This is a genomic window from Acidovorax sp. SUPP1855 (assembly GCF_030158955.1).
In the GTDB taxonomy this organism is placed as follows: Bacteria; Pseudomonadota; Gammaproteobacteria; order Burkholderiales; family Burkholderiaceae_C; genus Paracidovorax.
Genome location: NZ_BQXI01000019.1, coordinates 1 through 103,601, shown reverse-complemented (window position 1 = coordinate 103,601; position 103,601 = coordinate 1). Strand labels below are relative to the sequence as shown.

Below are 103,601 nucleotides of genomic sequence, written 5' to 3'. Positions count from 1 at the left end.
CGGGCCTGCAAGGCCCCTCATGCACCCAGGCGCAGACCGCTGCTGGGCCTCATCACGCTCAAACGGCTGCTGGCGCCCACTCATTCCTGTTCGGATTCGTCAAACATGGGGTTGTGAGAGGCTCCCATCGGTCATGGGAGACTGCTGGCGCAGCCAGGCGTCCCGCGTGAAGCTGGCGCCGCTGGTCGTTTCCAGGTTGTACAACTTGCCGTCGCTGTCTCGCCATTGCACGAACAGATGGTTGGGGGCGGCCGCCAGGCTGACGTCCAGCCCCAGCCGCTGGCCCAGGAAGATGAACAGCAACGGCATCGAGACACAGTTACCCTTTTTTGTTCTCAGGTAGTTGGGCAACAGTTTGTTTTTGATATTGCGTCCGTACGGATCTTCCAGGTCGTACTGAAATGGCCGCCGCTCGTTCCACCCATTGGGCTGATAGATGTGAAAACGCAAGGCATCCAAGATCAAGCGTTTGGACGCCCCTGTGGGCAGCGTCTTTCGAATCCCCCGCGCCATCTCATCCAATCGTTCCAATGTCGCATCGACATCGACACTGGGGTCCATCATTCGGTCGATGACCAATTTGGCTCTGGAAAGGTCGATGTCGGCCTCTGGGGCTTCCAACATCTTCTGGATGATTTGTCGGTTTTCATCCGGCGGTTGGCTCAGCCGCTGGGCATGGGCCATCGAAACCAATGCCAGGAAGAAGATGGCAGATGCCCATCGCGTCAAACGCATCGCCAAGGCCAGCCATTGAGGCGTGGGAGAGGGGCTCGATGCATGTTCCGCCTTGCCCCCTATCCGCCTCGGTCGGGGGCGCGTTGCAAGATTTCGCGGGCCCTGTAATGCACTGCTGCGTTGGGTCTTGCGGCGATGATTGGTGTGCATCCCTGGGCACGCCCTCCTGGACTTGTCCATGGCCAAGGCCAAGACCTGTGCATCGCCGGCGTGCACGCACGTGGCCGCGCGTTCTGCGCTCATTGAAACCTCCCCGTTTCATCTTTTTTGTTGGGGCGGATGTTAAAGGCAGAGCGGCCGGAGCGGGCCAAAAATGCATGCCAAATATTAACTATTTGTTAACCACCGATCCGTGTGTTGCCCACGATGGTTTTTAGTGGCTTTTGTCGCGAAAATGCTCATGGGCGTCCTCCATCGGCCGGAGGAGCCCTCAGCAGAACAGGGTGGCAGGTTGCGTCAAAAGCAACCCCACTCGCCCCTCACACCTCCAGCCACTCCTTGCGCACGTAGCTGTTCTCTCGGAGGCCCTGCGGTGTACCCTCAAAAACGATGCTGCCATGGCCCATGACCAACGCGCGGTCGGAGATGGTCATGGCGATGGTGAGCTTTTGCTCTATGAGCAGCACCGAGATGCCGCGCGCCTTGATCGCCATGAGGTACTGCCCCACCAGCTCCACGATCTTGGGCGCGAGGCCTTCGGTGGGCTCGTCGATGATGATGAGGTCGGGGTCGCCCATGAGGGTGCGACACAGGGTGAGCATCTGTTGCTCGCCACCCGACATGACGCCGGCTTCGGTGTGCTGGCGCTCCTTCAGGCGCGGGAACATGCCGTACATGTCGTCGAAGCTCCAGCGGCTGCCCTTTCCTTTGCCCTTCTGGCCCAGCAGCAGGTTCTGGTGCACGGTCAGGTTGGGAAAGATGTCGCGGCTTTCGGGCACGTAGCCCAGGCCCAGGTGCGCGATCTCGTAGGCCTTCTTGCCATCGAGGCGCTGGCCCTTCCATTCGAGCGTGCCCTCCCAGTCCACCAGGCCCATGATGGCCTTGGCGGTGGTGGAGCGGCCCGAGCCGTTGCGCCCCAGCAGCGCGACGATCTCGCCCGGCTGCACGCCGAACGAGACGCCGTGCAGCACGTGGCTCTTGCCGTAGTAGGCGTGCAGGTTGTCGACCTTGAGCATGGTTCAGTGTCCTTCCGCCTGCTGCGCTGCCGCCACGGCCGAGCCCAGGTAGGCCTCCTGCACGCGCGGGTTGGCGCGCACGGCCTCGGGGGTGTCGAAGGCGATCACCTCGCCGTAGACCACCACGGCGATCTTGTCGGCCAGGCCGAACACCACGCCCATGTCGTGCTCCACGGTGAGCAGCGTGCGGCCCACCGTCACTTCCTTGATGAGGCGGATGAAACGCGCGGTCTCGCTCTTGCTCATGCCGGCGGTGGGCTCGTCCAGCAGGATGACGTTGGCGCCCCCGGCGATGGTGATGCCGATCTCCAGCGCGCGCTGCTCGGCATAGGTGAGGTTCATGGCCAGCGTGTCGCGCTTCTTGTCCAGGCGGATCTGTTCCATGAGCTGCGTGGCGCGCTCGTTGGCATCGTGCAGGCGCGAGAGAAAGCGCAGGAAGGTGTAGCGATAGCCCAGGCTCCACAGCACGCCGCAGCGCAGGTTCTCGAACACGCTGAGCTTGGGAAAGATGTTGGTGATCTGGAAGCTGCGCGACAGCCCCATGCGGTTGATCTCGTACGGCGCCTTGCCGTCGATGCGCTGGCCGTTCAGCAGCACCTGGCCGCTGGTGGCGCCGAAGCGTCCGCTGATGAGGTTGAACAGCGTCGACTTGCCGGCGCCGTTGGGGCCGATGATGGCCACGCGCTCGCCCGGGGCCACGCACAGGTTGGCGCCGCGGATGATCTCGGTCTTGCCGAAGCGCTTGTGCAGGTCGCGCAACTCCAGCGCATAGGGGGTGTTGACGGGGGTCACGCTCATGCGGCCTCCCCCCGCTTGATGTCCTGCTCGATGGCTTCCTGGATGGCGCCCCATTGCAGCAGGAACTGGCGCCGCACGGTCTCGAACAGGCCGAGGCCCACCAGCAGCACGAAGCCCGCCCCGAACCAGCTGGACAAGGCCCGCGCGTTCAGCGTGGCGCCGAGAAAGTTCATCTGTGGCCCGAGCGCCGAATTGAGTTGCAGGTGGTAGGTCATCTCCACCATGCAGGCCGCGCCCAACACCGCCACCAGGGCCGTGCCGCCCAGGGCCAGGTACGACACCCACAGCGTGCGCAGCCGGCCGTATTTGGCCACGCGCAGGTTCATCATGATCAGGCTGGCGATGCCGCCGGGCGCATACATCACCATGAACAGGAACACGAGGCCCAGGTACAGCAGCCAGGCCTTGGACAGCTCGGACAGCAGCACCGAGGCGAACACCAGCAGCACCGCGCCGATGATGGGTCCGAAGAAGAAGGTGGCCCCGCCCAGGAAGGTGAACAGCAGGTAGCCGCCCGAGCGCAGCACGCTCACGCTGTCGGCGCCGGTGACGATCTCGAAGTTGATCGCCGCCAGCCCACCGCCCACGCCGGCGAAGAAGCCCGCGATGATGAAGGCGAAGTAGCGCACGCGCTGCGTGTTGTAGCCGATGAACTCCACCCGCTCGGGGTTGTCGCGCACCGCGTTCAGGATGCGGCCCAGCGGCGTGCCGGTGAAGGCGAACATGAGCGCGGTGCACACGAAGCAGTAGGCCGCGATCAGGTAATACACCTGGATGGCCGGGCCGAAGGTGATGCCCATGAACCCCTTGCCGTACACGCGGTCGGTGGTGATGCCGCCCTCCCCGCCGAAGAACTCGGGGAACATCAGCGCCATGGACGCCACCAGCTCGCCGATGCCCAGGGTGATCATGGCGAAGGTGGTGCCCGACTTCTTGGTGGTGACGAAGCCCAGCAGCACGGCGAAGAACAGCCCCGCCAGCCCGCCCACGAGCGGGATGAACACCAGCGGAATGGGCACCGCGCCCTTGCCGGCCAGGTTCATCGCGTGGATGGCGATGAACGAGCCCAGGCCGGTGTACACGGCATGGCCGAAGCTCAGCATGCCGCCCTGCCCCAGCAGCATGTTGTACGAGAGGCAGATGACGATGAGGTAGCCGATCTGCGACAGCATGGTGAGCGCCAGGCTGCTGGTGAACAGCATGGGCGCCACGATGAGCGCGGCCGCGAACAGGCCCCAGATGACGATGCGCCCGATGTTGAGCGGTTTGAACCGGTAGGCCGGCGGCGAGGAGGTGTGGGAGCGCATGGGTTCAGTCCTCCCGCGTGCCGAGCAGGCCCTTGGGCCGGAAGATGAGGATCAGCACCAGCAGCAGGTACGGCAGGATGGGCGCCACCTGCGACACGGTGAGCTTGAGCAGCGGCCAGCCGAAGGTCTGCTCGGTCACCGCCATGCCGACCGCGCGCAGCGCATGCGCCAGCGAATAGTCCAGCGCCACCGCGAAGGTCTGCAGCACGCCGATCAGCAGCGAGGCAAGGAAGGCCCCGGCCAGCGACCCCATGCCGCCCACGACGACGACAACGAAGATGATCGAGCCCACCGAAGCGGCCATGGCCGGCTCGGTGACGTAGGTGTTGCCGCCGATCACGCCCGCCAGCCCGGCGAGCGCACAGCCGCCGCCGAACACCAGCATGAACACGCGCGGCACGTTGTGGCCCAGCGCCTCGACCATGTCGGGGTGCTTGAGCGCGGCCTGGATCACCAGGCCGATGCGCGTGCGGGTGAGCAGCAGCCACACGGACAGCAGCATCAGCAGCGCCACCAGCATCACGAACGACCGCGACTTCGGGAACTGCGTGCCGTACAGCGTGAAGAGCGGCCCCTGCAACTGCGCGGGCAGGCCGTAGGGCACGGTGGAGCGGCCCCACACCAGCTGCACCACTTCCAGCACCAGGTACGACAGGCCGAAGGTCACCAGCAGCTCGGGCACGTGGCCGTACTGGTGCACGCGGCGCAGCGCGTAGCGCTCGAACGCCGCACCGAGCGCGCCCACCAGCAGCGGCGCCACGAACAGCGCCAGCCAGAAGCCGACCAGGCCGGACAGGGTGTAGGCGATGTAAGCCCCCAGCATGTAGAAGCTGGTGTGGGCGAAGTTGAGCACGCCCATCATGCTGAAGATGAGGGTGAGCCCCGAGCTGAGCATGAACAGCAGCAGCCCGTAGCTGATGCCGTTGAGCAGCGAGATCACGAAAAACTCAAGATTCATCGAAGAACAGCGCCCGCACGGTTAAAAAAAGAGCCCGAGGAACCCCGGGCCCAAGGTCTCACAGCAATGAAATCGGATGCCCGGATCAGGAGGGCCGCTTCATCTGGCACGAGGTGGGCGTGCTGGCCACGTAGGGCTCGTAGTACTTCACCGGCACGAAGGTGTAGCCGGTATTTTCCGCGTCGTTGGGGTACTTGCCGCCGGCCTTCTCCCACTTGGAGACGAACAGGCCCTGCTGCAGCTGGTGGTCGCTCTTGCGCATCTCGACCTCGCCGTTGAAGCTGTTGAACTTCATGCCCTCCAGCACCGGCGCCACCTTCACCGGGTCGGTGGACTTGGCCTTCACGAAGGCGGCATCCAGCATGGCGAAGGCGTGGTACACGGCACCGGTGTACATGTCGTCGTTGAACTTCTTCTTGTATTCGGTGACCACGCGGCCGATGTCGCCGGGCAGGTTCAGGTGGTTGTACGACACCATGTACACGCGCCCCGCCGCCGCCGCGCCCATGGCCGTGGGGCTGCCCGTCACGCCGCCGTAGTAGGTGTAAAAATTGACGTTGGCCAGCCCCGCATCGTTGGCGGCCTTGATGAGCAGGGCCAGGTCCGAGCCCCAGTTGCCGGTGATCACGCTGTCGGCGCCGGACTGCTTGATCTTGGCGATGTAGGGCGCGAAATCGCGCACCTGGGCCAGCGGGTGCAGGTCGTCGCCCACGATCTGCACGTCGGGCCGCTTGCGCGCCAGGTTCTCCTTGGCGAACTTGGAGACCTGCTGGCCGTGGGAGTAGTTCTGGTTGATGAGATAGACCTTCTTGACCTCGGGCAGGTCCTTCATGAAGGTGGTCATGGCCTCCATCTTCATCGAGGTGTCGGCATCCAGGCGGAAGTGCCAGTAGCTGCACTTGCTGTTGGTGAGGTCGGGGTCCACGGCGGCGTAGTTGAGGTACATGACCTCCTTGCCGGGGTTGCGCGCGTTGTGCTTTTCCAGCGCGTCGATGATGGCCAGCGCCGGGCCCGAGCCGTTGCCCTGCACCACGTAGCGCGCGCCCTGGTCCATGGCCGAGCGCAGGGCGCTGGTGGTTTCCTGCGGGCTGAGCTTGTTGTCGATGCCGATGATCTCGAACTTCACACCCGCCGCGTTCTTCTTGTTGAACTCCTCCGAGAGGAACTGGAAGCTCTTGAGCTGGTTGGTGCCCACCGCCGCCATGAGGCCAGACAGCGGGTCGAGCCAGGCGATCTTCACCGTATCGCCCTTTTGAGCGAACGCGCCGCCAGCGCTCACCAGGATTGCGGATGCAGCTACAGCCTTGATAGCAAATCTCATCGCTTGTCTCCTCTTGGGTTCTTGAATGGAACAGGGCGCAGCGTAAGGCACGCCACAGAGGAGATGCTCAGGGATTCACCCTATCCGCTATCCCGCATGCGACTGGGCGGCGGCCTCGCGCGGCCGCCCCCTTCGCCGCATCAGCGAGCGTCACAGGCCCGGCAGGCGGTAGTCCTTGAGCTGTTCGCGCAGCTTGGCCTTGAGCATCTTGCCGGTGGCGCCGATGGGAATGGCGTCCACGAACAGTACGTCGTCCGGGATCTGCCACTTGGCGGTCTTGCCCGCGTAGAACTGCAGCAGCTCCTCGCGCGTGACCTCCGCGCCGGGGCGCTTGACCACCGCCACGATGGGCCGCTCGTCCCACTTGGGGTGCGGCATGCCCACGCACGCGGCCATGGCGACGCCGGGGTGGGCCATGGCGATGTTCTCGATGTCGATGGAGCTGATCCACTCGCCGCCGGACTTGATCACGTCCTTGCTGCGGTCGGTGATCTGCATGTAGCCGTCGGCATCGATGGTGGCGACGTCGCCCGTGGGGAACCAGCCGCGGCCCTGCGCATCGGGCACCAGCGGATCGCCCTCGCCGCGGTAGTAGTTCTCGACGATCCATGGGCCCTTGACCAGCAGGTCACCATAGGTCTTGCCGTCCCAGGGCAGTTCGTGGCCGTCGCCGTCCACGATCTTCATGTCCACGCCGTAGATCGCGCGGCCCTGCTTCATGAGGATCTGCATCTGCTCGCCGCGCGGCAGCGCCAGGTGCTTGTTCTTGAGCGAGCACAGCGTGCCCAGCGGGCTCATCTCGGTCATGCCCCACGCGTGCAGCACGCGCACGCCGTAGTCGTCCTGGAACGACTGGATCATGGCCGGCGGGCAGGCCGAGCCGCCGATCACGGTGCGCTTCAGTTGGCTGAAGCGCAGGCCGCCCGCCTTCACGTGGTTGAGCAGCATCTGCCACACGGTGGGCACGCCAGCGGCGAAAGTCACGCCCTCGGCCTCCATGAGTTCATAGACCGATTTGCCGTCCAGCGCCGGGCCGGGAAAGACCACCTTGGCGCCCACCAGCGGCGCCGAGTACGGTAGCCCCCAGGCATTGACGTGGAACATCGGCACCACGGGCAGCACCGCATCGCTGGCCGACAGGCCCATCACGTCCGGCAGCGCGGCGGCATACGCGTGCAACAGGGTCGAGCGGTGGCTGTAGAGCACCGCCTTGGGGTGCCCGGTGGTGCCGCTCGTGTAGCACATGCTGGAGGCGGTGTTCTCGTCGAACGTGGGCCACACGTAGGTGTCGGGGGCTTCGCCAATCCAGGCTTCGTAGCTCAGCAGGCCGGGGATGCCGCTGTCGGCGGGCAGCTGGTCGGCATCGCACAGCGCCACCCACTGGCGCACCGTGGGGCACTTGGCGTGCACGGCCTGCACGATGGGCAGAAAGGTCATGTCGAAGCACAGCACCCGGTCTTCGGCGTGGTTGACGATCCACGCGATCTGCTCGGGGTGCAGGCGGGGGTTGATGGTGTGCATCACCCGTTCGGAGCCGCTCACGCCGTAGTACATCTCCATGTGGCGGTAGCCGTTCCAGGCCAGGCTGGCCACGCGGTCTCCGGCTGCCAGGCCCATGCCGTCCAGCACATTGGCCAGCCGCCGCGCCCGCACCGCCATGTCGCGGTAGGTGTAGCGGTGGATGTCGCCCTCGACGCGGCGCGACACGATCTGCACGTCGCCGTGGTGGCGCTCGGCGAATTCGATCAGCGTGGAAATCAGCAAGGGTTGACTCTGCATCAGGCCCAGCATGTTGGATCCTTGGGTTGTCGTTGTGAATGGTTCCGCGGCATCCTACCGTGCGCCCTGTGCGCTGCCGCGCTGGGGGCGCCATGTGCCAGGGGCGCATCTGTCGCCTGCTTGACAGCCGCCGTCGCGGCCCCGGGCGCTCAAGCCCCCTCGCCGCGCGTGGCAAAGCGGGTCGGAGACAATTCGGCGGATGAACGCCCCCCTTCCCACCGCCGCAACGGCGCCCGCGTCCGGCCTCGAATGGCGCAACGGCTTTGCAGCACTGGGCCCGGATTTCTTCACCGAACTGGTCCCCACGCCCCTGCCCGCCCCGCACTGGGTGGCCACGAGCCTGGATGCCGCGCAGCAACTGGGCGTGCCCGCGGCCTGGCTGGCCTCCGATGCGGCGCTGCAGGTGTGTTCGGGCAACGCGCTGCTGTCGGGCATGCAGCCATTGGCCACGGTGTACAGCGGCCACCAGTTCGGGGTGTGGGCGGGGCAACTGGGCGATGGCCGCGCCATCCTGCTGGGCGAGACCGCCGGCGGGCTGGAGGTGCAACTCAAGGGCGCCGGGCGCACGCCGTATTCGCGCATGGGCGACGGCCGCGCCGTGCTGCGCTCGAGCATCCGCGAATTTTTGTGCAGTGAAGCCATGCATGCGCTGGGCGTGCCCACCACGCGGGCGCTGGCCCTGACCGGCTCGCCCGCCCCGGTGCAGCGCGAGGTGGTGGAGACCGCCGCCGTCGTGACCCGCACCGCGCCGAGCTTCATCCGCTTCGGGCACTTCGAGCACTTCGCGGCGCGCGACCTGCTGCCGCAGCTGCGCACGCTGGCCGACTACGTCATCGACCGCTACTACCCTGAGTGCCGCGGCCCGGATGCGCCGGGCGGCAACCCCTACGCAGCCCTGCTCCAGGCGGTGAGCGAGCGCACGGCGGAACTGCTCGTCCACTGGCAGGCGCAGGGCTTTTGCCACGGGGTGATGAACACCGACAACATGAGCATCCTGGGCCTCACGATCGACTACGGGCCCTTCCAGTTCCTCGACGCGTTCGTGCCGGGCCACGTGTGCAACCACAGCGACACGCAGGGCCGCTACGCCTTCAACCGCCAGCCCAACGTGGCCTACTGGAACCTGTTCCGGCTGGGCCAGGCGCTGCTGCCGCTGATCGAGGACGTGGCACTGGCGCAGGCGGCGCTCGCGTCCTACCAGACCGTGTTCCCGGCCGCGTTCCTGCAGCGCATGCGCGGCAAGCTCGGGCTGCAGGCCGCCCACGACGGCGACGCCGCGCTGGTGGACGGCCTGCTCAACCTGCTGGCCCAAGGCGGGGTGGACTACCCCATCTTCTGGCGGCGCCTGTCGCATGCCGTGGCCAGCGGGGACTTCGAACCCGTGCGCGACCTGTTCATCGACCGGGCGGGCTGGGAGTCGTGGTTGCTATCATTTTCAGAGCATCCAGGACAATCAAATCCCCGGCATATGGCCGATTCGATGCTGAAATGCAATCCGAAATTCGTGCTGCGCAACCACCTGGGAGAGCAGGCCATCCGCGCGGCCACGCAAGGCGACTTCGCGCCGCTGCACACCCTGCAGGCCCTGCTGGCCGAACCGTTCGACGAACACCCGGGCCACGAGGCCTGGGCCGACTTCCCGCCCGACTGGGCTTCCTCCATCGAAATCAGCTGCTCATCATGACCTTTCCCATCAAAAAGACCGATGCCGAATGGCAGGCCCTGCTGCAGAGCAAAGGCGCCGAGCCCGTGGCCTGGCAAGTCACTCGCCACGCCGCCACCGAGCGCCCGTTCACCGGCAAGTACGAAGCGCACTGGGCCGACGGCAGCTACCACTGCGTGTGCTGCGGCGCCAAGCTTTTCGACTCCGGCACCAAATTCGACGCCGGCTGCGGCTGGCCCAGCTTTTCCGAGGCGGTGCCGGGCTCGATCAAGGAGATTGTGGACCGCAGCCATGGCATGGTCCGGACGGAGACGGTTTGTGCACAATGCGGGGCCCACCTCGGCCATGTGTTCGAGGACGGCCCCGCCTCCACCGGCCTGCGCTACTGCATGAACTCCGCATCGCTCGATTTCGAGCCCGGCTCCTCCTGAACGACGGCAACGCCCGCCCACGCTCCAGCCCTCCCCCATGAAACTGCTGATCGACTTCTTTCCCATCATCCTGTTCTTCGCGGCCTTCAAGCTGTGGGGCATCTACACGGCCACGGCCGTGGCCATCGCCGCCACCGTGCTGCAGATCGGCTACCTGCGCTACAAGAACGGCAAGGTCGAGCCCATGCAGTGGGTGAGCCTGGGCGTCATCGTGGTGTTCGGCGGCGCCACGCTGCTCTCGCACAGCGAAACCTTCATCAAGTGGAAGCCCACGGTGCTGTACTGGCTGATGGGCTCGGCGCTGCTGATCGGCCAGCTGTTCTTCCGCAAGAACCTCATCCGCTCCCTGATGGGCGCGCAGATGGAGTTGCCAGATGCCGCCTGGCGCACCGTGAACTGGAGCTGGACCGGGTTCTTCGCGGTCATGGGCCTGGTCAACCTGTGGGTGGCCTACCGCTTCGACACCGACACCTGGGTCAACTTCAAGCTGTTCGGCGGTATCGGGCTGATGGCGGTGTTCGTTATCGGCCAAGCCCTGTACCTGAGCCGCTACATGAAGGAAGACGACACCAAGGCCGTGCCCAAGGCCACGCCCGAGGCGGCCCACAAGGACGTGCAGCCATGACGGTGCTGGCCATCACCGCCGAGGCCATGGCGGCCCGGCTGCAGGAGCGGCTGAACCCTTCCGCGCTGCAGGTGCTGGACGAAAGCGCCGCCCATGCAGGCCATGTGGGGGCCAACGGAACGGGTTTCGGCACCCATTTCCGGGTGCGGATTTCGTCACCTTTGTTTACAGGAAGACCCCGCGTCGCACAACATCGCCTTGTGTATGATGCGCTGCAAGAATTTATTGACCAGGGCGCTCACGCCATAGCCATTGAAGTTCTTTGATCCGGCCCTATTTGTCGGACTTGCGGTCAAAACGGCCGCAACTCATTTCCTTTTTGTGGACTCCCCAATGAAGAAAAAGCTTTTGTCCGGCCTCGTGGCCGCTGCCGTGCTGGGCGCGACGGCCTTTCCCGTCTACGCTCAAAACCTCGCCGTTGTGAATGGCAAGGCCGTTCCCAAGGAACGCGCCGAAGCCCTGAAGCAGCAAGTGGAACGCTCCGGCCGCCCCGTGACCCCTGAGGTCGAAGGCCAGATCAAGGAAGAAGTGATCGCTCGCGAAATCTTCTTGCAGGAAGCCCAGAAGCGCGGCCTCGAAGCCTCGCCCGACTACAAGGTCCAGATGGAACTGTCCCGCCAGACCATCCTGATCCGCGAACTGTTCGCCGACTACCAAAAGGCCAACCCCGTCACCGACGCCGAAATCCAGGCCGAGTACGACAAGTTCGTTGCCGCCAACACCGGCAAGGAATACAAGGCCAGCCACATCCTGGTGGAAAAGGAAGACCAGGCCAAGGCCATCATCGCGTCCATCAAGAAGGGCGCCAAGTTTGAAGACATCGCCAAGAAGCAGTCCAAGGATCCCGGATCCGGCGCCCGCGGCGGCGACTTGGACTGGTCGGCTCCGAGCAGCTACGTGGCCGAATTCACCGAAGCGCTGGTCAAGCTGAACAAGGGCCAGATGACCCAGACGCCGGTCAAGACCCAATTCGGCTGGCACATCATCCGCCTGGACGACGTGCGCGAAGCCAAGCTGCCCAAGCTGGAAGAAGTGAAGCCCCAGGTGGCGCAGCAACTGCAGCAGCAGAAGCTGGCGAAGTTCCAGGAAGAACTGCGCACGAAGGCCAAGATCGAGTAATCGCTCACGGTCGGTGGACCGGCAGGCACCCTGCCGATCCACCAAGCTTCGAGTCTCAACGCGGCCCCACGGGCCGCGTTTTGCTTTTGGGACGGGCCTTGTGCCTTTTCCTAAACACGGCCCAGCATCCAGGATGCCGCCATCAGCAGACCGATCATGACCGGCTGGTGCAGCATGTAATAGCTCAGGCTCCAGCGGCCCAACACCGCCAGCGGTGACAGCGCCCGGGGCAGCGCCACCTTCATCCATTGCGGGCGCCGTCGCAGCACCCATTGCCCGCTCGCCAGGCCCCACCACATCACGCCCAGCCAGGGCAGCACCGGCACATAGTCTTCGGTGAAAGGCTTGCGCGACACCAGTCCCAGCCAGTTGAGCGCATAGCCGTTGAACGTGGGCGCCCAGGCCGCGAGCGGCCCCTCCGTCAGCGCCCACCCCGCGATGGAGGGAAGCGCCACGGCCATTGCGCCGGCAGGCCAGAGCCAGGCGCCCCACCCCGCCGTGCATCGCGCGACGAGGAGCATGGCAGCCATCCCGTGCAGAACGCCGAAATGGATGAAGCTCTGCGGAAACATCAGGGACGACCCTGCGGTGACCAGCAAGGCGCATCCCACGATCTGCAGCCAGCGCTTGAAGAAGCGGGCCCATCCGAGGCCCTGCTGCCAGGCCAGTGCCTGCCCCAGCCCCGCGCAGAAGAGAAAGAGCGCCACGATGGCTGTCCGCTGGGTCGTCCAAAAAGGATCGGCACGGAAATTCTGCGGCCAGTACCCGAAGTGGCTGAGGTCAAAACAGAAATGAAAGACCGTCATCCACACCATGGCCACGCCCCGCAAGGCGTCCACGCCCTCCATGCGCGCCCCGCCGGTGCGCGGAGAAGAGCCAAAGGGGGAAAACGGACGAAACGTTGCCATGTGCTTTGGAAGAATGGGAAATGGTGGAGCGATCGGCCCAGGCGCTGCCATGGCTGAGCCTGAGCATGGGCCTACCGCGGTGCTGGATGCAATTTCAGCTTGTTGGCCGTATGGCCCCGTTCTAGCATGGGACCGAGGAGGCATTATGGACAATCATCCACAAGCAGAAATAGAACTGCTGCGCGAGGAAATCAGAACGCTCAAAAGCGCACTCGCCAACGTCACGACCCAGGTGCAACCGCTGAATATGCTGGCCCAGGCCTTGGTGATATTGCACCAGGAGCCTGCCGCATTGCGCATGGTTTTCGAGCATGCGATTCCCGAAGCCAACGTGCCGGATTTACCCTTCCTCATGGAAGAGGAAGACGTGGAACGCCTGGCGCACCAACGCGAATGGATCTTGAGGCTGCTGCGAAGCCGGGGTTGATTCTCCTGCGCCTGCCATGGACGCAGAAAACTGCAGCGAAGGGAATACCGGAGAGGAGGGCAAATCCAAAAAGACAAAAGGGGTCAGGTCAAATGACCTAACCCCTTGAATCAATGGTCGGAGCGGCGGGATTCGAACTCGCGACCCTCTGCTCCCAAAGCAGATGCGCTACCAGGCTGCGCTACGCTCCGACAACTAGTATTCTAACCTTGCATCACAGCCATATTTGGAAGATTCAAGGAAATTTGCCAGTTTTTTTCAAACTCACCGCGACGAGGGGCCCGGGCCACGGCCTGGGAGGTGGCGGAAGGTGATGCGGCCCTTGGACAGGTCGTAGGGGGACATTTCCAGCGAGACCTTGTCGCCGGCAAGAATGCGGATGTGGTGCTTGCGCATCTTGCCGCCGGTGTAGGCGATCAGTTGATGGCCATTGTCCAGCGTGACGCGAAAGCGGGAATCGGGCAGGACTTCCGTCACGGAGCCCTGCATTTCAATCAGTTCTTCTTTGGCCATGATTTCAAGTCAATCTTCAAACAGTAATAGGAGGTATCGGGGCCTGCGCGAAACTGCAACCGGAATGTCGGCCCACCTCGCAAGAGATCCAGGCGCGGTGCACAGCAAGCGGGGGTGGTCACTGCGCCCCATGGCGCATCGGTCGGAAAAGGCCGGCGGGGCGGCTTCCACACACAGCAGCGGCAGCGAGGCGCTGCGCAAAACCGCACCATTGTAACGTAGTAAGGAATCGTGTGGAATAGTGCCGATACACCACTGCGCCGCGCGCGGCCCATGCACCGCGCCGGTTGCGCCCTGTGGTGAATGGCATCGATTTGACGCAGCGGCCCCGACTGACTTCGTTCCGGCATCTGGCGCCAGATGGCCTGCGCATGCAGCGTCAAGGCGCACGGCCGGGCCCCGCAGGCGCGCTCGGTAGAATGCCTCGCACCCCAACCGCTCAGGAAGTCCACCTTGTCAGACCGCCTTGCCGTACTGCCTCAATATCTACTTCCCAAACAAGCGCTGACGGCGCTGGCGGGGCGGCTTGCACGGGCGCAGGGAGGCCCCCGCACCACTGCCGCGATCGAGCGTTTCATCGCCCGCTATCGGGTGGACATGAGCGAGGCGGTCGAGCCCCGCCCGGCCGCATACGCCACGTTCAACGACTTCTTCACCCGCGCCCTGCGCCCCGGTGTGCGCCCGCTCGCCGCGGCGGCCGCGGTCTGCCCGGTGGATGGGGCGGTCAGCCAGTTCGGGCCCATCGACCAGGACCAGATCTTCCAGGCCAAGGGCCACCGCTACTCGACCACGGCCCTGGTGGGCGGCGATGCGGCGCTGGCCGCGCAGTTCGACAACGGCAGCTTTGCGACGATCTACCTGAGCCCCCGCGACTACCACCGCATCCACATGCCCTGCGACGGCACCTTGCTGCGCATGGTGCATGTGCCGGGCGACCTTTTTTCGGTGAACCCGGTCACGGCGCGGGGCGTGCCCGGCCTGTTCGCGCGCAACGAGCGCGTGGTGTGCGTGTTCGACACGCCTTTGGGAAAGATGGTGCTCGTGCTGGTGGGTGCGACCATCGTGGGCAGCATGGCCACGGTGTGGCACGGTCAGGTCAACCCGCCGCGCAGCGGCGAGCTGCGCCACTGGGACTATGCCGACCGGCAGATCGTGCTGCGCCAGGGCGAGGAAATGGGCCGCTTCCTGCTGGGCTCCACCGTGGTGCTTCTGTTTCAGCGCGGTGCGGTGCGGTTTTCGGAGCAGTGGGCCCCTGCCCGGCCCGTGCGGCTGGGCGAGGCCATGGCCGAGCGGCCGGCCGGCTGAGCGATTGGATGACCCAGGCCTGAGTCGGCCTCCGGCCGACGCGCCCTGCCCGGCTCCTGCATGAAGCGGGATGCCGGGGGACTTCAGCGCTTGCGCACGGTGGTGAACGCGCTGGGTGCCAGGAAGAGCCGGCTGGGGGAGACGGACGCCTCGTGGCCCACGAGGTAGATGGCCAGTTCCTGGCGGCGCAGGGCCACATGGCTCACGGTTTCCCACTGGTCGCCCATGCGCACCGAGGTGCCGGGCCGAAACAGCGGCATGTGAAAGAACTCTCCCCATCCAGGCAGGGCTGCGGGCTTTTCCGCGACCGCAGGCGCGAGGGTGGGGGCGATGTCCATGGCGCATGCTACCCCGCCGCGGGCTCCAGCGGGGAAATGATTGGCGTGCGGCGTCACGGCGCTGTCACAGCGCGACCCTAGAGTGCAGCCGCAGCAGGCCGCAAGCGGCCTGCGCGCACCCGTTTCGCTCCCGCCTTTCCAACCTGCCTGCTCCCCATGACGCTGCCTCTGCCCCGACGCACCCTGATCCTGGCTCTCGCCGCCGCATTCGCGCTCTCCGCCTGTGGCGGCGGGGGTTCCGATGCCGCACCACCCGATGCGCCGCGCGGCCTGGGATTTGCCGATTCCGCACCGGTGCCCAACGAATCGACCACGCCGCCGTTCGTGGACTTCGCCTTCACCAACCAGCGCGGCGATGCCCGCTACGCCACGCTGGCCACCAACGCCGGCGTGCGGGTGCTGTCGGGCTTTCTCGACATCTGGAAGCCCAGCACGCTGCTGGTGGATGCCGGCGTGACGGCCGATGCCAACGGCGCCTTCCCTGCGATCAAGCCGGCGGCCTGGACCGGCATTCCCGGTGACGCGACTGACGGCACGGTGCTGAACGCGCAGGTGCACACCCGCAACATCCAGTACGTGGTGGACGCCACGGCGCGCCGCACCGCGGCCCAGGAACTCCTGGCCTACGAAGACGACCGGCGCGGCAAGGCCTACAGCGTGACCGATGGACTGGGCCCGTTGACCAATGCATGGCGCACCGCGGCGCAGCAAAAGACCAGCATTTCGGGCATTCCCGCGGATGCGACCACGGTGCTCTACAACGACACCGGCAACAACGCCGGTGTGGGCGGCAGCGCCAACGCGGGCTTCGGCACGGTGGTGGACTTCATCGGCGGCATCGGCGACAACGGCTCGACCGAGCCGGCCAAGCGCTTCTACAAATACGCCCGCCCGTGGCGCTGGAGCGCCAATGTGCAGATCGTGCCGGCCCTGGTGCCTGCCAGGAGCACCACCCCGGCCACCGATGGCGGCTTCACCAGCGGCCACACCGCCGAGGGCGTGCGCGATGCCATCGCCATGGCCTACCTGGTGCCCGAGCGGTTCCAGGAAATGCTGGCGCGCGGGCTGGAGTTGGGCGAAAGCCGCATCCTGGCCGGCATGCACTCGCCCCTGGATGTGATCAGCGGCCGTGTGCACGGCCAGGCCGTGGCCGCCGCCAGCATCGCCACCGGCGTGAACGCGCCGCGCAAGGCTGCTGCCGTGGCTCAGGCCCGCAGCACGCTGATGGCGGCCGTCGGGGCGCGCACGCCGGAGGAATTCCTGCAGATCGCCCATTCGCAGGCCACCACCGCCGACCGTTTCGCCGACCGCGCCACCAACCAGGCCGAGTACCTGCGCCGGATGACGTTCGGCTTCGCTCCCATCGGCGACACCACGCGTCCGGCCGTCGTGCCCAAGAGCGCCGAGGTGCTGCTGGAAACGCGCTTCCCCTACCTGGATGCGGGCCAGCGCCGCGTGGTGCTCAAGACCACCGCGATCGCCTCGGGCTACCCGGTGCTGGACGACGCCGAAGGCTGGGGTCGCCTGAACCTGTTCGCGGCCGGCGACGGCTACGGCGCCTTCAACGGCGACGTGGCAGTGACCATGGACGCGGCGCAGGGCGGCTTCAACGCGCTGGACGCCTGGCGCAACCCCATCGCGGGCGCCGGCAAGCTCACCAAGCGCGGCAGCGGCACGCTCGTGCTGGCAGGCGCGAACCGCTACACCGGGGGCACGGAAGTGTCCGCAGGTGCCGTGCGGGCCGACAGCAGCAATGCGCTGGGACAAGGCGACGTGTACCTGAGCGGCGGCACGCTGATCGGCAACACGGCGGCGGAGCTGGCCATCGGCGGTGCCTTCACCCTGGGCAGCAGCAGCACGCTGGAACTGCGCGTGGGCGCCAACGGCGCCGGCCAGTTGCAGGCCGCCGGCCCGGTCACGCTGGCGGGCACCCTGCGCATCGCCTTCCGCTCGGGCTTCACGCCGACGGTCGGATCGACCCTCACGCTGGTGCGCGGCGCCCCTGTGCGCGGGACGTTCGGCAGCATCACGGTCAACGGCTTCAAGGTCACGCCCATCTATCTGGACGACTCCGTGCAGCTTCGGATCGACGCGGCGGCCTGACGCCGCGGGCGCCGGGCCGGCCGCTCCTGGCGGGCCTTATGCCCGCACCCGGGTGCGGGCAAATTCCAGCACCGCTTCCAGCATGCGGTGCAGCACGGGCTGCACGCCAGCCGCCACCTCGGGCAGGTAGTCGAACGGCAAGGCTTCCTGCATGTAGCTGCACTGCGTCATCTCCAGCTGCACCGCGTGCACGTTGCGCGCGGGATCGCCGTAGTGCCGCGTGATGTGGCCGCCCTTGAACCGGCCGTTGAGCACCGCGGTGTACGCCGGGTCGGACTGCCCGATGCGCAGCAGCGCCTGCGCCAGCGCCGGATCGCAACTGGCCCCTTCGGCCGTGCCCAGGTTCAGGTCCGGCAGCTTGCCCGCGAAAAAACGCGGCAGCACGGAGCGGATGGAATGCGCATCCCACAGCATGGCCACGCCATGGGCGGCGCGCAGGCGCTCCAGCTCGGCGGCCAGCTGCGCGTGGTACGGCGCCCAAATGGCATCGCGGCGCGCGGCGATCTCGGCGTCGTCCGGCGCATCGCCCGCCTCCGCGTAGATCGGCGTGTCGTCGAAGGTGTCCACCGGGCAAAGGCCGGTGACGCTCTGGCCGGGATACAGGCTGGCGCCGTCCGGCGGCCGGTTCAGGTCGATCACATAGCGAGAATGCGTGGCCACCAGGATCGAGGCGCCGAGGTCTCGGGCAAAGCCGTAGAGCCGCTCCAGGTGCCAGTCCGTGTCCGGCACCTGGCGGGCCTCGTCGGTGAAGCGCGCGGCGATGCCCTGGGGCACATGCGTGCCCACGTGGGGCATGGACACGAGCAGCGGCGCGGTGCCCTGGTGGAAGGTGAAGGGTAGCGGGGAATGGGTGGCGGTCATGCGATCGGGTCTGCGTTGGGGGCTTCGAAAGCCGAGGGCCGGCCGGTCGGTCAATGCCCGGCGCGGGTGATGGTGGCCATGCGGGCCGCCACGAAGGCGTCGGCGGCACGGTCGTGCAGCGCGTGGCGCCCCGAGACGACGCGTGGCGTGCCGGCGGTCCAGAGGCTGTGCAGCGCCGAGGTGCGATGGCTGCCGAACACGTGCGCGCCCAACATGCTGTCGGGCGGCAGGCCCTGCAGTGCGATGTGCTGCGCATCGAGCGCCACCAGATCGGCGCTCTCGCCCACCGCGATGCCGGCCGGCGCGCACGGCGTGCACCGGCCGCTGGCCTGCGCCCCGCCCTGCACCGCCTGCAGCGCCATGGCGGTGGCGACCTCGGGGTGGGCGCGGCTGGCCAGCACGTTGCGCTGGCGCAGGGACAGGCGCTGGCCGTATTCGAGCAGCATCAGCTCTTCCGCCGCGTTCACGCAGGCATGGCTGTCGGAGCCCACGCCCCAGCGGCCGCCGTCCGCCAGCCAGCGCGGCAGGTCGAACAGGCCATCGCCCAGGTTGGCCTCGGTGGTCGGGCACAGGCCGACCACCGCGCCGGTGCGGGCAGCGCGCGCGTATTCGTCGGGCGTCATGTGGGTGGCATGCACCAGGCACCAGCGCGCATCGACCGGCGCATGCTCCAGCAGCCATTGCACCGGGCGCTGGCCGCTCCAGGCGATGCAGTCGTCCACCTCCTGCGTCTGTTCGGCGATGTGGATGTGCACCGGCGCCGTTGCGTTCAGGGCCGTGAGGCCTTCGACCGCAATGCGCAGGCTGTCGGGCGGCACGGCGCGCAACGAGTGCGGGGCCAGGCCCAGGATGCCGCCCTGCGCGGCCACCACGGGCGCCAGGCGCTCCAGCAGCGCGAGCATGCTGTCGGTGCTGCGGATGAAGCGGCGCTGGTCCTCGCGCGGCGCGCGGCCGCCGAAGCCGCTGGCCTGGTAGAGCACCGGCAGCAAGGTGATGCCGATGCCCGCGGCCTGGGCGGCGCGCAGCAGCGCGAGCGACATGGCGGCATCGTCGGCATAGGGCTGGCCTGCCGGGTCGTGGTGCACGTAGTGGAACTCGCACACCGCGGTGTAGCCCGCCTCCAGCATCTCCACATAGAGCCAGGTGGCGATCGCCTCCAGGTGCTCGGGCGTGGTGCGCGCGGCAAAGCGGTACATGAGGTTGCGCCAGCTCCAGAAGCTGTCCTGCCCGCCGTCGGGCTGGGGCGCGCGGTATTCGGTCAGCCCGGCGAAGGCACGCTGGAAGGCGTGCGAGTGCAGGTTGGGCATGCCGGGAAGGACCGGGCCCGGCGCACGCGGAGCGGTGCCGGCGGCGCTGCCCGGCGCCACCACGGTGAGCCGGCCCGCGGCATCCCACTGCAGCAGCACGTCGCGCGCCCAGCCGCCGGGCAGCAAGGCGTCCTGCGCGAACAGGGCGCCAGCGGGAGGCGTCGGCCGCGCAGAGGACTCGGCAGGCGGGGGTGGAACGGTGGTGCGCATCAGTCAATGGCCTCGGGGCAGATGGGAAAAGAGAAAAAGGATTGGGTCCACCGGTGCATCAAGCCGCCGCCCGGGCGATGCGCCCCTGCCGCACGATGGTGTGCGCCGGCTTGTGCCCGAACCAGTAGGCCAGCTCCGCCGCCTCTTTGAAGGGCCACAGCACGAAGTTCGCCGGCCGCCCCGCGGCAATCAGTCCGTGCGAATCCTGCAGCCCCAGCGCGCGCGCGGCATGGGTGGTGATGCCGGCCAGCGCCTCGGGCACGGTCAGGCGAAACAGCGTGCACGCCATGTTGGCCATGAGCAGCAGGCTCAAAGCGGGCGAGGTGCCGGGGTTGTGGTCGGTGGAGACGGCCATGGGCACGCCGGCCTCGCGCAGCAGCGCGATGGGTGGCAGGTGCGTGTCGCGCAGGGTGTAGTAGGCGCCGGGCAGCAGCACGGCCACCGTGCCGGCGGCCCGCATGGCGGCGATGCCCTCGGCGGACAGGTGCTCGATGTGGTCGCACGACAGGGCTTTGTATCGCGCGGCGAGCGCCGCCCCACCCATGTCAGAGAGCTGCTCGGCATGCAGCTTGACCGGCAGGCCCAGCCGCTGCGCCGCCTGAAAGACCTGCTCGGTCTCGGCCAGCGAGAAGGCGATGCGCTCGCAGAACACATCCACCGCATCGACCAGCCCTTCCGCCGCGAGCGCGGGCAGCATCTCCTGGCACACGTGGTCGATGTAGTCCTGGCTGCGGCCGGCGTATTCGGGCGGCAGCGCGTGCGCGCCCAGGAACGTGGTGCGCACCGTGGTGCCGGTGGCCTCGCCCAGGCGCCGGGCCGCGCGCAGCTGCTTGCGCTCGTGCGCGGTCGCCAGGCCGTAGCCGGACTTGATTTCGATGGCGCACACGCCTTCGTCGAGCAGCGCCGACAGGCGCGGCAGGGCGAGGTCGAACAATTCGTCTTCGCTGGCCTCGCGCGTGGCCCGCACCGAGGCGACGATGCCGCCGCCGGCCCGGGCGACTTCTTCGTACGAGGCGCCGGCCAGCCGCATGGCGAACTCGTTGGCGCGCTGCCCGCCGTAGACGAGGTGGGTGTGGCAGTCCACCAGCCCGGGCGTGGCCAGAGCGCCGCGCGCGGCGTGGCGCGGCAAGGCGGCATGGGCCGCGGGCACGGCGGCCTCCGGGCCCACCCAGCGCACCACGCCCTGCTCCACCACCAGCGCCGCCGGCACACCATCGGGCACCGGCACGTCGGCCACCGCCAGCCCGGGCGCCAGGTGCAGGGTGTGCCAGACCCCGTCGGCGCTGGGGGCGTGGGCGAAGTCCTGGTGCGGCACGGTCATGCGATTCTCCCTTTTGCTATTAAATGCATAGCAGTATGCCCTAGTGATTATTGCGCCAGTGCCCGATTTGGCTGAAACCCCGGCACCAGCGCCACCCAGGCGATGGCCGGCGCGTCAGCCCCGCCGGCCTGCGGCTGGAGCGCGGCGCAGGCGCCAGCGGGCGCGGCGGCGGCCCACCACAGGCCCTGCCCTGGCCCGAAGACCTCGCCGCCCCGATGCCACCGGCCCGACAGCACCATGCACAGGCCCGCGGGCGTGCTGCCCGGCACGCACGCGTTCTGCAGCACCTGCACCGCGCCCTGCCAGCGGCCATGCCGCAGCATCAGGTTGAAGTCGGTCGAGGCGCCGCCCAGCGGGATGCAGTCGATGGCCTGGTCGCCCGCGAACGCCACGGGCTGCCAGCGCTCGTCCAGCGCATGGTCGATGCCCTCGTCCTCGGCGCGCAGGCGCACGCCGGCCCCGTCCAGCAGCATGATCTGGCGCTGCACGCCCTGGAAGGCCGAGAACGGCCCGGGCGCCGCGATGGTGGCCACGCTCACGCGCCACTCGAAGGCGTCCATGCCGGCGCCCGGCGGCCAGCAGGCCAGCTCGCGCGTGTCGCCGCCGCCGTTCTTCCACGGGGTGGGCGCGATGGCCGACAGGTCGAACCGCTGCAGCGCCGCCGTCATCCCGCCTCCCCCACCAGCAGCGGAAAGAGCGGGTGCGCCATGGGTGCGCCGGCCGGCAAGGTGTCGGCCAGGCCCGGGAAATCGGGCGAGGTCTTCCAGGCGCGCGGCGCATGGCGCGTGTCGTCGCCCAGAAAGCGCACCGAGAACACGCGGCGCCGCTGCGGCCCGGGCACACCGCCCGAGGCATGCAGGGCCAGCATGTGAAAGCACACCACGTCGCCGGGCGCGATCTCCCAGCCCAGGATGGGAAACGCCGCGCGGTCGGCCTCGATGTCGGGCAGCTCGGCCAGCGAGCCTTCGGGAAACCACCGCGCCTGCTGGTCCATGAAGGTGCGCGGCATGCGCCACGGGCCCCGGTGCGAGCCGGCCACGAACTCCAGCGTGGCCTCGCGCGCCACCGGGTCCACGGGAATCCACAGGCTCACGTTCTGCGTGCCGTCAATGTTGTAGTAGGGCTGGTCCTGGTGCCAGGGCGTGCGCTGGCGCGTGCCCGGCTCCTTGACCAGCACATGGTCGTGGTACAGCCGCACGCTGGCCGACTGCATGAGCCGCTGGGCGGCCCAGGCCACGGGCGTCTCGGCGATGAAGCGGCCGAAGGCGGGAATGTCCTGCCAGTTGCAGAAGTCCTCGAAGAACCGGCCCGGATCGTCCGGGCGGCTCGCCACCTTGGCGCGTGGGCTGGGCGCGGCCAGGTTGGCGTCGATGCCGCTGCGCAGCAGCGCCACCTCCGGGTCCAGGGCCGAGGTGGGTTCGTCGAACAGCATCACGCGCGGCTGCATGGCCAGGGCACGGGCGATCGCCACGCGCTGCTTCTGGCCGCCCGACAGGCTGGCCGGCATGGCCGCGGCCTTGTGGCCCAGGCCCACCTTGTCCAGCAAGGCGCGCGCCTGGCTTTCGGCCTCGGCGCGGGAAGCGCCGCGCAGCTTGCGCGGGCCCAGGGTGACGTTGTCGAGCACCGACAGGTGCGGGAACAGGTTGAACGACTGGAAGACCATGCCCACCTCTTCACGCAGGGCATTGAGCTCGCGCTCGGGCAGCATGCGGCCCTCGTCCACCAGGGTGCGCCCGCAGATGTCGATGCGCCCCCCCTGGGGCTGCTCCAGCCCGTTGCAGCAGCGCAGGAAGGTGCTCTTGCCCGAGCCGCTGGGCCCGATCACGACCACCACCTGCGACGGCTGCACGTCGAAGTCGATGCCGTTCAGCACCACGTGCTCGCCGAAGGCCTTGCGCAGGCCGCGGATGCGCACGATGGGTGCCGCATCCGCAGCGGATGCCTGGGTCGATGGGGACTGCGTCATTGCACCATCCCCCCGGCGCGCAGGCGCAACTCGATGTGGCGCAGCACCAGCGTGGTCGCGCCGGTGAGCAGGAAGTACACGACCGCGATGGCCAGGTACACCTCCAGCGAGCGGTATGACACGCTGATGATCTTCTGCCCCTCGTGCATCAGGTCGTGGATGGTCAGCAGCGACACCAGCGCCGAGTTCTTGATGAGCGCAATGAACTCGTTGCCCAGCGGCGGAATCATGCGCACCACGGCCTGGGGCAGCACCACCCAGCGCATCGCCACGCCCGAGGACATGCCGATGGAGCGCGCGGCCTCCATCTGGCCCCGGTCGATGGACTGGATCGCGCCGCGCACGATCTCGGACACGTACGCGCCCGAGTAGATGCCCAGCCCGATCACGCCGCACAGGAACGCCGGCAGCAGGATGCCGAACTGCGGCAGGCCGAAGAACAGGATGAACAGCTGCACCAGCAGCGGCGTGCCGCGGATGGCCGCCACATAGGCGGTGCACAGGCCATACACGATGCGGCGCCGGGGGTCGAGGCGGCCGATGCCCACCAGCAACCCCATCACGCAGCCCAGAAGCAGCGAGGCGGCCGTGATCTCCACGGTCACCAGCGCGCCCTCCAGCAGTTGGGGCCAGCCGGCCCACACGGGGGAAAAATCGAGTTCCATCGCTCGGGTTCAGTGCTTGTCGATTCGGTCGGCGGTGGTGGTCCGCCGGCTCACTTGGCAGCCGGCGTGGCCGCGGTGGTGGCGGCGCTGCCGCTGAACCACTTCTTCACGATGGCCGCGTAGGTGCCGTCGGCCTTGAGCTTGGCCAGCGCGGCGTTCACCGCGCGGGTGAGCTCCGGCGTGTCCTTGCGCAGCGCCATGCCGTATTCCTCGGTGGTGAGCTGCTCCTCGATCACGCGCAGGCCGGGCCGGGTGCGCACATATTGGTAGGCCGCGGGCTTGCCGGTGACGGCGGCGTCGGCGCGGCCGATGTCCACCAGGTTGAACATTTCCTGGTTCTTCTCGACCTCCACGCGTTGCGCCTTGGGGTAGTTCTGCGTGAGGAAGGCGACCGACTTGGTGCCCACCTGCACCGAGATCTTCTTGCCGTCCAGGTCGGCCGGCTTGCGGATGGTGGTATTGCCTTCCTTGACCATGGCGACCAGGCCGCCGGCGTAGTAGGGCTCGGTGAAATCGACGACCTTCTTGCGCTCGTCGGTGATGTAGATGCCCGAGACGGCCATGTCGAAGCGCCGCGAGATCAGGCCGGGGATCAGGCCCTTGAAGTCGATGTCCACCCACTCGACCTGCTTGCCCATGCTCCTGGCGACGGCCTCCACCAGCTCCACGTCGAAGCCGGTGCGCTTGCCGTTCTCGACGAACTCCATCGGCGGGAAGGTGGCATCGGTGGCCACTCGCAGCACGTTGTCTTGCGCGCGGGCGGCGCCGGCGCCCAGGGCGAACACGGCGGCCAGGCTGGCCAGGAGGAGATTGCGTCGGATGTTCATGGGAGTTTCCGGTGGGGGTGGGAGGAAGGGAAAGGCACTCGAGGAAAAAATAAAAACGATGCGGCCGGGTTCAGTGCAGAACGAGTTGGCGCGAGATGCGGGCGGCCGCCACGACCACCATGCGGATCAGCGCGGCCTCCTGGCCCTGGGCCCGCATCACCGGCGCCATCAGCGTGATGGCGCCCGCGGCCTGGCGGGACGCGCCGAACAGCGGCACGCTGCAGCCCCAGACGCCGGGGTCCACCTCGCTCTCGCTGGTGGCGAAGCCGGCCTTGCGGATCGCCTCCAGCGCCTGCTGGGCGGCCTCGCGCTCGGGCGTGCCCGTGCCCCACTGGCTGTCGAGCACCGCATCGCGCGCGGCGGGCGGCAGATGGGCCAGCACGCACTTGGCCGAAGCGCCCGTGCGCAGCGGCACGCTGCGACCCTTTTCGAACGAGCAGCGCAGCGAATGGTGGCTTTCCACCATGTCCAGGCAGATGGCCTGGTCGTTCACCGCGACGATCAGGCCGACGCTTTCCTGCGACTGCTGCGACAGCTCCACCATGCCGGGGCGCGCCTGCCTCACCAGGTGCGAAGCCAGGTCGAAGCCGAGGGCCAGCTGAAGGCTCAAAGGGCCCGGCGCATAGCCGCCATCGCTTTCCAGCACGAAGCCCCAGCGCTTCAAGCGCGCGAGCTGGCGGTACAGCGTGCTGCGCGCCATGCCGGTGTGCTCCATGAGCTCGGTCGCGGCCATCGCCCTGCCCTGCTGGGCCAGCACGGCCAGCACCTGGAGCACTCGGTCGGACGTCGCAACGGCGCTGGGCAATGCACTTCGGGTCATGCGTTCAGTATCGAAGGAAGCGGCCCGGGATCACACGCCCCCATTCCCGGCCATTGGGAATGGGGTTCCCCTTTTTTCTCGCGGAATGGCGAAATTCCGTTTTCCGGTGGCCCTGCGGAGGCCTCAGCGCACCATGGGAAGGTTCAGGCCCTGCCTGCGTGCGGTGGCCACCGCGATGTCGTAGCCCGCGTCGGCATGCCGCATCACGCCCGAGGCCGGGTCGTTCCACAGCACGCGGCCCAGGCGCGCGGCCGCCTCATCGGTGCCGTCGGCCACGATGACCACGCCGGCATGCTGCGAGTAGCCCATGCCCACGCCGCCGCCGTGGTGCAGGCTCACCCACGTGGCGCCGCCCGCCGTGTTGAGCAGCGCGTTCAGCAACGGCCAGTCGCTCACCGCGTCGGTGCCGTCCTTCATGGCCTCGGTCTCGCGGTTGGGGCTGGCCACCGAACCGGTGTCCAGGTGGTCGCGGCCGATGACGATGGGCGCCTTGAGTTCGCCGCTCCTGACCATTTCGTTGAAGGCCAGCGCCGCCTTGTGGCGCTCGCCCAGGCCCAGCCAGCAGATGCGCGCGGGCAGGCCCTGGAAGGCGATGCGCTCGCGCGCCATGTCCAGCCAGCGGTGCGTTTGGTGGTTGTCGGGGAACAGCTCCTTGATCTTGGCATCGGTCTTGTAGATGTCCTCCGGGTCGCCTGACAGCGCCACCCAGCGGAACGGGCCCTTGCCCTCGCAGAACAGCGGGCGGATGTAGGCGGGCACGAAGCCGGGGAAGTCGAAGGCGTTCTTCACCCCCTCGTCGAACGCCACCTGGCGGATGTTGTTGCCGTAGTCCACCGTGGGAATGCCCATGGCCTGGAAGTCCAGCATGGCCTGCACGTGCACCGCGCACGACTGGGCGGCGGCCTTCGTCAGGGCGGCATGCTGCGCCGGGTCCTTCATCGCGGCCTGCCATTGCGGCACTGTCCAGCCGGCGGGCAGGTAGCCGTGGATCAGGTCGTGGGCGGAGGTCTGGTCGGTCACCAGGTCGGGCTTCAATCCGCCCGCCTTCGCGCGGCGCACCAGTTCGGGCAGCACCTCGGCCGCGTTGCCCAGCAGTGCGATGGAGACGGCTTCCTTCGCGTCGCAATGCTGCCGGATCAACTCCAGCGCATGGTCGATGTCGCGCGCCTGCTTGTCCACGTAGCGCGTGCGCAGGCGAAAGTCGATGCTGCTTTGCTGGCACTCGATATTGAGCGACACGGCGCCGGCCAGCATGGCGGCCAGGGGCTGCGCGCCGCCCATGCCCCCCAGTCCCGCCGTGAGGATCCACTTGCCGGAGAGGTCGTTGTCGTAGTGCTGGCGGCCGGCCTCGACGAAGGTCTCGAACGTGCCCTGCACGATGCCCTGGCTGCCGATGTAGATCCAGCTGCCGGCCGTCATCTGGCCGTACATGAACAGGCCCTTGCGGTCCAGTTCGTTGAAGTGCTCCCAGGTGCCCCACTTCGGCACCAGGTTGGAGTTGGCCAGCAGCACGCGCGGCGCGTTCTCGTGCGTCTTGAACACGCCCACCGGCTTGCCGGACTGGATCAGCAGGGTTTCGTCGGCCTCCAGCACCTTGAGCGACGACAGGATCTGGTCGTAGCAAGCCCAGTCGCGCGCAGCGCGGCCGATGCCGCCGTAGACCACCAGGTCCTGCGGGCGCTCGGCCACCTCGGCATCCAGGTTGTTCTGGATCATGCGGTAGGCGGCCTCGGCCAGCCAGTTTTTGCAGTTCAGCTGGCTGCCGCGCGGGGCGCGGATCACGCGCGTGGGGTCGTGTCGCGGGTCGGCGAGCGGGGCTGCGGCGGTGGAGAGGATGGCGTCGTTGGCGTTCATGGCAAAGGCTCCTTCACGAAATCTGGAAAACGAAGCTGGGCAGGTGGGCGGTCACGGGCGCGGGCCAGGCGGATTCCTGGGCCCAGCCGCGCATGGCCTCGATGTCGGTGGCGAGAAAGCGGTCCTGCTCCAGGAAGGCGACCCGCGCGCGGATGGCGGCGATCTGCGCTTCGATGAGCGGTGAGCTTTTCAGCCACGGAGTGGCGGGGGCGCCCGGTGCGGGCACGCGGTCGAAGTCGATGCCCTGGGTGGCGGCCATGGCCTCGATGCCAACGACCACCGCCGTGTTGCGCACCATGTCGGTCAGGCGCCGCGCGGCGTAGGTGGCCATGGACACATGGTCCTCCTGGTTGGCCGAGGTGGGCAGGCTGTCCACGCTGCCCGGGTGGGCCAGGCATTTGTTCTCGGACGCCAGCGCCGCGGCCGTGACCTGCGCGATCATGAAGCCCGAGTTCACGCCGCTGTCGCGGATGAGGAAGGCCGGCAGGCCCGACAGGCCGGTGTCCAGCAGCAGCGCCAAACGCCGCTCGGAGATGGCGCCGATCTCGGCCACCGCCAGCGCGATGATGTCGGCGGCGAAGGCCACCGGCTCGGCGTGGAAGTTGCCGCCCGAGATCACGTCGCCCGTTTCGGAGAACACCAGCGGGTTGTCCGAGGCGGCATTGGCCTCGATCTGCAGCACGCGCGCGGCATGCTGCAGGTTATCGAGGCACGCGCCCATCACCTGCGGCACGCAGCGGATCGAATACGGGTCCTGCACGCGCCCGCAGTGCGGGTGCGACGGATCGATCTCGCTGCCCTCCAGCAGTGCGCGCACGGCGGCCGCCACGGCGATCTGCCCCGGCTGGCCACGCGCTTCGTGGATGCGCGCATCGAACGGCTTGACCGAGCCCTTGATGGCTTCGAGCGACAGCGCGCCCGACACCAGCCCGGCCGCGAACACGCTCTCGGCGCCGAACAGCCCGGCCAGCGCGAGGGCCGTGGACACCTGCGTGCCGTTCAGCAGCGCCAGCCCTTCCTTGGGGCCGAGCACGAACGGCTCGCAGCCGATGGCCGCCATGGCCTCTCGGCCCGGCACCGTGCGGCCCTGCACCTTGGCCTCGCCCTCTCCGATCAGCACGCAGGCCAGGTGGGCCAGCGGTGCCAGGTCGCCCGAGGCGCCGACCGAGCCCTTGGCCGGGATCACGGGCAGCACGTCGGCATTGGCCAGGGCCAGCAGCGCATCGACGATCTCGGGCCGCACGCCGGAGTGGCCGCGCGCCAGACTCACCGCCTTGGTGGCCAGCACCATGCGCACCACCGCGTCGGGCAGCGGATCGCCGGTGCCCACGCTGTGCGACAGCACCAGGTTGCGCTGCAGTTCGGCCAGCCGGCCGTGGGCGATCTTCGTGCTGGCGAGCTTGCCGAAGCCGGTGTTGATGCCATAGACCACCTGGTCTTCTTCGACGATGCGCTGCACCGTGGCCAGCGAGGCCTGCATGCCAGCCTGCGCGGCCGGGTCCAGCGACAGGCGCACGCCGCCCGCGCTCAAGCGCCGCAGTTCGCCCAGCGTGACGCGGCCGGGGTGCAGCACCAGGGTTTCAGGGGAGGAATCGGTCATCAAGTTCATCCTGTATATACAAGTAGGTTCGAGCGAAAAGGAAGCCAATGAAAGCAGCGGCCCGCTATCCGAACACGGGATTGCCGTCGGCGCGGAAGCGGCTGCCCAGACGGTAGCGCGAGGCGGGGTGCAGGCAGCGCACCAGGGTCACCGGCACGCCGCGGCTCCAGGTGCGGCGGGTGAGCAGCAGGCACGGCTGGGCGGGCTCCATGCCCAGCAGCTGCGCCTGCTCCGGCGTGGGCAGCACGGCATCGACCACGTGCTCCACCTGGTCGAACGGCACGTTGCGCACCAGGAATTCCGAGGGCTGCAGCTGCGTGAAGTCCTGCTGCGCGAAGGTGGGCACCACGCGCGGGTTCACATAACGGTCTTCCAGCTGCACGGCCACGCCGTCCTCGCGGTGCACGCACACGGCATGGAACACCGACTCGCCCGTGCGCAGGTCCAGCGCCGCGGCCACCTCCATCGAGGCCGACACGCGCTCCACCGTGAGCACGTCGCAGCGGTAGTCGTGCCCGCGCTGGCGGATCTCGCTGGCCAGGTTGGCGATCTGCAGCAGCGTGGACTGCGGCTTGTCCTCCGCCACGAAGCTGCCCACGCCGGCCACGCGCACGATGCGGCCCTGCTCGGACAGCTCGCGCAGCGCACGGTTGACGGTCATGCGCGACATGCCGAACTGCAGCACCAGCTCGCTCTCGGACGGCAGCCGGTCGCCCGCGCGCCAGGAGCCGTCCTGGATCTTGCGGGCGATGAACTCCTTGACCTGCTGGTACAGCGCCAGCGCGGGCTCCACCGGCGCCGCGGCAGCGGACTCGGCTTCGGCGTTGGCACGGAGGGCGGCGGCGTTCATGTCGGCGGGTTTCTTGGAGCGGCTCAATGCAGGTCCGCCGCCATGGACTCGGCGCGGATCTCCTCGGTCAGCCGCGCCTTCAGGTCCATGAACTCGGGCGAGGTCTTCACGCGGTAGTGCCGCGGGTGCGGCAGGTCCACCGCCAACTCGGTCTTGATGCGGCCCGGCCGGGCGCTGAACACCGCCACGCGGTTGGCCATGAAGATCGCCTCGTCGATGTCGTGGGTGACGAACATCACCGTCTTGCGCTCGGCCTCCCAGATGCCCAGCAGCAGCTCCTGCATGAGCACGCGGGTCTGGTTGTCGAGCGCGCCGAAGGGTTCGTCCATCAGCAGGATCTTGGGGTCGTTGGCGAGGGCCCGGGCAATGGCCGTGCGTTGCTGCATGCCGCCCGACAGCTGTTTGGGGTAGTGCTGCTCGAAGCCGCGCAGGCCGACCTTGGCGATGAAGTACGCCGCCCGCTCCTTCTGCTGCGCCTCGGGCATGCCGCGCTCGCGCAGGCCGAAGCGGATGTTCTGCTCGATGGTCAGCCACGGAAACAGCGTGTAGCTCTGGAACACCATGCCGCGGTCGGCGCCGGGGCCGTCGATGCGCTGGCCGTCCAGCAGCACCTCGCCCGCGGTGGGAAAGTCCAGCCCCGCCACGATGCGCAGCAGCGTGGACTTGCCGCAGCCGGACGGTCCGAGGATGGTGACGAAGTCGTTCTCGCGCACCTCGAAATCCACCGGCAACAGCGCCTGGGTGGCCTGGCCGCGCGCGCCGGCGAAGGTGCGTGACACGCCGCGAACGGAAAGCATCGGTGCGGTCATAGCGTGCTCCAGGCGAAGAGGCGGCGGTTGGCCGCCTTGAAGGCGAAGTCGGACACCAGCCCGATGACGCCGATCACGATGATGCCGAAGATGATCTGCCCCGTGTTCAGCAGCGCCTGGCTGTCGGTGATCATGTGGCCGATGCCCGACGACGAGCCGATCAGCTCGGCGACGATCACGTAGGTCCAGGCCCAGCCCAGCACCAGGCGCAGCGTTTCGGCAATGCCGGGCGCGGCCCCGGGGATGAGCACGCGCCGCACGATGCCCGTGTTGCCCGCGCCCAGCGTGTAGGCCGCCTCGACCAGGTCGCGCCGCGCGCCGCCCACGGTCACGGCCACCATCAGCGTGATCTGGAACACCGAGCCGATGAAGATGACGAGCAGCTTCTGCGCCTCGCCGATGCCCGCCCACAGGATGAGCAGCGGAATGAAGGCCGAGGCCGGCAGGTAGCGGCAGAACGACACGAAGGGCTCGAAGAACGCCTCCACCGGCTTCCAGGCGCCCATGGCGATGCCCAGCGGCACCGCGACCACGGCCGCCAGCACGAAGCCGCCGAGCACGCGCCACACCGTCATGCCAATGTCTTTGTGAAAGCCGTACTCGGTGAACAGCAGGCCGCCTTCCTTGAGCATGGTGGCCGGGCTGGCGAGGAAGGTGGGCGACACGAAGCCGCCCAGCGTGAAGAACGACCACACGGCGATGAACACCACGAAGAACGCCAAGCCCAGCACCCAGCGGGCGCGCGGGCTGACGGGCTCGAGCGGCGCCATGGCGCGGCGGCGAACGGGATCAGGGGCAGGCCCCGCCCGCAGCGCGGCGGGGGCGCTGGCGGACGGCCCCGCGGCAGGGTGGCGGGCGGCAGTCGTGGCGGGCATGGTGGCAGGCTCCCGTGCCATCACTGGATGAAGCTGGCGTCGAAGGTGGCCTCAAGTTTTTCAGGCGCCTTGCGGATCACGCCGGCCTCCAGCAGGATGGGCACCGCCTCCTTCATGAACTGCATCAGCTCGCCGGCGAAGAACTTCTGGTTGGCCGCCTTGTCCTGCCAGCGCAGGTAGGCTGACGACTTGGCGAACTGCTCGCCGCTTTGCTTGACGGCCGAGCCCATGATCTCGTTGGCCTTGGCCGGGTCCGCCTTGATCATCTCCAGCGCCTCGAAATACGAGTTGGCCAGGGCCTGCGCCGCCTTGGCGTTGGCCTTGAGCCAGGTGGGCGCGCAGCCCACGGTGTCCATCACCATGGCGTAGTCGATGGTGGTGGCCAGGATCTTGCCGGCCTGCGGGTTGGCGCGCACGGTGGACAGGTAGGGCTCGTAGGTCATGGCGGCATCGTTCTGGCCGGACACGAAGGCCTGCGCAGCGGGCTGGGGTTCGAGCGAGACGGTCTTCACGTCCTTGAGCGTCATGCCGTTCTTGTTCAGCATTCAGGCCAGGCCGAAGTACGGCGCGGTGCCCGGCGCGCTCACGCCGATGGTCTTGCCCTTGAGGTCGGCGAAGCCCTTCACATCGTTGCGCACGGCCAGGCCGTCGGCGCCGTAGGACTTGTCCATCTGGAAGATCTGCACGATGGGCACGCCGTTGGCGTTCCAGGCCACGTGCGTTTCCACCGTGGTGGCCGCGCACTGGATCGCCTCGGAGGCCAGGGCCAGGTGGCGGTCTTTCTGCGGAATCATCTTGAGTTCCACATCCAGGCCGTTCTTCTTGAAAATGCCCGCCTTGTCGGCCAGCGTGAGCGGCGCGAAGCCCGTCCAGCCCGACATGCCCAGCGCAATCTTCACGTTCTGCGCCTGGGCCTGCAGGGACAGCCCCGCCACACAAACGCCCGCCACCGCCAGCGACACCATTTTCAAAACCGATCGGCCCATCATCTGCTCCTCACAAGAAAAGATCGAGTCGCGCACCTGGAAGGCACGCGCCGCATTGCTCCGACGCCCGGAATGATGGCGGTGCGACAGGCCTGTCTATACAGGGTTACTACGCACAAGCCCTGATTTGGGCACGCACATTCCCACCGGGCGGGAGCCCCGGAGGCGGGCGATTTCTCGCGCCGGTCCGGGTGACGGTTGGGCTTGCAAGATCGGGGCCCGGCCGGCGCCCAGGCGAGCCGATCCGACGGCATTCCGGCAAACGCTATTATTTTCATAGCAAAGAAGGCATGAAATATCCCGGCAACGGCCCTGTTTCGATCCCAAAGGCCCCATCGCCGGCGGCAGGCGGCCACTGGCGCCACCGCTGCGGCGACCGGCGCAGGCCCGCACCGAAGGGCCCGGCCTGGTGCACCCCGCGCATCGCCATCCCACCGACTGCCCCAGCGCTGTGCGTCCCGGGCGCGCTTGCCGCGAAAAGTAGGTACAAGCCCGGTGCCCGCGCAGGGCAAGCCGGCGTGGCAAGGGGGCCCCGCCCGTTAGAATTTGTTTTTATCTAGAAAAGCGCCCTGCCATGAAGCAGCAACACCCGGCCCTTCTTTCCCTTCTGGAAACCCACGAAGCCGCCATCCTGGACGAGTGGTTGGCCGAGGCAGGCGCCCAAGATCCCACCCACCAACGCGCCACGGCGGCGCAAGCGCGAGAACTGCTGCAGCTGCTGCGCAGCGCGCTGCAGGCCGGCGGCGACGCGCAAGGCCCCAATGGCCCGGCCTGGCAAGGCATGAACGAGGCGCTCGAAGCGCTCTCGCGCTCGCGGGCCTCGCGCGGCCAGACGGCTGGCGAGACCAGCGTGTTCGTCCAGGCCATGAAAAAACCCCTCTTCACGCTGCTGCAGCAAACGGTGCCCGCCACCGCCGACCTGGTTCCGGCCCTGTGGTCCGCCACGGCGCTGGTCGACCAGTTGGCCCAGCGCACGGCCAACACCTTCCAGCAGGCGCGCGAGGACATCATCCGCCGCCAGCAGGAAGAGTTGCTGGAGCTGTCCACCCCCGTGGTGAAGCTCTGGGACGGCGTGCTGGCCGTTCCCATGATCGGCGTGCTGGACAGCAACCGCACGCAGGTGGTGATGGAAACGCTGCTGCAGCGCATCCTGGAGACCGAGTCGGAACTAGCCATCATCGACATCACCGGGGTGCCCACCGTGGACACACTGGTGGCGCAGCATCTGCTCAAGACCGTGGCGGCCATCCGGCTCATGGGCGCGGACTGCATCATCAGCGGCATCCGCCCGCAGATCGCGCAGACCATCGTGCACCTGGGCATCGACCTGCAGGGCATCTACACGCGCGCCAACCTGGCGGACGCGCTGTCGCTGGCGCTGCAGAAGACCGGCTGGCGCATCACGCGCGCCGCCTGATCCGGAGCACCCCATGGACCGCATTCCCATTCTTCGCATGGGCGAAACCCTGCTGGTCACCATCCAGGTGGACATGCAGGACCGCACCGCCATGCAGCTGCAGGACGACCTGGCCGACCGCATCGCCAAGACGGGCGCCACGGGCGTCATGATCGACATCTCGGGCCTGGAGATCGTGGACTCGTTCGTCGGGCGCATGCTGAGCAGCATCTCCGGCATCGCGCGCATTCTCTCGGCCCACACGGTGGTGGTGGGCATGCAGCCCGCCGTGGCCATCACCCTGGTGGAACTGGGCCTATCGCTGGAAGGCGTGCGCACCGCACTCAACGTGGAGCGCGGAATGCAATTGCTGGAGCGCATCCGCCAGGAGCCACCCCTTGTCCGCTGATCCCGCCGGCACGTTGCCGATCGCGTCGGAGCAGCACATCGTCGCCTGCCGGCAGACGGTCCGCGTCCTGTGCACGCAGCTGAAGTTCTCGCTGGTGGACCAGACGAAGCTCATCACGGCGGCCAGCGAGCTGTCGCGCAACACCCTGGTGCACGGTGGCGGTGGCCGCATGCGCTGGGAAACCCTGGAGCGGCAGGGCCGCCATGGCCTGCAGCTGCATTTCGAAGACGAGGGGCCGGGCATCTCCGACCTGAAGCTTGCCCTCACCGATGGCTGGACCTCGGGCGGCGGCATGGGCCTGGGGCTACCGGGCAGCCGGCGCCTGGTCAATGAGTTCGACATTCACACGGCCCCTGGCGAAGGCACCCGCGTGAGCATCACCAAATGGAAGTAGCCGCCCCCACGGGCAACGCCCCCCAGTTGCTGATGGGATGGACGCACACGGCCTTCGCAATGGGTGACACCAGCTGCGTGGGCGAAGCACGGCGCTTCGCCGCCCACGCGAGTGCCGAGATGGAATGGGGCGACACCGACAGCGGGCGCCTGTCCATCGTGGTGACCGAGCTGGCCAACAACCTGCACCTGCACGCCCACGAGGGCCGCTTGCTGATCGCGGCCGTGCCGGCGCTCGACCTGGTGGAGGTGATCGCCATCGACCACGGGCCCGGCATAGAGGATCTGCCGCTGTCCATGCGCGACGGCTACTCCACCGGTGGCACGCAGGGCGCCGGGCTGGGTGCGGTCCGGCGGCTGGCGGACGATTTCGATATCCACTCGTCCGTGCCGCAGGGCACGGTGTGCGTGGCCCGCGTGCGCCAGCACCGGGAGGCGGGCGATGCGCCAGCCGCCCTGCCCCAGACCCTGAGGGTGGGGGCCATCCGGTTGCCGCTGGCGGGCGAGACCATGTGCGGCGATGCCTGGGCCGCGGCCCTGGACGGCCCCCGGGCCGCGCTGCTCGTGGCCGATGGTCTGGGCCATGGCAGCGAGGCCGCCAAGGCGTCCGACGCGGCGGTGGACCTGTTCCTGCAAGCCCCGTTCGGCGACCTGCGCGAGCAGATCGAAAGCATGCATGCCGAGCTGCAGTCCACGCGGGGCGCCGCCGTGTGCAGCTTGCGGCTGGATGCCACGGCGGCCACCGTGCGCAGCTCGGGCGTGGGCAACGTGGTGGCCCGCGTGGTTACGGGCCTGTCGGACCGCTCGGTCGTCACGCAGCATGGCACGGTGGGCCTGACCATGCGCCGGCCGCAGGAGACCACCACCGAGCTGCCGCCGTATGCGCTGCTGGTGGTGCACAGCGACGGCATCGAAACCCGCTGGCATCCCGCCAGCATCCAGCGCCTGCTGGGCAGCGATCCCACCCTGGTGGCCGCCGTGCTGCTGCGCGATCACCACCGGGCGCGCGACGACGCGACCGTGGTGGTGGTGCAGTGCATCGAGTGACCCGAAGTACGAAAGACACCATGGACGGCACCTCCGACCTCATTTCCGACCGCACCTACGAGGCACCCGCCACGCCGGCACCGACGCAGGCCCCCACCGCTGCGCCCCAGGAATCCATCGAGGCGCTGCGCGCCGCCCTGGCCGAAAGCCAGCGGGAAGTTCAGGAGCTGAGCGCCGAACTGGAGGAAACCAACCGCGGCGTGGTCGCGCTGTACTCCGAACTGGACGCGCAGGCCGAGCAGCTGCAAAAGGCCACGGAGATGAAGAGCCGTTTCCTGGCCTACATGAGCCACGAGTTCCGCACGCCCATCAACTCCATCCGCAGCATCGCCCGGCTGCTGGCCGACCACGTGGACGGGCCGCTCAACACCGAGCAGGCCCGCCAGGTGGGGTTCATCCAGAGCACCGCGAGCGAGTTCGCCGACATGGTGGACGACCTGCTCGACCTGGCCAAGATCGAGGCCGGCCGGGTCGAAATCTCGCCGGCCTGGTTCGACATGCTGGACCTGTTCCAGGCCCTGCGCGGGATGTTCCGGCCGGTGCTGACCAACCCGGACGTCAACCTGTTCTTCGACGAGCCCCAGGGCATCGCGCCGCTGTACACGGACGACCGCAAGCTGTCGCAGATCCTGCGCAACTTCATCTCCAATGCGCTCAAGTTCACGCCCCGGGGCGAAGTGCGGGTATCGGCCCACGCCGTGGAAGGCGACCGCGTGCGCTTTTCGGTGACGGACACGGGCATCGGCATCGCGCCCGAATTCCATTCGAGCGTGTTCGACGACTACACGCAGATCGGCTCGTCGCTGCAAAAACGCCTGCGCGGCACTGGCCTCGGGCTGGCCGTGAGCCGCCAGTTGGCCGAGTTGCTGGGCGGCACGGTCACGCTGGAGAGCGCGCTGGGCAGCGGCTCGGTGTTCTCGCTGACGCTGCCGCTGCGGCTGCCGGGCAACGAAGCCGCGGCCACGGGGGCTCCCGCAACCACCGAGGGCGGTCCCCATGGGTAACGGCATGCAGGACGTCAGCGCCATCCACACGACCATCGACCGCGCCGCGCACACGGTGCTGGTGGTGGACGACAACCCGGTCACGCGCTACTCCACCGTCCGGGTCATCCGCGCCGCCGGCTTTCAGACCGTGGAGGCCGACAACGGCACCGAGGCCATCCGCCTGGCGGCCACCGGCGTGTCGGCGGTGGTGCTGGACGTGCACCTGCCCGACATCGACGGCTTCGAGGTCTGCCGGATCATCCGCCAGCAGGAAGCCACGGTACTGCTGCCGGTCACGCACCTGTCCGCCGCCCACGTGCACAGCGAAGACCGGGTGACCGGCTTGAACGCGGGGGCCGATGCCTATCTCACGCATCCGGTGGAGCCGGCGCTGCTGGTGGGCACGCTGCAGGCGCTGATCCGTGCGCGCATGGCCGAAGACGGCCTGCGCCGCAGCGACCGCCGCTTTCGCGCCATCTACAGCCAGGCGCTGGCGGGCATCGGCCTGATCCAGCCCGACGGCCGTTTCACCGACGTCAACCCCGCCATGATGCGGCTGCTGGACCGCTCGCGCGACGAACTGCTGGGCCACCCCATCAGCGACTTCGCGCCGCCCGGCTGGCTGGACTTCATCACCGAAAAAACCGTGGGGGGAGAGCGGGGCCAGCCCTGGCAGGGCGAGTTTCCGCTGCAGCGCCCCGACGGCGCCTGGGTGTACCTGGAGTGGAGCATCTCGGCGCACGTGGAGCCCGGCCTGCGCATGGCGATCGCGGCCGACATCTCCGAGCGCATGGAGCTCGACTCCCGCCGCCAGGACGTGCTGGAGCGCGAGCAGGCGGCCCGCGCCACCGCCGAGCGGCTGAGCCGCACCAAGGACGATTTCATCGCGGTGCTGTCGCACGAACTGCGCACACCGCTGAATGCGATCGCCGGATGGGTGCACATCCTCAAGCGCCGCGGTGGCACGCCCGAACTGCTCAAGGGCCTGGACTCCATCCATCGCAACGTGAAGGCGCAGGCGCGCATCATCTCGGACATCCTCGACGTGTCGCGCATCAACAGTGGCAAGCTGCACCTGGAGCGGGAATGGATCGACCCCGTCGAATCGGTGCGCTCCTCCATCGACGCGCTGCAGGCCTCGATCGCCGAAAAGCGCCTGGACGTGGTGCTGGCCGTGCAGGACGCGAATGCCCCCGCCTGGCTGGACCCGACGCGCTTTCAGCAGATCTTCTGGAACCTGCTGACCAATGCCATCAAGTTCTCCAACGACGGCGCGCGCATCGACGTGGCGCTGCGGCGCGAGAAGGGCCAGCTCACCCTGTCCGTGCGGGACTACGGGCGCGGCATCGCCAGCGAATTCATCGACCACCTGTTCGACCGGTTCACGCAGAGCGACTCGCCCGACAACCGCCGCCACGGCGGCCTGGGCCTGGGGCTGTCCATCGTCAAGCAGCTGGCCGAACTGCACGGCGGCCGCGCCACTGCCGTGAGCGCCGGGCTCGACCAGGGCACCACCATGCAGGTGATGCTGCCGGTGGACCACAAAGGGGGTGACACGGCACGCGCCGCGCCCCGGGGCGACGATGCCCCGGCCGATCCGCCGATGAACGACCGGCCCCTGGCGGGCCTGGACATCCTCATCGTGGAAGACCACCCCGATGCGCGCGAAATGCTCACCGTGGTGCTCACCGATGGCGGCGCGCGCCTGCGCGAAGCCGGCGACTACGACGCGGCCATGCAGGCCCTGGCCGAACGCTGGCCCGACGTGCTGGTCTGCGACATCGGCCTGCCCGGGCGCGACGGCTACGACCTGGTCCGCAGCCTGCGCTCGCTGCCCCTGCCCGAAGGCAAGGTCCAGCCGATCGCCATCGCGCTGACCGCCTTCTCCCGCGCGCAGGACGCGCAGCGGGCCCTGGAAGCGGGATTCGACGCGCACCTGGGCAAGCCCTTGCAGCCCCATGCCCTGATGGCCACCATCAACCGACTGGCCGATTCACGCTGACTTTTGCATGACCCCCTCCCCTGCCACCGCCACCACCGCAGACAGCGACCGCTTCGCGCACATCTTCGTCGGGGACAGCGAGATGGCGCAGCTCATGCGCGCCCACGACTGGGAGGCCACCCCGCTCGGATCGCCGGCGTTCTGGCCCGAGCCGCTGAAAGTGGCGTTGCGCATCCTGCTCACTTCGCGCTTCGAGATGTGGCTGGGCTGGGGGCCGGACATCGCTTTCTTCTACAACGACGCCTATCGCCCCACGCTAGGGGCCAAGCACCCGCGAGCGCTCGCGCGCCCGACCGCCGAGGTCTGGGCGGAGATCTGGGACCAAGTGAAGGGCCGCATGCACGCCGTGTACGAGCGGGCCGAGTCCACCTGGGACGACTCGCTCATGCTGCTGCTGGACCGCGCGGGCTACCTGGAGGAGACATACCACACGTTTTCGTACAGCCCCTTGCACGGCGACGACGGCCAGGTCTTCGGCCTGTTCTGCGCGGTATCGGAAGACACGGGCCGCGTGCTCAACGAGCGGCGCCTGCGCCTGCTGCGCGAACTGGGCGCGGCGCTGTCGGCGGTCAACAGCCGCCGGGCCGTGCTCGACACCGCCTGCGAACGGATGGGCCAGGCCCAGCGGGACCTGCCGTTTTCACTCGTCTACCTGTACGAACCCTCGGGCGTGGCCCGTCTGAGCTGCAACGCAGGCATCGAACAGGGCCATCGGCTGGCGCCCACCGTGCTGGATATGAACTCCCGGGAGCCCTGGCAGGTCCACCGCCTGCAAGCTGGCGACGTGGCCTTCGCCGTGCCGCTGGATGCGGTGGACGACGTGCCCACCGGCGACTGGGATACGCCGGCGCGGGCGGCGTTCGTCGTGGCGCTGCCGGCCCAGGGCGGCGCGCGGTCGGCGGGATTCATGGTCTGCGGGGCGAACCCCCATCGGCCCATGCACGACGGTGAGGCCATGGCGTTCGTACAACTGCTGGCCGGTCAGATCGCCTCGCGCCTGGCCAGCGCCGGGGTGCTGGAGGAAAGCACGGCGGAACGCGATCGCCTGCGCAGCCTGTTCCAGAAGGCGCCCGGCTTCATGTGCGTGCTGCGCGGCCCGGAGCATGTGTTCGAGTTCGTCAACGACTCCTATGTGCAGTTGATCGGGCACCGCAGCGTGGAAGGCAAGACGGTGCGCGAAGGCCTGCCCGAGCTGGAAGGCCAGGGGCTGTACGAACTGCTGGACGAGGTCTACCGCACCGGTCAGCCGTACCTGGCGCAGGGCCTCAAGGTCCTCATCCAGCAAAAGCCCGGCATGCCGCTGGCCGAGCGCTACCTGGATTTCATCTACCAACCCACCACCGACGGCCAGGGCGAGGTCACCGGCGTTTTCGCCGAGGGCTACGACGTGACGGAAAAGGTGGTGGCCGAACAGGAGCTTCGCGCGCTGAACAGCCACCTGGAAGCGCGCGTGGTCGAGCGCACCCAGGAGGTCGAGAACGCGCTCGCGCGACTCACCACCGAATCGCGCGAGCGCGAAGCCGCGCAGGAGGCGCTGCGCCAGTCGCAGAAGATGGAGGCCGTGGGGCAGCTCACGGGCGGGCTCGCGCACGATTTCAACAACCTGCTGGCCACGATCACGGGCAGCCTCGAACTGCTTCACCGCCGCGTGGGCCAGGGCCGCTACGACGACCTGGAGCGCTATGTGAGCGTCGGCCAGGGCGCCGCCAAGCGGGCCGCCTCGCTCACCCACCGCATGCTGGCCTTCTCGCGCCGGCAGACACTGGACCCCAAGCCAACCGACGTGAACCGGCTCGTGAAGGGCATGGAAGAGCTGATCCGGCGCACCATCGGGCCTGAAAACGAGCTGGAGGTGGTGGGCGCCGTCGGCCTGTGGACCACGCACGTGGACCCCCACCAGCTGGAAAGCGCCCTGCTCAACCTGTGCATCAACTCGCGCGACGCCATGCCGGGCGGCGGCCGCCTCACCATCGAGACCGCCAACAAGTGGATGGACGAGCGTGCCTCCCTGGACCGCGACCTGCCCCCGGGCCAGTACGTGTCGCTCTGCGTGACCGACACCGGCACCGGCATGGCGCCCGAGATCATCCACCGCGTGTTCGAGCCCTTCTTCACCACCAAGCCGATTGGCATGGGCACGGGCCTGGGGCTGTCGATGGTCTATGGATTCGCGCGGCAGTCCGGCGGCCAGGTGCGCGCCTACTCCGAGCCCGGCATGGGCACGACCATGTGCATCTACCTGCCGCGGCACGAGGCGCCAGCCCAGGACATCGACCTGCCCTCGGTGCCGTCGATCGCGGGAGGCCAGGGCTCGGGCACCGTGCTGGTGGTGGACGACGAGCCGAGCGTGCGGTCGCTGGTGGTGGAGGTGCTGCAGGAGATGGGCTACGACACCATCGAAGCTCAGGACGGGGCATCGGGGCTGCTGGTGCTGCAATCGAGCACCCACCTCGACCTGCTGATCACCGACGTGGGCCTGCCCGGTGGAATGAACGGGCGGCAGATGGCCGACAGCGGCCGGGTCTACCGGCCGGACCTGAAGATCCTGTTCATCACCGGCTATGCCGAGAACGCGGCCGTGGGCAACGGCCACCTGGAGCGGGGCATGCAGGTGCTCACCAAACCCTTCACGCTGGATGCGCTCGCGCGCCGGGTGCAAGGGCTCATCGCCCCGCCCTGAGGTCCTGCCCGTTGAGCCATCCCACTGCAGCCGAGAGGCACGGGGTTCGCCATCGCTGCCGCCGCAGCAGCGGCCTCGGGCCGTACCGGCCCCGCCCTCTGCAAGCACAGGTGTTGCAGGCACAAAACAGACGGTTAACCTGCCCGCTGCCATGGGCAGATCCAGCCCCTAGAATCTTGCTGCAGTCTTTTCTGCCCATCCCGATCCCCTGCCCTTCTTCCGTGTCACAGCGATCCCCTCTCCCTTCCGGCACCCCGGTGCCGGAGACCGACTGCCTTTCGGCGCTGCGACGAACCACGAAGGAATCGCACGCGCAGCTGGATGCCAGCCTGCCACTCGGCAGGGCCGATGCCAGCCTGGAAGACTACCGCCACCACACCCTGGCGCTGAGCGCCTGGCTCACGGCGCTGCAGCCGCACTTGGCGGCCCTGGAGTCGCTGGTGCCCGGTTTCGACTTTGCGCGCCCCGCCCGCCTGCACGCCTTGCACGCGGATTGGCTGGCAACGCACGCCGCGCCGGCGCACGCCAAAGACGGCTTCGGTGATACCAGCGGCTGCACGCAGGAGGTGGCGTCGCAGGCGTTTTCCGCCTTCGGGGCGCCAGGCCATGCCGCCGTCTGCTGGGGCCTGGCCTATGTGGTGGAAGGCTCGCAATTGGGCGGCCAGTTCCTGTACCAGCGCCTGGCGCCCCGGCTGGCGCCGCATCCGCTGCGCTATTTGCAGGGCCTGGGTGCCGGCACGGGTTCGCGCTGGAAACATTTCACCAGGCTGCTCGACACCCACGTGCAGAGCCGTTTCGATATCCAGGCGGCCTGCGCCGGCGCACGCGCCGGCTTCGATGGCCTGCGGCAACAGTTGCAGGGCCAGGGGGTGCTCGCATGATCCAGTCATTCACACCCGGCACCGCCACCACGCTGGACAACTGCGATCGCGAGCCCATCCACGTGCCGGGCAGCATCCAGAGCCATGGCACCCTGATCGCGGTGGACCGCGAAGGCGTGGTCCGCTATGTCGGCGCCAACGTGCAGGCCCTTCTGCACTGCGGCGTGACCGTGGGCGAGCCCCTGCCCGAAAACCCGGGCACCGTTTGCCCGCTGATTGCCGCGCTCCTGCAGGACGGCCTGCAGGCGCTGCGGGGCGAGCGGGATGTGCCCATGCCCAGCGAGCTGCAGGTGCAAGACCGCCAGTTCGACGTGGTGCTGCATGTCGGCAGCGCGATGCTGGTGGCCGAATTCGAACTGCGCCACCAGACCCACAGCGAGCTGGCAGGCTTTGCCGTGCAGGCCCACCGCGCGATGGAAAAGCTGCGCCGGCCCCGGGCCATCGACGAGTTGCTACAACTGGCGACCGAAGAATTGCGGGCCCTGACCGGCTTCGACCGGGTGATGGCCTATCGCTTTCGCCACGACAGCAGCGGCGAAGTGGCCGCCGAATCGTGCGTCGACACGCTCGACCCCTACCTGGGCCGGCGCTATCCGGCCAGCGACATTCCAGCGCAGGCACGCCGGCTCTACGTGGCCAACACCCTGCGGCTGATCGCCGACGTGCGCTCGGCCGCGGTGCCCCTGCTGCAGGAGGCCGGCGCGCCCCCGCTGGACCTGAGCGGAAGCATCCTGCGCAGCGTGTCGCCGATCCACATCGAATACCTGTCCAACATGGGCGTGGGTGCCTCGATGAGCGTGTCCATCGTGATCAACGAACAGCTCTGGGGCCTGATCGCCTGCCACCACATGGGTCCACGCCAGGTGCCTTACAGCGTGCGCATGGCCTGCGACGTGATCGCCCAGGTGCTCTCGGCCAACATTCAGAGCACGCTCTCGCGCTCCCAGGCGGACCGCTTGCAGCAACTGGCCGGTGCGCGCACCCACCTCATCGAAGAGTTGCTGCACGCGGACGACGAATTCACCGCCCTGACCCAGCACACGGCCGAGATGGCCGCCATCTTGCAGGCCGATGCGGCGCTGGTGGCCCATGGCGCGAAGCTGACCGTTTTCGGCGAGGTGTCGGAAGCAGCGGGCAGCGCCATCGTGCAATGGCTGGCCGCCGAGCCGGTCCAGGACCGGCAACGCCTGTTCCAAACCCAGTCGCTGCCGCAGCTTGCACCCGACCTGGCCGCCGTGACGTCGCCCTGGTGCGGCGTGCTGGGCATTCCTTTTGACCGGGACCGCAACGGCTGGTTGATCTTTCTTCGCAAGGAGCAGATCGAGACCATCCACTGGGGCGGCAAGCCGGACAAGGACATCCGCCACGGCCCCCTGGGCCCGCGACTCACCCCGCGCGGTTCGTTCGATCTGTGGAAGGAAACCGTCCGGTCCACCGCGGAGCATTGGAGCACGCTGGAACTGGACGCCGCCCGGCAGTTGATGGACGAACTCGTGCGCGTGCAGAACGCGCGCACCGCCGAGATCAACCGCACGCGCAACCAACTGATGGCCGTGCTGGGCCACGATCTGCGTGACCCGCTGCACTCCATCAGCATGGCCGCGCGCGTGCTCGAACAGGGCGGCACCGACGGCGGGCGGGCCGGCAGGATCGGCCAGCGCATCCAATCCTCCAGCAGCCGCATGCAGCGGCTGGTGAGCCAGGTGATGGACATGTCGCGCCTGCAGAGCGGCCTGGGACTGGATCTGCAGCGCACGGACGTGGATCTGGTCGCCCTGCTGAACGACCTCATCGACGAGGCCCGCACGGCGCACCCCGGCACCGAGATCGTGGGCACCATCCCCGCTGCCCTGAAAGCCCAGGTCGATGCCGATCGCATTGCCCAGGTGGTCGTCAACCTGATCGGCAACGCACGGCACCATGGGCAGAGCGGACATCCCATCGAGGTGCATGCCAGCGCCACTGGTGAATGGCACGAGATCGCCGTGCGCAATGTCGCCGCCCCCATTCCGGAAGACATCGCCCGCAATCTGTTCAGCCCGTTCAAGGCCTCTTCGGTCGGCAACGCGCGCAATCGGTCGGGGATGGGACTGGGGCTTTACATCGCCCACCAGATCGTCCAGGGGCACGGGGGCAGCATCGGGTACGAATACCGCGCCCCCCATGTTGTCTTTTCGGTCCGGTTGCCGGTGCAGAGGCCGGGCACAATAGAGGCTTAAGAAGAAGACTATTGGACTTGATCGTTCGATGGTCTTTAAAAAAACACTGTACCGTCAGCGAAGCCCCGCATGCCTGCAGACATTCTCATCATTGACGACAATCGCGATGCCTCCGAACTGCTGAGCGACCTGCTCGATCTGCAGGGCTACACGGTGCGCGTCGCCCACAGCGGCAGCGAAGCGCTGCAGCACATGGCGCAGCGCCCCGCCTCGCTGTTCCTCGTGGACCAGCAACTGCCCGACATGCTCGGCACCCAGCTCGTTCCGCAACTGCGCGCTGCAGCGGCCGGCCGGCCCTGCATCGCGATCGCCATCACGGGATTGGGCGTTTCGGACCGGGCGCAGTTGATCGGTTTCGATCACGTGCTGGCCAAACCGCTGGCCTTCGATGCATTCGACGCCCTGATCGCTGCCTGCGCAGCCCAGCTGGACCAGCAAGGCAACGCAGAGCGCTGACGGATAGCTGACGACCCCGCTCCCCCCGGGCACACGCGGCCATGCTGCGACAAGCCAACCACCCGTCGGCCGGCATGCGCGTGGCGATAATGCGTCGCTCCATGGCGAGTGCACGTGAATGTCGGGGAATGTACGGGCTTCAGGGGCTCCAGCCGCCGCCAAGCACTTCGCCTTTACCCATAAAACAGCGGCTTTGGCCCACGAGGCCAGGGCTGCCCCGAGTGTCAGAGCAATCCGTTCAGGTGTCTTGTGCTGGACTGGCAGGGATTGCGAGGACTCTTACACTCGACCGCCCGGAAACCCTCCATGCATGAATCTCCCGTCGATCCATCCACCGTCCAACACCTGCTCGGCTACGCCCTGGCACAGGCACGGGTAGCGGCCAACCGCGCCTTTTTCCAGGCGATCGGCGAGCCCATGCAACTGCGCACCGTCGAGTTTTCCCTGTTGATGCTGCTTATGCCCGGCGAAGGATTGTCCCAACGGCAGCTGGCGCAGGCGCTCAACCTGAGTGCGCCCAACCTCACCCTGGTGGTGAGCCGACTGCAGAGCCGGGGCCTGCTGGTGCGCGAGCGCAATCCCACCGATCGCCGGGCACAAGCCATCCGCCTCACGGCCGAGGGCCTGTCCATTGCCCGGCAGGCGCATGCCATTTCGCTGGAGATGGAAGCAGGCATGCGCCAGCTGTACTCGCCGGCCGAATGGGCGCTGCTGCTGGAGTTGCTGCAGCGCGTCAGCCCCGGCGCGCAGTCGGCCAGCGAGGAGCAGGCGCGGGCAGCCCAGCGGCAGGCGACCCGTGCACCCATCGGCCACCAGCGCAACAATATCAACGGCATATAGCTATCAATTAAATAGCAAATATCCTGAAGGCCACGGCCAGCACGCCATTCGCCGTACGCGAGATCCGGCTGTACGCTGGCGTCCCCGGCGCGTAGCCGCTTAAGCGGCATGTGACACCAGCGCGGGTGTCCGCTGCGATGGTGGCCGTGACAATTCGCAGCCGTGCCGGCGCCCGGACCAAGCACCGTGGCGAGACCGCAGAACCATGTAGGCAAGTGCCTACATAGGCAGGTAGGAACTTCCTGCAACCTCTTGTTGCATCGCAACAGAAGATGCGTCCAGGACCACCTGCATGCACCCCAACTCCCTCCATGACCCGGCCTCCGGAGCCCCCTGCCTTCCAGGCAAGGCTCCGAGCCGGGCTCCGTCGCGCGTGAAAAGGGATGCAAGAGGAGGATGGCCCGGATCGATCCGCATGGCGCATGTGCTGGCAGCCACCGGGCTGCCCAGTATCCCCGCGTTCCGATGTCGATCTCCGCAGCCCACCCTGATTGTCTCCACCTCACCTTTCCACGTCTGATCCATCTGGGAGTTCCCACCATGTCACGCACCAAAAATGTCCTCGCCATCGTCATGGCCGGCGGTGAAGGCTCCCGCCTTCATCCGCTAACCGCGGAGCGCTGCAAGCCGGCCGTGCCGTTCAACGGCAAGCACCGCATCGTGGACTTCGTCCTGTCCAACCTGGTGAACTCGGAAATCTTTTCCATCTACCTGCTGGTGCAGTACAAGTCGCAGTCGCTCATCGAGCACATCCGCCAATCGTGGACCATGGCCCGCTTCATTCCCGAGCATTTCGTGACGGTGGTGCCGCCCCAGATGCGCAACGGCCCCGAATGGTTCCAAGGCACGGCCGATTCGGTCTACCAGAACATCCACCTGATCGAAAGCTTCCGGCCCGACATCGTCGCGGTGTTCGGAGCGGATCACATCTATCGCATGGACGTGCGCCAGATGATCGACTTCCACGTGGCCAACAACGCCGATGTCAGCGTGGCCACGCTGCCGGTGAAGCTGTCGCAGTGCGACCAATTCGGCATCGTCGAAACGGACGATAGCCACCGCATCACGCAGTTCGTCGAAAAGCCGAAATCCACGCACCCCATGCCCGGCAGTTCCACCCATGCGCTGGCCTCCATGGGCAACTACCTCTTCAATGCGGACGTGCTGCTCGACGCACTCAAGAAAGCGCACGAGACCGGTCACAGCGATTTCGGCAAGCACATCCTGCCGACCATGCTGGAGTCGCACCGCCTGATGGCCTATGACTTCGACACCAACACCATCCCCGGGACCGAGCCCTACGAAGAGCACGGCTACTGGCGCGATGTGGGCACCATCGATTCGTACTTCGACGCCCACTTCGACACGCTGGGCGCAACGCCGCGCTTTCGCATGACCAACCGCCAGTGGCCGATCTACGCCAGCCCCGACCAGGCGGAATCCGCCCAGATCGAAAATGGCGTGATCCACCGCTCGGTGGTGGGTTCGGGCAGCATCGTGGACGGGGCCTCGCTCGACCATGCCATGTTGCGCCGTTCGGTCGTTGTCGAGCGCGATGCCCGTCTGGAGCATTGCATCGTGATGGAGCGTACCCGCATCGGCCGCGGCGCCCAGATCCGACGCGCCATCATCGACCAGGACAACGACGTGCCCGCCCAGGAACGCATCGGCTTCAATCTGGAGGAAGACCGCAAGCGCTTCCATGTCACCGAAAGCGGCATCGTGGTTGTCCCACGCAAGTTCTTCACGACCCAACAGGATTCCGGCACCAACACCCCCAGCATCGGCCGTGCCCGGCCACCGGCCCCCATGGCCCCCGAAAGCGACCGCAAAGTAGCTGCATGAAACCCGACCTGATGAATACGCCTTCCGCTCCCGTTGCATCCCGCCACAAGAAAGTCCGTTATACCGTGGAGCCGGGCCGCCATTGGCCGCATGGGGCCACGGCGAGCCGGCACGGCGTGAACTTCGCCGTCTATGCGCCATCGGCCGAAAAGGTGGAGATCTGCCTGTTCTCCGAGGACGATCAGGAAACGGCGCGCATCACGCTGCCCTGCCTGAGCCGGGACACGTGGCACGGATTGGTGAAGGGGTTGAAGGTCGGTCAGAAGTACGGACTGCGGGTGCACGGCCCCTACGAGCCTGGCAACGGCCATCGCTTCAACCCAGCGAAACTGTTGCTGGACCCGTACACACTCGCCCTCGATCGGCCGGTGCTCGGCCATGCGGAGCAATTCGGCTACGAACTGGATCAGGAAGAAGAAGACCTGCAGCCCAGCACCGTGGACAACGGTGCGGTGGCGCCCAAATGCCGCGTCGTCAAATCGCGTTTCGACTGGGGTGACGATGCGCCACCCCGCGTTTCTGCCAAAGACACCGTGTTCTACGAAGTGCATGTGAAGGGCTTTACCCAGACCATGCCCGGCGTGCCCGAGCCCCTGCGAGGCACGTATGCCGGACTGGCCAGCGATGCCGCCATTGCCCACCTGCGCGAGCTGGGAATCACCAGCGTTGAGCTGTTGCCTGTCCAGGCATTTCTGGACGACAAGCGGCTGGTGGACAACGACCTCACCAACTACTGGGGCTACAACACCGTTGCGTTCTTCGCGCCGGAGCCACGCTACAGCGCCTCCAAGTCAGACGGCGGCGTGGACGAATTCAAGGCCATGGTGAAGGCGCTGCACGCTGCCGGGCTGGAGGTGATTTTGGACGTGGTCTACAACCACACGGGAGAAGGCAATCACTTGGGGCCGACCATCAGCTTCAAGGGCATCGACAACGCCGCCTATTACCGGCTGTCTCCGGAAGACGCGCGCTACTACGTGGACTACACCGGCACCGGCAATACGGTGGATACAAGCAGCCCGGCCGCGTTGCGCCTGGTGCTCGACAGCCTGCGCTACTGGGTGACGGAAATGCACGTGGATGGTTTCCGCTTCGACCTGGCCTGTGCACTGGGCCGTGACCCCACGGGCGCTTTCACGCACCGTGCCGCCTTTTTCGCAGCCGTGGCGCAAGACCCCGTGCTGTCGGGTGTCAAGCTCATTGCCGAGCCGTGGGACCTGGGCCCGGACGGCTACCAGGTGGGCGGATTCCCGGTGGGATGGATGGAATGGAATGGGCGCTACCGCGACGCCGTGCGCGATTATTGGCGCAACGCCGACAGCAGCCTGCCCTCGTTCGCCGCCTGCCTTTGCGGTAGCGCCGACATGCTCGCCGCGCGCAAGCGACCGCCGGTGGACAGCGTGAACATCGTTACGGTGCATGACGGCTTCAGTCTGGCCGACCTGGTGAGCTACAACGAGAAGCACAACGACGCGAACAAGGAAGACAACCGCGACGGTGAAAACCACAACCGCAGTTGGAACTGCGGTGCCGAAGGCCCATCGGACGATCCCGCAATCCAGACCCTGCGCGCGCGCCAGATGCGCAACTTCATCGCCACTCTGTTCGTCTCGCACGGCACGCCATTGCTGCTGGGCGGCGACGAGATGGCCCGCACCCAGCACGGCAACAACAACGGCTACTGCCAGGACAGCGCCCTGTCCTGGTACGACTGGAACCAGGCCACGAGCGAGGCCGAACTGATGGGATTCACCCGGGCCCTGCTGGCACTACGGCATGCATTGCCTGTGTTGCGTCCTGCCGTGCACCCGGCAGGCACCACCGGACACCCTGCTTGCGTGGCCCTGAACTGGCACAGCGTCTGGGGCCTTTCAATGACCCAGGAAGAATGGGAAGACCCCCAGGTGCGCTGCGTAGCAGCGCTGATGGAGGGCCACGGTGACAGCGAGTCGGTCATGTTGCTGTTCAATGCGACCCCTGCCGATGCGGTCTTCACCCTGCCTCAGGACGAGCATGGCCGCGTCTGGACCGTGCGAGTGGACACCCGCACCGCTGCCGTGCCACCAGCCGACGCGGCAGACATCGCTGCTGGCGGGCAGTGGACGCTGCAACCGCATTCCATGGCCGTTCTGACCACACCCTCACGCGCCGACCTGTCATGAAGTACCGGCATGACATGCCGTTCGGCGCCCGGCTCACGGCCGACGGCGGCGCCGGATTCAGCCTTTGGGCGCCCAACGCACGCGAAGTGGTTTTGCACCATGGCACGGCGCCAGCGTCGCCCATGATGCCGCTCCCGGCGCAATCCCGTCCGAACGGCTGGTGGCACGTGGAATTGCAAGCAGCCTCTCGCGGCACCCGCTATCAGTGGCAGGTGGACGGTGGCCCGCTGATGCCGGACCCAGCTTCGCGCAGCAATCCCCATGGCCCGCATGGCGCCAGCGAGATCACCGATGCCAAGGACTTCGACTGGCAGGTGGACTGGCAAGGGCTGCCCTGGAGCGAGGTGGTCCTGTATGAACTGCATGTGGGCACGTTCACGCCCGAAGGCAGCCTGCAAGCCGCGTTGCAGCAGTTGCCGCGCCTGAAAGATCTGGGCATCACCGCAGTGGAATTGATGCCCCTGGCATGCTTCGGGGGCCGGTTCGGCTGGGGGTATGACGGCGTGCTGCCTTTCGCTCCGCACCCTGCCTACGGAACGCCCGACGATCTCAAGCGCTTCATCGATGGGGCGCATGCGCTGAGCCTCATGGTGATGCTCGACGTGGTTTACAACCACTTCGGACCGGACGGAAACTACCTCGGCCTCTACGCGCCGCAGTTCTTTTCGGAAACACATACCAGCCCCTGGGGCGCCGCCATCAACTTCGACGGCGACCAGAGCGGGCCCGTGCGTGAATTCTTCATCCACAACGCGATGTACTGGATCGAGGAATTCCGGTTCGACGGCCTCCGGCTGGACGCGGTGCACGCCATCATCGACGACAGCGAGCCCGACTTTCTCGCAGAACTTTCGCAGCGCGTGCGAACCGCATGCGCTGGCCGGCATGTACACCTCGTCCTCGAAAACGAGAAGAACCAGCCGGAACATCTGTCCTCCAGTCCCCAGCCCTCCCGCTATGACGCGCAATGGAATGACGATTTTCACCATGCACTGCATGTGCTGCTGACTGGCGAAACGCAGGGCTATTACGGCGACTACGGCATTGAGCCAACCGCCCTGTTGGCGCGCGCGCTGACGAACGGCTATGTGTTTGCCCACAGCGACCGCGACGGACAAGGCCGCAGGCACCAGGTGGTGGCTGCGGCGCCCGAGCCCCTTTCCACCATGGTCCAGTTCTTCGGCAACCACGATCAGGTCGGCAATCGCGCGTTCGGTGAAAGGCTGGCGCAATTGGTTCCAGCGCCCGCTGCCGAACTGGCCATGCTGCTGACTTTGCTGGGCCCGGCGACGCCGCTGATCTTCATGGGCGATGAATTCGGCGCCCAGACACCGTTTCTCTACTTTGCCGATTGGGAAGGGGAACTGCGCGATGCCGTGCGCCAGGGCCGGTTGCGCGAATTCGGCCACGAAGTCCCGCCGGGCGGCACGCTTCCGGATCCTTGCGATGCGGTCACCTTCGCACACAGCCGCCTCGACTGGCAGCAAGCCGACAGCCCGCAAGGCCTGGCGCGGCAGGCCTTGCTGCGCGAGGCGCTCGCGGCGCGCAGGCAGTGGCTCAACCCACGCCAGTACCGGCTGGCACCACGGGGCCACGTGGCCAGGGTGGTTGGCGCCCGCGGCCTGCAGGTGCGGTGGCATTACGACGATGGCGCGCAATGGCAGATGGATATCAACCTGAGCGAAATGCCCGTCGAGGCGCCGATACCCGACGGCCCGCAGGGAACCCCGCGGTTTTCACACCGCTGGAGCAATGACACGACCCAATGGGCACCTTGGTCCGCCCGCTGGTGTTTTCTGGAGCCCAACGCATGACGGACCCCACCCCCGGCGAAGCACTGCGCCATCGCGCCCACTTGGCTGGCATTGCACTGAACTACACCAGCTTCTGGGGCGAGCACCGGGACGTGCCGGCCTCCGTCATCGAGCGGGCGCTGGCCGCCATGGGAGACCATGCAGATACCAGCGCCGTGCCCTCCCCCGTGCTGGTATCGGAGGGCAGCGCGGCCACCGTGCCGCTTCACAACGAAGGGCCCTGGCGCCTGTTCACCGCTGAGACGGCGGAACGCACGCTGGTGTGCGAGGGCGTAGGCACCGTCGCCGAGGTGCCCGCTTCGCTGGCCATGGGCTACTACGCCCTCCATTCACCGGGGGCATCGGCCGAACGGCTGGTCATCGTGGCGCCCGAGCATTGCTGGTCCCCGGAACCCCTGCGGCAAGGCGAACGCTGGTGGGGCCTGAGTGCCCAGCTGTACGCCCTGCGCTCGGAGCGAAACTGGGGGATTGGCGATTTCACCGATCTGGCGGACCTCGTGTCCATTGCTGCCGGGCAAGGCGCGGCGTTCGTCGGATTGAGCCCGTTGCATGCCTTGCGCGCGGATCAGCCAGAGGCTGCAAGCCCCTATAGCCCGTCAAGCCGGATGGCCTTGAACACGCTCTTCATCGATGTGGCGGCGGTGCCTGAATTCATGCGCAGTTCGGCTGCGCAGACACTGTTCTCGGACGCCGCTTTCCAGCAGCGGCTGGGTGCGTTGCGGGCTTCGAGCGAGGTGCGCTATGCCGAAGTCGCAGCCGCCAAGCAGGAAATGCTGGGGCTGCTGTGGGACGAGTTCCAGCGCAGCGAGTCGAGCACCGACTCGCCGCGAGCGGCGGCTTTCCGCGACTTCATGAGGGGTCAAGCCGACATCCTCGGGCAACACGCGCTGTATGAGGCCATCCAGTGCCATTTGAACGCCGTCGATCCCAGTGTCTGGGGTTGGCCTGCATGGCCCGAAGCGATGCGCGACCCCCAGGGTGCCGAGGTGAAAGCCTTTGCCCAGGACCATGCGGATCAAGTGCAGTACCGCTTCTGGCTGCAGTGGCTGGCCCATGCACAACTTGATCAGGTGAGCCAACGGGCCCGTTCGATGATGCCGTTGGGTCTGTATTGCGACTTGGCGGTGGGGGCGAACGACGGGGGCTCGGAGACCTGGACCGGCCAGGGCCTGTACGCGCGTGGCATGAACGTGGGCGCTCCGCCGGACCCGCTCAACCACCAGGGACAGGATTGGGGCCTTCCTCCCATGAATCCCTGTGCGTTGGCGGCGGCGCATTTCCTGCCCATGCGCCGATTGCTGACCAGCGTGATGCGCCCGGCCGGCGCCTTGCGGATGGACCATGTCATGGCACTCATGCGCCTGTTCTGGACCAGTGCGGACGGCGGTGCGTACGTTTACTACCCTCTGGACGCCTTGCTGGCCATCATGTCCATCGAAAGCCATCGCCACCAGTGCCTGGTGATCGGCGAAGACCTGGGCAACGTCGCGCCGCAGATGCGGGAGGCCATGGCGCACAAAACACTGTTGTCCTATCGGCCTTTGATTTTCGAACGTGCCGATGGCGGCGCGTTCCGCACGCCGGCCCATTGGCCTCATCAGGCCCTGGCAGTGGTCAGCACGCATGACCTGCCCACACTGCGTGGGTTTTGGGCGGCCGAAGACATTGAGGTGCAGTCGCGCCTGGGCTGGCTGTCAGCCCCGGACGCCCACGCCCGCGCCTTGATGGAGCGCGCCCAGGACCGCGTGAGATTGCTCATCGCACTCAACGAGGAAGGGCTGCTTCCGAGCGGGGCCACTGCGGACCCGCAATCGGTGCCCGAAGCCAACGCGGACTTCGTGGCCGCAGTGCATCGCTATCTCGCCAGAACACCCTGCTGGCTGGCGGCAGTGCAACTGGAAGACGTGACAGGCCAGCTGGAGCAGGTCAATGTGCCGGGCTCCACCGAGGCCATGCAGCCCAACTGGCGTCGGCGCCTGAGCGTGCCGCTGGAAAAGCTGGCGACCCATCCCTGCTTTGCGGACATTGCGGCCGCGATGCGCGCAGAGCGCGGTGGCGCAGCCCTGCCCTTCAGCGAGGCACTGCCGCCGCTCGACACCGCCGATATTCCCCTGGCAACGTACCGGGTGCAATTCCACGAAGGCAATACCTTTGAGCAGGTCACCCGGGCCGTGCCCTATCTCCATGCACTGGGGATCAGCCACCTCTACAGCTCGCCGTATCTGAAAGCCGCGCCGGGCAGCACGCACGGCTACAACGTGGTGGACCCGACCCGTCTGAATCCCGAAGTCGGATCGGAGGCCACGCATACCGCCTTGTGCGAAGCGCTGCAGGCGCACGGGCTCAGCCAGGTGCTCGACATCGTGCCCAACCACATGGGGGTGCTGGATTCCAACAACCCCTGGTGGCAGGACGTGCTCGAGCATGGGCGGGCCTCCGCCTATGCAAGCACCTTCGACATCGAGTGGGAGCCGACCGCGCCAGAAATGCACGGGCGCGTGCTCCTGCCGATGCTGGGCGGTCATTACGGCCGCGTTCTCGAATCGGGCGAACTTCAGGTGGCCTTCGACCCTCAATGGGGGCGGTTCAGCATCCGCTACTGGGACCACGAGCTTCCCATCGACCCACAGCATTACGCGCGCATTTTTGCAGCCGTGCCGGCACCAATTTCCGGCGGCGAACGCGATGGCGACAGCCTGGCACAGATGCAATCGTTGGTGGATGCGTTCGGCAATCTGCCCTCGCGCAATACCAGTGACGAGAACGAGCGCACCATGCGCCAAAGGGATGCGCCGCTGCATCAGCGGCGGCTTGCGGAATTGGCCGGCGAGCACTCCTGGGTGCGCCAATGGATCGAAGCGCTTCTGACACAGTGGAACGGCCAAAAGGACAGTCCGGAAAGCTTCGACGCGCTGGACCAATTGCTGCGCGATCAGGCGTACCGCTTGGCAGACTGGCGTGTGGCAGGCGACGACATCAACTACCGCCGATTCTTCGACGTCAACTCCCTGGCTGCCGTTCGCATGGAAGACCCAGCCGTCTTCGAGGCAACCCACACCTGCATCTTCCGCTGGCTGGCCGAGGGAAAAATCTCCGGATTGCGCATCGACCATCCGGATGGATTGGCCGATCCCGCCCAGTACTTCGACCGGCTGCAAAAGCGCTATGCGTCGCTGGCGCGGACCGCGGGGCGGGAGCCCCGTGCGCTGTACCTCATCGTGGAAAAGATCCTCGCAGACCATGAGCCCCTGCCGCAGGATTGGCCCGTGCATGGAGCCACCGGTTACCGGTTCAGCAGCCTGGTCAACGGGCTTTTCGTCGAGCCTGCCTCTCAAGCGGCTTTCGACGATGCGTACTCCGCCTTCACCGGCGATCGCAAGGAATTTGAAGAGGCGGTGCACGAGTGCAAGAAGCACATCATCGAAACCTCGCTGTTCAGTGACCTGGGGTGGCTGGCCGACACGCTTTACCGCATCAGCCGCACCGACCGAAAGACCTGCGATTTCACGCGCAACCAGCTGCGCATCGCGCTGACGGAGGTGGCGGCCGTCTTCCCCGTCTACCGCACCTACATCGCGCCCGACGGCACGGGGCTGTCCGACACGGATCGGCAACACATCGAATGGGCCATTGCGGCGGCACGTCGCCGCATGGGCACCGCCGAGGGCGGTGTGCTCGCGTACCTGCAAGGCGTCTTTGTCGGTACGGAAGGCCAGCACCTACCCGCGTTGCGGGGCGCGTTCCTGCGCCGCTGGCAACAGTTCACGGCGCCGGTGATGGCGAAGTCCGTAGAGGATACGGCGTTCTACCGCTATGTGCGCCTGGTGTCGCTGAACGATGTCGGCTCGGAGCCGCGGCGTTTCGGATTGTCCGGCGCCGCATTCCATCAGGCCAACCTGCAACGGTCGCGGCGATTGCCGCATGGGCTGCTGGCGACCTCCACGCATGACAGCAAGCGCTCGGAAGATCTGCGCGCCCGCCTGAACGTGCTGTCCGAGATTCCGGCGCTGTGGGAAGACACGGCGATTCAACTGCGCGAACTCGGGACCCGTTTCACGACGGAGATCGACGGTGCGGTGGTTCCCAGCCCCCATGATCTCTGGGCGCTCTATCAAGCCCTGGTCGGCATCTGGCCCGCAGAAGGCGCCGATGCGGAGGAGCGGATCGGCTTGCGAGACCGCGCCAAGCAGTACATGGTCAAAGCCATGCGCGAGGCCAAGCAGGCGACCAACTGGCTGTTTCCCAACGAGGCCTATGAGGCAGCCGTTGACCGCTACATCGACGGCGCGCTCTCTACGGATCGTTTCGTGCGCGAACTGGAGAAATTCGTCCAGTCCATCGCCCCCTACGGATTTCGCAACAGCCTTTGCCAGCTTGCGCTGAAGCTGACGGTCCCCGGCGTGCCCGACATCTACCAAGGCTGCGAGCAGTGGAACTTCAGCCTCGTGGACCCGGACAACCGCAGGCCCGTCGATTTCACGGAACTGGAGCGTTCACTGGAAACAGTGCGCTCGCACTACGCCCTGGGGTATCCCAAGACCGACGCATGGCGAGAGATGCTAGGCGCATCTCCGGCGCCTCTGATCAAGCAACTGGTCACATGGCGGCTGCTGCAGTTGCGGCAGAAAATGCCGGAGCTGTTCCTGAACGCCACCTACCTTCCTCTGACCCTGGAGGGGCCGAGCGCCGAACATGCCGTCGCGTTTGCACGCTTCCGGGAAGGCAAAGCCATTGTGGTTGTCTGCTCGCGGTTGCTGTACGGGCTGACCGCGATGGGTTGGCGTGGAACCCGCGTCGCGCTTGCCGCGGCACATCCTTCCTTGGACAAAATTCCAAGGTGGAAAAACTGGATGACGGGAGTGTTCCTGGTAGCCGACAAAGATGAAGGCCTGCAACTGGACATGCTGATGGGCGAGTTGCAACCAGAGGGCGGTACCTTGCCATTCGTGGTGTTGGTGCCCGAGGACGTCGAATGAAAGTCCTCTTCGTCACGCCTGAATGCGCCCCACTGGTCAAAACCGGTGGGCTGGGCGATGTCAGTGCCGCCCTGCCCCGTGCGTTGTCAGCCCTGGGGCACGATGTTGCCTTGCTCATGCCGGCCTACGGCGATATGACCATCACTGGCCAGATCGTCGGCTTGTTTGCCATTGCGCCGCAGGGTGCCTGGCCTGCAGCGCAATTGCTGCAACTGCGCCAGGAAGACGGCTTCATCCTCTACCTGCTTTCGTGCCCTCAACTCTATGCACGCGCTGGCACGCCCTACGGCGCACCCAACGGCACGGATCACGATGACAACGCGTTGCGCTTTGGCCTGCTCAGCCGCGTCGCGGCCATGATGGGAACACATGCTACGCCCTGTGGATGGCAGGCCGACATCGTGCATGCCAACGATTGGCCCACTGGGCTGGCGCCGTTCTATCTGGCGCAAGCGCGTGCCACGGCCGACGGCGCTCCAGTGGCACGCAGCATCATCACCGTGCACAACCTGGCATTCCAGGGCATCTTTCCGATGCAGACATGCGATGCGCTGGAGATTCCGCCGGAGCACCGTGGTATCGCGGGTGTCGAATTCTGGGGCGGCATGTCGATGCTCAAAACCGGCCTGAATTTTGCAGACGCCATCACCACCGTCAGCCCCACGTACGCACGCGAAATCCAGGGCCCCGAACTTGGCTTCGGTTTGGACGGGGTGCTGCAGGAGCGTGCGGACGCCTTGCACGGCATTCTCAATGGCGTCGACACGAACGCATGGAACCCGGCGAGCGATCCTCTGATCGCTGCGCCCTATAGTTTGGAAAGCCCATCGGGCAAGGCGCTGAACAAAACCGCGTTGCGCCAGCAATGCGGGCTGGATACTGCGGAAAACCGCATGCTGTTCGGTCTGGTCGGACGGCTCACCCAGCAAAAAGGCGTCGATCTCGTGGTGGAGGGCGCGGAGCGTTTGGTGCAGCAAGGGGCACAGCTTGTCGTCTTGGGCAATGGCGATGCTGCGATCCAGTCCCGCTTCACGCATCTGGCGGCCCTGCACCCTGAGCACATCAGCGTGACGCTGGGCTTTGATGAATCGTTGGCCCACCAGATCGAGGCGGGCGCGGACTGTTTCCTCATGCCCTCGCGATTCGAGCCATGCGGACTGAACCAGATGTACAGCCAGATCTACGGAACACCACCGATCGTGACGAACACGGGTGGACTCGCGGACTCCGTCGTGGACGCTGATTCACCTCAGGCGGCAGGCACCGGATTCATCATGCCGGCCGCCACTCAGGAAATGTTTGACGAAGCGGTGCAGCGGGCCATCGCGGCATGGCAATCACCCGTCACCTGGGAATCGCTTCAACGCGCCGGAATGCGGCAAACCTTCGGTTGGGACGCATCGGCCAGGGTCTATTCTGATCTGTACGGGCAATTGCTTCAGCCCTGAGCGCCAGGCCGAGATCATCGTTCTGTTCTGTCCTACAAAAAGCGAAACAGGCTGCGGAAATACTTGTCGAGCGATTGGCAACAAGGCATCGCCAACCCGGCGCCTGCACTTTTCTAGGAGATAGAAATGACCCGTAAATCCTGGCCCTTCCTGTCCACATACCAAGAGCGCAGTCCTGAACAGAGCGTGGCCTTTTCATCTGCCGATGTGACCAAGTCTTCAGCCGGGCAAAGCGCTATTTCCTTGGGCATGGAACGGGTAGGCACTGCTTCACCCATGAACCACACACCCCTTCGCTGCTCCGACTTCACCATAAGCAATCTTTCGCCTTCGGTTGCTTAACGAAGGAGAGGCCGCAAATTGCGGCCTCATCCCATCGATCAGAAGGTTCTACCCTCGCCCCGCGAATGGCATCTTGGTGGCCATTACCGTGTGGAACATGACATTGGCCTCCAGAGGCAGATTGGCCATGTAGAGCACCGACTGGCCCACGATATGTACGTCCATCAGCGGCTCAGCCGCTATTTGCCCGTTGGCCTGCTGCACCCCCTGCGTCATGCGCTGGGCAAGCTCTGTACCCGCATTGCCCACATCGATCTGGCCCACTGCAATGTCGTATTTGCGGCCGTCCAAAGACGCGGTTTTGGTGAGTCCAGAAACTGCGTGTTTCGTGGCCGTGTAGGCGATTGAATGCGGGCGAGGAGCATGCGCGGAGATGGAACCGTTGTTGATGATGCGACCGCCTGGCGGCTGCTGCGCCTTCATCACACGAAAGGCCTGCTGCAGGCAATAGAACATGCCGTTGAGATTGGTGCCGACCACCCTGTGCCATTGCTCCAGCGGTAGCTCGTCAATGGGCACAGCCGGCGCGCCAACGCCAGCATTATTGAACAGCAAGTCCACCCGTCCGAAGGCCTCCACCGCTCGGTCGAACAAGGCCCGAACTGCAACGGGATCCGCAACGTCGGTCGGAACCGCCAAGGCTTGCCCCCCGGCACTGGCTTCGGCAATCACCGCATGCAGCAACGATTCCCGGCGCCCAGCCAGGACCACACGCCATCCGTCCTTCAGCAAGGCCAACGCAGCGGCTTTGCCAATGCCCGACCCGCCGCCTGTCACGACGGCTACTTTGGATACATCACTCATCGACCATTCCTCATGCGACTTTTTTCAACGTAGCTGCGCATAACGTTCATCTGCGGGATTTGCGGCCCTTTGCAGGCGGTCCGGCACGCTTGCCAGTCGCCTTGGGCGACTGCTTGCGCGAGGAGCGCTCGTCGGTCGACGCCCGGGTAGCGGATCTACCAGGGGATTTTCTGTTCGAGGGGCTGGCCGCATGCGCAGAGCGGTTGTCGGAGGAGCCTGCGCCCGCGGTTGCCTTGCCTTTCGTTGGCCGAAGGGGCGCAAGGTCTTCACCTTCCCGCATGAGCCGGAAATCGATCTTGCGGCCATCGAGATCCACGCGGCTCACCTGCACCCGTACGCGCGAGCCGATCGCATAGCGTATTCCGGTGCGTTCGCCGCGCAATTCCTGGCGGGCCTCATCGAACTTGAAATATTCACCGCCCAGCTCGGTGATATGTACCAGGCCTTCGACATACATGGCGTCCAACGTCACGAAAATGCCGAAGCTGGTGGCCGCGCTGACCACGCCGCTGTACTCCTCGCCCAGGTGCTCACGCATGTACTTGCATTTGAGCCAGGCTTCGACATCCCGGCTGGCCTCGTCCGCCCGGCGCTCATTGGCGCTGCAGTGCAGCCCTGCCGCTTCCCAGGCCTGTGTTTCCCGGGTGCTCACCGGTGCTTCCTTGCGTGGTTGCATGGTGGGCGCAGCAACGCGCGCAGCCAGGCGCTTTGCCAGCTTGGCATGGGCTTCGCCTGGCGTGGGCAATGCCGGCAACCGGTACTTGGTTTTACCGAGGATGGCCTTGATCACCCGGTGAACCAGCAGATCGGGGTAACGGCGTATCGGACTGGTGAAGTGGGTGTAGGCCTCGAATGCAAGCCCGAAATGGCCGCTGTTGATCGGCGTGTAAATGGCTTGCTGCATCGATCGCAGCAGCATCGTATGGATCTGCTGAGCGTCCGGACGGTCCTTGGTGGCGTCAGCGATGGCCTGGAAGTCGCCAGGCTTCGGATCGTCGCCAATGGACATGCCCACCCCCATGGCCTTGAGGTAATTGCGCAGGATCTCCTGCTTCTCCGGCGTCGGTCCTTCATGCACCCGGAACAAGCCAGGCTGCCCACCTTGTGCGATGAAATCGGCACTGCAGACGTTGGCGGCCAGCATGGCTTCTTCGATGAGGCGGTGCGCGTCGTTGCGGGTGCGTGGAACGATCTTCTCGATGCGGCCGTTATCGTCGCAGATGATCTGCGTTTCGGTCGTTTCGAAATCCACGGCACCTCGCACATGCCGCGCAGCCAACAGGGCCCTGTAAACGTCGTGCAGATTGAGCAGGTCTTTGACACGGGGCTTGCGCTTCGTCGCCTCCGGTCCACGGGTGTTGGCCAGGATGGCGGCCACCTCGGTGTAGGTGAAGCGGGCGTGGCTGAACATCACCGCGGGATAGAACTGGTATGCATGCACATCGCCCTTGGCCGTGATGAGCATGTCGCACACCATGCACAGGCGCTCGACCTCGGGGTTCAGCGAACACAAACCGTTGGACAGTTTCTCGGGCAGCATGGGAATCACGCGCCGGGGGAAATACACGCTCGTCGCCCGGTCATAGGCGTCGATATCGATCGCACTGCCGGTCTCCACGTAGTGGCTCACATCCGCGATGGCCACCAGCAGGCGCCACCCCTTGGCACGCCCGACCTTGGCGGGCTCGCAGTACACGGCATCGTCGAAATCGCGCGCGTCTTCGCCATCGATGGTGACCAGCGGCACGTCCGTCAGGTCCACCCGACTGCGCTTGTCCTGCGCGCGGACCTTATCGGGCAATGTCTTGGCCTGCGCCAAAGCATCGGCCGAAAATTCGTGCGGCACACCGTATTTGCGCACCGCGATCTCGATCTCCATTCCCGGATCGTCCACCTCTCCCAGCACCTCGGTGATTCGACCGACCGGTTGCCCGAACAGGGCTGGAGGCTCGGTCAGCTGAACCACAACCACCTGCCCTGGCTTGGCCGCTCCGGTGGCGCCTTTGGGGATCAAAACATCCTGGCCATATCGCTTGTCTTCCGGGGCCACGAGCCAGACACCGCTCTCTTGAAGCAATCGCCCGATGATGGGCTGGTCGGGCCTCTCGACGATTTCAACCACGCGCCCTTCCGGACGGCCCCGGCGATCCTGGCAAACGATCCGGACACGCACGCGATCCTTGTGGAGCACGGCCCGCATCTCGTTGGGGGGAATATAGATATCGGATTCGCCGTCGTCTCGCTGCACAAATCCATGCCCGTCGCGATGCCCCTGCACACTTCCTTCGATCTCGTCTTCATTGCGCGCAGCAGGTGCGCCAGGGGTCGTTTTTTTGATATACAATCTGAGTCTTTCCTGAAATGCCCAGGTGGCGGAATTGGTAGACGCACTAGTTTCAGGTACTAGCGAGTAACATCGTGGAGGTTCGAGTCCTCTCCTGGGCACCAAGTTTAACGACAACCTGCAGGGTTGTCGGCCAAAAAAGCCGCTTCTTTTGAAGCGGCTTTTTTATTGTCCGCATTCCCGGCGCATGGCATGGTCCCAACAATAAATTTCGCAACTCAGCCAGAGCCTTCAAAAAAGACTCTATAATTCAAGTCTTTCCTGAAATGCCCAGGTGGCGGAATTGGTAGACGCACTAGTTTCAGGTACTAGCGAGTAACATCGTGGAGGTTCGAGTCCTCTCCTGGGCACCAAATTCAAAAAAGCCGCTGTGAAAACAGCGGCTTTTTTTTGCCCGATGCACCATGAACCTGCCGTCATGGCTCGGCTCATTCCGTGATAGGCCGCTACGCCATAGGCGTGGCTGCGCAACCTTAGGCTGGAGCCTTCTGCAAACAACCAACCCGCAGTTCTCCATTGGCGGTTTGGTAGAACAGCAAGGCCGGTCGGGCCAACGGCCTTGCTGTACTTCGCGCTTATTATTTACGCAGCAGGGTCTTCAACGCGTTCTGCAACCTGCGGGCGCTGGTTTCGTCGGTTGCACTTGCAAGCACCCGGGCCACATCCTGCCCCCACGTCTGGACGGGCGTGGGATCGTTTCGGCGGGTGAGCAACTGCAGTTGGAGTGCACGGCGGGCCTGCAACTGCTCCGCAGGGGTCGGCACCTCGGCCGCCATTTCCAGCCTCAGCAAAGCCTCCGATGCATCCCCTTGGGGCGCGGCAGAAACCGCCTGGGTCCATGCCGTGCGGACGGACGCTTGCACTCCCAGTTCTTGCACACTGGGCAACTGGGCTGCGTCCCGTTTTTGCCAAGCGGCAATCAGCTGGGTGAGTGCCTCGCCATGCGCTTGCGCAGCCAGTTTGCGCAGTGTGAGTTGCGCATGTTCGAGTGCCTCGCGCTGGGCACGGAAAGCGCTGTCGCCCAAGCGAGGACCGCGGGCTTCCGAACGGTCCCCAAACCGATCACCCCGATCCCCGAACCGGTCGCCCCGAGCATCGCCACCCCGGCCCGGGCCGGAGGAATCGCGCGGACCACGTCCGTCTTTGCGGTCTCCCGGCCGTGCTGGACGGCCCGGTAGTGCAGGCGCATCTTTCTTCATACCCGGGCGATCGTCGCCACGCACAGCCACCACGGGACGCGGTGCAGGCTTCGGCGCCGCGGCAGGCGGCGGAGCCTGATCTGCATCGGCGCCCTCTCCTTCCGAAGCCGTGGCCCCCTCTGCGGGTGCGGAAGTCACGTTGTCCGGCGCAGCGGCTGGCCTGTTCTGCGCAGCGGATGCTGCCGCTTCATTGGCCAATGCCTGTCCACGCAGCGCAGCCTCCAGAGCGACCATTGCGCCACGGATCTTTTGCGCATCGCCGCTGGCATTCGCCTCCTCGAGCGCCTTGGAGGCTTCCAACACGACGCGGTCCCGGGCGCTGATCTCGCCAGCCATCTTGTCCCGGTCAGAGGATTTGCGATTGAACGCTTCGTCAATCGGCTTGCGGAAGGCATCCCACAATTTCTGTTCGTGCTTGCGATCCAGTGGCACGGACTGCGCCTCGGCCTGCCAGCGCTGCTGCAGTGCCTTCACCGCGTCGACCCGCAGTGTCGGCGCAGCCCCCAAGGCGATTGCCTCGTCGATCAGCGCGTGCCGACGTGCCAGACTGTCCTTCTGCGCGGTTTCCAGCGGCGCGGCGGCGGCCGCCATGGCTTCTTTCCATTGGGGTTGCAGTTCGGCGAACACCTTTTCGCTGACATGACCACCATCGCGCCACCGATCGCCGAACTGGTGGAGCGCACGGTTGACCGCCTTCCAGTCGGGCTGTGCGGCCGTTGCCTGGGCCGCCGTCCAAGCCTTCACCTCGTCCAGCAAGGCCACACGCTGGGCTTTGTATTCAGCCGCATCGGCCCGCACCTTTTCCAGCCACGCCTCGACCACCTTGTGGGCGGCATTGCAAGCCTCGTCGAATTTTTTCCACAGCGCATGGTTGGCCGGCCCCCCTTGGTCGGCCTGTTTCCACTGCTCGCGCAACTGGCGCAGCGTTTCCTGCATCTTGCGACCGCCCAAAGCCTGGCCTTCGGGACGTTGCAGCAACCCTTCCGCACGGGCCACCAAGTCTTCACGAACCTGGTCTGCGCTCCAGCGCTGCCAGCCTTCGAGTTCACCCGCCGCGACCAAAGCCGTATGCACCTGCTGCTCCAATGCCGCGTCGATGTGCTTGCCATGGGTTTTCAGCACGCTGCGCAAAGCAGCCGCAGCGCCTGCGCTGGCTTTGCCGTGGCCTTCCGCCGTCTCACGCTCCAGTTTGACCAATGCGTCGCGCACGGCCTGCACGGCCTTGTCTCGCACTTCAGGATCCACCTTGGAGCGTGCAGGTGGCCGCGCGGCCGGCTGCGCCGCGGCGGCTTCCGATGGTTGACCACGGGCCACACGGAGCTCATCCGCCCACACGGGAACCGGAGGCAAGGCTGCCGCAGGATCTTCCGCCGCCGCCACCGCCTGAGCGACTGCAGGCTGGAATGCATCCCACACCACGAGAAGCTGGGTGCGCGAGGCATCCAGCAGCGGCGGGAAACGCGCTTCCACGCTGGCCCAGGATGGGTCGTCCGTCAGTTCCTGAGCCTGTTGCTGCCAGCGGCCCACGTCGGTGCGCAGCGCCTCCAATGCGGCCTGGGCATCACGCCAGGGCTTGGTGGAAAGCACCTCGATGCGCTGGGCCAGCAACACTGCGGCCTCCCGCTGCACCTGCACACGGTGCTGCAGATCTTCGATGACCTTCATGCGCTCTGCCAATTGCACCTTGAGTGACGCCAAAGGTTCCCGTGACAAAGGGGCTCCCGCTTTGGCCGCGTCGCGCTGCCAAGCCAGCGCGTCGGCGATGTTCAGCTTGGCGGCAGCCAGCAAGCCCTGCGCCTTTTCGGCCCACTCGGCAGCAATCGCCTCCTGGCCCTTGGCGCGCCGGATTTCATCAAGGCGCTCGCGAACAGCACGGGCCGCGCCCTTGTCGCGCCCACTCAGTTCCTTGAACACCTCCTGCAACTGCTCCGGCGACGGCTGGGTCTGAAGCCATTCGCGGATGCGCGATGCCCTCTCTCCCGAGGTCGCGGCGGAAAACGCGCCGCCCGTCAGCGCATCCAAAGGATGCGGCTCGGTGTGCTTGGCCGGGGCCGGGTTCACTTCGGGTGCGTCAGACATTTTGTTGCGAGAAGAAAAGGGAAACATGGATTCAGGGGGGTAAAAGGCCGTGGCCGAGGGAGCCAGCGCCTACAGGCAGCGCAGATGACGCCGCCGACAAGGGCGCTATTTTCGCCCGGTTTTAGCAAGTCCCCTATATGGGGCGTTTTTATTCGGACTCAGCGGGCACACGGGGCCATGGTTCAGACACTGGAGCGTTGAATATGGGGTGCCGCGCTGCGACTGCAATACGGCAATGTAGCCCACTGCCATGGATGGATGAAAAAGCTTGTTTCCACCGGATGCGCCCCGTCAGCGAGTGGACAAAGTGAGTTCGGCGTGGGGTGCGCCGTTCGCACTCTCCGAATCGATTTTCGGTGCGCCGACGAACAATCGTCCCAGCGCGACTTGCCGCCCCGCCAGGTAGTCACGGACCGCTACCGCCCGTGCCTGTGCCAGTTCTCTCATCGCGTCATCGGGAATCGCCATGTCCGCCAATAACAAGGCTTCCATTTCTGGCACGGACAGATCCTTCGCCATGCCGACCAGATTGCGGGGCTTGGCCATGTCGGTGCGGCGATACACCTCCTTGAGCGAGTCAGCGTACTGCGGCGAACCCGACGCCAGCGCCTGGGGTTCCGAGGGCGTTTGATCGCCCCGCGCAGCTATGCGGCGCGCTTGTGCCGCCACCCGGGACTGCAGCGCGGCCCGTTTCCAGCCCTCTTGTTCGGCCTCTCGCTGAGCGTGGCCGGCGACAGTCATGTTCAGTCCCGGTCGCTCGGAGAGTGCCTGTCCGATCTTGTCGAGCGTCTTTCGGGCTTCATCGTCCAGTGCCGCGCTGCCCGGGGCGAAGTTGACGCGATCCAGCTCAGAACTGCCCCCCATCCATCCGGCCAGCAGGGAAAAGGGCGAAGTGATCGCCTTCATCACCAAGTTGCCCACCGCGCGAAAAATCACCGGCCCCAGGCGGAACTGGGGGTCGTTCAGCGAGCCATTGATCGGCAGCTCGACGTCAATCACACCATTGCGGTCGGCCAGCAAGGCAACGGCCAGACGCACGGGCAAACTGGCCGGAGCGCCCTCCACCGGCTCGCCAAAACGCAACTGGTTCAGCACGAGCTTGTTGCTGGCCGTCAATTGACCATCCAGCAGAACACGATAGTTGACGTCCATGCTCAGCTTGCCCCGCTCGATACCATGGCCCGCGTACTTGATGCTGTAGGGCGAGAGAGGCGGCAGTTCCAGATCGCGCATCCGCCCCTGGATGTCCAGTGCCAAGGGCTTGGCCAGCGGATTCAGGCGCCCCGTGATGTCGAGCGAGGCGGAGCCCTGCGCCCGTCCGCGCAGTTGAAGTTCGGCCATGGCGGGCTCACCACCCTCGCCGGGGGGCGCGGAGGCAAAAGCCCCCAGGCGACCATTCAATTCGCTCAGGTCCGCCGAGTAGTTGGGCCGAACAAACGAGTCGGTAAAACGCACCGAACCGCCAGTGAGCACCACGGGGCCGAAACGCATGACCGGCGCCATTGACGGCTTGGCGGCCTGGGGCGGCTTCGAGCCGGCCGCTGCGGTGATCTCGGGGGATGCCTCCGCTGTTGCCGATACACCGGGTGGCCCCTGGGCAGGCTGAGCAAGGTCCTGCAGATTGATGCGCCCATTCGGCTGAACGATGATGCGGGCAAAAAAGTCGCTCAACGCCGTTTCCTTGACGTCGAGCGCGGTTGGCTTTCCGGGCGCCAGGGTGAAATCCACCCCCTGCAGGGCCAGCGACTTCCAGTTCAGTAGTTCTTCCCCACGGATGGGTGCGGCACCGTCGACCGGTCCATTCGCGGCTGGGCGAACGGCCAGGGCCCTCACCCGCACGTCGTCCAGTGCGGCATTGCCTCGCACGCCGACGGCCGGTCCGTCGGCTTGCGCGGCGTAACGCACCTCGCCATTGAAGCTGCCGAGGGCACGCACCACATCGACCGCCAACGGGTTGTCCACATACGGCTTGAAGGGATGCAGTGGCAGGCGGGACGCCTGCACCTTGCCTTGTGCCAGCAGGGGCGTCATCTGCACCGTTCCTTCATAGGCCAGGTTGCCGGGATCCGTCCGCCCGGCCCCCAGTCGTGCCGACAGCGACAACGACACTGGAGGTGCGCCGGCATTCACCGGCCATGCCAGGCCCTTGGCCCGCATCTGGAAGGTGTCGAGCAGTACCGCCACAGGCTGTGCCTTGGCCGCATCGTTGAACGCCAGCGCTCCACCGTCCACCGACACGTCGGCCAGTTGCACGCTCCAGCCGGGGGCGGCATCCGTCCGCGTTGCGGCGGTGACTGGCACACGGCCTTTCCCTGCGGTATCGGGCACCGTCGTCAGCCAGCGCTCCACCATCCAGCGCCCGTCCCCAGTGCGCTCCAGGCGCACTTTGGGCTGCGATGTCACCACCCGCGCGATGGCAACGGTGCGCTGCGGCATCCGGATCAACGCATCCTCGACCTCGATGCGGCCGATTTCGGCCCAGGCCGCGTTGTTGCGCAGGCCCGAGACCGTGGCGGTCCCCGCTGGGCAGTCCCGCCCAGCCGGGGCACAGGCCCATTCTGCGCGGTCCACCGACAGCTTGGCGATCTTTGCCGCCCATGAGGAGCCGTTCCAGGCGACGCCCCCATCGGAATCCAGCGTTCCGTCCAGTTGGGGCTGGACTAGATTGGCCAAGTACGGCCGGGCCATGGACAGCGGCCAGCCGCGGGCGGACACGGCCACGCGGCCCGATTGCGCCAGCACCTCCCCTTGAAGCGACAGGGTCGCGGCGTCGCTCCCCGCTTCCGATGACAGCCGGGCATCCGCGGTGAACTGCACTGGCCGGGTGAGTGGCAAGGCCAGCCGGGTCGCGCGCACCCGCAGGTCGCGTGCCGAGATACGGGCGGGCACCGCCGTCCCCTCGTCCAGCCAGTCCACCTGCCCTCCGTTGATGGCCACCCGATCCACCACCACATCCCACGGCGCATCGGGAGCCGCAGTGGTCTCCGCCTTCGTGGCACCCTGGCCTTGTGCCGCGCCGCCCAGCACGGCCATGCGCCCTTCCCGGTCACGCCGCACCGTCGCATGCGGCCCACGCCACTCCAGCGAGGCCACATGCACCTTCCGCTGGAAGGGCTGCAGCGCCGCCACCTGGGCGGTGGCCATGTCGAACGACAGCAGTGGCCCCCCCTGTAGATCGCTCACGCGTGCACCATGGACCTGCACGACGCCGCTCACCGAGAGAGCGGGTTCGGACTGTTTCTGGAACGTCAGCCGCAGATCGGCGTCCAGCGTGCCTTGCTCGATGCGCACCGGCATGCCGGGAGGAAGGTAGGCCAGGAACGGCTGCAGATCCAGCCCCTTGAACTGCAGCGTGGCTTCGGTGTCCCGGCTGTCCAGAAAGGGCGTGCTCTGGGCCCCGGTCGTGAACGCCGTGCCGTTGAGCTGAAAGGCCAGATGGGGCGCGACCTTCACGGTGCGGTCCGCCAGCAGATTGCTCAGAAACGGCACGCTCAGGGAAAATCCACGCACGGTGTGGGCCCGTTTTTGCGGCGCATCGCCGAAATCCACGGCGCCATCCCTCACCACGATGTTGTAGAGCGAAAACCGCTGGGGCTGCGCATCGGGCGCAGCCGTCGCCGAGGATGGTGCCGAAAGCTTTTTCAGCAGGTCATCGAAGTCGGTCTGCCCAGCCGACGTGCGCGCCAGGCGCAACGTGGGTCCATCGATCTCCAGCGCGTCGATCACCGGCGCCAGATGCCAAAGGGACTGCAGTTCCGCATCTATATAGAGGCGCTGAATTTCTACCTGGGGTTCCTTGCCCGAAGTCTCTGCCGCCATTCTCAGATCCCGCAGTTCCAGCTCCAGGGTCCATGGTTTGAAATTGATCGTCCCGACAGACAGTTCTCGCCCCAACTGCTTGGACACTGTGGTGTGCAGCACATAGCGGAGCACGGGCGGAACCACGACCCAGGCCAGCGCCCAGAGTCCCAGCCAGGCCAGCAACGCCCACACCACGCGGCGCACCCACAGTTTTTTGATGATCGAAAGCGCTTGCAGAGGCACGTCAGAGTCCGGTTTCTATTGCACAGATCATGGGATTCGAGCAGAAATCGGCCAGCACAACATGTAACCAGTCGCAAAAAAGAAAGCCCGGTGGGATCTGTCGATCCGCACCGGGCTTGACGGCTGACACAACGGTCTTTTGCCATCATTTGCACCCTGGAGTTTGAACGTCCACGGGGCAGGAGGCAAGGTATTGCCTCCGGGCTCTGCCTTGGAAGTTTGACCAGTCACCTTCAGTGCACTGCATGCGTCTGGAGGGCGGCTCCGCTTCGTCCGGCGATGCCTGAATCACTCAGGCAAGGCCACTTTAGCCAAGTTGACGGACCACCACAAGCTGGATTTTCAATCGCTATCCATGCCTCGATTGCATTCATCACAGTGGGGCTGCAGAAGCGGTAACGATGCCTCATGCAAGAGTGCCGATGCACCCTATAAACCTGTGTTTCCTATCAGATTTTTAAGATCCAATTGATCTAACGATCGGCTTTGTTAGTATTGACTCTGTATTAAGAGCCCTCCTAGAATCCGCGAGCCCTGAAAAACGGGGTTGACGATCTTCCATCCGCTGCCGATCCCGGCTAAGTCAGTTCGGTCATTGAACGCTCTCCGGAGGCAATGCGAACCTGATGGCGTACCAATCCAGGCGAGATGCCTGGCACGGCCTGGCCCCTTGTGGGCCACCTTGCTCAGGCCTCGACTCAGAAAGGAAAAGCTACATGACAGCGTTAGGAACAGTGGTCGCCGGAGTGCGAACGTTCGCATCCGATGTGATCGACGGTTTTCTTGAAATCACCCACAGCAGCTTCGCCCTCCTCGGCTTGGCTGTCGCTTTTGCCGTCATCACTTTGACCGCACGTCCCGACCTGCGCCAGACCGGAGAAGAAAAGCTGATGGGCTGGCTGCAAGCCCGCCAGGTCGCGGTCATGGGCACGCCCATCGAGCCGGAAGCCAGCGAGCGCGCCACGGCGAGCAATCCGAAGGAACTCCCCAAGGAGCAGGCAGCCGTTACCTATTGGCTGAGCAAGAAGTACCGCGTGGCGCCGGAGCCTTTGGCAGTGCTGGTGGCCGAGGCCTACGAAATCGGCGGCAAGACCAAACTGGACCCCACGTTGATCCTGTCGATCATGGCCGTGGAATCGAGCTTCAACCCCTTCGCCCAGAGCGCGGTGGGCGCCCAGGGCCTGATGCAGGTCATGACGAACGTGCACACCGACAAGTACCAGAATTTCGGCGGCCACTTCGCGGCCTTCGATCCGGTGAGCAACCTGCGCGTGGGCGTGAAGGTGCTGCAGGAATGCATCACCCGCGCCGGCTCCCTCGAAGGCGGCTTGCGCTACTACGTCGGCGCGGCCAATCTGCCCGACGATGGCGGGTACGCCGCCAAGGTGCTGGCCGAGCACTTCCGCCTGCGCCAGGTGGCCAGCGGCCGGTCGGTGCCCTTGCAACCGCCGGCTCCTGCCACGCCGGCTGCCCCGCCGATGCTCTCCACGCAGGCGCCGGCACAGACCGTTCCCGCCAAGGCGGCCGCCGAAGCGGAAGCCCCCAAGGCCAGCGCCGACAAGGTCGCGCTTCTCTCCGACCTTTGAACCGACGGTGCCCGGCTTGGGGCATCGATTCATCCTCGGGCTCCAGGCCCGGTGCGGTCAGCTACACTCGCGGGGTACGCAACTGGCGATAGGCGCGGCACTCCACTGCCGCCGCTGACGTGGAAACCGACAGGGGTTCACCCCCTGTGAACCACTGGGGAGCGTGCCGCACGGGCTGAAAGGCCTGCTGTGTTCCGCCGTTCGCCTGGGCAGCCCTTGTTTCAAGGGACACCAGTTCATAGGACTGCCAACATGTACCAACGCAATATCCTCGTCAGCCAGGCCGACCCTGAAATCTGGGCGGCCATCCAGGCCGAAAACGTTCGCCAGGAACAGCACATCGAGCTGATCGCCAGCGAAAACTACGCATCCCCCGCCGTCATGGCCGCCCAGGGCTCGCAGCTCACCAACAAGTACGCCGAAGGCTATCCCGGCAAGCGCTACTACGGCGGCTGCGAGAACGTGGACGTGGTCGAGCAACTGGCCATCGACCGCGTGAAGAAGCTCTTCGGCGCCGAAGCCGCCAACGTGCAGCCCAACTCCGGCTCGCAGGCCAACCAGGCCGTGCTGCTGGCCTTCCTCAAGCCCGGCGACACCATCCTCGGCATGAGCCTGGCCGAAGGCGGCCACTTGACGCACGGCATGCCGCTGAACATGAGCGGCAAGTGGTTCAACATCGTTTCGTACGGCCTCAACGACAAGGAAGAGATCGACTACGACGCGCTCGAAGCCAAGGCCCGTGAACACAAGCCCAAGCTGATCATCGCCGGCGCATCGGCCTATTCCCTGCGCATCGACTTCGAGCGCTTCGCAAAGATCGCCAAGGAAATCGGCGCGATCTTCTGGGTGGACATCGCCCACTACGCCGGCCTCGTGGTCGCGGGCCAGTACCCCAACCCCGTGCCCCATGCCGACGTGGTCACCTCCACCACGCACAAGAGCCTGCGCGGTCCGCGCGGCGGCATCATCCTGATGAAGTCCGAGCACGAGAAGGCCATCAACAGCGCCATCTTCCCCGGCCTGCAAGGCGGCCCGCTGGAACACGTGATCGCCGCCAAGGCCGTGGCCTTCAAGGAAGCGCTGGAGCCGGGCTTCAAGGCCTACCAGGAGCAGGTCGCCAAGAACGCCAAGGTGTTCGCCGAGACGCTGATCGAGCGCGGCCTGCGCATCGTGAGCGGCCGCACCGAGAGCCACGTGATGCTGGTGGACCTGCGCGCCAAGGGCATCACCGGCAAGGAAGCCGAAGCCGCCCTGGGCAACGCCCATATCACCATCAACAAGAACTCGATCCCCAACGACCCTGAGAAGCCGATGGTGACCAGCGGCATCCGCGTGGGCACGCCGGCCATCACGACGCGGGGCTTCAAGGAAGAGGAAACGCGCCTCACGGCCCATCTCCTGGCCGATGTGCTGGACAATCCGCGCGACGAGGCCAACCTAGCCGCGGTGCGGGCCAAGGTGCACGCGCTGACCTCGCGCTTTCCCGTCTACGGCTGATCCATGCCCCGCTCTCCGCTCAGCGCCGCCTGCCCTGGCCCAACCGGGGCAGAACGAGCGCTGGCGCCAGCCTCGGCCCTCTCTGCGGCCCTTTTCCGCCGGCATGATGGGGAGGCCTTCCGATGAAGTGCCCTTTCTGCAGCCACCCCGAAACGCAGGTGGTGGAAACGCGGGTGGCCGAGGACGGGGATTTCGTGCGCCGCCGCCGCCAGTGCGGCGCGTGCGACAAGCGCTTCACCACCTACGAGCGGCCGGAAGTGAACTTTCCGTCCATCGTGAAGAAGGACGGCCGGCGCATCGAATACGAGCGGGCCAAACTGCTGGCCTCGTTCAACCTGGCGCTGCGCAAACGCCCGGTCAGCACGGTGCAGATCGACAGCGCCATCGAGCGCATCGAGGAAACGCTGCTCAACCTGGGGCAGCGCGAAGTGCCTTCCAGCCAGATCGGCGAGTGGGTGATGCGCGAGCTCAAGAAGCTGGACAAAGTGGCCTACATCCGCTTTGCCAGCGTGTACCGCAGCTTCGAGGACATCGACGACTTCCGCGCGCTCGTGGACGAAGTGCGCAAGTAAGAATCGATGGCATGGGGTCTTTCGGGCCCTCACCGCATGACTACCATGCGGCTAAAGCTATCGATTTCATAGCAAACGAAAACGGCGCTCTGTCTGACAAGGCAGGCGGCCACGTGGCCGCCTCTGCGTTCTAAACTGGACCGCTTCGTCCGCCGGAGCGGTCTGCGTGCCCGGCGTCCTCGCTACGATCCGCGTCCGCCGCCCTCGCTCCATGGAATCCCAGCCGCCGATTTCCAACCATCCCACTTCGCCCGCATCCGCTTCCCAAACCCCCAGCGGGCCTGCCCACCGCCACACCTGGCAATTCTTTCGCGCCGGTGGCGTGGACCAGGTCACCATCCGCACCGGCGCCGATATCGCCCACCTGGCCGAGCTGGACCAGAAACTCTGGGTGGCCCTGGCCTGCCCCACGCGCGGCATCGAGTTCGACCCACGCACGCTGGACCTGATCGACACCGACAAGGACGGGCGCATCCGCCCGCCAGAACTGCTGGCGGCCTGCGCCTGGGCCTGTGCCCGGCTGGGCGACCCCGACCTGCTGGCCCGGCCGGCCGATGCGCTGGATCTGCAGGCCATCGACGCCACCACGGACGAGGGCGCCGCGCTGGTGGCACAGGCGCGGCGCATCCTCGCGCTGGCCGACCAGCCCGATGCCACCACCATCACGCTGGCCCAGGTGCTGGAACGCAGCGAACAGCTGAGCGCCATGCGCTTCAACGGCGATGGCGCGATCACGCCGGACACGGCGCAGGACGACACGCCGGCGCGGGAGGCGATCGAGCAGATCATCGCCACGCACGGCAGCGTGCCCATCGAGCAGAAACCCGTGAAGGGCGTCGGCCAGGAAGCCCTGAAAGGGGTGGACCGCGCGCATGCCGAGGCCTTCTTTGCCGAGGTGGCGAAATGGCACGCCTGGTCGGCCCAGGCCAATGACCGCACCGCCGGGCTGGCGCTCGGCGATCGCACGCTCGCCGCCACGCAGGCGATGAACGCGGTACGCCACAAGATCGACGATTTCTTCGCGCGGTCCCGGCTCGCCGCCTACGATCCGCGCGCGGCGGCGGCACTCAACCCCACACAGGAGGAATACGCCGCAATGGCAGGGGTCGATCTGGATGCATCGTCCCGCGCGGTGGCCGCCCTGCCCCTGGCGCCCATCACGCCCCATGGCGCCCTGCCCCTGGCGCGCGGCACCAATCCCGCCTGGGCACAGGCCCTGCAGACCTTCCGGGAGCAAGCGGTGGAGCCGCTGCTCGGCCGCCCCGCCGAGGCGCTGACCGAACGAGAGTGGGAGCAGGTGCAAAAGGCCCTGGCCCCCTGCCAGCAATGGCTGGCCGACAAGCCGGCCACCCGGCTGGATGCGCTCAAGGACGATGCCATCCGCCAGTTGCACGAGAGCGGCGTGCGCGAGCGCGTGATGGCCCTGATCGAGCAGGACGAGGCCGAGAAGGCGCACAACACGCAGATGCTGGACCTCGAGAAGCTGCTGCGCTTTCGGCGCGACCTGCTCTTGCTGCTGAAAAACTTCGTCTCGTTCTCGGCGTTCTACCAGCGCGAAGGCGCGATCTTCCAGGCCGGCACGCTGTACCTGGACGCGCGCAGCTGCGACCTGACCGTGCAGGTGGCGGATGCGGGCAAGCACGCCAAGCTCGCCGGACTGGCCAAGACCTACCTGGCCTACTGCGACTGCACGCGCAAGGGACAGAAGATGACCATCGTGGCGGCGTTCACGGCGGGCGACGTGGACTTTCTGTTCGTGGGGCGCAACGGCGTCTTCTACGACCGGCAGGGCCAGGACTGGGACGCCACCATCACCAAGCTGATCGAGAACCCGACCAGCATCGCGCAGGCGTTCTTCTCGCCCTACAAGAAATTCCTGCGGATGATCGAGGAGCAGGTGGCCAAGCGGGCCTCGGCCAGCGATGCGCGGGTGGAAAAGTCCCTGGGCGCCACGGCCGGGCAATTGGCCAACACGCCGCTCAAGGCTGGCGGCACCACGCCCGCCGCCTCCACCGTGGTGGAGCCCGGGCGCCGCACCGACGTGGGCACGGTGGCGGCGATCGGTGTGGCGTTGGGCAGCATCAGCGCCGTGCTGGTGGGCATCTTCGGCAAGTTCGTGGACCTGGGGGTGTGGATTCCGCTGGCGCTCATCGGCATCGTGCTGGCCATTTCCGGGCCGAGCATGCTGATCGCGTGGCTCAAGCTGCGCCAGCGCAGCCTGGGGCCGATCCTGGACGCGAGCGGCTGGGCCATCAATGGCCGCATGCGCATCAACACGCGGCTGGGGGGCTCGCTGTCGCAGACGGCGCACGTGCCCGCCAACGCACGCCGGTTGCTGGACGATCCGTTCGCCGAATCGCGCCGGCCGGTGTGGCTGGCGGCGGGGGGATTGCTGGTCGTCGCCGTGCTGGCGGTGGCCGCCTGGCGCTGGTACCGGCTGGAGCATGCGCCGGCACCGGTCCCTGTCGCCGCCCCCGTTGCCGCCACGGGCAGCGCACCGGCCACGGCAGCCCCCGGTGCGCCGGCAGCGTCGGCGCCTGTGGCGCCCCCCGTGCCTGCCTCGGCCGCGCGCTGAGGCGCGGGCGGCCCGAGGGCCCCGGGCTCAGAGAAACGATGCCTGGATCGGCGGCACCGGCGGCTCGACGTCGCCGCACTGCCCGCGGTGGCGCAGGGCATGGTCCATCACGACCAGCGCCAGCAGGGCCTCGGCGATGGGTGCGGCGCGGATGCCCACGCAGGGGTCGTGCCGGCCCTTGGTGATGACCTCGGTGCTCTGGCCGTGCACGTCGATGGATTCGCGCGGGCTGATGATGGAACTGGTGGGCTTGATGGCCAGCGACACCTCGATGTCCTGCCCCGTGCTGATGCCGCCGAGCACACCGCCGGCGTTGTTGCTGGCAAAGCCCCGGGGCGTGAGCGAATCGCCGTGGGTGGTGCCGCGCTGCGCCACGCTGGCAAAGCCCGCGCCGATCTCCACGCCCTTGACGGCATTGAGCCCCATCATGGCGTGGGCGATGTCGGCATCCAGCTTGTCGTACAGCGGCTCGCCCAGGCCGACCGGCACGCCCGTGGCCTGCACGCGGATGCGCGCGCCGCACGAATCGCCCGACTTGCGCAGCGCGTCCATGTAATCCTCGTACGCGGACACGTCGGCGACCGGCGCGAAGAACGGGTTCTGGGGCACGTGATCCCAGCTTTCGAACGGAATGGCCAGCTCGCCGATCTGCGTCATGCAGGCGCGAAAGCGAACGCCGTATTTTTCGGACAACCACTTCTTGGCGACCGCGCCGGCCGCCACCGTGGGGGCGGTGAGCCGCGCCGACGAACGCCCGCCACCGCGCGGGTCGCGGATGCCGAACTTGTGCCAGTAGGTGTAGTCGGCGTGGCCAGGGCGAAAGCTCTCGGCGATGTTGGAGTAGTCCTTGCTGCGCTGGTCGGTGTTGCGGATCAGCAGGGCGATGGGCGTGCCGGTGGTCTTGCCTTCGTACACGCCGGAGAGGATCTCGACCGCATCGGCCTCGTTGCGCTGGGTGACGTGGCGGCTGGTGCCGGGGCGGCGGCGGTCCAGGTCGGCCTGGATGTCCGCCTCGGACAGGGGCATGCCGGGCGGGCAGCCATCGATCACGCAGCCGATGGCCGGGCCGTGGGATTCACCGAAGTTGGTGACTGCGAATAGGGTGCCGAGTGTGTTGCCGCTCATGGGGCGCGATTATCACCGAGCCTTGCGGCCCGGCCCGAACCATCCCACCCGCTGCCGGATGCTATTAAAAAAATAGCAACCCAGGCAATCGATACCCCGGCATGGGGCCTGTGGGGGCTTGAAGGGAGCGATCAGACCGCCGGGCGGGCGTCTTCCTCGGGCCAGTCGCGGATGTAGGCCTTGAGCATCTTGTTCTCGAAGTTCTGGGCATCCACGACGGCCTTGGCGACGTCGTAGAAGCTGATCACGCCCATGAGCATCTTCTTGTCCATCACCGGCATGTAGCGGGCATGGCGATTGAGCATCATGCGGCGCACCTCGTCCATGTCGGTCTCGAGCGTGCAGGTGAGCGGGGCGTCGTCCATGGCCGTGCGCACGAGCAGGGTGCCGACCGAACCGCCGTTCTTCACCACGGCCTGGATCACTTCGCGGAAGGTGAGCATGCCCACCAGGTCACCCAAGTCCATGACCACGAGCGAGCCGATGTCCTTTTCGGACATGATTTCAGCGGCCTGGGACAGCGGCTCGTCGGCGTTGACGGTGTAGAGGGTGTTGCCTTTGACGCGAAGGATGTCGCTGACTTTCATGGGGGAGGTCTCCGTGGTGCGCGCCAGGGCGCTGCTGGCTGAATCCTGCGCAATATAGCCCACAATGCGGCGCTTACCCCCCTACAGAGGAGACACGGATGCCCGGTTACTCAGACCCTGGCTTCGACACACTGGCGCTGCACGCGGGCGCCTCGCCCGACCCGGCCACCGGGGCGCGCGCCGTTCCCATCCACCTCACGACGTCGTTCGTGTTCGAGTCGAGCGACCACGCGGCCGCGCTGTTCAACCTGGAACGCCCGGGCCACGTGTACAGCCGCATCAGCAACCCCACCAACGCCGTGCTGGAGCAGCGCGTGGCCGCCCTGGAAGGCGGCGTGGGCGCCATCGCGGTGGCCAGCGGCCAGGCCGCGCTGCACCTGGCGATCTGCACGCTGATGGGCGCGGGCGGCCACATCGTGGCCAGCACCGCGCTGTATGGCGGATCGCAGAACCTGCTGCACTACACGCTGGCACGCTTCGGCATCGAGACCACCTTCGTCGCCCCGGGCGACATCGACGGCTGGCGCGCCGCGGCGCGGCCCAACACCCGCCTGTTCTTCGGCGAGACCGTGGGCAACCCGGGCCTGGACGTGCTGGACATTCCCACGGTGAGCGCCATCGCGCACGAGGCCGGCGTGCCGCTGCTGGTGGACTCCACCCTCACCTCGCCGTGGCTCATGCGGCCCTTCGAGCACGGTGCGGACCTGGTGTACCACTCGGCCACCAAGTTCCTGTCGGGCCACGGCACCGTGATCGGCGGGATCGTGGTGGACGGCGGCAGCTTCGACTGGGAGGGCCCGCGCACCGCGGGGCGCTTCGCCGAGCTGACCCAGCCCTACGACGGCTTTCACAACATGGTGTTCACCGAGGAAAGCACCGTGGGCGCCTTCCTGCTGCGCGCGCGGCGCGAGGGCCTGCGCGACTTCGGCGCGTGCATGAGCCCGCACACGGCCTGGCTGATCCTGCAGGGCATCGAGACGCTGCCGCTGCGCATGGAGCGCCACATGCGCAATACGCAGAAGGTGGTGGAGTTCCTGGCCAGCCACCCCTTCGTCTCGCGCGTGGGGCACCCGATGCTCGATTCGCACCCCAGCCACGCGCTGGCGCAAAAGCTGCTGCCGCGCGGCGCGGGATCGGTGTTCAGCTTCGACCTGAAGGGCAACCGCGCGCAGGGCAAGAAGTTCATCGAAACGCTGAAGGTCTTCAGCCACCTGGCCAACGTGGGCGACTGCCGCAGCCTGGTGATCCACCCGGCCAGCACCACGCACTTTCGCATGAGCGACGAGGCGCTCGCCCAGGCCGGCATCTCGCAGGGCACGATCCGCCTGTCGATCGGCCTGGAGGACGCGGACGACCTCATCGACGATCTGCAGCGCGCGCTGAAAGCCGCAGAAAAGGCAGGTGCGTGATGCGCATCACCGTCAACGGCCACGGCACCTATTGCTATACCGGCGGCAAGGCGTTCGACGCGGCCAAGCCGACCGTCGTCTTCATCCACGGCGTGCTCAACGACCACAGCGTGTGGGCGCTGCAAAGCCGCTATTTCGCCAACCATGGCTGGAACGTGCTGGCGGTGGACCTGCCGGGCCACTGCCGCAGCGAGGGCGATGCGCCCGAAAGCGTTGAGCAGGCGGCCGGCTTCATCGCCGCGCTCCTGGATGCGGCCGGCGTGGCCCGCGCCGCGCTGGTGGGGCACAGCTGGGGATCGCTGATCGCGCTGGAGGCCGCCGCCCGCCTGCAGGACCGCATCACGCACCTGGTGCTGGTGGGCACCGCCTACCCGATGAAGGTGTCCCCCGCCCTCATCGAGTCGGCCCTGAACACGCCCGAGAAGGCGCTGCGCATGGTGAACGTGTTCTCGCGCAGCACGCTGGCCTCGCCCTCGGGCGCGGGCTTCTGGGCCTATGGCGCGGGCATGGCCCTGGGTCGCCGCGTGCTGCGCAGCAACCCGGCCGTGAACGTGTTCCACCGCGGCTTTCTGGCCTGCGACCGCTATGCGGGCGGCGAGGCGGCCATCGCGCGGATCACCTGCCCGGTGCTGTTCGCCCTGGGCGCGCAGGACCAGATGACCAACCCGAAGGCGGCGCAGGGCCTGATCGCGGCGGCGCGCGCGGCCGGCAAGGCGGTGCAGGTGGCGAGCCTGCCGGTCGGCCACCACCAGATGACGGAGGCGCCGGACGCCACGTTGTTCGCGATCCGGGACTTCCTCGCGGCCTAGCGGTTTTACGAACGGCCCGTGGACGTGCCCAGCGTGCGCACGACCTTCAGCACCAGGTTGCGCGCACTGTCTTCCTCCGAGCTGATCACGAGCCAGCGCCCCGCGCCGTCCCGGAGCACCTCGCGCGGCTCTGCTCTGGTCGGCGGGTCCTGAATGGAAGTCGCCACGTTGGTGTCATTGTTGGCCAGTGCACCGTTGCCCGTCAGGCTCGTCCACACCGCACGGAACCGGCGTGCAGCGGTGCCCGCTGCCGCGCCTTCCTCGATGGCGCCGAAGGCCTTCATGCTTTCGTCGCTCTGGACGAAGAAGGATTTGAGGCGATAGTTGGCAGGAAGCACCACGCGCTCGATGCCTTGGTCGCCAAAGGACGTGTCGAGCGCGCCATTGGCACTGAACTTGGCGACGCTGAGCTGGCAGTCGCTGCCCGCGCACGTTCTGGCGGCGACGACAAATCCGCCATCGGGATGGGGCGCGAGTTGGTATTCCTTCAACTCCGCCCCGAAGGATGTCCAGCCACCGGAGGTCTGCGCTCGCGTCCCGCCCGCGTGCACCGCGACGCAAAGCCCGGGGTCGGATCGGGGGTCAGCGTAGATCCGGCCACCCAGTTGGCCTGCGGTGACGATGCTGCCGTTGCGCAGCGCCATCACCGCCGCGCCGCTGGCCTCGCAGGGCGCAGGCGGCTGCGATGCCGTCGGTTGATTGAACGCGGCATCGGGGATTCCGTCCGCAGACAGGCGGCGCAAAGAACGCCCGAACACTTGCACGATGGGGCGGTCGTTGGACGTCAGCAGAACGGGTTTCTGATCGGGCTGGATCGCCAGCGCGAGGGTGTTGAGATTGGTGGAGACGAATCCCTCCGCAACGCCCTGGGTGCCGAATGTGCTGTCGACCGCCCCGTTCGCGGTAAGGCCGACCACGGTGTGGTGCCATGTGCCGGGCTCCCCGGACGCCGTCAGGCACCGGGTCTGGTAGGAGGGTGAGAAACACGGCTCGTGTGCCTGAACCGCCACCAGGATTCTGCCGTCGGCCTGGAGTCGAACATCGCCGAGCGACTCGTATCCCTTGACGGAAAACCGTGCTTCGCCGTTTTGGCCGAAGCCCCTGTCGACATGTCCGTCGGCGCCCATCCGGACGACAAAGGTCTGCGTGGCGGGCAGCGATCCGAAACCCGAAGGGGCTGCGGGAACCGCGACCCTGCTGCCCGCAATCAGCAGCCTGCCATCCGGCTGCACGCCCAGGCTGGCGAAGGACGGCGTGCCGAGCGGGAAGGCGGCCACCCCGGCTTCGCCGTACGTGGTGTCGACCTTCAGGGCATCGGAGAGAGTGACCGTGGTGGATCCCGATCCGCCGCCACAGGCCGTCAACCCGAATGCCACCAGGCAACTCGCCAGCCAGACGTCGTGTGTCGGTCGTTGAAAAATACGCCCCGTATCGAGTCGATGCATGCCAAACCCCTCCGTTGATTGAAAACCCTTGCCGGACATTCTGCATGGCTGGTCGCTGGGTTTCACTCCGCGGGCTTGCGTTGTGTGGGATGGCGTAACACCCGCCGAAAGATCTGCGATAGATTCCGCCATTCCGAACAACACCCCCGGTACGGAAAAATGGGGAGGGAGGCAACCGATGCGTGAGTTTCTGATGTGGGAAAACGAACAGGTGGCCGTGCCCGCGTTCCGGTCGATCGCGATCGTGGAGGGCACGATCCACGCCCCGACCATCGCCCCGCACCTTCGCAAGCTCTACGCCCAGTTCGAAGCGCGCTTCGGCACGTCGGCGAACGAAACCTCGTACCACTTTCCCGGCTACAAGGGCAAGATCCGCCCGGCGACGCCGCGCATCCTGAACGACGGCCGCGCCTATCTCGCCCGGGACGGCGGCACCCCGTATGGCGAGGGCCTGCGCCGCTACGGCCACGCGCTCGCCGACTTCCCGCACCCCGGCTTGCCGTTCTTCGGCATCGAGCAGCGCAGCGACCGTTTCTTTCTGGAGACCGCGATACCGCAAGACTCGCCCCATTGGCACGGCTTCGCGCAGGAAGTCAGCGCGACCTTGATGGAACTGCCCACCATCAGCGGCACGATGGGTATGGGACGATTTCTCCCACCCCACAAAAGCAGCCTCAGGTTCCTGTTGAGCGCCGATCCGGAGCGCCATCGGGCCGCGTTCAGCACCGACGCCGACATGGTGGAGCCCGCGCTTCGCAGGGAGTGTTCACCGCATCGGTGGAAGGCGGGAGAAGAAGCCGGTATTGCCGATGTGGGCTGGCGAACGTTCATCGGCCGCGAATACTGGGACCGGATCGACCCCGCACTGGCCGAGCTGGCCCGCGACCCCGACATCGCGATCGAGCGATCCCCCCACCTTCTCTCGATCACGGCCGGCGAGCGCCCGATCTGGGGCGCGCCCGACGAAACCGATGCGTTGCGGCCGTTTCGAACGGTCGCCCGCGCGCTCGAGCCCGTCCGCCAGCCCCTCAGCGCGGCCCGGGCCTTCTGGTTCGGTGGCGGGGCCACCGACGATCATGATGATTTGGTCGCGGCGTACCTCGCCCGTTTGGACCCGGCGTAGTGTTCCGCCCGCCGCACAGGCGCTTTCATGCTGCGCACTGCCATTTCGATTGAAATGTGCTCCATGCCCTAGTACTCATTGCCCTTGCCGCTATTTATTTCATAGCACTTCAGCAATCATCCCCGTGCGGATGCGCGTGTGGGAAAGCCATCGGGCCTACCCGCCCCACCCTGCGCGGCCACGCATCGGCGCCTCCGTTGGGCGCTTAGCGGCGCATCCACACCCTTGCCGCCAGGGCCCCGGGCGTTCATGCGCCCAAGGCCGCGAGCGCGGAGGTCACGCCAGCAGCCGGCACAGTTCGGTGAGATCGGGCACCGTGGCGTGCGGCTCGCCGTCGTGCGGCCAGGCCGCCTCGGCGCGGTTGATCCACACCGCCTGCATGCCCGCACCCAGGGCACCGTGCGCGTCCAGCGTGGCATCGTCGCCCACGTGCAGCACGCAACCGGCCGGCACGCCCAGGGCCTCGGCGGCCGCATGGAAGATGCGCGGATCGGGCTTGGCGATGCCGAACTCGCGTGCGCTGATGCGGGCCTGGAAATAGGCGCCGATGCCGATCAGGTCCAGGTTGGCATTGCCGTTGGACAGGGCCGCGATGGGATAGCGCACGGCCAGGAATTCCAGCGCCGCGATGGCGTCGTCGTACAGCTGCACGCGCTGGCGCTCCGCGAAGAAGGCATCGAAGGCGCCGTCGGTCAGGCCGGTGTCGTCGCCCGCCTGCTGCAGCGCGGCACGGATGCTCTCACGGCGCAGGGCGCTCAGGTCGTGGGACAGCTGCGGATGCGCCTGCACGACCTGGCTGCGCAGCACGGCGGCGGCTTCGGGGTCGGCCAGGAGCGCGGCCGTGGCGGGCGCCCGGTCCTGCAGCCAAGCGCACAGGACGGCCTGCGCGCGGGCGATGGTGGGCCAGATGGGCCAGAGCGTGTCGTCCAGATCGAGGGTGACGGCGCGGATGCGTTGGGTGTCGAGCATGCGGGGAGGATAGCGCAGGGGTTTCGCGCGCGACCCGCCGAAAGGGTGCGTGGCCTTTGCCACAATGCGGGCATGCCCTGCCCCACCTCCGCGCCCTCTTCGCTTGCCCCTGTGTCCGGCGCCCCGACTCCCCTCCCCCCTGCCGCCGCGCAATCCGCCGGCTTGTCCCGTGCCGCCGTGCTGCTGTGCAACCTGGGCACGCCCGAGGCGCCCACCGCACCGGCGCTGCGCCGCTACCTGGCGCAGTTCCTGGGCGATCCGCGCGTGGTCGAGATTCCCCGCGTGGCCTGGCTGCCCATCCTGTACGGGATCATCCTGCGCATCCGCCCCGCCAAATCCGCCGCCAAGTACGCGAGCGTGTGGATGCCGGAAGGCTCCCCGCTGGCCGTGTGGACGGCCAAGCAGGCCACGCTGCTGCGCGGCTGGCTGGGCGAGGCGGGCCTGGGCGTGCGCGTGCGCCATGCGATGCGCTACGGGCAGCCGTCGATCGCCTCGCAGCTCGATGCCCTGCAGGCCGAAGGCGTCGAGCGCGTGCTGGTGCTGCCGCTGTATCCGCAGTATTCGTCCACCACCACGGCCAGCGTGGTGGACGACGTGCAGGCCTGGACGCGCAGGCAGCGGCGGCTGCTGGAGTTTCGCTTCGTGAACAGCTACCACGCGCACCCGGGCTACATCCACGCGCTGGCGCAGAGCGTGCGCGCGCACTGGAAGCGCGAGGGCGCCCGCGCCGAGCAACTGGTAATGAGCTTTCACGGCATTCCGGCGCGCAACGTGCAGCTGGGCGATCCCTACCAGCAGGAATGCCTGACCACCGCCACGCTGGTGGCGCAGGCCCTGGGCCTCTCGCCCGAGCAGTACCGGGTGACCTTCCAGTCGCGGTTCGGCAAGGCCCGCTGGCTGGAGCCCTACACCGAGCCCACGCTGATCCAGATGGCCCAGTCCGGCACGCGCAGCGTGGACGTGATGTGCCCGGGCTTTCCCTGCGACTGCCTGGAAACCCTGGAAGAAATCAACCAGGAAGCGCGCGAGGCGTTCCTGCACGCGGGCGGCCAGACGTTCCGCTACATCCCCTGCATGAACGACGACAACGCCTGGATTACCGGCCTCAGCCAGATCGCGCAGCAGCACCTGCAGGGCTGGGACAGGCACTGAGGCACGCCGAGCACGGACGGCCCGCCATGCAGATTTCCGCCCCTTCGGCCACCCGCACGCTCTGGTTCACCGGCCTGTCGGGCGCGGGCAAGACGACGCTGGCGCAGGCCTTCGCCAGCCGGCTCCAGGCCCGCGGCATCGCCTGCACGGTGCTGGACGGCGACGTGTTGCGCGGCGGCCTGAACGCCTCGCTCGGGTTCAGCGCCGCCGACCGCAGCGAGAACATCCGCCGCACGGCTGAAGTGGCGCGCCTGTTCAACGAGGCCGGGCTGTGGGTGGTCGCCGCCCTGATCTCGCCCCAGGAGAGCGATCGCCAGCGGATGCGCCAGATCGTGGGCGAGGACCGCTGCCGCCTGGTGTGGGTCTGCACGCCCCTGGCCGTGTGCGAGGCCCGGGACCCCAAGGGCCTGTATGCCCGGGCGCGGGCCGGCCAGTTGCCGGGGTTCACCGGTGTGGGCGGGGCCTACGACGAGCCCCGGGATGCGGACTTCGAGATCGATACGGCGGGGGCGTCGGTACAGGCCTGCGTCGAGGCGCTGTGGGCCACGCATGGCCCGTCCCCCACCGCGCAGGGGCCAGCGCGATCCGCTGAGCGCTGAAGCGCCCGGCAACACAGCCCGACAGGCCTGCAGCGCAATCAAATCGCCGGCATCATGCTATTGATTCAATAGCAAAGCTGCTGCCGCATGCGACACGGGCCACCCGCCACGCGCCGCAGTGCGGCCCCACTCACTCCGGCACGCTGATCGCGCCGCTGGTCACGGTGATGGCATTGCCGTTCACCGGCGTGGCGGCGATGGCCGGCACGTTGGCCGCCGTGATCGCGGGCGCGCTGCCCGGCTGGCCGCCGCGTGGCACCGTGCGCACCACCTGGCTGGCGGGCAAGGCGGTGCCGTTGGCGAGGTGGTCGTACATGGCGTCGAGCGCACGGTTCAGGTACACGTGCAGCGGGATGTAGCGCGTGTCGTAGCCCGGCAGCACGCCCGTCAGGCCGATGAAGCTGTCGAAATGCTGTGCGTTCGTCACCTCGATGTAGCGCAGGCGACTGGAGGCGCCTTCCACCCGGCGGTTCAGCGCCGCATAGGGACGGGAGGTGTGGTTGACGGGCAGCAGCGCGTCCGAGCGGCCGTGCACGATGATGGCGGGCTTGCCGCGCAGATTGCCGCTGCGGCGGGTTTCGTCCACGCCGGCCTGCAGCCGCTGCGCCGCGTCGTCGGTGCCCGTCACGAGGTTGCGCAGGCACAGCGCGCCGCTCAGGTTCCAGTCGCGCGCGCCGGTGGCGCTCTGCGACAGCACGTCGCGCGTGGCGCCGCCCAGGCTGCGGTTGTTGACGAGCTGCACGCCCGCCGAGGGTGGCACGCCGTTGCCGGTGGCGAACATGTCGGCCAGCGCGGCGGGCGCCAGCGGCGTCACAGCAGCTTGCGCCGTGGTTGCCGCGAAGCTGTAGCCGCACAGGTTGTCCTTCACGCTCGAACGCGAGAGCGCGTTGGCGAAGGTGACCGCCACGGCGGGCACGACCTCGAAGCCGGCGAGGGACGGGTACTGCGCCACCGATTCCGCCTCCCAGCCGTAGGCCCGCAGCCGGGCCAGCGCCTGTTCGGCCAGGGCCACGGTGCTGCCGCCGGTGATGAGCCCCTGCGCGCGCAGCGCCTCGCAGCGGTTGGAGGCGATCGGCAGCGACGGGCTGGCGAAGCCCACCGCGAACGTGCTGGCGTACGGGCTGTCGCTGATGGAGGGCGCCAGCGCGGCGCAGGCCTGGTACAGCTGCGCGTAGGTGGTGTAGTCGATGAGGGTGCGGCTGTTCACGGCCACGTCGGTGGTGCCGCGGCGCACGGTGACGCCGGGGTTGGCCGGCAGCTCCACCGCGGGCTCCGACACGGCCACGCCGCCGATCAGGCCCTGCGTGTCCTGCTCGGCCGCGGCGATGGCGGCGGCCCCGCCATTGGAGAGGCTGGAGGCGATGACGATCGTGTTGGACGGCTTGAAGGTGCGCAGCCGCTGCCCGCCCGGAGACAGATCGCCGAAGCGTTCGTTGATGACGTAAAAGCCCATCTCCACCGCGCGCAGCGTGGCCAGGCCCCAGTCCTTCTCGGGGTTCTGCCCCGAGTGGGCGTGCTTGAACGCGAAGCGGTTGGGCGTGGCGGTGTTGAACGCGGCCAGGTCGGCGGCCGACAGCCCGGCGTTGAACGCGGCGCTGGTGCCGGCCGAGGTGGCCGAGGTGCGGGTGCCGTCGATCAGCGGCACGGTGTCGGCCTGCAGGTCATGCGGGGCCGCGCCCGTGCCCTTGTCGGTGTAGGCCACGGCGCAGCCGCGCTTGAGGCCCCACTCGCCGGTGGACATGCCGCCGTAGATGCCGCGCGAGCCCGAGGCCGTCGCGGTGATGATGCAAGGCCTGGCGGGGTTGAAGGTGTCGGGCACCTGCACCATCAGCGTGACGTTCTGCCGGCCCGAGCCGTCGTCGTAGTAGGCGATGGTCTCGGTGCCGGCGATCTTGCCCTCGCCCGCCGTCACGCGGCCCTGCGCATCCACGTTGGGTCCGTAGAGCGTGCCGTAGCCGCCTGCGGCCGTCATGTCCAGCAGCGCGCGGTAATTGGTATAGATGGCGTTGCGGCGCAACTCTGCCGCCGTGGGCTGGGCGCCTTCGTAGCCGGGGGCATCGGGGTCCGCCAGGCCGGTGCGGCCCAGGCCGGCGGTCAGCAGATCGTCGTCCACGCCGTCGTGGGTCGCCTGGCGCAGGCTGGCCAGGTAGGACGGGCGCACGTTGAAATCGAAGTCCACGGTGTTGCCGCCGCCGCCACCGCAGGCGACCAGGAGGGCGGCGGTCAGGGCAGCGAGGGCAATGGCGCGGGGAATGAGCGGTCGCATCGGAAATCTCCTGCAGCGGGGAAACGGAATGAAATTGTCGTGGAGAGTATGCAATGGCGGTGCGGGGCGTTGCCAATGGCGGCATCCACAAGGCGTTGCAATGTTTTCAAGTGCGGATCATGCCACGGTGAGGAATCTCGCCCAAAAACAATGCGAACCATTCGCAATATCATTTAACATGCCGCCTTGAAAAACAGCGCCCTGGTGGGGAGCCCCGGGGAGAGCCTCTCCCCGGGGCGCTCGCTGCGCCTCGCTGGCCCTGCGTGGCGGCCCCTGCCGTCGCCACCGCCCCTCCCGATTGCGCCCATGCCACCACCGATCGAACCACCGTCCGACCTCCGCCCGACCCCTGGCGGCTTCTTTCCGCTGTGGGGCTGGCCCATCGCGCTGGGGGTGCTCACCGCCACCGGCCTGCTGAGCGCCCTGGTCAGCGATGGCTGGGGAGACGTCTGGTCCTGGGTGGCGCTGGGGGTGCCGGTGGCCACCATGGCCTGGTTCGGCCTTCGCCGCCGCCCGCCCTCGGCTTAAGCCCGGTCCCGATTTTCCGTGGCCCGATGCACTTGGCTCCTGGATGGACTTGTCCATGCCGCGCCGCCCCTTTCATTCATTCACGCCCTTCCTGACCTTGCCCCTCCCATGCCCATGAACCAGCACACCCCCATCGCCCTGGCCGTCGCACTGGCCCTCGCCACATTCGGCCTTCAGGCCAATGCCCAGGCCACGGCCACCCCTGCGGATGCCCCCACCCTGCCCACGGTGACAGTGGGCGCCAGCGCGGACGCATCGGCACAAGGCCTGTCGCCCGCCTACCCCGGCGGCCAGGTCGCCCGCGGCGGGCGGGCCGGCATTCTGGGCACGCGCGATGCGATGGAGACGCCTTTCAGCATCACCAGCTACACCAACGAACTGATCCAGGACCGGCAGGCGCGCAGCGTGGGCGAGGTGCTGCAGAACGATGCCGGCGTGCGGCTGGCGCGCGGCTTCGGCAACTTCCAGGAAACGTATTTCATCCGCGGCTTTCTGCTGGACTCGGACGACGTGGCCTACAACGGCCTGTACAGCCTGCTGCCGCGCCAGTACATCGCGACCGAACTCTTCGAGCGCGTGGAGCTGCTGCGCGGCGCCTCGGCGTTCCTGAACGGCGCGGCGCCCAACGGCGGCGGCATCGGCGGCGCGATCAACCTGCTGCCCAAGCGCGCGCCCAACGAGCCGCTGTCGCGCGTGACCGTGGGCACGGGCTCGGGCGGGTACGGCCAGGTGTCCACCGACATCGCGCGCCGCTTCGGCCCCGACAACAGCACCGGCATCCGACTGAATGCCGCCTACCGCGACGGCGACACCGCCGTGGACCATGAAAAGAGCCAACTGGGCCTGGTCTCCGTGGGCCTCGACTGGCGCAGCCGCGACGTGCGCCTGTCGGGCGACCTCGGCTGGCAGGACAACAAGCTCAAGGGCACGCGCACCAACGTCACCCTCAACGGCGCGAACGCCAACTTCATTCCCGCCGCGCCGGACGCCTCGGCCAACTTCTCGCAGCCCTGGACGTACTCCAACGAACGCGACCTGTTCGGCACTTTCCGCGGCGAAGTGGACATCAGCCCCGATGTGACCGCGTGGGGCGCCTGGGGCCTGCGCCGCAGCGAAGAGTCCAACTCGCTGGCCAACCTCAGCGTGAGCAACTCGACCACCGGCGAAGGCAGCACCTACCGCTTCGACAACACCCGCAAGGACCGGGTGAACACGGGCGAGCTCGGGGTGCGCGGCAAGGCCCGCACGGGCAGCGTGGGCCATGAGTGGGTGGCCTCGGCCTCGTACTTCGATGCCGAGAAAGACAACGCCTACGCGTTCGACTTTTTGAACACCCGCCCGGGCAGCCTGTATGCCTATACGCCCTACGCACAGCCCGCCTTCAGCGCGAATGCGGGCTATGGCGGGACGCTCGCCAGCCCCAACCTGACCGGCCGCACCCGCATGACCAGCTTCGCGCTGGGCGACACAATGTCCTTCGTGCAGGACACCGTCCTCGTCACGCTGGGCCTGCGCCACCAGAAGCTCGACGTGGCCGACTATGCCTACGGCACCTCCGCCCTGACCAACCGCTACGAGCAAAGCCGCACCAGCCCCCTGGCGAGCGCCGTGTTCAAGGCCAGCAAGCAGCTGTCGCTGTACGCCAACTATGTCGAGAGCCTGAGCAAGGGCGAAACCGCGCCCGCCACGGCCAACGGCACGCCGGTGGTCAACCGCGGCGAGCAGCTTTCGCCCTACGTCGCCAAGCAAAAGGAGATCGGCCTCAAGTACGACGCCGGCCGCATCGGCGGCTCGCTGGCGCTGTTCAGCACGACCAAGCCGCGCGCCATCGTCAACGCGGCCAACGTGTTCGCCTCGTCCGGCAAGGACCGCCACCAGGGCGTGGAGCTCAACGTGTACGGCGAGGCCACGCGCGGCCTGCGCGTGCTCGGCGGCATGACGTGGCTGGATGCCAAGCAGCGCGAGACCGGCAATGCCGCGCTCAACGGCAACCGCGTGATCGGCGTGCCGCGCCTGCAGGCGAACCTGGGCGCGGAATGGGACGTGCCGGGCGCGCAGGGCCTGGCCCTGGACGCGCGCGTGGTGCGCACCGGCGCCACCTATGCCAACGACGCCAACACCCTGCGCGTGCCTGCCTGGACGCGCCTGGATCTGGGCGTGCGCTACGCCACCGAGTGGAGCGGCCGCCTGGTCACCCTGCGCGCCCGCGTGGACAACGCCACCGACCGCAATTACTGGGCCTCCGCCGGCGGCTACCCGGGCTCCGGCTACCTCGTGGTGGCCGCGCCCCGCACGTTCACGCTGAGCGCCAGCGTGGATTTCTGATCCCGCCGCGACGCTCCCACCCATCGCCCCGACCATGCTGACTGCACGCTCCCTCAAGACCTGGACCTGGCTGCACAAGTGGAGCAGCCTGGTCTGCACCGTGTTCATGCTGCTGCTGTGCCTCACGGGCCTGCCGCTGATCTTCCACCACGAGATCGGGCACCTGCTGGGCACCGAGGTGGAAGCCCCGCCCATGCCCGCCGGCACGCCGCACGTCAGCCTGGACCGTGTGCTGGACGTGGCACGTGCACAGCACCCGGACCGGGTGGTGCAGTTCGCCTCTCAGCCCGAGGACAGCACCGACCTGTGGTTCGCCACCCTCACGCCCACGCCCGCCCCCACCGAGGATTTCCGATCGGTGGCGGTGGATGCCCGCACCGGCGCCCTGCTGGCGCAACCGCGCTTCGACGAGGGGTTCATGTACGTGATGTTCAAGCTGCACGTGGACCTGTTCGCGGGCCTGGCGGGCAAGCTGTTCCTGGGCTTCATGGGTTTGCTGCTGCTGGTGGCCATCGTCACGGGCGTGGTGCTGTATGCGCCCTTCATGCGCAAGCTGCGCTTCGGCGAGGTGCGGCGCGAACGCTCGACCCGCGTGAAGTGGCTCGACCTGCACAACCTGCTGGGCATCGTCACGCTGGTGTGGGCCTTCGTGGTGGGCGGCACCGGCATGATCAACACCTGGGCCGACCTGCTCGTCAAATACTGGCAGTACGACGAACTGAGCGCGCTGCTGGCGCCCTACAACGGCCAGCCGATCACGCCCGTGGCCGAGCGCGCCTCGGTGCAGAAGTCGCTGGACGCGGCCCTGGCCCGCGCACCGGGCACCAAGCTGTCGTTCATCGCGTTTCCGGGCACGTCGTTTTCCAGCCCGCACCACCACACGTTCTTCCTGCGCGGCAACGAGCCGCTCACGTCGCGGCTGCTGCAGCCGGTGCTGGTGGATGCCAAGACGGCAGAGGTGACCGCCGCGCCCAAGCTGCCGTGGTACCTCGTGGCCCTGCTGGTGTCGCAACCGCTGCATTTCGGCGACTACGGCGGCATGCCGATGAAGATCCTCTGGGCGCTGCTGGACATCGCCACCATCATCGTGCTGGGCAGCGGGCTCTACCTCTGGCTGGGCCGCAGGGCCGCCAGCCCGGCAACCGCTTCCCCCGGAAAAACGGCCAGCGGAGAAGCCGCCCCGGCCTCCCCGCTGACGGCGGCACGCGCACCGCTCAAGCGCTAGCCAGCGCCAGGCGACGCGCAGCCCAGCCGCGCATCAGGCGGGGCACGACCAGCACCGCCACCACGATCACCATCAGCGTGAGCGACATGGGCCGCGTGACGAAGATCGACCAGTTGCCCTCGCCGATCGAGATCGCATTGCGCATCTGCGCTTCGGCCAGGGGGCCGAGGATCATGCCCACGACGACCGGTGCGGTGGGGAAGTCGAACCGGCGCATCAGCACGCCCAGCACGCCGATGCCATACAGCAGGAACAGGTCGAACGCGCTCTGGCGCATGCCGTAGGCCCCCACCGTGGCGAAGATCAGGATGCCCGCATACAGCTGGGGCTTCGGAATCTTGAGCAGCTTGACCCACAGGCCCACCATGGGCAGGTTCAGCACCAGCAGCATCACGTTGCCGATGTACAGCGAGGCGATCAGCGCCCACACCAGCGTGGCCGACGTGGTGAACAGCTGCGGGCCGGGGTTGATGCCGTAGTTCTGGAACGCGCCCAGCAGCACCGCCGTCGTGTTGGAGGTCGGGATGCCCAGCGTGAGCAGCGGGATCATCGCGGCCGTCACCGTGGCGTTGTTGGCGGCCTCGGGGCCCGCCACGCCTTCGATGGCGCCTTCCTTGCCGAACTCGGCCTTGTCATCGCCCTTGGCCAGCTTCTTCTCGGTGGCGTAGCTCAGGAAGGTCGGGATCTCCGTGCCGCCGGCGGGAATGCAGCCGAACGGCGTGCCGATCAGCGTGCCACGCAGCCAGGCGGGAATGGATCGCTTCCAGTCGCGCGCCGTCATGTGCACGCGACCCATGCGGTTTTGCGTGTCCACCACGCGGCCTTCGTACATGGCGGCATACAGCACCTCGGCCACGGCGAACAGACCCACGGCCACCAGCACGATGTCGATGCCATCCAGCAGTTCGGGCTGGCCGGCCGTGTAGCGCGCCGCGCCGGAGATCTGGTCCATGCCGACCAGGCCGGCGGCCAGGCCCACGAACAGCGCCGTGAGGCCGCGCACGGTGCTCTTGCCCAGCACCGCGCTCACGGTCGTGAAGGCCAGCACCATCAGCATGAAATATTCCGGCGGCCCCAGGCGAACGGCGAAGTCGGCCACGTAGGGCGCGAACAGCGTCACCACCACGGTGGCGATGGTGCCGGCGACGAACGAGCCGATGGCCGCCGTGGCCAGCGCCGCACCCGCGCGCCCACTCTTGGCCATCTTGTTGCCCTCCATGGCCGTGACCATGCTCGCCGTCTCCCCGGGCGTGTTCAGCAGGATCGAAGTGGTCGATCCGCCATACATCGCGCCGTAGTAGATGCCGGCGAAAAAGATCATCGAGGCCGTGACCTCGACCTTGGCCGTGATGGGCAGCAGCATGGCCACCGCCACGGCCGGGCCGATGCCCGGCAGCACACCCACGGCGGTGCCCAGCGCGCAGCCCACCAGGGCCCACAAGAGATTGGCCGGAGTGGCCGCGGTGGCGAAGCCCGCCAGCAATGCGTCGAAGATTTCCATCACAGCCACCCTGTTTGCGTGAGACCCGGCAGGTTGATCGCCAGGAATTGCGTGAAAGCCCAATAGACCGGCGCCGAGATCAGCGCGCCGGTCAGTACGTCCATCGCCCAGGTGCGCGCCGCACCGGCCGACGGCTGCCCGGCCGCCCGGCGAAGCCCCTGCACCGCCAGCACGTAGCACAGCGTGCAGCTCAGGATGAAGCCCACCGTGGCGATCAGCGCCGCATTCAGCAGCAGTCCGGCCGACACCCAGACGAACGCCACCTTGTTGGCGCGCGCGGCGCCGCCAGGTTCGTCCATGGAGCGAAAGCCGCCCGACAGCGCCTCCCACAGCAGCACCCCGCCGCACAAGGCCAGCACGCCGGCCACCAGCCAGGGCAGGAAGCTCGGGCCCACGCCGCCGTAGCCCGCGTTCGAGGGAATGCTCACGGCACCGAAGGCCAGTCCGCCCGCGATCAGCACCACGGCGGCGCCCACGGCCGCCTGCATGCGCGCGCCGGGCACCGTGCTGGGCCCGGGGTCAGGCTCGGCCAGGGAAGGGGGGGAAGAAGCGATAGGCTCCGACATGCTTGTGTCCTCGTCATCCCCCGGGGCCACCGGCACGGGGTGCATTGATTTCAGCGCTGGGGTTCGGCGGCCGCGCAGGTCACGGCGGTGCGCCACCCGGGCCGGGCGCCGCACCGCGTGGGCAACACCGGGGGTCAGACCATGCCGGCCTTGACCATCGTGGCGCGCAGGCTGGCGAATTCGGCATCGACGAACGCGCCGAACTCGTCGCCGGCCAGCCATGCGGGCGTCCAGTCGTTCTTCTCCAGCGACTCGGCCCAGCTCTTGCTCTTGAGCGCCTTGGCCACCATGTCCACCAGGCCCTTGCGCTGCTCGGCCGAGATGCCCGGGGCGGCATACACGCCGCGCCAGTTGCCGATCTCCACATTGATGCCCTGCTCCTTGAGCGTGGGCACCGAAGAGCCCTTTAGGCGCTGGCCCGAGGTCACCGCCACCGGCACCATCTTCTTGGTGTTGATGTACTCGGCCATCTCGCTGTAGCCGCCACCGCCGATGGTCACGTTGCCGCCCAGGATGGCCGCGATCGCCTCGCCGCCTCCGCGGAACGCCACGTAGTTGATCTTGGCCGGGTCCACACCGGCTTCGCGGGCGATCATCGCCGCGGCGATGTGCTCGGTGGAGCCGCGCGAGCCGCCGCCCCACTTCACGCTGCCAGGGTCCTTCTTGAGCTGGGCGATCACGTCACCCATGGTCTTGAAGGGCGAGCTGGCCGGCAGCACGAACACGTTGTATTCGCTGGTCAGACGCGCGATCGGCGTGGCCTGCGACAGGTTCACGGGCGGCTTGCCCGTGATGATCCCGCCCACCATCACCGAGCCCATCACCATCAGCGCGTTCGGATCGCCCTTGCTGGAGTTGACGAACTGCGCCAGGCCGATGGCGCCGGCCGCGCCGCCCTTGTTGTCGTAGGTGACGGACGAGGCCACGCCGGCGTCCTGCAGCGCTCGGCCCAGGGCACGGCCCGTGGTGTCCCAGCCGCCGCCGGGGTTGGCCGGCAGCATCATCTTGACGGCGGTGGCAGCGCGGGCCGACAACGGCAACGCACCGGCCGCGGCCAGGGCCGCCAGGGATTTGAGGAAGGTGTCACGACGCATCGTTGTCTCCTGGATTCATAGTTGTACGAACGGGCCGATGATGCGCGCCGTTCCTGTCAAACGGCTGTCCGCGCGCTCAGGGTAAACACCCATCTTCGGCGCCGCTGCGAGCGGTGCTAAGGTGCCGCGCATGCAACTGCTTCTCGTGGAAGACGACCCGGCCATGCAGGCCACGCTGCAACGCTCCCTGACCCGCCGCGGCATGGAGGTGACGGCCCTCGGCGACGGCCGCGCCGCCCTCGCGCAATGGACCGCGCGTGCCCCGGATGCCGTCGTGCTGGACCTCACCCTGCCCGGCCTCGACGGCCTGCAGGTGCTGCAGCAGGCGCGTGCCAAAGGGCTGCGCACCCCCGTGCTGTTGCTCACCGCCCGCGGCACCGTGGGGGACCGGGTGCTCGGCCTGAACGCCGGCGCCGACGACTACCTGCCCAAGCCCTTCGACCTGGACGAGCTGGAGGCACGGCTGCGCGCGCTGGTGCGCCGGACCGGCGAGGCACCTGAGGCCCAATCGGCCTCCAGCACAATCAACATCGCGGCAGTGCGCTACGAAAAAGATAGCGGCGCCATATACCTGGGCAACGAGGTCATGGAGTTCACCCCGCGCGAGTTGGCCCTCATGCACGCCCTGCTCGCCCAGCCCGGCCATGCGGTGACCAAGGAGCGCCTGTACGAACTGGTCTTTCCCGGGCAGCTCGACGTGCAGTACGAGGCCATCGAGGTCGTCGTCTACCGCCTGCGCAAGAAGCTGGTGGGCACCGGCCTCACGCTCATGACCCTGCGGGGGCTGGGCTACCTGCTCAAGGCCGATGCATGAAGCGCGCCGCCGCGCGCCCCCGCACGCGATCGCTGCGCCGGCAGCTGCTGGTGGGCATCCTGGTGCCCGCCTCGCTGTTCATCGCCTACAACACCCACAGCCTGTACCGGCAGACGCTGGCGTCGCTGCACACCGCCTATGACCGCACGCTGCTCGCCTCGGCCAAGAGCATCAGCGAGCAGATCGACGTGACCGGCTACGACGATGCGGCCCAGCTGCGTGCCATCGTTCCCTACTCCGCGCTGGAGGCCTTCGAGGCGGACAACCAAAGCCGCATGTTCTACCGCGTGTCCGACCTGCACGGCGGCCTGGTGTCGGGGTTTGCCGAACTGCCGTTCTGGCACGGCAGCATTCCTGCCCGCCCGCCCTATGCCGCACTGGTGGACTTCTACGACGACCAGTTCCGCGGCCGCCCTGTGCGCGTGGCCGTGCTGCTGCAGCCCGTGGCCACGCCCCAGGGCCGCGGCATGGCCGTGATCCAGGTGGCTGAAACGCTGGAGCTGCGCCAGACCCTGGCCTTGCAGATCCTGTGGACCACGCTGGCGCGGCAGGCACTGCTGGTGGTGGCCATCGGCGTCATCGTGGTGCTGGTGGTGCAACAGGCCACGCGCCCTGTACGGCAGCTCAGCGCGCGGCTGCAGAACCGGCCTGAGGACGACCTGCGCCCCATCTCCGCGCCATCCGCGCCGCGCGAGCTGCAGCCGCTCATCGACGCCACCAACCACGTCATGCTGCGGCTGTCGCACCTGCTGGCACACCAGAAACGTTTCGTGCGCGATGCCTCGCACCAATTGCGCACGCCGCTGGCCGTGCTCAAGACCCAGGTGCAGTCCGCGCTGCGTGGTGATGCGCCTCCCGAGCAGGCACTGCACGAGATCAGCGACACCGTGGAGCGTGCCACCCAGTTGGCCAACCAGATGCTCGCGCTGGCCAAGGTCGAGCAGTTGCGCCAGCAAAGCGCCCCACCCGTGACCCGGCTGGATGAAGAACTGCGGGCGATCGCCCTGGAACTGTCGCCCCTCATCGCCCAGCGCGACCTGGACTTCGGCATCCACACCGACCCGGCCCCCGTCCAGGCGCACGAATGGATGCTGCGCGAACTCACCCGCAATCTGCTGCACAACGCGATCCGCCACACACCGGTGTCCGGCGTGCTGTCGGTGGAATTGCGCACGGACGGGCGCCACGTGGCGCTGACCGTGGCCGACAGCGGCCCTGGCATCGATGCCGAGCTGGCGCAGCGCCTGTTCCAGCCGTTCTCGGCCGGCGACGTGCGCACCGGGTCCGGACTGGGGCTGGCCATCTGCCAGGAGATCGTGCAGGCGCTGGACGGACACATCGAGCTGTCCAACCGGATGGACGGCGCACGGGTTGTCGGGCTGGATGCGGTGGTGCGCCTTCCGTTGGCATCGGCCGACAATCCGCCGCCCGCGGATCGGAAGAAAATGGCCGCATGAACCCTCCCGAATCGATGCGCCTGGACAAATGGCTGTGGTGCGCCCGTTTCTACAAAACTCGCTCGCTGGCCGTGGAAGAGATCGGCAAAGGCCGCGTGACCGTCAATGGTCAAGCGGCCAAGGCAGCCAGAGAACTGCGGGCCGGCGATACCGTCGATCTGCGCCAAGGTCCCATGCAGCGCACGGTGCAAGTGCGCGCGCTCAGCGGCATGCGCGGTCCTGCACCTGTGGCGCAATTGCTTTATGAAGAAACGGCGGAAAGCATCGCCGCCCGCGAAAAAGCCGCGGAGCAGCGCCGCCTGGCGCCTGAGCCCGCCGCCAGCCTGCACGAAGGCCGGCCGACCAAACGGGATCGCCGCAACATCGACCAAGCGCGTGATTGGGGCAGCCGCTGGAGCGCGTCCGCCGACGATTGACCGGCGGATCCTAGGTGCCATGCCGGGGGAACCCTACCGCCCCAAAAGAAATGCCCGCACAGGGGCGGGCAAAGTCGGGCAGGCATTGCGGCCTGGTCACAGCCCGAATTCCTTAGGGGAGGCGATGCCCCGTCCGGTGGAATCCATTTTGAGCACGACCCTTACTCTCCGCTGACAGCACAAAAAAGAATGCCCGCACGAGGCGGGCAAAACTTGCTAAAGAGCAAGAAAGGGAGGTGTCGGCTGGAGGTGCCGACGGGATGAATCATAACCCTCTCACGTTCGAAAAAAGCAGGTCTATCGTTTCGCCTGACGGAATTTGAGAAATATGCTATTCCTGACGTCGATTCCGCACAAATCGAGACGCCAAGTTCACGGCTTTTGTCACCTGCGCTGATTTGCCACGATGCAAGCGCCACGCGCGCGAAATTTTTCACATCGCCACAAAAGACGCAAAAGACGCAAAAGACGCAAAAGACGCAAAAGACGCAAAAGACGCAAAAGACGCAAAAAGTTACAGCAAACCATGCATCCCTGACTTCCGACTCAGGTTTCTCCTACGCCCTTTTCCGTGGTGAAAGCGCAACCTTTGAACGCACAGGAGACGTTTCAAGTGCGTTTGTTTGTTAACCCCAGGAACAAGGAAAAGCGATGCCGATGAGCCCTCCTCCGCAAGACAACCAAAAACAGGCAGTTCAACCGGAGCGCCTCACACGCGCAACCGCCCATCAGCAGGTAATTCGCTGCCTCCACCCTGAACCCTTTTTTACCCACTAATTAAAGACTTGGCCAAAAGGCGTAAGTCATTGCCTAACCCACCCCATCCCATCCCATCCCATCCCATGGACAACTACCCGGCAAGGAGCGCGAAACATCGCGGCCTCATGCAACAGTTCACACCCTTGAACCTCTCCACCGATTGGGCGGAATACAACGTGATCAAAGCCCGCGGCGTCCGCATCGTGGCGTTGTCCGGCCAGGCCGCCTACTCCGCCAACGGCTACACCGTTCAGAACGCAGCCGGATGCATCGAGATCACCGGCGGAAAAGTCGGGGTGCACGGCACCATGCTGATGATCGGATTCACCCTGGATGCAGCGGCACCGCCACCCGCATTCGAAATCCTGTCGGGCGATGCCGTCGGAATGATGACGCTGCCGGCCCATTGTTTTGCCGCCTATGCCGCGATTGCAAACACGACTGGCGCCCACTTTCGCATTGGCGCGGATGGGATGCTCAATGCACTGACCACGGATGCGGCCTCGCTGTACCTGACGTCTGCCACCTGAGGCCGTCTTCGGTCGCAAAAAACATGCGCAAAGCCAGCGGCCAATGGGTGGAACTGACATGCGCTGGCCGCACTTACCGCATCTCACAGGGTGTATCCACACCCTCGAACTATCATCGCCTCGCCTGGCCAGGTGACGGGGTCTCAGGCCAACGCCGTGTCCACTCGCGGTAAAGGCGTTTGTGCTCAGCGCGCGCGCGTCGAGCGCATTCACCCTGTCTTTTTTTGTGGCCTGATAAGACGCCTCCATCCACAATGCTAGGCTTCAACCACTCTCCACCCCACTTCGATGCGTGAACAACTGACAGCACGGCTTGCGCAACTCAAGAGCGAGCTTTCTGCAGGCGAGCAGCAACTCCGGCAATTGGAAGCGCGGCAAGCTGAACTCAGCCATACCCTGATGCGCATCCGTGGAGCGATCCAGGTTCTGGAGGAACTGGAACAGGAAACCGCGCCCCGGGGCGACTGAGCGCAACGGAATCCATACGCTCTGCGGCGCCTCGCCGGAGCCACTCATTCCCAATGGACAAGCCATCGATTGATGGTGGCTGCCCATGGGTTCAGATGCATGCAATTTCAGCGAGGCAAAACGGTATTGGGGGTCTTGCCCGCGTCATGCGTTGGTTGCTCGTCGGCTGACGGGGCATCGGGCTCGACCAGACTTCCCGCGGCCGACCCGCCCAACGCGCCCGCCACGGCACCGACGGTGCCACCCACGAACACTCCGACAGGCCCTGCCACGGCCGCACCAACGGCCGCGCCTGCGGCCGTACCGGCCATGACACCGCCGCCCATCAGCGAAGATTTCGATTCGCGCTCGGCCTCTTCAGGCGACAGCGCATATTGGGCCGCCACGGCCGGGTCCTGCGAAGGAATGCCGTGACCGGGACGGGCCTGCTCGGCCAAGTCAGTGCCGGCAGGTCTTGTTTCAGCCAGGGGCGTATGGGATGCGTTCATGGTGGGCTCCTTTGAGGTTGTCGCTTCGCAGGCGAAATGCCCGCTGCTATTCCGTTGTAAAGAGCCCATCACCCTCGCCTCGCCGTCCCGAACACCGCGTGGATGTCGGACGACACGCAATCGCGGCAAATTACTTGACCCAGGTCATTTCTGGCAGGGTGCGGATCGAAATCTGCGCCACGGCGCAGGCATGGCACGTTCAAAACGGCAACCCGGTCGAAACGAAAAACCCGCCGAAGCGGGTTTTGAAAAGAACGCCATCGTGGGCGCAGGGAGCAGCATCGATATGTCGTCCTGCGCTGAAGCCACCGCTAAAAAGGAAAAAGCCCCAAGTGAAAAATCACTTGGGGCTTTTGTACCTGGCGGAAACGGAGGGACAATGAATTCCCAACCGAAAACCCAGCAAAATCAAGGACTTAGCAGCGTTTAAAATCTAAATTTTGCTACCAAACGTGCTACCAGTCAAGCATGCAATCAATTTAATTGGTGCTGTTCGATCTTTTCAGCGTCCCACTTCTTCAACTCGACAGCTTTTGCAAGCATACCCAGGGTTAACGGAACCTTTTCAGCCTCCTTTTGAAATTTCCTTCGGAAACTTGGGAATGGCAATAGCAACAGTTTGAACGGATTAAAACCTTCGCCGTTGAAGTATCTTTGAAAGTTGAATTCTTGATAGTCCACATTAAACCTATCAAAGAATTTCTCCATGAACTCTACTGCGTCATCTCCTGTGATATGAAGATCATCCTCAATTGTGGTAGAAGGATTAATTTTCTTGTCAGGGAATATTCCAGATTCCTCCCTGACAAAATCTTCGATTTCTGCCATGGAATTGATTGCCATCAGAAAACCTTGTCCTCTTCTTGTACCAGCTCATTATAAGCCCGCACAGATTCAGTGGATATTTTTTAAGCATCATAGGCGAGCATAACCACTCCGACCACAGGAATTGTTCTACCGACAAATGTTCCTATATTTTTTACCAATAGCACCTTCAATTGCAACATACTCTTCCAGGTAATTGTAGGGAGTATTCGGTGCTTCAATTCAAAAGGAAGCACCTTGCGAGAGACAACCGAGGCGATAGAGGTTCCCTTTGTTGCTCCTGCAAACTTCCCTCGTGTGGGTAGCATTGGATAGCCTGCGATAACCGCGCCTATTGCCGTAACGTCGTCTATTCCGAAGTGACTAGCTGCCGTATCGACAAACACCAAGAATAACAATTCTTGCGGCTGCAATTGCTGATGAATCCCGTAGGTATACGTATTACTCAACCCAAACTCCCTTTGTTAAAGACTTCTATTTTTTCATTACCGAGACAAAGTTTCTGCATCATTTTGCAACAGGCAACAAAAAAGCCCCTTGAATGGGGCTTCTTTATTTTGCTCAGGCTAACAGCTTCTCTACCACAAGAAAGGATTTTGAGCCAAAAATATAATAAAGAAAAATAAATCAAATGTCAAGTTTTGTGCCTGAAAATTATAAAGAAAAACTCGATTTGTCCATATTACAAGAGCCAAACCAAAAACCAAACCACGGGAACCCGCGCCAGTATTGGGTTTCAAGGCATACCCAAACCAACACCTAAAAGTCGATTTGTCAAGGCCAAACCGAGCAAAGCCAATGCTGGCGCGGCTTTCAAGCCAATCCCAAACCAAGCCGGCCTATTAATGATACATCATTGATGACAACCAAGGTATTACGCATAAGCAATACCTTGGTTGAAAAAGAAAATAAGTAGATTCACTCTCTATAAACTAGAAAAACAAAAGTGGCAAATTTTTAAAGCTTGACATTTTAATTTTCTCTGCTATTTTGAAAATACCACAGGTAGGATTCAAAATGGCATCAGAATACATTAACATCGAAGTCGAAGTCTTCAAGAAACTTCACAGTAGAAATATCACAGATTATGATCGGAAGGTCTACGGCACATTATGTGCCCATGCAACCTTTAAACATCGAGTATGGGGTGTTTACTCGCGACAAACCTACTACACGTTAGCTAAGGCGGTAGAAGAACTGACAAATGACCGCAAGCAGATAGATCATCTGCAAAGGTCAGTGCGACGGCTTGAACACGCTGGGTTAGTAAAAGTACTGTTCCAGAGTAGAGAAATCGAGTCAAAAACTAAGAATAAAATGAAGCCGCCTCCAAAAGAGCTAATAATCTCCCTAAACCCCACTGCTACATTACAATCCTTGCTCACTTCGATAGAGCAAAATATTGAGGACTTCAATATCTATGCAGATCGAATCAGAGAGTTGGAGAAGAACATTGGGGTCAAGCTCAACATCGTGAGGAAAATTGCTCCGAAATTGGTAGCAATTAATAACGCTGAGCTTGACGATGACGAGAAAATCGCAGGTGAATTATTTCCGGGTCAGCTCCAAGTAGTCTCAGACGCTGCCTTAATTTCCCTCACAATGGAATCGGCCAGTGCAGGCTTCAAGTATTTTCCAAGGCGAACTTCTGTCCCGTGAGAAGTCGCATAAATATATGCAGTCTTGTTGTCACTCATAGTACCCAAATGAGTGATCTCACTGAATGGCAGGCGTACTGAATCACACTCCAACCCAACATGCGCTATCAAATTCCTTGGATTGTTGCGCTTCTGGGTGCGATCATATTGGTTTGGCCGACCAGTGCGAAACCACATTTTTATGCGACAAATGTATGGTTTCAGGTTTGCTTTCCTATCATCTGGACTATTTTGGCTTGGTATATAACCAAAAAGTCCCAGCCTATAATGGGTCGGTATGGCCTAGTTTGCCTCTGCCTCTTTTTCTTTTTTGCCCCCATTATTGTATTTGGGATGGGTTGGTAAAGTATAAGCTGTGAGAAAACCTGCGCTCCAGCTAGAAATCAAAACTACCCAAAAATAGAAATTTTCAATAATCATAATAGTGCCTTTATTCTTTGAATTAAAGGCACTATTTTATTTGTCAAGCTTTATTTTTCTTCCGGCTTGGCCAGCACCAGCGTTTTCAACGGTCCGCGCACGTTCTAGCTCTATTATTTTCTTTGCCTGCGAGGTGATAACAGACTTTTGCATGTTGTTTTCAGCGCGCAAGTTTCTATTCTCATTTCGTAAGTCTGCTATTGTTTTTAATCCTTTGCCATAGTGCGTCTGCTGTGCAAGTGCCTTGGCAATTTCTTTTTCTGCACGTTCCTTCAAACGGTCCAAGACCGCATATTCCTTCTCTCTATTTGTCTGGACGAGCTTCTTTAAGGCAAAGTTGTTCTTAACCAGTATTTGCAGCCTAGGGTAAACCCTAGATAAAAACAGCTCCTTAACCTGGGTCTTGGTATTCAAAAGACCCAGGTCTTTCACGAAGTCAGCTACCAGCTCATCAATAATCTTCTTGTAGTCATCGGTCTCAGCCTGTTTTACCCTCTCGGTAAACTCCCGGTTGCTTATTTTTTCAGCAGTACTGCCTTTTATGGGTCTTTTCAAACCCAAGTGTGCATTAGCTTTGGCGTGAGCTGTCACAAACTTCTTCCAGAAGTTTGGGTTCCAACGGTTAGCGTTCAAAGAGTTTACGGTGCGCTCCTGCGTACCGTACTGGTTTTTGTATTTCAGGGTCTTGGTTTCTTCCGGAGATAGCATCAAATGGATGTGTGGGGTCTTCTCATCGAGATGAAGCACTGCAAATTTGATGGCGTCAGGCCCAAGCTGGCGCCCAACAAAATCCATTTGCACAGCTACCCACTCTTCTAGCTTCTTTCTCGTTTCTGGGGTGATTGCACCATTTTGGTGCCAATTATCACCCCAAAACTCAGGACTAGTGGTTATCACCATGTCAATCAGCAAGACACTATCCTTCTTAATAGCTATCTCTTTATCCTTCCAATGGGCCTGGAAGGATTTTAAAACGCTTTTAGCACTCCGGGTATTGACATTCAGAGGGTTTGCCAATACCTTGTTTAAATGCATTCTGGCAGGGTCTATCCTCTTCTTATCAGCCACGGATAGATGCTGCCTTAAATTGTGGTCTGCCATTACTGTGATTTTGGCATTGCTCTTTACTTTTTGGAATTCTGCTATGCAATACATCGGTGGTCTTTCTTCTTATTATTAGTAGTACTTCTCCTTATATTTAAGCAGAAAACCATGGCAAGTCAAATAGCTTCCGTGCGGAAGCTATTTCGCCTTGCCATTACTTAAAATGGCAACCCTCAAAAATACTGCGCATTTTCTCTGGGTTCCCACCGAAAAAACTGACGTTTTTTCTTTTTAAGCAACTGTGCCAGTTGATTGCTAAACAGCCGAATACCCTCGCCAGCTTGCTATACTTTGTATAGCAATGTCTCGCATCTCATGGCAGGGTTGCCATTCGCTTTTGAACAGCCTTCAAATCCCCATATTTCTAGTGGCTTTTCTCAAAATAACTGAGGCTTTCCATTCGCCATTATTAATACCTTCCGGCCATAAAAAAAGCTCCCGAAGGAGCTTTGTTTTACTGTCCGGCCTAGCGTTACTGCTACTGTTACATCTGCAATTTCACTGGTAGAGCTTCTCAAAAATCCTTCGTTGAGCTTGCGCTACAACCTCAAAAAGTGCATCCACAGTGTAAGGTTTAGTGTAGTAGTTTACGTTAGTGTTATCCAGCTCGTGTCCAAAAAATTGGCTCCGAGCTTCTAATGCCACGCCAGCTTTTGCATAGTAGTCGTTCGCATATTTACGCAACGAATGAAATACCAGCTTGCGATTTTTAAGCCCCAGTTCTTCTAATCTGCGTGTGAATTTCTTACCTACTGCGTTACCTTTGGGAACCTCTCAAAACCCATCCGGTCCCTTGTTGATCGAGAACGCGTGCTCCATCCTTTGCCATGATCACTCCCCGTAGCGCCCTGAAGTTCGACCTGTTCGCTGAGGCCTCGCGCCAACAC

At 65.9% G+C, this 103,601-nt stretch carries 80 protein-coding genes, 3 tRNA genes, 3 pseudogenes and 1 riboswitch; of the genes and pseudogenes, 45 read left to right on the top strand and 41 right to left on the bottom strand.

Annotation, left to right across the window (positions count from 1 at the left end; genetic code table 11):
* Positions 1-99 precede the first annotated feature (99 nt).
* The 7 genes from AVMA1855_RS16900 to AVMA1855_RS16870 form a co-directional block, all read right to left on the bottom strand.
* Positions 100-978: a transglutaminase family protein gene (locus tag AVMA1855_RS16900; RefSeq protein ID WP_284426590.1), complete on the bottom strand. Its 879-nt coding sequence runs from the start codon at positions 976-978 to the stop codon at positions 100-102.
* A gap of 236 nt (positions 979-1,214) precedes the next feature.
* The gene (locus AVMA1855_RS16895) at positions 1,215-1,910 is read right to left on the bottom strand and encodes an ABC transporter ATP-binding protein (protein ID WP_272563916.1); all 696 of its coding nucleotides are present in this window, start codon (positions 1,908-1,910) and stop codon (positions 1,215-1,217) included.
* 3 nt (positions 1,911-1,913) lie between these two features.
* A complete protein-coding gene (locus tag AVMA1855_RS16890; RefSeq protein ID WP_272563917.1) occupies positions 1,914-2,708 on the bottom strand; it encodes an ABC transporter ATP-binding protein in 795 nt (264 codons plus the stop codon).
* Positions 2,705-4,015 (bottom strand): branched-chain amino acid ABC transporter permease, encoded by a 1,311-nt coding sequence (locus tag AVMA1855_RS16885; protein WP_284409352.1) that lies wholly within the window; start codon positions 4,013-4,015, stop codon positions 2,705-2,707. The genes AVMA1855_RS16890 and AVMA1855_RS16885 overlap by 4 nt, the downstream gene beginning before the upstream one ends.
* Positions 4,016-4,019: 4 nt before the next feature.
* Positions 4,020-4,973 (bottom strand): branched-chain amino acid ABC transporter permease, encoded by a 954-nt coding sequence (locus AVMA1855_RS16880; protein WP_284426589.1) that lies wholly within the window; start codon positions 4,971-4,973, stop codon positions 4,020-4,022.
* An 85-nt stretch (positions 4,974-5,058) separates the two neighbouring features.
* Positions 5,059-6,294 carry a branched-chain amino acid ABC transporter substrate-binding protein gene (locus AVMA1855_RS16875; protein WP_284401886.1) on the bottom strand — a complete coding sequence of 412 codons (1,236 nt, stop codon included), beginning with the start codon at positions 6,292-6,294 and terminating at the stop codon, positions 5,059-5,061.
* Positions 6,295-6,444: 150 nt separating this feature from the next.
* Positions 6,445-8,085: a 3-(methylthio)propionyl-CoA ligase gene (locus AVMA1855_RS16870; protein WP_284426588.1), complete on the bottom strand. Its 1,641-nt coding sequence runs from the start codon at positions 8,083-8,085 to the stop codon at positions 6,445-6,447.
* A gap of 187 nt (positions 8,086-8,272) precedes the next feature.
* Here AVMA1855_RS16870 and AVMA1855_RS16865 point away from each other — a divergent pair, with 187 nt between their 5' ends.
* From AVMA1855_RS16865 to AVMA1855_RS16845, 5 genes are all read left to right on the top strand, one after another.
* Positions 8,273-9,757 (top strand): protein adenylyltransferase SelO, encoded by a 1,485-nt coding sequence (locus AVMA1855_RS16865; RefSeq protein ID WP_284426587.1) that lies wholly within the window; start codon positions 8,273-8,275, stop codon positions 9,755-9,757.
* Complete coding sequence (gene msrB, locus AVMA1855_RS16860) at positions 9,754-10,167, top strand: peptide-methionine (R)-S-oxide reductase MsrB (protein ID WP_272563923.1); 414 nt, start codon at positions 9,754-9,756, stop codon at positions 10,165-10,167. Before AVMA1855_RS16865 ends, msrB begins: the two co-directional genes overlap by 4 nt.
* Before the next feature lie 37 nt (positions 10,168-10,204).
* Positions 10,205-10,792 carry a septation protein A gene (locus tag AVMA1855_RS16855; protein ID WP_284426586.1) on the top strand — a complete coding sequence of 196 codons (588 nt, stop codon included), beginning with the start codon at positions 10,205-10,207 and terminating at the stop codon, positions 10,790-10,792.
* Positions 10,789-11,058 carry a BolA family protein gene (locus AVMA1855_RS16850; protein WP_284426585.1) on the top strand — a complete coding sequence of 90 codons (270 nt, stop codon included), beginning with the start codon at positions 10,789-10,791 and terminating at the stop codon, positions 11,056-11,058. The genes AVMA1855_RS16855 and AVMA1855_RS16850 overlap by 4 nt, the downstream gene beginning before the upstream one ends.
* A 67-nt stretch (positions 11,059-11,125) precedes the next feature.
* On the top strand, positions 11,126-11,911 hold the full coding sequence (locus AVMA1855_RS16845; protein WP_284426584.1) for a foldase protein PrsA: 786 nt from the start codon (positions 11,126-11,128) through the stop codon (positions 11,909-11,911).
* 110 nt (positions 11,912-12,021) lie between these two features.
* Here the strand turns inward: AVMA1855_RS16845 and AVMA1855_RS16840 are convergent, their stop codons facing one another.
* A complete protein-coding gene (locus tag AVMA1855_RS16840) occupies positions 12,022-12,819 on the bottom strand; it encodes a heparan-alpha-glucosaminide N-acetyltransferase (RefSeq protein ID WP_284426583.1) in 798 nt (265 codons plus the stop codon).
* Between the two features lie 145 nt (positions 12,820-12,964).
* Here AVMA1855_RS16840 and AVMA1855_RS16835 point away from each other — a divergent pair, with 145 nt between their 5' ends.
* Positions 12,965-13,246 (top strand): hypothetical protein, encoded by a 282-nt coding sequence (locus AVMA1855_RS16835; protein WP_284403640.1) that lies wholly within the window; start codon positions 12,965-12,967, stop codon positions 13,244-13,246.
* 114 nt (positions 13,247-13,360) lie between these two features.
* Here AVMA1855_RS16835 and AVMA1855_RS16830 read toward each other — a convergent pair.
* Positions 13,361-13,437, bottom strand: a tRNA-Pro gene (locus AVMA1855_RS16830).
* A 73-nt stretch (positions 13,438-13,510) separates the two neighbouring features.
* On the bottom strand, positions 13,511-13,759 hold the full coding sequence (gene infA, locus AVMA1855_RS16825; protein WP_092739728.1) for a translation initiation factor IF-1: 249 nt from the start codon (positions 13,757-13,759) through the stop codon (positions 13,511-13,513).
* 453 nt (positions 13,760-14,212) lie between these two features.
* Here infA and asd point away from each other — a divergent pair, with 453 nt between their 5' ends.
* The gene (gene asd / locus AVMA1855_RS16820) at positions 14,213-15,064 is read left to right on the top strand and encodes an archaetidylserine decarboxylase (protein WP_284426582.1); all 852 of its coding nucleotides are present in this window, start codon (positions 14,213-14,215) and stop codon (positions 15,062-15,064) included.
* A gap of 83 nt (positions 15,065-15,147) precedes the next feature.
* Here asd and AVMA1855_RS16815 read toward each other — a convergent pair whose 3' ends face one another.
* Positions 15,148-15,402, bottom strand: coding sequence for a hypothetical protein (locus tag AVMA1855_RS16815; RefSeq protein ID WP_284401863.1), 255 nt, complete (start codon positions 15,400-15,402; stop codon positions 15,148-15,150).
* Between the two features lie 156 nt (positions 15,403-15,558).
* Between AVMA1855_RS16815 and AVMA1855_RS16810 the strand changes: the two genes are divergently transcribed.
* Positions 15,559-17,505, top strand: coding sequence for a phosphatase PAP2 family protein (locus AVMA1855_RS16810; protein WP_284426581.1), 1,947 nt, complete (start codon positions 15,559-15,561; stop codon positions 17,503-17,505).
* Positions 17,506-17,541: 36 nt separating this feature from the next.
* On the opposite strand, the gene hutG is transcribed toward AVMA1855_RS16810, so the two are convergent.
* The 14 genes and pseudogenes from hutG to AVMA1855_RS16735 all read right to left on the bottom strand — a co-directional run bounded on the left by hutG (position 17,542) and on the right by AVMA1855_RS16735 (position 32,456).
* Complete coding sequence (gene hutG / locus AVMA1855_RS16805) at positions 17,542-18,366, bottom strand: N-formylglutamate deformylase (RefSeq protein WP_284426580.1); 825 nt, start codon at positions 18,364-18,366, stop codon at positions 17,542-17,544.
* A gap of 50 nt (positions 18,367-18,416) precedes the next feature.
* Positions 18,417-19,883, bottom strand: coding sequence for a formimidoylglutamate deiminase (locus AVMA1855_RS16800; RefSeq protein ID WP_284426579.1), 1,467 nt, complete (start codon positions 19,881-19,883; stop codon positions 18,417-18,419).
* 58 nt (positions 19,884-19,941) lie between these two features.
* The gene (gene hutI / locus AVMA1855_RS16795; RefSeq protein WP_284426578.1) at positions 19,942-21,204 is read right to left on the bottom strand and encodes an imidazolonepropionase; all 1,263 of its coding nucleotides are present in this window, start codon (positions 21,202-21,204) and stop codon (positions 19,942-19,944) included.
* A gap of 47 nt (positions 21,205-21,251) precedes the next feature.
* Complete coding sequence (locus tag AVMA1855_RS16790; protein WP_272563934.1) at positions 21,252-21,872, bottom strand: HutD/Ves family protein; 621 nt, start codon at positions 21,870-21,872, stop codon at positions 21,252-21,254.
* A complete protein-coding gene (locus tag AVMA1855_RS26730; RefSeq protein ID WP_502870343.1) occupies positions 21,869-23,170 on the bottom strand; it encodes an ATP-binding cassette domain-containing protein in 1,302 nt (433 codons plus the stop codon). Before AVMA1855_RS26730 ends, AVMA1855_RS16790 begins: the two co-directional genes overlap by 4 nt.
* Positions 23,167-23,835: an amino acid ABC transporter permease gene (locus AVMA1855_RS16775; RefSeq protein WP_284401841.1), complete on the bottom strand. Its 669-nt coding sequence runs from the start codon at positions 23,833-23,835 to the stop codon at positions 23,167-23,169. The genes AVMA1855_RS26730 and AVMA1855_RS16775 overlap by 4 nt, the downstream gene beginning before the upstream one ends.
* Before the next feature lie 50 nt (positions 23,836-23,885).
* Positions 23,886-24,662, bottom strand: coding sequence for a glutamine ABC transporter substrate-binding protein (locus AVMA1855_RS16770; protein WP_284426577.1), 777 nt, complete (start codon positions 24,660-24,662; stop codon positions 23,886-23,888).
* Positions 24,663-24,732: 70 nt separating this feature from the next.
* Positions 24,733-25,482, bottom strand: a complete 750-nt coding sequence (locus AVMA1855_RS16765; protein WP_272563939.1) for an IclR family transcriptional regulator — start codon at positions 25,480-25,482, stop codon at positions 24,733-24,735.
* A gap of 123 nt (positions 25,483-25,605) precedes the next feature.
* Complete coding sequence (gene hutU / locus AVMA1855_RS16760; RefSeq protein WP_284426576.1) at positions 25,606-27,336, bottom strand: urocanate hydratase; 1,731 nt, start codon at positions 27,334-27,336, stop codon at positions 25,606-25,608.
* A 13-nt stretch (positions 27,337-27,349) separates the two neighbouring features.
* On the bottom strand, positions 27,350-28,936 hold the full coding sequence (gene hutH, locus AVMA1855_RS16755; protein ID WP_284426575.1) for a histidine ammonia-lyase: 1,587 nt from the start codon (positions 28,934-28,936) through the stop codon (positions 27,350-27,352).
* 64 nt (positions 28,937-29,000) lie between these two features.
* Complete coding sequence (hutC, locus tag AVMA1855_RS16750) at positions 29,001-29,786, bottom strand: histidine utilization transcriptional repressor HutC (protein WP_284401831.1); 786 nt, start codon at positions 29,784-29,786, stop codon at positions 29,001-29,003.
* A gap of 23 nt (positions 29,787-29,809) precedes the next feature.
* Positions 29,810-30,595 carry an ABC transporter ATP-binding protein gene (locus AVMA1855_RS16745; protein ID WP_272563942.1) on the bottom strand — a complete coding sequence of 262 codons (786 nt, stop codon included), beginning with the start codon at positions 30,593-30,595 and terminating at the stop codon, positions 29,810-29,812.
* Complete coding sequence (locus AVMA1855_RS16740; RefSeq protein ID WP_284426574.1) at positions 30,592-31,470, bottom strand: ABC transporter permease; 879 nt, start codon at positions 31,468-31,470, stop codon at positions 30,592-30,594. Before AVMA1855_RS16740 ends, AVMA1855_RS16745 begins: the two co-directional genes overlap by 4 nt.
* A gap of 20 nt (positions 31,471-31,490) precedes the next feature.
* Positions 31,491-32,456, bottom strand: a pseudogene (locus tag AVMA1855_RS16735) (ABC transporter substrate-binding protein).
* Between the two features lie 574 nt (positions 32,457-33,030).
* On the opposite strand from AVMA1855_RS16735, the gene AVMA1855_RS16730 reads away from it, so the two are divergent.
* The 16 genes and pseudogenes from AVMA1855_RS16730 to glgA all read left to right on the top strand — a co-directional run.
* Entirely contained in the window at positions 33,031-33,873 is an 843-nt protein-coding gene (locus AVMA1855_RS16730; RefSeq protein WP_284403607.1) for an STAS domain-containing protein, read from the top strand.
* A 13-nt stretch (positions 33,874-33,886) separates the two neighbouring features.
* Positions 33,887-34,261 (top strand): STAS domain-containing protein, encoded by a 375-nt coding sequence (locus AVMA1855_RS16725; protein WP_284401825.1) that lies wholly within the window; start codon positions 33,887-33,889, stop codon positions 34,259-34,261.
* Positions 34,251-34,655: an anti-sigma regulatory factor gene (locus AVMA1855_RS16720; RefSeq protein WP_272563946.1), complete on the top strand. Its 405-nt coding sequence runs from the start codon at positions 34,251-34,253 to the stop codon at positions 34,653-34,655. The genes AVMA1855_RS16725 and AVMA1855_RS16720 overlap by 11 nt, the downstream gene beginning before the upstream one ends.
* The gene (locus AVMA1855_RS16715) at positions 34,646-35,701 is read left to right on the top strand and encodes an ATP-binding SpoIIE family protein phosphatase (RefSeq protein WP_284426573.1); all 1,056 of its coding nucleotides are present in this window, start codon (positions 34,646-34,648) and stop codon (positions 35,699-35,701) included. The genes AVMA1855_RS16720 and AVMA1855_RS16715 overlap by 10 nt, the downstream gene beginning before the upstream one ends.
* A gap of 20 nt (positions 35,702-35,721) precedes the next feature.
* Positions 35,722-36,705 (top strand): ATP-binding protein, encoded by a 984-nt coding sequence (locus AVMA1855_RS16710; protein ID WP_284426572.1) that lies wholly within the window; start codon positions 35,722-35,724, stop codon positions 36,703-36,705.
* Between the two features lie 4 nt (positions 36,706-36,709).
* Complete coding sequence (locus tag AVMA1855_RS16705) at positions 36,710-38,689, top strand: hybrid sensor histidine kinase/response regulator (protein ID WP_284426592.1); 1,980 nt, start codon at positions 36,710-36,712, stop codon at positions 38,687-38,689.
* Positions 38,690-38,696: 7 nt separating this feature from the next.
* A complete protein-coding gene (locus AVMA1855_RS16700; protein WP_284426571.1) occupies positions 38,697-41,369 on the top strand; it encodes an ATP-binding protein in 2,673 nt (890 codons plus the stop codon).
* A 221-nt stretch (positions 41,370-41,590) separates the two neighbouring features.
* Complete coding sequence (locus AVMA1855_RS16695; protein WP_284426570.1) at positions 41,591-42,250, top strand: biliverdin-producing heme oxygenase; 660 nt, start codon at positions 41,591-41,593, stop codon at positions 42,248-42,250.
* Positions 42,247-44,469: an ATP-binding protein gene (locus AVMA1855_RS16690; protein ID WP_284426569.1), complete on the top strand. Its 2,223-nt coding sequence runs from the start codon at positions 42,247-42,249 to the stop codon at positions 44,467-44,469. The genes AVMA1855_RS16695 and AVMA1855_RS16690 overlap by 4 nt, the downstream gene beginning before the upstream one ends.
* Positions 44,470-44,538: 69 nt before the next feature.
* Positions 44,539-44,925 carry a response regulator gene (locus AVMA1855_RS16685; RefSeq protein WP_284426568.1) on the top strand — a complete coding sequence of 129 codons (387 nt, stop codon included), beginning with the start codon at positions 44,539-44,541 and terminating at the stop codon, positions 44,923-44,925.
* 306 nt (positions 44,926-45,231) lie between these two features.
* Complete coding sequence (locus AVMA1855_RS16680) at positions 45,232-45,765, top strand: MarR family winged helix-turn-helix transcriptional regulator (RefSeq protein ID WP_284426567.1); 534 nt, start codon at positions 45,232-45,234, stop codon at positions 45,763-45,765.
* A gap of 540 nt (positions 45,766-46,305) precedes the next feature.
* A complete protein-coding gene (gene glgC, locus AVMA1855_RS16675) occupies positions 46,306-47,610 on the top strand; it encodes a glucose-1-phosphate adenylyltransferase (protein WP_284426566.1) in 1,305 nt (434 codons plus the stop codon).
* Positions 47,611-47,621: 11 nt separating this feature from the next.
* Complete coding sequence (gene glgX, locus AVMA1855_RS16670) at positions 47,622-49,772, top strand: glycogen debranching protein GlgX (protein WP_284426565.1); 2,151 nt, start codon at positions 47,622-47,624, stop codon at positions 49,770-49,772.
* Positions 49,769-51,586 carry a malto-oligosyltrehalose trehalohydrolase gene (gene treZ, locus AVMA1855_RS16665; RefSeq protein ID WP_284426564.1) on the top strand — a complete coding sequence of 606 codons (1,818 nt, stop codon included), beginning with the start codon at positions 49,769-49,771 and terminating at the stop codon, positions 51,584-51,586. Before glgX ends, treZ begins: the two co-directional genes overlap by 4 nt.
* Positions 51,583-56,562 (top strand): malto-oligosyltrehalose synthase, encoded by a 4,980-nt coding sequence (locus tag AVMA1855_RS16660; protein WP_284426563.1) that lies wholly within the window; start codon positions 51,583-51,585, stop codon positions 56,560-56,562. The genes treZ and AVMA1855_RS16660 overlap by 4 nt, the downstream gene beginning before the upstream one ends.
* Positions 56,559-58,072: pseudogene (gene glgA, locus AVMA1855_RS16655) on the top strand (glycogen synthase GlgA); the annotation flags it as partial. The gene AVMA1855_RS16660 and the pseudogene glgA, both read left to right, overlap by 4 nt.
* 328 nt (positions 58,073-58,400) lie before the next feature.
* On the opposite strand, the gene AVMA1855_RS16650 reads toward glgA, so the two are convergent.
* Both AVMA1855_RS16650 and rnr read right to left on the bottom strand, forming a co-directional pair.
* Positions 58,401-59,156: an SDR family oxidoreductase gene (locus tag AVMA1855_RS16650; protein WP_284426562.1), complete on the bottom strand. Its 756-nt coding sequence runs from the start codon at positions 59,154-59,156 to the stop codon at positions 58,401-58,403.
* Positions 59,157-59,202: 46 nt separating this feature from the next.
* Positions 59,203-61,500 (bottom strand): ribonuclease R, encoded by a 2,298-nt coding sequence (gene rnr / locus AVMA1855_RS16645; RefSeq protein WP_284426561.1) that lies wholly within the window; start codon positions 61,498-61,500, stop codon positions 59,203-59,205.
* 19 nt (positions 61,501-61,519) lie between these two features.
* Here rnr and AVMA1855_RS16640 point away from each other — a divergent pair.
* Together AVMA1855_RS16640 and AVMA1855_RS16635 are read left to right on the top strand one after the other, a co-directional pair.
* Positions 61,520-61,604, top strand: a tRNA-Leu gene (locus AVMA1855_RS16640).
* Between the two features lie 164 nt (positions 61,605-61,768).
* Positions 61,769-61,853 (top strand) — tRNA-Leu (locus AVMA1855_RS16635).
* 225 nt (positions 61,854-62,078) lie between these two features.
* On the opposite strand, the gene AVMA1855_RS16630 is transcribed toward AVMA1855_RS16635, so the two are convergent.
* Together AVMA1855_RS16630 and AVMA1855_RS16625 are read right to left on the bottom strand one after the other, a co-directional pair.
* Positions 62,079-64,805, bottom strand: a complete 2,727-nt coding sequence (locus tag AVMA1855_RS16630) for a DUF349 domain-containing protein (RefSeq protein WP_284426560.1) — start codon at positions 64,803-64,805, stop codon at positions 62,079-62,081.
* A 264-nt stretch (positions 64,806-65,069) separates the two neighbouring features.
* Positions 65,070-68,822, bottom strand: coding sequence for a DUF748 domain-containing protein (locus AVMA1855_RS16625; protein WP_284426559.1), 3,753 nt, complete (start codon positions 68,820-68,822; stop codon positions 65,070-65,072).
* A 716-nt stretch (positions 68,823-69,538) separates the two neighbouring features.
* Between AVMA1855_RS16625 and AVMA1855_RS16620 the strand changes: the two genes are divergently transcribed.
* The 4 genes from AVMA1855_RS16620 (at position 69,539) to AVMA1855_RS16605 (ending at position 75,052) form a co-directional block, all read left to right on the top strand.
* The gene (locus AVMA1855_RS16620) at positions 69,539-70,408 is read left to right on the top strand and encodes a lytic transglycosylase domain-containing protein (RefSeq protein WP_284401787.1); all 870 of its coding nucleotides are present in this window, start codon (positions 69,539-69,541) and stop codon (positions 70,406-70,408) included.
* A 68-nt stretch (positions 70,409-70,476) separates the two neighbouring features.
* Positions 70,477-70,626: riboswitch (ZMP/ZTP riboswitch) on the top strand.
* Between the two features lie 34 nt (positions 70,627-70,660).
* A complete protein-coding gene (gene glyA, locus AVMA1855_RS16615; protein WP_272563963.1) occupies positions 70,661-71,905 on the top strand; it encodes a serine hydroxymethyltransferase in 1,245 nt (414 codons plus the stop codon).
* Between the two features lie 122 nt (positions 71,906-72,027).
* Entirely contained in the window at positions 72,028-72,477 is a 450-nt protein-coding gene (gene nrdR / locus AVMA1855_RS16610) for a transcriptional regulator NrdR (protein ID WP_272563964.1), read from the top strand.
* A gap of 211 nt (positions 72,478-72,688) precedes the next feature.
* The gene (locus AVMA1855_RS16605) at positions 72,689-75,052 is read left to right on the top strand and encodes a hypothetical protein (RefSeq protein ID WP_284426558.1); all 2,364 of its coding nucleotides are present in this window, start codon (positions 72,689-72,691) and stop codon (positions 75,050-75,052) included.
* Between the two features lie 27 nt (positions 75,053-75,079).
* Here AVMA1855_RS16605 and aroC read toward each other — a convergent pair whose 3' ends face one another.
* Both aroC and AVMA1855_RS16595 read right to left on the bottom strand, forming a co-directional pair.
* The gene (gene aroC, locus AVMA1855_RS16600) at positions 75,080-76,177 is read right to left on the bottom strand and encodes a chorismate synthase (protein WP_284426557.1); all 1,098 of its coding nucleotides are present in this window, start codon (positions 76,175-76,177) and stop codon (positions 75,080-75,082) included.
* Positions 76,178-76,308: 131 nt separating this feature from the next.
* Positions 76,309-76,764 (bottom strand): CBS domain-containing protein, encoded by a 456-nt coding sequence (locus tag AVMA1855_RS16595; protein ID WP_272563967.1) that lies wholly within the window; start codon positions 76,762-76,764, stop codon positions 76,309-76,311.
* Between the two features lie 98 nt (positions 76,765-76,862).
* On the opposite strand from AVMA1855_RS16595, the gene AVMA1855_RS16590 reads away from it, so the two are divergent.
* Positions 76,863-78,173 carry an O-acetylhomoserine aminocarboxypropyltransferase gene (locus tag AVMA1855_RS16590; protein ID WP_284426556.1) on the top strand — a complete coding sequence of 437 codons (1,311 nt, stop codon included), beginning with the start codon at positions 76,863-76,865 and terminating at the stop codon, positions 78,171-78,173.
* Entirely contained in the window at positions 78,173-78,982 is an 810-nt protein-coding gene (locus tag AVMA1855_RS16585) for an alpha/beta fold hydrolase (RefSeq protein ID WP_284426555.1), read from the top strand. The genes AVMA1855_RS16590 and AVMA1855_RS16585 overlap by 1 nt, the downstream gene beginning before the upstream one ends.
* A gap of 5 nt (positions 78,983-78,987) precedes the next feature.
* Here the strand turns inward: AVMA1855_RS16585 and AVMA1855_RS16580 are convergent, their stop codons facing one another.
* On the bottom strand, positions 78,988-80,427 hold the full coding sequence (locus AVMA1855_RS16580) for an NHL repeat-containing protein (protein ID WP_284426554.1): 1,440 nt from the start codon (positions 80,425-80,427) through the stop codon (positions 78,988-78,990).
* A gap of 178 nt (positions 80,428-80,605) precedes the next feature.
* Here AVMA1855_RS16580 and AVMA1855_RS16575 point away from each other — a divergent pair, with 178 nt between their 5' ends.
* Positions 80,606-81,550, top strand: a complete 945-nt coding sequence (locus AVMA1855_RS16575; RefSeq protein ID WP_284426553.1) for a hypothetical protein — start codon at positions 80,606-80,608, stop codon at positions 81,548-81,550.
* Between the two features lie 276 nt (positions 81,551-81,826).
* Here the strand turns inward: AVMA1855_RS16575 and AVMA1855_RS16570 are convergent, their stop codons facing one another.
* Positions 81,827-82,519 carry an HAD family hydrolase gene (locus tag AVMA1855_RS16570; RefSeq protein WP_284426552.1) on the bottom strand — a complete coding sequence of 231 codons (693 nt, stop codon included), beginning with the start codon at positions 82,517-82,519 and terminating at the stop codon, positions 81,827-81,829.
* Between the two features lie 72 nt (positions 82,520-82,591).
* On the opposite strand from AVMA1855_RS16570, the gene hemH reads away from it, so the two are divergent.
* On the top strand, positions 82,592-83,671 hold the full coding sequence (gene hemH, locus AVMA1855_RS16565; protein WP_284426551.1) for a ferrochelatase: 1,080 nt from the start codon (positions 82,592-82,594) through the stop codon (positions 83,669-83,671).
* 26 nt (positions 83,672-83,697) lie between these two features.
* Positions 83,698-84,270 (top strand): adenylyl-sulfate kinase, encoded by a 573-nt coding sequence (cysC, locus tag AVMA1855_RS16560; RefSeq protein ID WP_284426550.1) that lies wholly within the window; start codon positions 83,698-83,700, stop codon positions 84,268-84,270.
* A 130-nt stretch (positions 84,271-84,400) separates the two neighbouring features.
* On the opposite strand, the gene AVMA1855_RS16555 is transcribed toward cysC, so the two are convergent.
* Positions 84,401-86,536, bottom strand: coding sequence for a D-(-)-3-hydroxybutyrate oligomer hydrolase (locus tag AVMA1855_RS16555; protein WP_284426549.1), 2,136 nt, complete (start codon positions 86,534-86,536; stop codon positions 84,401-84,403).
* 306 nt (positions 86,537-86,842) lie between these two features.
* Here AVMA1855_RS16555 and AVMA1855_RS16550 point away from each other — a divergent pair, with 306 nt between their 5' ends.
* The 3 genes from AVMA1855_RS16550 (at position 86,843) to AVMA1855_RS16540 (ending at position 90,614) form a co-directional block, all read left to right on the top strand.
* Positions 86,843-87,064 carry a hypothetical protein gene (locus tag AVMA1855_RS16550; RefSeq protein WP_272563976.1) on the top strand — a complete coding sequence of 74 codons (222 nt, stop codon included), beginning with the start codon at positions 86,843-86,845 and terminating at the stop codon, positions 87,062-87,064.
* Between the two features lie 114 nt (positions 87,065-87,178).
* The gene (locus AVMA1855_RS16545; protein ID WP_284426548.1) at positions 87,179-89,389 is read left to right on the top strand and encodes a TonB-dependent receptor; all 2,211 of its coding nucleotides are present in this window, start codon (positions 87,179-87,181) and stop codon (positions 89,387-89,389) included.
* Positions 89,390-89,423: 34 nt separating this feature from the next.
* Positions 89,424-90,614, top strand: coding sequence for a PepSY-associated TM helix domain-containing protein (locus tag AVMA1855_RS16540; RefSeq protein WP_502870342.1), 1,191 nt, complete (start codon positions 89,424-89,426; stop codon positions 90,612-90,614).
* On the opposite strand, the gene AVMA1855_RS16535 is transcribed toward AVMA1855_RS16540, so the two are convergent.
* From AVMA1855_RS16535 to AVMA1855_RS16525, 3 genes are all read right to left on the bottom strand, one after another.
* Positions 90,604-92,115: a tripartite tricarboxylate transporter permease gene (locus tag AVMA1855_RS16535; RefSeq protein WP_284426547.1), complete on the bottom strand. Its 1,512-nt coding sequence runs from the start codon at positions 92,113-92,115 to the stop codon at positions 90,604-90,606. The genes AVMA1855_RS16540 and AVMA1855_RS16535 overlap by 11 nt on opposite strands.
* Positions 92,115-92,681 (bottom strand): tripartite tricarboxylate transporter TctB family protein, encoded by a 567-nt coding sequence (locus AVMA1855_RS16530; RefSeq protein WP_272563978.1) that lies wholly within the window; start codon positions 92,679-92,681, stop codon positions 92,115-92,117. The genes AVMA1855_RS16535 and AVMA1855_RS16530 overlap by 1 nt, the downstream gene beginning before the upstream one ends.
* Before the next feature lie 134 nt (positions 92,682-92,815).
* Positions 92,816-93,775, bottom strand: coding sequence for a Bug family tripartite tricarboxylate transporter substrate binding protein (locus tag AVMA1855_RS16525; protein WP_272563979.1), 960 nt, complete (start codon positions 93,773-93,775; stop codon positions 92,816-92,818).
* A gap of 130 nt (positions 93,776-93,905) precedes the next feature.
* Here AVMA1855_RS16525 and AVMA1855_RS16520 point away from each other — a divergent pair, with 130 nt between their 5' ends.
* From AVMA1855_RS16520 to AVMA1855_RS16500, 5 genes are all read left to right on the top strand, one after another.
* The gene (locus AVMA1855_RS16520; protein ID WP_284426546.1) at positions 93,906-94,589 is read left to right on the top strand and encodes a response regulator transcription factor; all 684 of its coding nucleotides are present in this window, start codon (positions 93,906-93,908) and stop codon (positions 94,587-94,589) included.
* Positions 94,586-96,046, top strand: coding sequence for a sensor histidine kinase (locus AVMA1855_RS16515; protein ID WP_284426545.1), 1,461 nt, complete (start codon positions 94,586-94,588; stop codon positions 96,044-96,046). The genes AVMA1855_RS16520 and AVMA1855_RS16515 overlap by 4 nt, the downstream gene beginning before the upstream one ends.
* Positions 96,043-96,462, top strand: coding sequence for an RNA-binding S4 domain-containing protein (locus AVMA1855_RS16510; protein ID WP_284426544.1), 420 nt, complete (start codon positions 96,043-96,045; stop codon positions 96,460-96,462). Before AVMA1855_RS16515 ends, AVMA1855_RS16510 begins: the two co-directional genes overlap by 4 nt.
* A gap of 842 nt (positions 96,463-97,304) precedes the next feature.
* Complete coding sequence (locus AVMA1855_RS16505) at positions 97,305-97,751, top strand: hypothetical protein (RefSeq protein ID WP_284426543.1); 447 nt, start codon at positions 97,305-97,307, stop codon at positions 97,749-97,751.
* 288 nt (positions 97,752-98,039) lie between these two features.
* Positions 98,040-98,219: a hypothetical protein gene (locus tag AVMA1855_RS16500; protein WP_272563984.1), complete on the top strand. Its 180-nt coding sequence runs from the start codon at positions 98,040-98,042 to the stop codon at positions 98,217-98,219.
* A gap of 107 nt (positions 98,220-98,326) precedes the next feature.
* Here AVMA1855_RS16500 and AVMA1855_RS16495 read toward each other — a convergent pair whose 3' ends face one another.
* The gene (locus AVMA1855_RS16495; protein WP_284426542.1) at positions 98,327-98,707 is read right to left on the bottom strand and encodes a hypothetical protein; all 381 of its coding nucleotides are present in this window, start codon (positions 98,705-98,707) and stop codon (positions 98,327-98,329) included.
* Here AVMA1855_RS16495 and AVMA1855_RS16490 point away from each other — a divergent pair.
* Positions 98,706-99,137 (top strand): hypothetical protein, encoded by a 432-nt coding sequence (locus AVMA1855_RS16490; RefSeq protein WP_284426541.1) that lies wholly within the window; start codon positions 98,706-98,708, stop codon positions 99,135-99,137. The genes AVMA1855_RS16495 and AVMA1855_RS16490 overlap by 2 nt on opposite strands.
* A 44-nt stretch (positions 99,138-99,181) precedes the next feature.
* Here AVMA1855_RS16490 and AVMA1855_RS16485 read toward each other — a convergent pair whose 3' ends face one another.
* Positions 99,182-99,550, bottom strand: a complete 369-nt coding sequence (locus AVMA1855_RS16485) for a DUF1493 family protein (RefSeq protein ID WP_284426540.1) — start codon at positions 99,548-99,550, stop codon at positions 99,182-99,184.
* A pseudogene (locus AVMA1855_RS16480) lies at positions 99,550-99,981 on the bottom strand (STM2901 family protein). Before AVMA1855_RS16480 ends, AVMA1855_RS16485 begins: the two are co-directional and overlap by 1 nt.
* A 568-nt stretch (positions 99,982-100,549) precedes the next feature.
* Here AVMA1855_RS16480 and AVMA1855_RS16475 point away from each other — a divergent pair.
* Positions 100,550-101,191, top strand: coding sequence for an ATP synthase subunit B family protein (locus AVMA1855_RS16475; RefSeq protein WP_284426538.1), 642 nt, complete (start codon positions 100,550-100,552; stop codon positions 101,189-101,191).
* Positions 101,192-101,646: 455 nt separating this feature from the next.
* Here the strand turns inward: AVMA1855_RS16475 and AVMA1855_RS16470 are convergent, their stop codons facing one another.
* Positions 101,647-102,765 (bottom strand): plasmid recombination protein, encoded by a 1,119-nt coding sequence (locus AVMA1855_RS16470; RefSeq protein ID WP_284426537.1) that lies wholly within the window; start codon positions 102,763-102,765, stop codon positions 101,647-101,649.
* Positions 102,766-103,601 lie beyond the last annotated feature (836 nt).

Coding starts and splice junctions, on each gene's coding strand:
- AVMA1855_RS16900 (WP_284426590.1), bottom strand. CDS start 978: ATGAGCGCAGAACGCGCGGCCACGTGCGTGCACGCCGGCGATGCACAG.
- AVMA1855_RS16895 (WP_272563916.1), bottom strand. CDS start 1,910: ATGCTCAAGGTCGACAACCTGCACGCCTACTACGGCAAGAGCCACGTG.
- AVMA1855_RS16890 (WP_272563917.1), bottom strand. CDS start 2,708: ATGAGCGTGACCCCCGTCAACACCCCCTATGCGCTGGAGTTGCGCGAC.
- AVMA1855_RS16885 (WP_284409352.1), bottom strand. CDS start 4,015: ATGCGCTCCCACACCTCCTCGCCGCCGGCCTACCGGTTCAAACCGCTC.
- AVMA1855_RS16880 (WP_284426589.1), bottom strand. CDS start 4,973: ATGAATCTTGAGTTTTTCGTGATCTCGCTGCTCAACGGCATCAGCTAC.
- AVMA1855_RS16875 (WP_284401886.1), bottom strand. CDS start 6,294: ATGAGATTTGCTATCAAGGCTGTAGCTGCATCCGCAATCCTGGTGAGC.
- AVMA1855_RS16870 (WP_284426588.1), bottom strand. CDS start 8,085: ATGCTGGGCCTGATGCAGAGTCAACCCTTGCTGATTTCCACGCTGATC.
- AVMA1855_RS16865 (WP_284426587.1), top strand. CDS start 8,273: ATGAACGCCCCCCTTCCCACCGCCGCAACGGCGCCCGCGTCCGGCCTC.
- msrB (WP_272563923.1), top strand. CDS start 9,754: ATGACCTTTCCCATCAAAAAGACCGATGCCGAATGGCAGGCCCTGCTG.
- AVMA1855_RS16855 (WP_284426586.1), top strand. CDS start 10,205: ATGAAACTGCTGATCGACTTCTTTCCCATCATCCTGTTCTTCGCGGCC.
- AVMA1855_RS16850 (WP_284426585.1), top strand. CDS start 10,789: ATGACGGTGCTGGCCATCACCGCCGAGGCCATGGCGGCCCGGCTGCAG.
- AVMA1855_RS16845 (WP_284426584.1), top strand. CDS start 11,126: ATGAAGAAAAAGCTTTTGTCCGGCCTCGTGGCCGCTGCCGTGCTGGGC.
- AVMA1855_RS16840 (WP_284426583.1), bottom strand. CDS start 12,819: ATGGCAACGTTTCGTCCGTTTTCCCCCTTTGGCTCTTCTCCGCGCACC.
- AVMA1855_RS16835 (WP_284403640.1), top strand. CDS start 12,965: ATGGACAATCATCCACAAGCAGAAATAGAACTGCTGCGCGAGGAAATC.
- infA (WP_092739728.1), bottom strand. CDS start 13,759: ATGGCCAAAGAAGAACTGATTGAAATGCAGGGCTCCGTGACGGAAGTC.
- AVMA1855_RS16815 (WP_284401863.1), bottom strand. CDS start 15,402: ATGGACATCGCCCCCACCCTCGCGCCTGCGGTCGCGGAAAAGCCCGCA.
- AVMA1855_RS16810 (WP_284426581.1), top strand. CDS start 15,559: ATGACGCTGCCTCTGCCCCGACGCACCCTGATCCTGGCTCTCGCCGCC.
- hutG (WP_284426580.1), bottom strand. CDS start 18,366: ATGACCGCCACCCATTCCCCGCTACCCTTCACCTTCCACCAGGGCACC.
- AVMA1855_RS16800 (WP_284426579.1), bottom strand. CDS start 19,883: ATGCGCACCACCGTTCCACCCCCGCCTGCCGAGTCCTCTGCGCGGCCG.
- hutI (WP_284426578.1), bottom strand. CDS start 21,204: ATGACCGTGCCGCACCAGGACTTCGCCCACGCCCCCAGCGCCGACGGG.
- AVMA1855_RS16790 (WP_272563934.1), bottom strand. CDS start 21,872: ATGACGGCGGCGCTGCAGCGGTTCGACCTGTCGGCCATCGCGCCCACC.
- AVMA1855_RS26730 (WP_502870343.1), bottom strand. CDS start 23,170: ATGACGCAGTCCCCATCGACCCAGGCATCCGCTGCGGATGCGGCACCC.
- AVMA1855_RS16775 (WP_284401841.1), bottom strand. CDS start 23,835: ATGGAACTCGATTTTTCCCCCGTGTGGGCCGGCTGGCCCCAACTGCTG.
- AVMA1855_RS16770 (WP_284426577.1), bottom strand. CDS start 24,662: ATGAACATCCGACGCAATCTCCTCCTGGCCAGCCTGGCCGCCGTGTTC.
- AVMA1855_RS16765 (WP_272563939.1), bottom strand. CDS start 25,482: ATGACCCGAAGTGCATTGCCCAGCGCCGTTGCGACGTCCGACCGAGTG.
- hutU (WP_284426576.1), bottom strand. CDS start 27,336: ATGAACGCCAACGACGCCATCCTCTCCACCGCCGCAGCCCCGCTCGCC.
- hutH (WP_284426575.1), bottom strand. CDS start 28,936: ATGACCGATTCCTCCCCTGAAACCCTGGTGCTGCACCCCGGCCGCGTC.
- hutC (WP_284401831.1), bottom strand. CDS start 29,786: ATGAACGCCGCCGCCCTCCGTGCCAACGCCGAAGCCGAGTCCGCTGCC.
- AVMA1855_RS16745 (WP_272563942.1), bottom strand. CDS start 30,595: ATGACCGCACCGATGCTTTCCGTTCGCGGCGTGTCACGCACCTTCGCC.
- AVMA1855_RS16740 (WP_284426574.1), bottom strand. CDS start 31,470: ATGCCCGCCACGACTGCCGCCCGCCACCCTGCCGCGGGGCCGTCCGCC.
- AVMA1855_RS16730 (WP_284403607.1), top strand. CDS start 33,031: ATGAAGCAGCAACACCCGGCCCTTCTTTCCCTTCTGGAAACCCACGAA.
- AVMA1855_RS16725 (WP_284401825.1), top strand. CDS start 33,887: ATGGACCGCATTCCCATTCTTCGCATGGGCGAAACCCTGCTGGTCACC.
- AVMA1855_RS16715 (WP_284426573.1), top strand. CDS start 34,646: ATGGAAGTAGCCGCCCCCACGGGCAACGCCCCCCAGTTGCTGATGGGA.
- AVMA1855_RS16710 (WP_284426572.1), top strand. CDS start 35,722: ATGGACGGCACCTCCGACCTCATTTCCGACCGCACCTACGAGGCACCC.
- AVMA1855_RS16705 (WP_284426592.1), top strand. CDS start 36,710: ATGCAGGACGTCAGCGCCATCCACACGACCATCGACCGCGCCGCGCAC.
- AVMA1855_RS16700 (WP_284426571.1), top strand. CDS start 38,697: ATGACCCCCTCCCCTGCCACCGCCACCACCGCAGACAGCGACCGCTTC.
- AVMA1855_RS16690 (WP_284426569.1), top strand. CDS start 42,247: ATGATCCAGTCATTCACACCCGGCACCGCCACCACGCTGGACAACTGC.
- AVMA1855_RS16685 (WP_284426568.1), top strand. CDS start 44,539: ATGCCTGCAGACATTCTCATCATTGACGACAATCGCGATGCCTCCGAA.
- AVMA1855_RS16680 (WP_284426567.1), top strand. CDS start 45,232: ATGCATGAATCTCCCGTCGATCCATCCACCGTCCAACACCTGCTCGGC.
- glgC (WP_284426566.1), top strand. CDS start 46,306: ATGTCACGCACCAAAAATGTCCTCGCCATCGTCATGGCCGGCGGTGAA.
- glgX (WP_284426565.1), top strand. CDS start 47,622: ATGAATACGCCTTCCGCTCCCGTTGCATCCCGCCACAAGAAAGTCCGT.
- treZ (WP_284426564.1), top strand. CDS start 49,769: ATGAAGTACCGGCATGACATGCCGTTCGGCGCCCGGCTCACGGCCGAC.
- AVMA1855_RS16660 (WP_284426563.1), top strand. CDS start 51,583: ATGACGGACCCCACCCCCGGCGAAGCACTGCGCCATCGCGCCCACTTG.
- AVMA1855_RS16650 (WP_284426562.1), bottom strand. CDS start 59,156: ATGAGTGATGTATCCAAAGTAGCCGTCGTGACAGGCGGCGGGTCGGGC.
- AVMA1855_RS16630 (WP_284426560.1), bottom strand. CDS start 64,805: ATGTTTCCCTTTTCTTCTCGCAACAAAATGTCTGACGCACCCGAAGTG.
- AVMA1855_RS16620 (WP_284401787.1), top strand. CDS start 69,539: ATGACAGCGTTAGGAACAGTGGTCGCCGGAGTGCGAACGTTCGCATCC.
- glyA (WP_272563963.1), top strand. CDS start 70,661: ATGTACCAACGCAATATCCTCGTCAGCCAGGCCGACCCTGAAATCTGG.
- nrdR (WP_272563964.1), top strand. CDS start 72,028: ATGAAGTGCCCTTTCTGCAGCCACCCCGAAACGCAGGTGGTGGAAACG.
- AVMA1855_RS16605 (WP_284426558.1), top strand. CDS start 72,689: ATGGAATCCCAGCCGCCGATTTCCAACCATCCCACTTCGCCCGCATCC.
- aroC (WP_284426557.1), bottom strand. CDS start 76,177: ATGAGCGGCAACACACTCGGCACCCTATTCGCAGTCACCAACTTCGGT.
- AVMA1855_RS16595 (WP_272563967.1), bottom strand. CDS start 76,764: ATGAAAGTCAGCGACATCCTTCGCGTCAAAGGCAACACCCTCTACACC.
- AVMA1855_RS16590 (WP_284426556.1), top strand. CDS start 76,863: ATGCCCGGTTACTCAGACCCTGGCTTCGACACACTGGCGCTGCACGCG.
- AVMA1855_RS16585 (WP_284426555.1), top strand. CDS start 78,173: ATGCGCATCACCGTCAACGGCCACGGCACCTATTGCTATACCGGCGGC.
- AVMA1855_RS16580 (WP_284426554.1), bottom strand. CDS start 80,427: ATGCATCGACTCGATACGGGGCGTATTTTTCAACGACCGACACACGAC.
- AVMA1855_RS16575 (WP_284426553.1), top strand. CDS start 80,606: ATGCGTGAGTTTCTGATGTGGGAAAACGAACAGGTGGCCGTGCCCGCG.
- AVMA1855_RS16570 (WP_284426552.1), bottom strand. CDS start 82,519: ATGCTCGACACCCAACGCATCCGCGCCGTCACCCTCGATCTGGACGAC.
- hemH (WP_284426551.1), top strand. CDS start 82,592: ATGCCCTGCCCCACCTCCGCGCCCTCTTCGCTTGCCCCTGTGTCCGGC.
- cysC (WP_284426550.1), top strand. CDS start 83,698: ATGCAGATTTCCGCCCCTTCGGCCACCCGCACGCTCTGGTTCACCGGC.
- AVMA1855_RS16555 (WP_284426549.1), bottom strand. CDS start 86,536: ATGCGACCGCTCATTCCCCGCGCCATTGCCCTCGCTGCCCTGACCGCC.
- AVMA1855_RS16550 (WP_272563976.1), top strand. CDS start 86,843: ATGCCACCACCGATCGAACCACCGTCCGACCTCCGCCCGACCCCTGGC.
- AVMA1855_RS16545 (WP_284426548.1), top strand. CDS start 87,179: ATGAACCAGCACACCCCCATCGCCCTGGCCGTCGCACTGGCCCTCGCC.
- AVMA1855_RS16540 (WP_502870342.1), top strand. CDS start 89,424: ATGCTGACTGCACGCTCCCTCAAGACCTGGACCTGGCTGCACAAGTGG.
- AVMA1855_RS16535 (WP_284426547.1), bottom strand. CDS start 92,115: ATGGAAATCTTCGACGCATTGCTGGCGGGCTTCGCCACCGCGGCCACT.
- AVMA1855_RS16530 (WP_272563978.1), bottom strand. CDS start 92,681: ATGTCGGAGCCTATCGCTTCTTCCCCCCCTTCCCTGGCCGAGCCTGAC.
- AVMA1855_RS16525 (WP_272563979.1), bottom strand. CDS start 93,775: ATGCGTCGTGACACCTTCCTCAAATCCCTGGCGGCCCTGGCCGCGGCC.
- AVMA1855_RS16520 (WP_284426546.1), top strand. CDS start 93,906: ATGCAACTGCTTCTCGTGGAAGACGACCCGGCCATGCAGGCCACGCTG.
- AVMA1855_RS16515 (WP_284426545.1), top strand. CDS start 94,586: ATGAAGCGCGCCGCCGCGCGCCCCCGCACGCGATCGCTGCGCCGGCAG.
- AVMA1855_RS16510 (WP_284426544.1), top strand. CDS start 96,043: ATGAACCCTCCCGAATCGATGCGCCTGGACAAATGGCTGTGGTGCGCC.
- AVMA1855_RS16505 (WP_284426543.1), top strand. CDS start 97,305: ATGGACAACTACCCGGCAAGGAGCGCGAAACATCGCGGCCTCATGCAA.
- AVMA1855_RS16500 (WP_272563984.1), top strand. CDS start 98,040: ATGCGTGAACAACTGACAGCACGGCTTGCGCAACTCAAGAGCGAGCTT.
- AVMA1855_RS16490 (WP_284426541.1), top strand. CDS start 98,706: ATGGTGGGCTCCTTTGAGGTTGTCGCTTCGCAGGCGAAATGCCCGCTG.
- AVMA1855_RS16495 (WP_284426542.1), bottom strand. CDS start 98,707: ATGAACGCATCCCATACGCCCCTGGCTGAAACAAGACCTGCCGGCACT.
- AVMA1855_RS16485 (WP_284426540.1), bottom strand. CDS start 99,550: ATGGCAATCAATTCCATGGCAGAAATCGAAGATTTTGTCAGGGAGGAA.
- AVMA1855_RS16475 (WP_284426538.1), top strand. CDS start 100,550: ATGGCATCAGAATACATTAACATCGAAGTCGAAGTCTTCAAGAAACTT.
- AVMA1855_RS16470 (WP_284426537.1), bottom strand. CDS start 102,765: ATGTATTGCATAGCAGAATTCCAAAAAGTAAAGAGCAATGCCAAAATC.